We start from the raw sequence: 112,830 nt of genomic DNA on the forward strand, positions 1-112,830 counted from the left end.
ATTCGAATCTCGCCTTTTCTATATCACCGTGCTTGCGCTGTAGGTAAATCGTATAGGGCAAGAGGAATGTCTGTAGCTGAATGTACAGACCCTGTTGGCGGCTGGTTACGGCCGTGAGCGCCTGCGTTTTATGCGGCAGGCGTGTCTTCTGTTCCTGCTTCACGCAGAGGTGGAAGCAGGAAGTGCGCCTTTCATTTTGTGCTTTGTGAGCCTTGAAAGAGGACGTTCAATGAAAGTGAAACTTGCATAAGAAACCGCACCGATCCCCAATACAATCAGTGCAAACGTCATCCAGTCACTCAGGTTAAAGGCTAACTGAAATTGAATCAGCAGGCACATTACAAGCACATGGCACAGATAGGTGGAATAGGACCAGTCGCCTAGCTGCCGAAGGAAACCAATGCGCGAGAAGTGTCGCTCTTGAGATACGGCAGCGATTAAAATGACGGCGCAGGGCAGGCCAGATCGGAATGGGTCATGGTTGACTGGCCCGTAGTCGGTTATTTTCCATAGAGCGATAGCTGTCATTAGCGCTGCAAGTGTTGTCGGTATCTTCTGAATAATTCCTTTCTGATAGGCGTAGGCGATGAAGATGCCGAATAAGAACTCATAGACGATTTTGTTCGTAAAAAAAACAAAGTCGCCACCCAGTTCGGGTATGGCTTTTCCAAGCAGAAATACGCCAAGGACGATGGCGGGTATTCTGAACTTCGCAGGAGCGAAGAGTGTAAAAAAGAAGATTGCATAAAATGCCATTTCGTAATTTAAAGTCCAGCCGACCGTAATGATTGGGAATAGCCCAATCCCGGACGGATTCTGCGCTGGAATAAAGAACAAGCTTTTAATCAAGAATATAGGGTCGTACAAGGTCAGAGGCACAATGCCTGGTGCAAACATCAGCAAGGCAGCCGTGATAAGCGTGAATAGCCAATAGGCGGGTGCGATCCTTACGATTCTGTGAAGGGCAAACACCATGGGTGTCTGATTTTTTCCTGAAGCGGACAGATAAATGACAAAGCCGCTAATCACGAAAAATAAATCAACGCCGATAGCGCCGTACTTGAATAACGCAACTGAAACAGTATCGGTAAGTTTGAAGTTGTGCGCGATTTGCATGTAGTGATGAAGGACAACAAGCCATGCAGCCAAAGCTCTGAGTGTCTGTATTGAATTGAGCATTCGTTGGATCATCTGCGCAAAAAGAACGCAGTATACCCGAAAAATCTTTCAAGGCTCGCCGCGCTGGATACACAGTATGGACCTGTTTTATGTGAGATCACCGCGCACTAATGCCGGCTCTCTTTCATTAATGCTCGACAGATCGGTTGATGAGCGCGCTCGTATGCCTGTGACGCCTTCCTCGTTGTCCGCAGTGATCATCAAAACCGCTATACCGCCTGAGCCGTCTTCAGCCTTCAGCAACCGACGTCGATAGGCATCAATCGCCCAAAGCAACCCGATTACGCGAATGTAAAAATTTTTTTCACCCCTCTTGAAATTTTTTTCGGCGCACATAAATTTTCAGCACGCGACGCCGAATGCGGGTCGCGCACTTAATCACTTGGATTTAATCAGGAGATTTCGAGATGGCTACTACCCTTTCGCTGGCCCCTTTGTTCCGTCAATCCGTGGGCTTCGATCGCTTCAATGACCTGTTTGAGTCGGCGCTGCGCAGCGAGGCTCCGAACACCTATCCGCCTCACAACGTGGAAAAGCACGGTGACGACGAATATCGCATTGTCATTGCCGTAGCCGGACTCACTGAAGCGGATCTGGATATCCAGGTCGAGAAGGGCGTCTTGACAGTCGTGGGTGACAAGCGTGAAACCGACAAAGAAGTCACCTATCTGCACCAGGGCATCGCGCAACGGGCATTCCGGTTGTCGTTCCGCCTGGCAGATCACATTGAGGTGCGTGGCGCTTCGATGAACAACGGGCTGTTAAGCATCGACTTGCTGCGTGTGGTGCCTGAAGAGGCCAAGCCTAAACGCATCACGATCGGTGGCGGGAAAGAACCCGAACTACGTCAGGTAAGCTTGCAGTAAGTCAGTGGTAATAAAAAGGCGCTCTCAGGAGCGCCTTTTTTTGCTCCGGCGTAACGGTGAGCAACAGATTCTTGCGACCGAGTGCGTCAGACAGCGGGCCGATCAGCAATTGCGAGAGGGAGATGCCGATCGCAAATACGCTGACAGACAATGCAGCGTAATGAATTGCTTGCCTGATCAGCGAAACGTGCGCGGGCTCAGCTGTTGTTGTAGCCCATCCGGAGCACTTGATCAAAGCGTCCACCCCAGCCCCAACGCCTTGTGCAATGAAGCAAAGTCCTTCAACAACTGCGCATCCCCCGAGATCCGGCTCTCCTGGGCCTGATACCGCGTGCGCTCTGCATCCAGCCAGTCCAGCGTGCTCGCAGTTCCCGCCCGATAACGCTGACGAGTCAGATCGGCCGCACGCACTGCCGAAGACTCCACATTACGCAACAGCAGCACGTTCTGGCGTTGATGCCCATACCGCGCCAAGGCCACATCCGCATCGCGCAGCGCGCTCAATACCACGCTCTTGTACTGCGCGAGCGCTTCGTCACGTCCGGCTTCGGCACCTTTGACGCTGGCGCTGACGCGGCCGAAATCCAGAGCGTTCCAGGTGATGCGCGGCAGTATCAGCCAACTCCCGTTGTCTTTGCGCACCAAGTGCCCCGGATCACCGGCGGAGAAAGACAAGTCGCCCATCAGGCTCAGTTTGGGGAACCAGTCTGCGGTTTTCTCGCCGATTTGGGCGTAGCTCGACGCCAGTTTGCGTTCGGCCATGCGAATGTCGGGGCGGGCCTTCAACAGGGTGGCCGGGTCGGCGATGGGGACGGCGGCAGGGAGGGCGGGCAGGGCGCGGGTGGTGCTGAGTTGGCTGTCGAGTTCGCCAGGCTCCAGGCCGCAGAGCAGGTCGAGTTGGTCGAGGGATTCGGCGATGGACGCTTGCAGCGGCAGGCGCTGAGCTTGAGTGTTTTCGGCTTGGGTCAATACTTGCTCAAGCTGCAATTGAGAGGCCACGCCGCGGTCGCGGCGTTGCTGAGTGAGGTTCAAGGCCTGGTTTTCGATCTCGACACTCGCGTCTACCAGCGCCAGGCGTGCCTGCTGGTCGCGCAGGTCGGTATAGGCCTGGACGATCTCGGCCGCGAGTTGTACCTGGGCATCGGCCAACTGCGCCTGCGCCGAGTCAGCCTCTGCCTGTGTGGCTTCGACGGCGCGACGAGTGCCACCGAACAGGTCGGCCTCCCAACTGGCATCGAAGCCTGCAAGGTACAGGCTCAATGGGCCGCGACCGCCGCCACCAGTGCCGCCGAGCGCCGAGGTATCGGGAGAGCGCAACCTGAGCATTGCCGCGTCGCCGGTGACCTTGGGCATTGTGTCGGCGCGGGCGCCGCTGAGGCTGGCGCGGGCCTGTTTCACGCGGGCTTGGGCGGTGGCGATGTCGGGGCTGTTTTGCAGGGCTTGTTCGATCAACCCGTTGAGTTGCGAATCGCCCAGTGTCCGCCACCATTGGGCGACGGCAGGTGCGTTTGAAGCATGGTTGCCGGCATGCGGCAGACGCCCGGCCGCCAGGGTTTTTGGCGCAACGGTGGGGGCACCTGGATAGTCCGGGCCGACGGTGCAGGCAGACAGCAGGCCGACGGTGAGAAGCAGGGGAAAGCAGCGAGCAATCATCGGGGTACCGTGCGCTTTTTCAGGATGAATATCAGGGGCAGGCACGCCAGCATCGCGAGTCCCAGTACATAGAATGAATCGTTGTAGGCCATCACCGAAGCCTGCCGGGCAATATCATTGGCCAACTGGGCCAGTGCCTGCAGCGGTGCGCTGGATGGATCGCCGGTTTGCTCCAGGTAGCTGGCGGTATGACTTGCCATGTGGGCCTGGGCCAATTGACTGTTGGCTTGGATGCCCTCACGCAGCATGTCGTCATGAAAGTGACTGCGTCGGTCCATCAGCACGCCGAGCAAGGCCAACCCGAGGGTGCCGCCCAAGTTGCGCGACATGTTGTAGAGCCCGGCGGCATCGCCGGCGTCGCGTGTGTCGACTGAGCGCATCGACAGTTGGCTGAGGGGCATCATCACTAGAATCTGCCCAAAACCGCGTAACAGCTGTGACCAGACAAAATCGTGGCCGACGCTGTCAGCGGTGAGCGTGGTGTCCACAAAACAACTGGCCCAATACAGCAACAGACCGGCGCCGACCATCCAGCGCAAGTCGTAGCGACCGAGTATGCGCGGCAGTATGGGCATCAGCATAAATGCCGGAATCCCTGACAGCAGCATGATTGCGCCCGACTGCTGGGCGTTGTAGCCGGACAGAACGCCAAGGAACTGCGGCACCAGATACGCCGTGCCATAGAGCCCGGCCCCCACGGCGGTGGCGATCAACAGCACGCTGCCGAAGCTTTTGTTAAGCACTAGTTGCAGGCGCAGGATCGGTGTACGCGACCTGAACTGCCCGACGGCAATCAGGAAGAAACCCGCCGCCGTAGCGATGCTCAGCCAGGTGATCAACAACGAGTCGAACCAATGCTCGCGCTGGCCCTCCTCAAGCACCACGGTGAGTGAACTGAGGCCCATGGCCAGGCCCAGGATGCCCAGCCAGTCGGCGCTGATGAAGTGTTGCAGGTTCATGCGCTCGGTCGGCAGGCCGGTGATCAGCAGGGTGATCAACGCGATGCTGATGGGCAGGTTGAGAAAGAAGCACCAGCGCCAGTTGATGTTTTCCGTGAGCCAGCCGCCGATCACCGGGCCGAGCAAGGGGCCGAGGATCACGGTCATGCCGAACATCGTGGTGCCGATTGCCAATTGGTGCGGCGGCAGCCGCGTGCGCACGATGGTCTGCGCGGTGGGAATCATCGCACCACCGGCGAAGCCCTGGCCGATGCGCCCGGCGATCATCGCGCCGAGGCTCGCCGACAGGCCGCAGAACATTGAAAACGCGGTGAACATCAAAGCGGTGCCGATCAGGAACCGGCGCAGGCCGAATACTCGTGTCAGCCAGGCGGCGAGGGGGATCATGACGATTTCAGACATCAGGTAACCGGTAGCGATCCAGGTACCTTCGGTGCCGGTGGCCCCGATCTGTCCCTGAATCTGCGGTAATGCCGAGTTGGTGATCGATACGTCCAGCGTCGCCAGCAAGGCGCCCAACGCGCCAGCGGCGACGGCGATCCAGTCGGTCAGCGAGGCGTTGCGCGGTTTCTCGGCGGCTACCTCGGCGATCAGGGCTTCAGCCATGATTGGCGTCCGCGCCGTGGGTGCGGGTGTCGACTTCCACCGTTGCCGACAGGCCGGGCATCAGTGCGATGCGTACATCTTCCGGTATATCCAGGGCGATACGCACCGGCACACGCTGCACGATTTTGGTGAAGTTGCCGGTGGCATTCGACGGCGGTAACAACGCAAATTGTGCGCCGGTGCCAGGCGAGAGACTGTCGATATGCCCCTCCAGCTTACGGCCCGGCAGCGCATCCACGTGCACGCTGACGCTTTGGCCTGGGCGCATGTCGCCGATTTGGGTTTCCTTGTAGTTGGCGGTGAGGTAGATCGCACTGATGGGAACCACTGTCAGCAAACGGGTGCCGGGTTGTACGTACTGGCCGACGCGCACGCCACGATCGGCCACCCGGCCATCCAGCGGGCTGCGGATCACCGCGTCATCCACATCCAACTGGCTCTGCGCCTCGCTGGCCTTGGCCACGCCAAGTTGTGCCTGGGCCTGTTTGAGTTGGGCTTGCAGGGTGCCGTAACGCGTTTCGCTGGAGCGCAATGCGGCCTGTTTGGCGGCCACGGTGCTGCGCGCCTGCGCCAGTTGGTTATTGAGTTGGGCCAGACGCTCCTGCGGCTCGGCGCCGGAGCGGGCCAACGGGGCGTAGCGCGCTACTTCAGTCTGCGCGTGGCGGGCGTCGGCCTGGGCACCTTGCAACTGGGCGCGGGCTTCGGCGATGGTCGAGTCCTGCTGCACCAGGTCGGCCTGGGCCTTGGCGTAGTCGGCCTGACGCGCGGCAATGGTGGCCGTGGCTTCGTCGCTGACCGCCTGATACTTGCGTGCGTCCAGGCGGACCAGCACGTCGCCGCGCTTGATGTTCTGGTTGTCGCTCACCAGGACTTGCGCGACATAGCCGCTGATCTTGGGGGCTACGCTGATACTGTCGGCCTGCAAATAAGCATCGTCGGTGGTCTCGATAAATCGCCCGGAAAGCCACCACCACGCGGCCCAGCCCAGGCCGACCAGCAACGCGAGGGTCGCGATGCTCAGGAGGATGCGTCGGGCCTTGCCACGCTGGCCATTGACGGTGTCATCAGGAATGACCTGAGGAGAGGGAGGTGCGGCAGACATTGAGGTCACTCCAGATTTATATCAGCTGGAATAAATTCTATTCTTCGCGAATTTTTGTCAACTGGTATATTTTGCTCCGGTAGAGAAAAGGAACGGCACATGGCACGACATAAACCCGCCGCTGAGGGTGGCTATCAGCGTGGTGAAGAAACTCGCGCACGTATCATCGAGGCGGCGATCGTGGTGTTTGGCGAGCGTGGCTACGACCGCGCCTCCACCCGCGACATCGCCACGGCAGCCGGCGTCAACGCCCCGGCGATCCAGTACTATTTCGATGGCAAGGAGGGGGTGTACCTGGAGTGCGTCGAGCATTTGATTACGTTGCTCTGGGGCAAAATGGGCCCCTGCGTGGACGCCGCAGAGTGCGCGCTGGGCGATGCGAAGGCTCAAGACAGCACCTTGATCGAAGTGTCGCTGGGCATCCTGGCGACCGTGGTCTCGACGATCCAGGACAGCCCCCAGGCCACGGCCTGGCGCGCCTTTCTCGATCGGCATCAGGCGGGTCTATGCCCTGAAAGCGCGACCATGGCGTTTGAAGATCGCTTCAAGGCGCGTATTGGCCGGGTCATCCGCCAACTGATCGCGCGCCTGGCCGGTTTTCCCGTGGAAGATGAACGCACGGTGATTCACTCCATGGCGCTGTTCACCCAAGGGCTGGCATTTCGGGTACAGAAACCCAAGCTGCTCGAGGCGCTGAAGTGGACGCAAGTGAATCAGAAGGAGATGGAACTGGTGCGGGATGTGGTGTTGATGCAGGCGCGGTTTACGTTGGAGGGGTTGGTCAGGCAGCGTGATTTCTCATCCAGTTCCGTTCCATAGCGTTGAGGCCGGTGATCTTTTGCGGTGTGGCCGTACGGTACCGAAAAACCTGATTCTCTCGAGAGAACCTAAGTGTATTCCTCGCTCCGTTCTTAGCTGTACGGGGCGTTCCGTTCGAGAACCCTTTACTGTCGCAGACATAACAACCGCCAGGATGCCGCGCCATGTTCATGTCTACCAGCCTGCTGTCTGCCTTCGTGCTGTTCGCTTTCGTGTCCTCAATCACCCCGGGCCCCAACAACACCATGTTGCTGGCGTCGGGGGTGAACTTCGGGTTTCGCCGTTCGATGCCCCATGCCTTGGGGATCAGCATCGGCTTCATGGTGCTGGTGATTTCGGTCGGGCTGGGCCTGGGCGAGGTGTTCAAGCTGTTTCCGTGGGCCTACACGGTGTTGCGCTATATGGGCGCGACCTACTTGCTGTATCTGGCGTGGAAGATTGCGACTTCCGCGGGGATGTCCGACAGCAGTGATGAGCAGGGCAAGCCCATGACGTTCCTGGCGGCAGCGGCGTTTCAATGGGTCAACCCCAAGGCATGGATCATGGCGTTGGGCGCGATCACCACCTATACGCCGGCCGAGGGTTATATCACCAACGTGCTGGTGATCGCCCTGGTGTTTGCCGTGGTCAACTTGCCCAGCGTGTGTGTCTGGGTGGGCTGTGGCAGCGGCTTGCGCAATGTGTTGCGCGAGCCGCGATGGTTGCGGTTGTTCAACGGGTTGATGGCTGCGCTGCTGGTGGTGTCGTTGTATCCGATGCTCGCGGGCAGTTGATCGGCTTTAAACCGGGGATATGGTCGCCAGCATGCCGATACCGATGGTCAGCACCAGAAAGCCGAACAGGAAAAGTGCCATCTTGGTCATAACGCCTCCGAAGGGAAGGGGATGGCAGGAACCTGCCTGCCATGCTCGACAAGGGTGTCGGGAGTGAGGCTATTGTCCGCTCGGGGCCGATTTCGATACAGCGGCAGATGCGAAAGAAAAATCCGTATCAGATCACTCTGGGTGTGCAGCGGCGCGGGCTTGCAAAGGGGCCGTGTTTATAAAGATCAGCCCTGCATTCCACGTTTTCGCCGCTTTGACGCACCAATCCTCTAAGATGTCGCCCACAGCACTCAACAATAACAGTGGGCCGACCCTCGATGGAAAGACGCCAGTTCAGCGGTGGTATGAAAGGCAAGAACCTGCGCTACCTCAATGACTCTCCCCAACAGCCGTCGTCGCTCAAGCGCGTCGGCTTTTTGTTGCTTGAACATTTCTCCCTGCCCGCATTCACCCAGGCCCTCGATACGCTGATCACCGCCAACCTGTTGCGGCCCGAGCTGTTTACGACGCGTACTTTCGGCTTCAGCGATGCCGAGGTCATCAGCGACCTGGGCCTGGTGATCCGCCCCGATGCGCCCCTGCACGCGGCGGTATTGCAGGAGTTGGATCTATTGGTGGTGTGTGGTGGTTTTCGCACCGAACTCAAGGCGGGCGATGAGTTGATACAACTGCTGCGTACCGCCGACGAACTCGGTATCGGCCTCGCCGGCCTGTGGAATGGCGCCTGGTTCCTCGGGCGGGCCGGCCTGCTGGACGGGTACCGCTGCGCCATTCACCCGGAACATCGCCCGGCACTGGCGGAGGTGTCCAAGGCCGCCCAGGTCACCAGCGAGCCCTACGTGATCGACCGCGACCGCCTGACGGCTTCCAGCCCATCGGGAGCCTTCCATATGGCGCTCGACTGGATCAAGGAGCTGCATGGCAAGGCGCTGGTCGAAGGGATCGAAGACATCCTGGCCTTTGAAGAGTCGCGTTATCGCCGGATCAAACCCACCGAGAACGTCTGCGTCAGCGCGCCGTTGCGCGAGGTGGTGAAACTGATGGACGCCAACCTGGAAGAACCCCTCGAGCTCGACCAGTTGGCCGTGTACGCCGGCCGTTCGCGGCGTCAGCTGGAGCGTTTGTTCAAGGAGCAGTTGGGCACCACGCCGCAACGCTATTACATGGAATTGCGCGTGACCGAGGCGCGGCGGTTGCTGCAGCACACCGAGTTGTCCCAAGTCGATGTGCTGGTTGCGTGCGGGTTTGTGTCGCCGAGCCATTTCAGCAAGTGCTACAGCGCCTACTTCGGCTATCGGCCGTCGAAAGAGAAGCGACTGGTCAAGTAGCCCGCGCCAACGCCGCCCAGTGTGGGAGATGTCGAGCTTTAGCGAGGCTTCGATAGGGGCGGCACAATCGATAGAGACGTCACCTGACACACCGCCTTCGCAGCCTCGCTCAAGCTCGACTTTTAGAAACGCTCCAACCGATAGGCTCCCTGAGCCGGTAACCCAGGGTTCAGTGGTTCAGGTTTGAGCAGTTGCACGACCATTTCCGCCGTAACGGCCGCATGCGTCAGCCCCAGATGCTGATGGCCGAACGCAAGCAGCACCTTGCCATCAGCGACGCGATCAATGATCGGCAAAGAGTCGGGCAAAGACGGCCGAAAGCCCATCCAGGGCGTGGCGCCTTGCGTACTCAGGTCCTGGCGAAACAAGCCCTGGCTCAAGCGATGCAATTGCCAGGCGCGCTGCATATTCGGCGGGCGCAGCAGCCCGGCGAATTCCACCGTGCCTGCCAGGCGCAAGCCGCCGAGCATGGGCGTCATGATGAACTTGCGCTCAAAGGAGGTGACTGCGAACGGCAGGCGGTCTTGTTCATGAGGCAGCATCAGGTGATAGCCGCGCTCGGTGTCCAGCGGGACTTTTTTACCGGTCAGCGCAACGGTAAGCCGGGCCGAATGCGCACCGCAGGCAATCAGCACCTGGCGCGCCGTCAGCACGCCCTGGTCCGTCATCAACGAGACGCCATCGGCCTCGACACGCCCATCCACGACGCGCTGCTTGAGAAATTGCACACCCTGGGCCTTGGCGGCCTTGACCAGCTCGCCGACCACGTGAAAAGGGTCGAGAAAGTGGCCGGTGCCTGGAAAAAACAGCGCACCCTGGATGCTATCGCTCAATTGCGGCGCCGCCTGGCGCACCGCATCGCCTGACCAGACCGCCACCGCCACGTTTTGCTGCTGCATGCGCTCGCGCAACGCCTCAATGGCCGCATGCGACTCGGCGCGTTCATACACCAGCAACGAGCCGTCTGCACGCAGCAGTTGCGCTTGTTCAATCGACTGCAGCAAGCGCTGCCAGGCCCCGAGGCTGGCCTCATTGAGCGCACGGATGCCCGCCACCGTTTGCCGGTAGCGGGCCGGGCGCAGGTTCAGCAGCAGGCGCGCAAACCAGGGCAGGGCGCGCGGCAGGTATTTCCAGTCCAGGCGCAAGGGGCCCATGGGGTCCATCAGCATGGCCGGCAGGCGTTTGAGGATAGAACTATCGGCAATCGGGAACACCTGCTCGGTCGCCAGGTGCCCGGCATTGCCATAGGAGGCGCCCATGCCCGGGGCCTGCGGGTCGACGACTACCACGCGTTGGCCCTGACGCGCCAATTGCAGGGCACAGGCGACGCCGATAATGCCGGCGCCGACGACCGCGATATCGGCCGTGTTGGAAGCGCCCATGGCTACACCTCTCTCCGGCCGTTGAGCAAGCGCCGCAGCTGCAGCGGATTGGCCTGCTCAAGTGCGTAGGGCAGCAGGCTGTCCGGGAAGTCCTGATAACACACCGGGCGCAGGAAACGCAGGATCGCCGCCGTCCCCACCGAGGTACTGCGGGCGTCGGAGGTCGCCGGGAACGGGCCACCGTGGACCATGGCGTCGCAGACTTCCACGCCGGTCGGCCAGCCGTTGACCAGCAGGCGCCCGGCTTTGCGTTCAAGCACCGGCAGCAAGGCGCTGGCGCTGGCCAGGTCGGCTGCCTCCAGATGCAGGGTGGCGGTGAGCTGGCCTTCCAGATGCTCGCACACCTGGCGCACTTGCACATCGTCGGCACACACCACCAGCAGGGCACTGGCCCCGAAGATCTCCGCTTGCAGGTGCTGGTTGGCGAGAAACGCGTCGGCCTGGGTGATGAACAGATGCGCCTGGCCCTGGTTCGGACCGGTGGCCGGCAACCCCTGGGCGACGACCTGTGCATGTTCCGCCAGTGCACTCACACCGGTGGCATAGGCATTGAAAATGCCGGGCGTGAGCATGGTCTGCGCCGTGCAGCCTTGCAGTCGCTCGCTCGCGGCACCGATGAAGCGATCCAGCGCCTCGCCTGCGCGGGCAATCAACAAACCGGGGTTGGTACAAAACTGCCCGGCCCCCTGGGTCAACGACGCCACAAAGCCCTCAGCCAACGCGGATGCGCGGGCTTGCAGCGCTGCGGGGAACAACAACACCGGGTTGATCGAGCTCATCTCGGCATACACCGGGATGGGTTCGGGCCGCGCCTGCGCCGCCTGGGTCAAGGCCAGACCGCCGCTGCGCGAGCCGGTAAACCCGACGGCCTTGATCCGTGCGTCGGTCACCAGCGCGATTCCCACTTCACGGCCCGAACCGTACAGCAGGGAGAACACGCCCGGCGGCAGACCGCAGGCACTCACCGCCCGGGCCACTGCGCGCCCGACCAGCTCGCTGGTGCCTGGGTGCGCGCCGTGGGCCTTGACGATCACCGGGCATCCCGCCGCCAGCGCCGACGCGGTGTCACCGCCGGCCACGGAAAAGGCCAGCGGGAAATTACTCGCACCGAAAACCGCCACCGGTCCGAGCGGCACCTGGCGTTGGCGCAGGTCCGCACGCGGCAGCGGTTGTCGCGCAGGCTCAGCGGTATCCACGCGTACGTCCAGCCATTCACCCGCACGCACGGTGCGCGCGAAGGTGCGCAATTGCCCGCAGGTACGGCCGCACTCACCCTGGATGCGCTGGGGCGGCAGGCCGGTTTCGGCCACGGCGCGTTCGATCAGTTCATCGCCGAGCGCCTCGATGTGCTCGGCAATGCTTTCGAGAAAACTCGCACGAACCTCCAGTGAGGTTTCACGAAAGGTGTCGAACGCCGCCCAGGCCAGGGCACAGGCGCGTTCGACGTGCTCGCCACTGCCGCCGTGATAGGCGGGCTCCAGCGGCCTGTCGGTGGCGGGGTTGATGGCCCGGATCGCTTCGCGATTGCCGTAAACGGTGTGCTGTCCGATCAGCATACTGCCCGTCAGAGTCATGGAGTCGTCCTGCAAAAAAAGGAAGGGGCCGCCGTGACCGTCACGGCGGCGCGAAAGGCTCAGGCGACGTTCTGTTCAGCCGACCAGTTGGCGTACCACTGGCGGAACAGGGCGTACTGGTTTTCGGCGTAACGGCGTTGAGCGTCGCTGAGTACGTCGGTTTCATTGAAGTGCAGGGCGTATTGCCGCTCGCCGTTGAGGACCATCAGGTGCTTGTAATACAGCACCAGGTCGCAGCCTTCATCGAACGACGACAACACGCCCAGCGCCGCTTCCAGCTCACGGGCCAGGCGTCGAGCCTTGGCGTCGCCCTTGGCGGCTTGTTTGCTCAGTGCGACCAGTTGCAGCACTTCCCGAGGCAGCGCGTTGCCGATGCCGGTGATGGCGCCGGTGGCGTTGCAGTTGACGAAACCGTGGACCACTTGGGTGTCGACACCCACCATCAGGGTCACGTCATCGTCTTTGGAGGTGATATTTTCCGCCGCATAACGCAGGTCCGCGCCACCGCCGAATTCCTTGAAGCCGATCAGGTTCGGGTGTTCGCGGCGCAATTCGAAGAACAGGTCGGCGCGGGTGGCGAAACCGTAGTAAGGGCTGTTGTAGATCACCGCCGGCAGGTTCGGCGCCGCCTTGAGGATCGCCGCAAAGTGGGCCTTTTGCGCAGTGGCACTGGCACCACGCGACAGCACCCGGGGAATCACCATCAAACCGTGGGCGCCGACCTTGGCCGCATGGGCTGCGTGGGCCACCGCTTCACGGCTGTTCACTGCGCCGGTACCGACAATCGTCGGTACCCCGGCCGCTACCAGGCGTGCCACACCTTCCTGGCGTTCGGCTTCGGTGAGCAACGGCCAGTCGCCCATCGAGCCGCAATACACCACGGCGCTCATGCCGATATCGATCAGTTCGCGGCCTTTGGCAACCAGCGCATCGAAATCCGGTTTGCGTTCTGGAGTGCACGGGGTCATCAGGGCGGGGATGCAACCGGTGAAGATGTTGTCGCTCATTGTTTTAGCTCCGTTCAGTTGAAGAGGCGGGGGGCTCAGATGCCCCAGGCGAAAGGGTCCTGTGCGTCGATCAGCAAGGTGCTGTCGGCGGTCATATAGGCGCGGCCGGTAATGAAGGGGCGTACGTGTTCGCCGTCCCGTTCATAACGGCCTTCGAATTGGCTGCCGGTGATACTCGCTTGCACCCAGGTTTCACCCTCGGCGAGTTTTCCATCAGCGGCCAGGCACGCGAGCTTGGCGCTGGTGCCGGTGCCGCAAGGCGAGCGGTCGTAAGCCCCGCCGGGGCACATGACGAAGTTGCGGCTGTCGGCCTGGGCGTCATCGGCGAACAGTTCGATATGGTCGATCACGGCACCGTCTGCGCCAGAAATACCCTGGGTGCGCAGCGCCTTGAGCATCGTCCGGGTGTAGTCACTGAGGGCGTCGACGTTATCCATCTGCAGCGTCTGGCCGTGGTCCGACACCAGGAAAAACCAGTTGCCGCCCCAGGCGATATCGCCCTGCACCACGCCATGCCCAGGCACCTGCACCGACACGGCCTGGCGATAACGATAGGCCGGCACGTTGCGCAGGGTCACGGCGCCGTCGGCGTGCAGCGTGGCGGCGACCGGGCCGACCGGCGTGTCGATGTGGTGGACGCCGGGTGCGATATGCCCCAGGTGGTGCAGCGAGGCCACCAGGCCGATGGTGCCGTGGCCGCACATGCCGAGGTAGCCGGCGTTATTGAAGAAGATCACCCCGCAGGTCGCGCCGGGTGTGATCGGCGCGCAGTACAGCGCGCCGACCAGCACATCATTGCCACGCGGTTCGAGCAGGCAGGCGCGGCGCCATTGGTCGTGATGGGTGCGCAGATAGTCGAGTTTTTCGGCGAGGGTATCGCCGACCAGTTCAGGAAAGCCGTCCATGACCAGGCGTGTGGGTTCGCCGCCGGTGTGGGAGTCGATAACGTGCAACCGTTTCATAAAACGCTCCATCAAGGGGTAGCCGGGGACAGGGGGGCGCTGTAGTGCGTGGCGCTGACGGCTTCGCTTTCGTCGTCTTCGTTTTCCAGGCGCACGAGGTGCGCAGGCACGCCGGTGGCGGCGCCCCAGTAATAAATCCCCAGGGCGCACGCCGCGACGACCAGCGTGTCGAATGGATGACTGAGCACGCCGATGCCACCGAAACTGCCGAGCTTGGAGAGCAGGATGGTCACCGCGTAGAAACCGATCAGCCAGGCCGACGAGCGCACTTGCTGCTGCAGGTTCAGGTGCGCAGTCGGCACCCACCGGGCACACAGCAGGTACACCGCAAACATCAGGATTTGCAGGCCGAGCAGCCAGGACACGGTGCTCCAGCCGGACCAGTACACGATCAGTGCGGCAATGATGAACGACAGCGGGCCGAGCACCGCCATGCCCTTGACGCGGAACGGGCGCAGCATGTGCGGCGCATTGCGGCGCAGCGCGGCGACGGTCACCGGGGCTACCGCGTAACTGAGGATCAGGGCGGCGGAGACTACATTGATCAGCGCTTCCCAGGAGGGGAACGGCAGGGTCCAGAACACCGACAACCCAAAGGTCAGCCACAGCGCCGGGCGTGGGATGCCGGACTTTTCATCAATGCGGGTGAAGACCTTGAAGAAGGTGCCGGTCTGCGCCCAGCCGTACACCACACGCGGCGTGGCATTCATGTAGATATTGCCGCAGCCGCTGGGGGAGATCACCGCGTCGGCCACCACCAGGTACGCCAGCCAACCCACACCCAGCGCCAGGGCGATGTCGCGATACGGCAGGGCGAGTTCCTTGCTGATTCCGGCCCAGCCGTCGGCGAGCATTTGCGTCGGCACACCCCCGAGGAAGGCGGTTTGCAGCAACACGTAGATTGCGGTGGACAGCAACACCGAAAGGATCAGTGCAATCGGAATCGTGCGTTGCGGGTTCTTCACTTCACTGGCCACCGAGATGATCGGCGTCAGGCCCAGGTACGCGAAAATCACACCGCCGGCCGACACGGCCATTTCAATCCCCGAAAGACCAAAGGGCGCGAAGCCATGCACCTGGAAATTCTCCGGCTTGAAGAAGGTGAACAGTACGCCGATCACCAGCAGCGGCACGATGAACTTGAACACGCTCACCAGGTTATTGGCGATGGCGAAGGTTTTCACGCTGCGGTAGTTGAGGATGAAAAACAGGCACAGCAGGGCAAACTGCACCAGCCAACCGAGGGTGGTCGGGTCGCTGGAACCGGCTTGGGTCAGCTCGGGAAACCAGGCCGCCGCATATTGGCGCGAGGCAACCACTTCAATCGCCACCAGGCTGGAAAACGCGATCAGCGTGATAAAACCCATCAAGTAGCCGAGCAGTGGGCCGTGGGAATACACCGGGTAGCGCACCACCCCCCCGGCTCGGGGCAGGGCGGCGCCGAGTTCGCAGTACACAATGCCCAACAGCAGCACCGCGAAGCCACCCAGCAACCAGGAGAAAATCCCTGCGGGGCCGGCGATTGCAGACACGTGGCTGGCCGCAAACAACCAGCCCGAACCGAAGATGGCGCCCAGCCCGATAAAGGTGAGGTCCATCAGTGAAAGTTGTTTCTTGAACTTGCCTTGAGCAGACATGGCGGCGCCTTCTTGTGAGTTATTGGATAGGCATGCAGTGGCGCTATCCTGAACGCATCAAGGGGGGCGGCGATTGATGTTTTACGCGGATGTGAATGACGAATTCGGCACAATTTGCCGCGCTCGACAGGCGTGCGAACATGGCGCAATCTGCTCGGCGTCAAAGCCCAAACGAGCGGTTGAAATCATGATGCAGAGCGCGTTTACGGCCCTTCTCCAGGGGGCACGCCCACACAGCATCGAGCAGCTACTGGCGGGTATGGCGCAGCTGTTGCCGATGCTGGACGTGATCCCCAATGCCGCGATTTTCATCAAGGATGTCGACGCCCGTTACCTACTCGCCAACCACACGCTGGTGCAACGTTGCGGCCTCAAACAGCTGCAGCCGCTGTTGGGCAAGACCAGCGCCGAAGTGTTTCCGGCGCAGTTGGGGCCGGGTTACACCGATCAGGATCGGCGCGTGCTGGAGCAAGGGTATGTGCTGGAGGATCAGCTTGAACTGCACCTGTATGGCACTCGCGAGCCGGGCTGGTGCCTGACCCATAAATGGCCCTTGTATAACCACGAAAACCAGATCATCGGCTTGGCGGGCATTTCGGTAGACCTGCAGTCGGCCAGCGAAAAACATCCGGCCTATCAGCGGCTCGCGGCTGTGGACGAGTATATCCGGCACAACTTCAATCGACGTGTCACCCTCGGTGAGTTGACGCGCATTGCCGGCATTTCTGTGGCGCAGCTCGAGCGTTATTGCAAGCGTGTCTTCCACCTCACGCCGCGCCAGATGATCCAGAAGGTGCGCTTGGAGAACGCCCATCGGCTGCTGCATACCGAACTGCCGATCACCGATGTGGCATTGCAGTGCGGCTATACCGACCACAGTGCGTTTACCCGGCAGTTCAAGGCGTCGACCGGGTTCACCCCGCGCCAATATCGGCAGTTGGAATAGTTAGCGCCAACGCAATGCAACGAATGACCGCCGTTGACCCTCCTATGCTTACCAATACCCTTTCACCACACAGGTATCAGGCTTATGACGGCGGTAGACAACGATCATGTGAACTGGCTAGTTGAGCAATCGATGCTGCACGCGGCACGCCAGCGGGCCAAGCTGTATTCCGGGCAGGGGCGCTTGTGGCAGCAGCCCTACGCGCAGACCCGGCCCCGTGATGCGTCAGCGTTGTCGTCTGTGTGGTTTACCGCGTACCCGGCGTCTATCGTGACCCGTGAAGGCGGCACGGTGCTGGAGGCGTTGGGGGATGAAAGCCTGTGGCACGCGCTGTCCAAGATCGGTATTCAGGGGATTCACAACGGCCCGCTGAAAAAATCCGGCGGGCTTTCCGGTACCCGGCATACGCCGACCATCGACGGCAATTTCGACCGCATCAGCTTTGAAATCGACCCGGAGCTGGGCACCGACGCGCAGTTGCAAGCGTTGACGCGCATGGCCGCAGCGCACAACGCGGTGGTCATCGATGACGTCATCCCCTCGCACACCGGCAAAGGCGCGGATTTTCGCCTGGCCGAGATGGCCTACGAAGACTATCCCGGCCTTTACCACATGGTGGAAATCCGCGAGGAAGACTGGCCGTTGCTGCCGGACGTCGCCCCGGGCCGCGATGCGCAGAACCTCAGCCCGACCCAGGTCGACGCCTTGCGCGACAAGCATTACATCGTCGGCCAGCTGCAACGGGTGATCTTCTTCGAACCGGGAGTCAAGGAAACCGACTGGAGCGCAACGCCCGTGGTGCAAGGCGTGGACGGCAAGCCGCGGCGCTGGGTGTACTTGCATTACTTCAAGGAGGGGCAGCCTTCGCTCAACTGGCTGGACCCTTCGTTCGCCGCGCAGCAAATGATCATCGGTGACGCCTTGCATGCCATCGATGTGATGGGCTCCAAGATCCTGCGCCTGGACGCCAATGGCTTCCTGGGTGTGGAGCGCAAGCTTGATGGCACGGCCTGGTCGGAAAGCCATCCGCTGGCCGTCACCGGCAACCAGTTGTTGGGCGGGGCGATCCGCAAGGCGGGCGGCTTCAGCTTCCAGGAGTTGAACCTGACCGTGGACGATATCGCCGCCATGTCCCACGGCGGTGCGGACCTTTCCTATGACTTCATCACCCGGCCGGCCTACCAGCATGCCTTGCTGGTGGGAGACACGGAGTTTTTGCGCTTGATGCTGCGCGAGATGCACAGCCAGGGCATCGACCCCGGTTCGTTGATCCACGCGCTACAGAACCACGATGAACTGACCCTGGAGCTGGTGCATTTCTGGACCCTGCACGCCCATGACACTTATCTCTTTCAAGGCCAGACCTTCCCCGGCAATATCCTGCGCGAACACATCCGCGAGCAGATGTACGAACGCCTGGCCGGCGAACAGGCGCCGTATAACCTCAAGTTCGTGACCAACGGGGTGTCCTGCACCACGGCGAGCATCATCACGGCCGCCCTGGGTATTCGTGATCTGGAGGCGATCACCGCTGCCGATATCCGGCAGATCCGCCAGATACATCTGCTGCTGGCGATGTACAACGCGATGCAACCTGGGGTGTTCGCCTTGTCCGGCTGGGACCTGGTGGGCGCGTTGCCGTTGGCGGCGCAGCACGTGGCGCACCTGATGGCCGATGGCGACACACGCTGGATTCATCGCGGGGCCTACGACCTGGTGGACCTGAACCCGCAGGCCGAGCTGTCGGCGGGGCAAATGCCGCGCGCGCGAACCTTGTACGGCAATCTCAATGAACAGTTGCAGGACCCCGAATCGTTTGCCTCGCAACTGCAAAAGATCCTCGCGGTGCGCCGCGCCTATGACATTGCGGCCAGCCGTCAGATCCTGGTGCCGGACGTGGAGCATCCGGGCTTGCTGGTCATGGTTCACGAGTTGCCGGCGGGCAAGGGCACCCAGATCACAGCGCTCAACTTCGGCGCCACGCCGATTACCGAAACCTTGCACCTGCCGGATATCGCGCCAGGGCCGGTGGTCGACATCATCAACGAACGGGTTGAGGGCGACCTGACCGCCGAGGGGGAATTCACCCTCACGCTGGATGCCTATGAAGGCCTGGCGCTGCGGGTGGTCAGCCATTCTCCGATGCTTTGAGTGCCGTCAGAAACGCGCTGTGTTTGAGGGTTTGGGAAAACATCGGTAGCGTGAAGTGCTCGGCCGCGTGCTGTTGTTCATCGCTGAATGTGGCCGTGCAGTCGGTGAGGGTGATCACGTCGTAGCCTTTTTCGTAACCCGATCGAACCGTGCCTTCGACGCAGCAATTGGTCAGGAACCCCGCGACCACCAGGTTCTGGATGCCGTTGTTACGCAGCACCAGGTCCAGGCCGGTGCTGGCGAACGCGTCCAGCCCACGCTTGCCTTCGACCAGGATGTCGGCAGGGTCCCGGCTCAGGGCGTCGCTGATCTCGGCGCCCCAACTCCCGGCCCGGAAGGCGCCGGCGTCGACGACACCTTTGAGAATCCCGTAGGCGCGCAAGGTCAGCTCAGGGTAGCCGACGGCAAACTGGATCGGCATATGGATGATGGTCACGCCGAGCTTGCGCGCCTGCTCAATGGTGGTGGCAGTGTTGGCCAGCATGTTGGAGGTTTGCATCACGTCTTTCACGGCGTCGTGGAACACGCCACCGGACGTGGTGAAGTCGTTCTGGAATTCGATCAAGACGATTGCTGTTTTGTGGGCCTGCATGGTGTTTCTCCTGGTGCTGGAATAGGTGGGTGCGCTTAATCGTAGGCGATAGGCGTCGTCACTGCTGCGTCACGAGATGGCAACAGGGGACTGTCAAAGTGCCGCATCGGCACTCGGATGTGCTTTTTCCAGGATTGAATCATGCGCGGTTCCCTTAGCCTGTTATTGGGCCTGTTTGTGTTGTTGCCCACGCTCGTCCTCGCTGATGCCGTCAGCTTCACTACCCACGCAGTCCAATTTTCCAACGCCGGTATTACGCTCTCCGGCACGGCTTTACTGCCCGAGCATCCGGCTGTCGGTGTGGTGCTGGTGCACGGTTCCGGTCAGGAAAAGCGCATGATGAATTTCGCGACACTACTGGCGGGTCATGGCATTGCGGTACTGACCTATGACAAGCGCGGCGTCGGGCAATCGGAAGGTGTGTATGTCGGGCCGGAGGTTGGCACCAATAATCTCGATGCGGCCAACCTGCAAACCTTGGCTGGTGATGCGAACGCAGCGGTCGTGGCCTTATCAACCGAGGTTGCGGCCACTGCGCTGTCGATTGGGCTGGTGGGGTTCAGCCAGGCCGGCTGGGTCATTCCCATTGCGGCCGAGCACAACCGCGCCGTGAGCTTCATGGTGCTGTTCAGCGGGCCGCTGCTGACGACGCGTGAGCAGTTGCGCTTTCAGTTTCTGACCCAGGGCAAGGCGGATTTCTGGACCCAGTACAGTGAAGCGCAGGTGCGCAAACATATTGCGCAAGACCCTGACCGCTATCAGTTTGCCGACACTGATCCTCGTAATTCGCTGGCCAAGGTTGCGATTCCGGGCCTCTGGTTGCTGGGCGGCAAGGATCTGCAAACCCCGGCTTTTTTAGCGATGGAACGGTTGGACGCAATGAAGGCCAAGGGCAAACCGTTCGAATATCGACTGTATCCCGAGTTGGGTCACAACGTATCGCCGGGTGGCGCAGGCCCATCGGTCGACGATGCGCTGCAATGGCTCAAGGGCATGAAGGCTTCACATTGAGCGCATCATTTGGCATCGTGGAAAATAATCCCGAGGGTTCTGCGCTCGCCGCCATGCAGACGGCTGACCCCGTGGCGGACATTCACGCGGCAAAACCCTCGGGTTGAGCGCGCCGGTCGGCTGTTCACTGCGAAAATCAACGCCTGGCCCTGTTCAAGCGCGATGACCTCGGCCTGGCCGGGCTGGTTGGCGCGGGTCTGGGTGAGGACGAACTCGCCCCCGTCGAAATCCAGCCCTGGTTGATCCAGCAGAAACACGACCTGAAAAGGAAACACCTGCTCGCCATACAGGTCCTGGTGCAGGCAGGTGTAGTCATTTGCCCGATAGCGCAGCATCAGCGGCGTAGGCCTGCATTGGCCCGCCTGATGACAAACGGCTTTGAAGGCGTTGTGGGTTTCGGGAAACCGTTGGCCGACGTTCAATGCCGAGTGCCAGCGGTTGGCGATGGGCGCCAGGTGGCTGTACAGCCGAGTTCGCAGGCCTTCGACGATGGGGGGCAGGGGATAACGAAAGTACTGGTATTCACCTCGGCCGAAGGCATGACGCTCCATGACGACGCGGCTGCGAAAGTGCTCGCTGTTCGAGTAGAGCGCCGCCAGCTCCAGACAGGTCTGGCGAGTGAGCAAGGGTGGCAGTCGCGCAAACCCGTGGGTCATCAGTGCGGCTTCGATTATCTGCCAATCCAGCTCTTCCAGGCTGGCCCCAGGGGCACCCGGGACATCGAGCATCAGCTCATTTTGACGATTCATTGTGTTTCCATCGCTGATATTCGGCAGGCATGCAGATGGCGCAAGGGCGATAGCCGGCGGCGATTGCGCCGGACTCGTCGAGGAAAAATACGCGGTTTTTCACATAGCCCCCGCGCGCGATCGCTTGCAGCGCCGCTCGGCAATCGAGCGTGCCGTAACGTTTGCCCGTTCGGTGGCCGCCCAGCGTGCCCGGTCGAGTGCTGGGGCAGGGTTGGCCTGCTCGGTTCAATAGCATCCAGACACGCTCGTTATCCATGGACTCGCTCCGATGTGCAGTGAAAGTTCAGGAAAAACCCAACCCGCTCGCCGCTTCGAACCCGGCTGATAGCGCGTTTCATCGTGACGCGGTAGTAGCCCCTGCGGCCTTTGAAGGGCCGGTGCGCCGTGGTGATGATTGCGAGATCACCCAGCCGCAGGGGCACCACCATCGGGCGTGACTGCATCCTCGGCCGCTGTTCGATCAGCACCAACTCGCCGCCGGTGAAGTCCTGGCCTGGAGAGGACAGCAGGGCGGTCAACTGAAACGCAAACCCCCTTTCGTCATCGATGGCCTGCCCAAGCGGCAGAGACTCGCCTTCACGCAAGCACATCAGCGGCGAGGAGGGTTGCCGCTGATCGGTTGAGCGTTGGAGCGGGAAGCCGTAGGGCCTCCCGGCGATCAGGTTCCATTGGTTTGCGATCTGTGCCAGCGGCGCATAAAACTCCTGCCTGAGGCTGTTCAGCAGTGCCGGGAGCTGTTCCCGCGCCCTGTTGGGTGGGCCCAGGAAACCCGGCAGCACGGCGAAGCCTTGCTGGTCGAGCTCCACGCGGATACTTTGCCAATCCAGGGTGTCGATTCGGTTCATGCGGGCTTCCTTCGTTCGACGGCCATTACCGGTGTCGCGGCCGTAAACACAGCGTAGGGAACCCGTTGAGAGGCTGAAACTCCGGTTCTTGCGGTGGAACTTCAAGCGCTGTTTAATCAAGCGCACCTGTGCCCCACGTGGGCACGTTCAGATTCCGGGAGAGCATGGATGCAATCGCTGCCTGTCGCTGCGTTAATCGTTGGGGATTCACTTGAGCTGCGTCCACTGGCGCCCGGGGATTTTGACGCGCTGTATAACGTCGCATCCGACCCTTTGATCTGGGCACAGCACCCCAGCCCTACGCGTTATCAGGAAACGGTCTTTCGCGAATGGTTCAAGGAAGCCCTGACGTCGAACAGCGTGTTGGTGGTGATCGACCGTTCAAGCGGCAAGGTCGTGGGCAGTTCGCGCTATTACGAATTCAGCGAGAAGACCCGTGAGGTTGCTATCGGCTACACCTTTCTGGCCCGAGAAAAGTGGGGCGGTGGGGCGAACGCAGAACTCAAGCGCCTGATGCTCGAGCATGCCTTCCAGTGGGTCGATACGGTCTGGTTTCATATCGCGGCGCAAAATATCCGTTCGCAACGGGCCATGGAGAAAATCGGCGGGACGTTCTCCCACTCGTCGATCAAACAGCTGGCCGTCGGCACGCAGGAAAACTTCTTTTACAAGGTCGAACGCGCCACGTATGCGCGTCGGCACTCGGTAAGCGATAGCTGAACTCAGGCCGGGTTTGTCTGCTCAGCCAGCGCTAGTACCTGGCCGCGGAAAACGCTCACGATCGGGCGTAGGTCCACCTTGTGCCAGGCGGCCCAGAGCCTGACGCAGGGCCTGAACCAGTCCAGCTCGCGCAGCACCACCGTCGGGCCTGCGCTGGTGGCCAGGCTGCTTTGCACCATGGCCAGGCCAAGTCCGGCGGACACCAGCCCGAGCACGCTCAAGGGGTCGGTCGCCTCCAGCGACAGCCGTGGGACGAAGCCGGCATCGGCACACCGGGCGATGAAGTCGTCGCGTTTATTGATCGAGTCGGGTTGGCTGCCGGTGATGATCCATTCCTGCTCATGCAGGTCGGCGGGGGTGAGTTCGAGCTTGGCCGCCAGCGGGTGTTCGGTCGGGATCGCCAGCAGCATGGGGTCATTCAGCACAGGGCGGGCGAGCAGGTCGGGGTCGTTGTCCGGCGGGGGCTCGCAGACCAGCGCGATGTCCAGGCTGCGTTGGCGCAGACCTTCAAATTGCTCGCGTGGGGTCATGTTGTAGAGGGCAATATGGATCTGCGGGCGCTCGGCGCGGATCGCCCGCACCGCGCCTGGCAACACGCCGGCATGGATGGCGTGGTTGACGTAGCCGATGCACAGGCCGCCTTCCTCGCCACGCCCCAGGCGCTTGCCCAGGGACTCCAGGCGCTCGGCGTGCTTGAGCAGGCCGCGCGCCTCGGACAGGAAGGTGCGCCCGTCAGCGGTGAGGAACAGCCGCTGGTTACGCCGTTCGAACAAGGCCAGGCCCAGGTGATCTTCAAGCTGGGCGATCTGCCGGCTCAGGGGCGATTGGGAAATGTGCAGTTGTTCCGCTGCGCGGCCGACGTTTTCGCATTCCGCGACGGCGACGAAGTAGCGCAGCTGACGTAGATCTTGCATGGTAGCTCCTGGTAATTGCCTTACATTGTTACCTGGGGTTATGAACCTCGAACGCCGCCATCGTATGCTGCTGTTATAAAGACCGTCCAGGTCATAATTCGACAGACTTGAGACCTTTCGTGCATCTCTATCTTCGCTCAACCGGCTCAAGCTTGATCTCGATCAGGTGACCGCCCCGGTTCTCCCTTTAACCTGGCGTCTCCATCAAAGGCTAGGGAAGGCTGAATGAATGCCACTGGCCGCGCATTCTCAAGGAAGAGTCCGTCATGCGATCAATGAAGATCATCTTGTTGTCATCGGCGTTCAACGGTTTGACCCAGCGCGCCTGGCTGGACCTGCGCCAATCAGGTTACGACCCCAGCGTGGTGTTGTTTACGGATGAGGCCACGGTGTGCCGGCAAATCGAGGCATCGGCGGCCGATCTGGTGATCTGTCCGTTTCTCAAGGACCGCGTACCGGAGCAACTGTGGAGCAACCCGGATCGCCCGATTGTGATCATTCATCCGGGCATCGTCGGTGACCGTGGCGCCAGCGCGCTGGACTGGGCCATCACCCAGCAGGTCGGCCGTTGGGGCGTCACGGCGCTGCAGGCGGTCGAAGAAATGGATGCGGGGCCGGTCTGGTCGACGTTTGAATTCGACATGCCCGCCGATGTGCGCAAATCCGAGTTGTACAACGGTGCGGTGAGTGACGCGGCAATCTATTGCATTCGCGACGTGGTGGAAAAATTCGCCGGCGGTTTCGTCCCCACGCCGCTCGATTACACGCAACCCAGCGTCGTCGGGCGTTTGCAGCCGAATATGAAGCAGATCGACCGTGCCTTCAGCTGGCATGACTGCGCACGGTTCATCAAGCGCAGCATCGACGCCGCCGACGGGCAGCCGGGTGTGTTGGCGAGTCTCGCGGGTGGGCAGTATTACCTGTACGACGCGCACCTGGATGCGCGTTGCGGCCTGCCGGGAGAGATCCTGGCGGTTCAGGACGACGCGGTGCTGGTGGCCTCCGGCGATCGGAGCGTGTGGATCGGTTCGCTCAAACGCAAGGCCCAGCCAGGGGAGGAGACCTTCAAGCTGCCGGCACGCCAGGTGTTGGCCGGCCTGTTGAGGGATGTTCCGGTGCTGGACAGTTCAATCGCCAACCAAGGGGCTGATGAGTCGGCCTATCAACCGATTCGTTATCGCGAGTTCGGCCACGTTGGCGAACTGACGTTCGAGTTCTACAACGGCGCCATGAGCACTGAACAATGCGTGCGGCTGGTGGCTGCGCTGCGTTGGGCCAAGGCGCGGGACACCCAGGTGCTGTTGATCAAGGGCGGGCGCGGGAGCTTTTCCAACGGTGTGCATCTCAACGTCATCCAGGCTGCGCCCGTACCTGGGCTGGAGGCCTGGGCCAATATCCAGGCGATTGACGATGTGTGCCAGGAGTTGCTGACGGCCCGGCAGCTGGTGGTCAGTGGCCTGACCGGCAGCGCAGGGGCGGGCGGCGTGATGCTGGCGCTGGCGGCCGACATCGTGTTCGCCCGTGCAGGTGTCGTGTTGAACCCGCATTACAAGACCATGGGCCTCTACGGCTCCGAGTACTGGACCTACAGCCTGCCTCGCGCCGTCGGCAGTGAGCTTGCCTACAAACTTACCGAAGAGTGCCTGCCGATCAGCGCCGTGCAGGCACGGCAGTGGGGGATGGTCCAGGACATCGGCCCACGTTGCCCGCAGGAGTTCGGCCGCTGGTTGGCGCAAGAAGCGCAACGTACGGTGACTGATGGAAAGTACGCAGCGCATCGCGCACGCAAAGCCAGTATGGATCTCGCACAGATTGAGCTCTGCCGTGACCACGAACTTGCCCAGATGCAGTTGGACATGGTGCACAACCGCCAGCAGTTTGCCGAGAAGTGCCGCAACTTTGTGTTCAAGCGCAAGAGCTGCCAGACACCGCAGCGTTTGATTGCAGCATGGGCGGTATCGCGTGAGAGCGTGTTGGTCGCCTGACGGCGCCGTTGTGCTCGGCATCGTGTCGCGAGGTCGTAGGCTCAAGCACTCTGAAAAAGGGAATTTGGGCGGGACGGTACGGTCCTACGATTTCAAATGTTGCTTGGAGGCGCGCGATGCCACACAAGAACCTTCGGGTAGACGATAACGTTTCTGCAGATATTTCTGATCATCCAAAAGACATCTTTTTTGCTGCAGTCGAAACGACTCGTATGCCGATGATCGTCACCGACCCCAATGCGCCGGACAACCCGATCATCTTCGCCAACCAGGCGTTTCTGGAAATGACCGGTTACGCGCATGATGAGATCGTCGGGAAAAATTGCCGCTTTCTCCAAGGCGTCGAGACCGATAGAGAAGTGGTGAATTCCATCAGGGACGCGGTAAAAAACAAGCAGGAGTTTTCGACCGAAGTTCTTAACTATAAGAAAGATGGAAGCAGTTTCTGGAATGCGCTTTTCATCTCGCCTATTCAAAATGAAAAAGGCGATGTGATTTATTTTTTTGCATCGCAGTTAGATGTAAGCCGTCGCCGTGATGCTGAGGAAGGTTTGAGGCAGGCTCAGAAGATGGAGGCGCTGGGTCAGTTGACGGGCGGCATTGCGCATGACTTCAACAATCTGCTGCAGGTGATCGGTGGCTACGTCGACTTGATCGGCAGCGCCGTCGACAAACCTGAGCCGAGCCTGGAAAGAATCAAGAGAAGCGCCTTCCATGCCAAGTCTGCGGTGGAAAAAGCCAGCACGCTGACAAAGCAACTGTTGGCGTTTTCCCGAAAGCAGAAACTACAGGGCCGCGTCCTGAATTTAAATACGCTCGTTCACTTGGTTGAGCCTTTAATAGAGAGGACATTCGGCAACGCAGTGAAAGTGGAATCTGACCTTGATGGCTCGTTGAAAAACTGCCGGATTGATCCCACTCAGGCCGAGATGGCACTGCTCAACATTTTCATCAATGCCCGGGATGCGTTGATCGGGCGACATGAACCGAAAGTGTTCATTGAGACGCGCAATGTCCTGATCAAGGACTTGGCGACGTCCTATGACGGCTTGCTGCCGGGCGCCTACGTGAGCATCTCCGTTACCGACAACGGCGTAGGCATGTCCGCGGATATCCGTGATCGTGTGATGGACCCTTTCTTTACCACCAAGGATGAGGGCAAGGGCTCGGGCCTGGGCTTGTCGATGGTATATGGATTTGCCAAACAGTCCGGCGGGGCCGCCCGGATCTACTCGGAGGAGGGCATTGGTACGACGCTGCGTCTGTACTTTCCAGTGGACAGTGCGTCGGTATCTCCCGATGAGCTCAGGCTTAAATCCGATAACCAGGATGGCACCGAAAGGGTCCTGATTGTCGAGGACCGCCCGGATGTCGCAGAACTCGCCAAGATGGTGCTTGAGGACTACGGCTACATCACTGAAATATCGCTCAATGCGCGCGAAGCGCTGAAACGATACGAAGCGGGTGAACAGTATGACCTGCTCTTCACCGATCTGATCATGCCCGGAAGCATGAATGGGGTCATGTTGGCGAGAGAGGTCAGAAGACGCATCCCAAGCACCAAGGTGCTGCTGACCACCGGCTATGCAGAGAACTCCATCGAGCGTACGGACGTTGGCGGATCAGAGTTCGAGGTGATCTCCAAGCCGTATCTGCCACATGACCTTGCGCGTAAGGTCAGGCAGATCCTTGATTCTCCGGGGGGGCTTTAGTTTTTCGCTTCAGGTAGGCGTACGTGGCAACGACTGATCATTCTCACTCGCCTGCTGCGCCGGTAGAGAATTGGGCCTTTTCTGAAATTTGTGGTGGCAGGTCTGCCTGAACATGAGTGCCTTTCATGGCGCGTGTGTTTTTCCGGTCGGCCACCATGGGGGTGGTAGGCAGTTTCTGACGGTGCTATCACAGGCTGTAAACCTTGGTCGTCATCCAGCTCCTCAGCGTGCAAGCCGGCGGCGAAACTGGGCTCAATTGTCGAGCTTGCGCTCCGAGAGAAGATACGTCTCCAGCAAGACATTCAACGCTCCCTGTTTTCTATTGCCAAGTCACTATAGATTCTTAATTTTTAATCGTGGCACATTCTGTGACGAGCTCGCTCTCGATAGCCTCAGGGAGATTGTGCTCAACCAATCTCTTGAATCTCTGCTTTATTGCTATCACATCACTGCTGCAGCCCTTGAGGTTCGAAAGCTGAACTGCCGCGCTGTACGCCTGGTAGCAAGCATCCGTATCCCCAACGGTCTGCTTACACTGGCTGACGACCTGAAATGTTAGGTCGGGATTCGCCTTATAGCTCTGTATTTGAGGGTTTGACCTCAGTCCAATCAGAACGGAAGGTAGTAGAAAGTAATCGGCCACCGCCACGAGAAGAGCGGCGCCAAAGGCCAGCAATTTGAAGCGCATTTCCATTTTCTCTTCGATAGGCGCACGCATCATAACCGATCATCAAGTGCGTCATTATGCAGGCATACCGTCCAAGATTCCCCCACAGCCGTAGCAAGCATGGGCAGGCTCGGAGTCTAATCGGGTTAACGGTTGTTGGTTTGGGACTTAGTCGGCAGAACGCCGGGGAGGGGTGTAAATATCCAATTGCGGAACAGCTTGTAAAATTGCGGAATAAAAAAGATAAGGGCCTGCATGAAGTTCATCATGCAAGCCCTTGATATCTATGGTGCCCGAACCCGGAATCGAACCGGGACGCCCTTACGAGCGGGGGATTTTAAGTCCCATGCGTCTACCAGTTTCGCCATTCGGGCGGTAGCGCGGTGTAACAGGGTTGGGAATATATAGAGCCTGGCTCGTTGGTGCAAGGTTCTTGCCTAAAAGCCGGGTTAAAAAAGCTTGTGAGATCAGTAGTCTACAACGCCCGAGCAGACCCTTTTCGAGTTTTCTCTGGGACGGGAACAAGATTCTGAAAGCGCAGTCATAGCGATATGCCATCCCGGCATTCTGGAAAGGAATCAGTTGATGTTCAGTGCGCGTAAGCCTTCTTGGATGATTGCGGTCAGTGTAATCGGGTTGTTGGCGGTGGGTAGCGTAGGCACAGCGCAGGCGGGGGATGAGTTTGAATGGAGCGGATTCAGTTCCTCGCCGGGTGACAGGCTTGCGACCAGTTCCGCGGGGGCCGGTCAGCAGCAAGTATTGGCGGCGAGCAATTTTACGGTGAACGATATTGAGCGCTTGCAGAGCAATCAGAAAAGTCACGAGGAAGAGCTTCAGCGTTTGAAAAGCCAACTGGACGAACAGGCGCGCTATTTCGAAGAGTTCAAGCGTAAGGATGGCTCAAGCTCCAGCGCCAGTGACAGCCAGTTGGCTGATTTGAAGCACACGGTCGCGGATCAGAAGAACACCATCGACAAGCTTAAAAGCGAAGTGGAGGACCTGAAGCGCAATTCCAGCTCCAGTTCGAGTTCCAGCTCCAGTGAGCTGTCGCGGCTCAAGGACGATGCCCAGGATCAGAAACGCAGCCTTGAAGACCAGAAGCGCAGCCTTGATGATCTGAAACACACGGTCGACACCCTGGCCAGCAAGGTGAAGTGACGCCTGCCGGCGCTTGCTTCAGTCGCTGGCAATGTGCGAAGCGGCATTGCTGGCGATATGGCGTGCGGTGTTCTCAGCATTCGGTTCACGCTACCCTGTGGCGTTCACAATCATGAAAAGGAATGAATGATGAGCGTCGTACACCAGCCGCTGGAGGGCAGTTGCCGCTGTAACCGGGTGCGCTTCAGTGTCAGTTTGCCCGAGGTGATCACCATGGCCTGCCATTGCCGTGGTTGCCAGAAAATGACCTCCAGCGCGTTTTCCCTCAGCGCCTTGATTCCCGCCGCTGGGTTTACCATCACCCAAGGCTGCCCGGTCATCGGCGGGCTGCAGGGTGTGGACCGCCACTATTGCTGCCCGCATTGCATGAGTTGGCTGTTTACCCGGCCCCACGGCATCGACGAGTTCGTCAATGTGCGCGCCACGTTGCTCGATAACGCCCGCGACTATGTACCTTTCATGGAAACCTGGACCCGCGAAAAACTGCCCTGGGCCTCCACCCCCGCCGTCGAAAGCTTTGCACAATTGCCTGAACCCGAGGACTTCCCGCGCCTGTTGCAGGCTTACGCCGAGTTTGTCTCAGTCAATCAACGCCAATAGATCCGTAACACCTACGTCCACGCCTGCCTGGCTCAGCAGCGTGGTGGCCTGGCCCCGGTGATGGGTCTGGTGATTGAAAAAGTGCACCAGCAAGCCAAAGAACGGCTTGCTGGCCCCCACGCCGCGCATGTTGGAGTACTGCAGGCGATGATCCAGGTCAGGCTCGCGCAAGGTGTTGACCCAATCGAGTATCAACTGATCCAGCCAGGCGCGTCGGGCAGAAAGCTCACGAATATCGGCGAACGCCAGTTGCTTGAGGTCGGTGGGTGTTGCGATCGAACTCAAGGGTGCCAGCGCCGCAAAGCCTGCCGGGTGTTGGGCGAAGCGTTTGAGCCAGACCGTATCGCCCAGTGCAAGGTGGTTCAGGGTGCCGAGGATCGAGCCGAAGAACGCCTGCCGGTCTGCGCTCAACGCGGCGTCCGGCAATTGGCCGGCAGCAGCATAGACCTTCTGGTTCATCCACTGGTTGTAGCTCGCCATCAACGCAACGTGCTCGATACGGTTCACCTGTGTGCTCCTTCAACGGTGTAATGGCGCCATCATAAGGCGTGCCTGCTCGGCGGTCTTGGTATTCCGACAGGGGCAGGCTATGGTTGTTGAACGCCCATATTGCGCCCTGGGAGGGCGACACCATGAACACCAGCGATCTATTGGAACAACTGCTGCGCGCGGGCCAGCAAAACAGCGGTGCTTCAGGCGGTGGCCTGGGCGGCTTGGGCGGGTTGCTCGGAGGGTTACTCAACAGTACGGGCAATAGTGCTTCGGCCGGGGGCGGTTTGGGCGGATTGCTGGGTGGTCTCGGCGGTTTATTGGGCGGTGCGCCTGCGGGCGGTGCCACGCAGCAGCGCTCCGGTGGGATGAATTACGCGGCGCTGGCGTCGTTGGGGATAGCGGCTTTCCAGGCGTACCAGGCGTGGCAGCGCCAGCAGGCCAGTGCGCCGCAGCAGGCAATCCAGACGGTCGACCAACTCGACGGGGCGGATGCCGAAGCCCATAGCCATGCCGTGCTGCGCGCATTGATCGCGGCAGCCAAGGCCGATGGCAAGATCGATGAGCAAGAGCGGCAGATGATCTCAGCCGAGATTGGCCGGCATACCGATGACCCCCAGTTGCAACAATGGCTCGACGCCGAAGTCGCCAAGCCACTGAATGCCGGGGATTTTGCCGAGTATGCCGATGACCCGGCAGTGGCGTCGGAGATCTACCTGGCCAGCGTGATGCTGGTCAACGATCAACAGGAGGCGGAACGCGCTTACCTGGATGAGCTGGCCGGGCAGTTGCAAATCGACCCGCAGTTGCAACTGCACCTGGAGCAGCAGGCGAAAGCTTAAAAACGCAGGGTGGCACCCGTGGTCAACCACTGGTTGTGATCCTCGTTGAGGCTTTGCCCAACCAGCAGGTCGATGTCGATCAGCTGACCCACGTGAAAGCGCGGCCCGGCCTGCCAGGCCTGGTCGCCGCCTTCCTGGCCATAGCGCTCACCGATCAGCGTGAGTGCATCGGCTAGCTGGTACTCGAAACCTGTGCCCCACGTCAGCCGGTGCTGCTGTTCACCACCGTTATAGGCGTGGGTCCAACCGCCATTGAAGTTCAAGCGCAGTGCTTCAACGGGTTGCCAGGTCAGAGGCACGTTGAAGTCGGCGCCGTCAAAGGCATGCGCGCGGTCCAAGGCGAAGTGGCTGGTGGCGGACACCGCCAGTTGCAATCCCAGATCTTGCCGTGACCACACCTGGGCTTTGACTTGCGGGCTGACCTGCGTCTCGGCATCCCCCGCATTGCTGGCACGCGACAGCGCCGCACTCCATTGTACCGCCGGCAGCGCGCTGAACGTGCAGGCCGGGTTCAGGGTTTCGTTATGGATGTTGCCTTGGTGCCGGTTGACGCTGTACCAGGCGTCGACGTTGCAGGTGCCCGGATCATTGACCGCGCCGTCGTCGACCACGTAGGCGCCACCGGCTGCCTGGGCCTTGGAACACATCGCGATGAGCAGAACAAGGCCCAGGCTCGCGCCAATGAAGATCAGGTTGCGTTGCAGCGCGCGGCGCTTGGCCGGCGGTAACAGCAACAGCGTATGGCGAGCCCCCCGATAGTGACGTGCGCGATATTTGGCAAACCCATCCGGGCGATGAGGGGTGTGTTTTTTGTGCATGATGCACCTCGCTTGAATTCAGCTTTCTACGGTCAGCACCGAAATGCCGCTGGCTTTGGCCTGGCTGACCAGCTCCGAGGTGTCGTCACCGCCTGGCAGGGCGATGATCACGTCGGGTCGGCTGTCGGTCAGCATGAAATGATTGCGTTGGCGTTCCGCCTGTTTGCCATGGCGTTGCCAATTGCACGGGTAACGCACCACATCGATGCCCATTTCCCGCGCCCACTCCTCAATGTTGCTGCCGAGGAATTGGTTGCCGCCGTGAATCAATACCTGCATCGGGCGCAGGCGGTGGTAAGCGTCCAGCACTTGGCGGGACTTCTGGGTGTCGGCGTAATGACGACCTGCACAGATCAAGACGCGCATGTTCGAATCCTTGTGATGCGCGGTGGCGACCCTGCGGCCGCCACCGTTTAAACGGCGGGAGCGATCAGTACCACTGCTTGAAGCGGCGGATGTAGATCGTTTTCATCAATTGGGCCACGCAGCAGTAGGCGAGCAGGGTGCCGACCAGCCATGGGAAGTACGCCAGCGGCAGCGGTTGCAAGCCCACCAGGGTGCCCAGCGGCGAGAACGGCACGTAGATCCCCAGAGCGATCACCAGGCAGGTCATCATCAGCACCGGCCAGGCCGCCGTGCTCTGAAAGAACGGGATCTTGCGGGTGCGCAGCATATGCACCACCAGGGTTTGCGAGAGCAGCCCTTCGATGAACCAGCCGGACTGGAACAGGGTCTGCATTTCCACACTGTTGGCGCTGAACACGTACCACATCAGGGCAAAGGTGGTGATGTCGAAGATCGACGAGGTCGGCCCGATCCAGATCATGAAGCGGCCGATGTTTTGCGCATCCCACTTACGCGGTTTGGCCAGGTATTCCTTGTCCATCTTGTCCCACGGCAAGGCCAGCTGGGAGATGTCGTACATCAGGTTTTGCAGCAGCAGGTGGATCGCCAGCATCGGCATGAACGGAATGAACGCACTGGCTACCAGTACCGAGAACACGTTGCCGAAGTTGGAGCTGGCGGTCATGTTCAGGTACTTCATGATATTGCCGAAGGTTTCGCGGCCCTTGAGCACGCCTTCTTCCAGCACCATCAGGCTCTTTTCCAGCAGGATGATGTCCGCCGATTCCTTGGCGATATCCGTGGCGGTGTCGACCGAAATACCCACGTCGGCATCGCGCAGCGCCGGCGCATCGTTGATACCGTCGCCCAGGAAACCCACGGTATGGCCGTTGGCTTGCAGGGCCTTGAGCACCCGGGATTTCTGCAGCGGTGTCAGCTTGGCAAACACCGTGCGTTCTTCCACGCGGCGCAGCAGGGTAGCGTCGTCCATGGCTTCGATATCCACGCCCAGCAGCGGCTGGCCGGGTTCGAGGCCAACCTGGCGGCAGATCTTGGCGGTGACTACCGCGTTGTCGCCGGTGAGCACTTTGACGGCAACACCAATTTCCTGCAGTGCGGCAATGGCCGGGCCCGCGGTTTCCTTTGGCGGATCGAGGAAGGTCAGGAAGCCCTGGATCACCAGGTTGCGCTCATCGGCAGGGGTGTACTGTTGGCGCGCCAGGGATTGGGGAATGTTGCGCGTTGCGACCACCAGTACGCGGAAACCATCCTCGTTGTAGTCGTTGGCCAGCGCCAGCAACTCTTCACGGCGGCGCTCATCCAGCGGCACGGCATCGCTGCCTTCCATCACGTGGGTGGAAATGCTCAGCATCTCTTCCACGGCGCCCTTGCACACCAGCAGCTGATCGCCGGCAGCATCCTTGACGACGATCGACAGGCGGCGGCGTACAAAGTCGAACGGCAATTCATCCACTTTGCTGTAGGCAAATGGCACCTGGAACTTGGGGTTCTGCTCCGAGAACTGCACCACGGCCTGGTCCATCAGGTTCTTCATGCCGCTCTGGTGGAAGCTGTTGAGCCAGGCCAGCGACAGCACCGCATCGTCACGTTGGCCAAAGGCATTGACGTGGTGTTCGAGGATGATTTTGTCCTGGGTCAGGGTGCCGGTCTTGTCGGTGCACAGCACATCCATCGAACCGAAGTTCTGGATCGCATTCAGGCGCTTGACCACTACTTTGCGCTTGGCCATGGCGGTGGCGCCCTTGGCCAGGTTGGCGCTGACGATCATCGGCAGCATTTCCGGGGTGAGGCCCACAGCAACCGCCAGGGCGAACAGGAACGCATCGCCCCAATCACCTTTGGAGAAACCGTTGAGCAGGAACACGATCGGCACCATCACCAGCATGAAGCGGATCAGCAGCCAGCTGACGCTGTTCACCCCACGGTCGAAGGCGGTTTGCACACGGGAGCCGACGATCGCTTTGGCCAGGGAACCGAAGTAGGTGCGCGGCCCGGTGGCGACCACCACGGCCTTGGCCCGGCCGCTGACCACGTTGGTGCCCATGAAGCAGATGTTCGGCAGGTCCAGCAGGTTGCCCTGGTCGGCCGCCAACGAGGACGCCGACTTTTGCGTCACATCACCCAGGGTGTCGTACTTCTCGACCGGCAAGGCTTCGCCGGTCAGCACCGCCTGGCTGATAAACAGGTCACGGGATTCGATCAGGCGGATATCCGCCGGGATCATGTCGCCGGCCGACAACTGCACGATATCGCCGGCCACCAGTTCACGCATCGGCACTTCGCGCAGGCTGGGCTGGGCGCCCACTTGCTCGCGGCGCAGCACGGTGGCGGTGGTGCGGACCATCGCCTTGAGCGCTTCGGCGGACTTGGCCGAGCGGTGTTCCTGCCAGAAGCGCAACAGGCTGCTGAGCAACACCATGGTCATGATGATGATGACCTTGGTCGGGTCGGCCTCTTCGCCGTCCCGCATCGGCAGCCAGCAGTCGGTGACAAAGCTGATGCCGCCCAGGGTCAGCAGGACATAGATAAAAGGGTTGTTCAGTGCCTGCAGGAACTGGACGATGGCGTGAGGCGGCTTGTCATGGGCCACCTCGTTATAGCCTTCGCGCTGTAGACGTGCCGAGGCATCCAGTTCGGTCAGGCCGTCCTGGGTCGCCCGTACATTGGCGAGGGTGGCCGACAGGCCGTTCTGGGCTTCGCGGGCGGCACGCATCGACAGTTTGGTGTCGCTTGCAGTGCCATTTTTCTTGTGCAGAGGCGTGTTTTTTACGGCGCTCATTGTCTGTACTCCTGTCGCCAATTCTCGACAAAACATACCCGGTACTTACCTGATTGCAGGCGAGCGAAAGCATGCCGAGCCGCGGACTTCGCGATCGGTTTAAATAAAGTGCTTAATAACTTCTACAAGGCCCGCTTAGTGCGCGTTAATTAATTAGCGCGCAGCGGGCTACTACTGGACTTGTTCATAAAGAACTCCAGAAGGTTAATCGGGAAAGTTGTGGTTTCCAGCAGGCTCAGGCTGTGCGAGCGCTCACATAGAGGCTAAGCATCAGGCTCGCTTGAACGAGGCTGGAAACGTTCCGTCTCTGCGGGTCTTGAGGGTCGGCGTGATCCCAGTGCTGAACCAGTTGGCCAGTGGTGGGGCAGACACGCCAGTGCGCCAGCATTGGAGCCGGGCGTACTTGGGGAGAGGTTGCGGCAAAGGGCGAGCGGGTAGGCGAAAAGCCCACGGGCATGCGGCATAGCTTGGCTCGCAGGGCCGAGGCCAGCGAGCGGATATCAGGCAAAACAAAGGGTTGAAGGGTCATAACACACCTCGGGACCGGACAAGCGACCGGCGAGGCAGTTACGGTGGAGCATCAAGCTCTAGCGCAGCTTACCGGACCGGGGAGGCGAGTCCTGTCATATTCTGGGTTTGGCGCCCGATGCCCGCAGAGGCGGTGCTCGGACAGCGACTAGATACTGTGTCCATTGGCTTCTTTTGTGAGGTTTAAAAAAGGCCCCCAATTGCGGGCAGGGGCAATCTACTCAGCCAGTTACAAAATGTCAACGCATGATTAATTAAATGATCCGGCGTTCAGAGTTCATTCAGACAAGAGGCAGGGGGAAGTTACGATATATATAACTTCCAAAAAACATGACAACACCGAGGCCAGCATGAAACCTGCAAAAAACGGCAGGGTCAGTCCATGCTCGCCAGGGCGCTGAAAAGTGTACGTGGCACCGCCTTCAGACACTCAGGCGCAGCGCGAGCGCGGCCAGGGTGATCAACAGCACCGGCAGGGTCAGTACGATCCCGACCCTGAAGTAGTAGCCCCAGGTAATGGTGATGCCTTTGCGCGCCAGGATATGCAGCCATAACAAGGTGGCCAGGCTGCCGATAGGCGTGATTTTCGGGCCCAGGTCGCTGCCGATCACGTTGGCGTAGATCATCGCGTCCTTGATCACGCCCACCGCATGGCTGGACTCGATGGACAGGGCACCGATCAGCACCGTCGGCAGGTTGTTCATGACCGATGACAGCAACGCGGTGAGCACGCCGGTGCCCATCGCCGCGCCCCACACCCCGTAGGTGGCGAAGGTGTCCAGCCAGGTGGCCAGGTAGGTCGTCAGGCCGGCGTTGCGCAGCCCGTAGACCACCAGGTACATGCCCAGGGAAAAGATCACGATCTGCCAGGGGGCTTCCTTGAGCACCTTGCGCGTGGAGATCTTGTGGCCTTTGGCCGCGATGACCAACAGCAGCACCGCGCACACCGCAGAAATCGCACTGATGGGAATACCCAGCGGCTCCAGGGCAAAGCAACCGATCAGCAAAATACCGAGTACCCACCAACCGGCGCGAAAGGTCGCACGGTCGTGAACGGCCCTGGCCGGGTCTTCCAGGTCGTCTGGGTTGTAGGCCTGTGGAATGTCGCGGCGGAAGAACCACAGCAGCACCGCCAGGGTGGCCGCGACGCTGACCAGGTTCACCGGCACCATGACGGCGGCGTATTGGTTGAAACCGATCTTGAAGTAATCCGCCGAGACGATGTTCACCAGGTTCGACACCACCAGCGGCAGGCTGGCCGTGTCCGCGATAAACCCGGCGCCCATGACGAAGGCGAGGGTCGCTGCCGGAGAGAAACGCAACGCCAGCAGCATCGACATCACAATGGGCGTGAGGATCAGTGCCGCGCCGTCATTGGCGAACAGTGCCGACACCAGCGCGCCGAGCAATACCATATAGGCAAACAACCGCCGCCCACGCCCTTGGCCCCAGCGCGCCACGTGCAGCGCGGTCCAGGCAAAGAAGCCGGCCTCGTCGAGCAACAGGCTGATGATGATCAGCGCCACAAACGTACCGGTGGCGTTCCAGATGATGTGCCACACCGCCGGGATGTCCGACAGGCTGATCACTCCGCAGGCCAGGGCCAGGATTGCCCCCAAGGTGGCGCTCCAGCCGACGCCCAGCCCTTTGGGCTGCCAGATGACCAGGATGATGGTGAAGAGAAAAATCGCAACGGCGACAAGCATGAATGAACGCTCCGATGGCTCGGCAACAGGTGCCGGCCGGTTATGGTGTTGGGCCTATTGTATCCAGACGCTACGCGTCGCTGCGCCAACCATGGCACTTTGTCATCCAAGGCATGGATCAGTTCGCGTGGGCAAAGTTCGTCTTTGTGTGGGAACAATTGCGCCGAAGGGTAGGCGCGTTGCGAGGTCAAACCCTGAAACCATTGACGTGGATCAAATCTACCGCAATCGACACACAAGTGATTGAAATTAAAATGAAACATGAATGTCCTAAAGTGCCTGCCCATTGCTGATGAAGGAAGATCCCGCGTGACCCGTGCCACTCGCAACCTGCGCAAGACCCTCGATTCCGTCGCGGACAATAACGAAACCGCGGCGTTTGACTTGATGCGTGCCGTCGAAAAAGTCGGCGATGAAGTGCTGCGCCAACGCCTGCTCAATACCATTCACCGGCTCAACCAGGACGCCTACGAGCTGCGCGAAGCGCGAGACTCGGTCGAACAGGTATCGGTAAAACTCGCCTGAGCAAGATCGTTCAAGACAGCCCCTGTATGACACTGGCATGCTTGTCGACCCTCTGTCGATGAGCCGTTTCCATGCCTGCCGCCTTACCTCATTACGCCTTCGCTCGCGGTGCAATCGCGGTTATTCCGTTATCCCTGGCCTGTGCGCCCTGGGGGCTGCTCGCCGGCTCCATGGCAATCGACGCGCAGTTCACGCCGCTGCAAGCCCAGGGTTTGTCCGCCATTGTCTTTGCCGGTGCCGCGCAACTGGTGGCGATCGGCATGGTCAAGAGTGGCGCGAGCCTGATATCCATCGTCCTGACCACGCTGCTGCTGACGTCCCAACATTTGCTGTACGGCATGCACATGCGCCCGACACTCTCGGCACTCAATACACGCTGGCGCGTCAGCCTGGGGTTTCTGTTGACCGACGAGTTCTTCGCCTTGGTCAACCACTATGACCGTGAAACATTCAACCGCTGGTATGCCCTGGGCGTCGGCCTGACGTTTTACATCGCCTGGAACCTGTTTACCCTGGCCGGCATCGTGCTCGGCAAAAGCATCCCCGGGCTTGATCAACTGGGGTTGGAATTTTCCATCGCGGCGACTTTCATTGCCTTGATCACCCCAGTGGTGCGCGACGTACCGACGGTGGTCTGCGTGGCGATCTCGCTGTTGTGCTCGGTAGGGTTGAGCTTTTTGCGCTGGGAGTCGGCGGTGGTGGTCTCGGGCTTGCTGGGCATGAGTGCAGGCTATGCGTGCAAGCGGCTGGGGGTAGGGCAGGCATGATCTACTTGATGATAGTCGCCATGGGCCTGGTGGTATTTTTCAACCGTTACCTGTTTATCGAGCCGCGTCTGCCGGTGCGCCTTAATCGCGGCGCCCGAGAGTTCCTCGGGTTTGCGGTGCCGGGCATGCTCACGGCGATTTGCGGGCCGATCATTTTTCTCGCCGATCACCGGCTCAACCTGAGCCCGACCAACCCTTATCTGCTCGCGGGTATCTGCGCGGTGGCGCTGATGTTCTGGACGCGCAGCGTGCTGATCACGGTGTTGCTGAGCATGGCGCTGTTCTATCTGTTTCGTTGGTACTTCTGAAGCGCAGGCGAAAAAATGCCCGCGGGAGGGCGGGCAGAAGGAAGACTTCTTAAAAATGAGCCAGGCAACTATAGATGGCGCATTGTGCTTTTACCGTGAAACAAAGTTCATGTGCGCGTCAGTTAAGCCTGCGGCGGTGGTACAGTCGCGGTTTTTCCATGGAGGCGATGGCATGCGTAAGGTAGTAATGGGCGTCATGATGGCGGCGGCGCTGTCCGGTTGCGCCGGCACGAAGATGAAAGAGGCGCGTGCAGGCCAGCCCTATAAAACCCTGGCTTCGGACAAGGCCCCGTTGGTAGTTGCCCAATGCGTGCAGTTCGGCTGGCAGGACGAGGCGGTGTTCGGCGTGGACGCCGGAGGCTTCAAGGAACCGTTGGAGTCAGATGGTTTCACGGTGTACACCACTGACGGTGCCTACTTTGTAGACGTGCGCGCCGCGGGTGCCGGCTCTACCGTCAAGTATTACGCAGCCGAAGACACGATGCCTGCCAAGCGTCGCCAGGCCGCCCTCGCGACCTGCCTGTAGTCCGTTGCTTTAGAATTATTCAGAAATGCCTGGCGCGACAGGCGCCGAGCATTGGCTTATTATTCATCCGCTCGCTCGACGTGATGGCTCTTTACCGGTACACGGATGTCGAGGCCTAAACGTCGGGCGGGCCTCTTTGCTCGTTATCGCGGCATGTAGCCCAGGTGCCAGCGCCGGGGAATCTTCAGCGATATCAAGCCCAGCAATGCGGCCAGGGCGGCACTGACCAACAGCGCCTTCAGCCCCCATTGATGCTCCAGCACCGCGCCGATCACCGCCCCCACGAACATGCCTGCCCACGGGATCAACTGTACCCGCCACCCGTTGCGTCGTTCGCCCAGCATCCAGCGTCCCAGCCCACGACCAAAGCGTGACAGTGCCCCCGTCACATAGGTCAGCCCGACGGGCAGGCCATTGACCTCTTCCACGGCTGCATTGAGCATGCCCATGGCGGTGATCGCTGCCAGCAAGGCAGGCAAGGTATCGGCGAAAGGCCATAAGCCGGCGGCGCTCAACAGCACGGCGATACACAACAGCAAGGGCAGGGCATGCCGACGGCCCAGGCGGCTGACCACTACACCCAAGGCGTTGCCGATGACGAACGTGGCGATCAACAACAGCAGGCGCCCGATCAGGCCCAGATCACCGGCGCCCATCGCCACGGCCAGGCGGGTGGTGTTGCCGCTCATGAATGACACGAAGTCCCCGCTGGCCATGAAGCCGATGGCATCGGTCATGCCGGCCAGCACCGAAAGGCTGGCCACCAGCAACAAGCCGACCCGGCCACGCCAGCGTTGGCGGTGGGCCAGCGCGGCATTGGCGTAGGGCGTGCGGGACGAAGGCAGCATGGAGCGGCTCCTCGATGAGATTATTCGGCCACTACCGTAAGAGGCTTTGCGGGTTGGCGCAATGACCTCAGACAGATTCCAGTCGCCAGCCCGCCGGATGCCAGTCCAACCGATGGGTCGGCCTGAGCGCCTGTACAAACGCCTCGTCATGCGACACCACCAACATGGCCCCGGTAAAGCCGCGCAGCGCCTGCTCAAAAGCGAGCACCGATTCCAGGTCCAGATGGTTGGTGGGCTCGTCCAGCAACAACAGTTGCGCCGGGATTTCGCGCCACAAGGCAATCGCCATTGCAGCTTTCAACCGCTCGCCGCCACTTAACTGGCCGGTAGGCTGGGTGACGCGCTGCGCATCCAGTTGCAGCAAGGCCAGGCGTGTGCGCAGTTCGGCTTCGGCCAGCGGCGTGTCGAGCAGGTTCAGCTGTTCGACGATGGAGCGTCGGTCGTCCAGTAGCGCCAGATGCTGGTCGATATACGCGTGGGTGACGTGCACGGCACATTCGCCGCCGACCGCCCGCCAGTGCCCCGCAAGCAGTTTGAGCAGGGTGGATTTGCCGCAACCGTTCGGCCCGCGTACCGCCACGCGCACAGGCCCCATCAGGTTCAATGTGACGTAGGTAGAAGACTGCTGCGCATCGAGCCACGGCAATTGGGCCTGTTCGAGCGTCACCACGTGTCGACCATTGGGCAGCCTTGAACCGGGCAGGGCGAGCAGAGTGGGCGTCTCGTCCACGACGCGTTCGTAGGCTTGGCGCACCTGCTGGTCGAGTTGGTGTTTATGCGCGTGGTGGGCGCTGCGTACGGTACTGACGATTTCCGTGGCGGCGCCTTTCCAGCGGGCCTTGGTGAACCGGTCAACGTTGGCGGTTTCTGCGTGTTTGCGCGCGCGGGCGGCATTGCGCTGCAGGCTGTCGTTATCCTTTTGCAGGCGCTTGCGTTCGCGGCTACGTTCAAGCCTGGCGTGCTCCAGGGCTGCAACCGCTGCGTGTTGTTCAGTGTCGCGTTGCTGGCGGTAAGCATCGTAGTTGCCGCCATAGACGCGCATGCCCAGCGGGGAAAGCTCGACGATGCGCCCCAAGGTGTTGAGCAACTGTCGATCATGGCTGACGACGACCAGGCCACCACGCCACTGGCCCAGGATGCGCAGCAGCCAGTCGCGGCCCAGGCTGTCGAGGTGGTTGGTGGGCTCATCCAATACCAGCAAATCCGGAGCGGCCAACAGCGCGCCGATCACTGCGACGCGGGCCAGTTGGCCGCCACTCAGTTGAGCGGCCGGCGTATCGAAGCCCAGCGCTTGCAAGCCCGCCCCATCCAGCGCCGCGCGCAGGCGTTCGGCCAGGTCCCAGCGCTCATCAATCCGCTCGAAGTCATCGGCGCGGGCCTCACCCGATGCCATACGCTCAAGCGCGGCCAAGCCTTCGGCGGTGCGGGTGACCTGGGCGATGCTTTCACCGGGTTGGACGCTCAGGCTCTGCGCGACATAGGCCACACGGGCATTGCCGTCGAGTGTGCCGGAGGAGGGCTGGAGCACACCGGCGATCAGCTTGGCGAGGACACTTTTGCCACGGCCATTACGCCCGACAATCCCGGTCGGCGTGTGATCGATGGACAGGTTGATAGCTTCCAGCAAGGTATCGCCATTGGCGAACTGGAAAGACAGGTGTTGCAGGGAAACGAGTACGGGCAGCCGGTTGACGTCAGTCATCAGCACCTCCAAAAAAATGTCGAACAGGCCAACAAGCGCGCCAGGCGGCTCGTTGCAGATACATTTTGGAAGGCTTAGTGGTTCACGTCGGCGGTCATCCCGTAAATCAGAAGGGGGGCAAAGGCTAACCTGCCTTGGCGTTCTTAGGCAAGTCGGCGGCCAATTGCTCAAGAAACATCGCCAGGGCGACCTCTTCCGCTTTCAGGCCCTGGCGCACCCGTGGCTTGGGCAGTTTGGACAGTTCGCCCAGGCTGAAATGCTCCAGTACCGCCGGGTGGATGTAGCACTTGCGGCACACCGCCGGCGTGTTGCCCAACTGCTTGGCCACACTCTTGACCATGGCCACCACATGCCGCTTGGCGTCGGATTCCGGCTGCCATTCCAGGTCACGCAGCACCGCCAACGCAAGGGCGGTGCCGGCCCAGGTGCGATAGTCCTTGGCGGTAAAGTCGGCGCCGGTGAGGCTGTGCAGGTAGGCGTTGACGTCGTGGGAACTGACGGTATGGCGCTCACCGTCTGCATCCAGATACTGAAACAGGTTTTGCCCCGGCAGCTCCATGCACCGCTTGACCACTGTGGCCAGGCGCTTGTCCCTGACACTGACTTGATGCTCGACACCGCTTTTGCCCCGGAACTGGAATTGGATTTCGCTGCCCTTGATGTCCACATGACGGTTACGCAGGGTAGTCAGCCCGTAGGACTTGTTGTCCCGCGCATACTGCGTATTGCCCACGCGGATCAGCGTGGCGTCCAGCAGCATGACCACGGTGGCCAGGACTTTTTCGCGGGTGAAGCCGGGCTCGGCGATCTGTGCCTCCAACTGTTTGCGCAGCTTGGGCAGAGCCTTGCCGAACTCTTGCAGCCGAGCGTATTTGTCACTGTCGCGCACTTCGCGCCAGCGGGGGTGATACCGGTATTGCTTGCGGCCACGGGCATCCCGCCCGGTTGCCTGCAAGTGACCACGCGGATCGGCGCAGATCCACACATCGGTATAGGCGGGCGGTACGGCGAGGGCGTTCAGGCGCTTGATTTCATCGGCATCGGTGATGCGCTTGCCCTGCACATCGAAATACTGGAACTTGCCCCGCAGCGTTTTACGGCGGATGCCGGGCTGGCTGTCGTCAACGTAATGCAGGTCGCGGGGTAGATCGGCGGGCAGCGCAGAGTCGGGCATGGTGCAGGTTCCTTGGCAACGGATCAGGCCGGTATGTCTGATTGACCGCGGCCCTGTGCGGTGGTGCCAAAAACTTGTGCGGAGGCCGCTCAGGCCAATACCGCCACCGCCTTGATCTGTGCCCACAGTGTCTGGCCAGGGTGCAGTTGCAGCTGGTCGCGGGAGAATCGCGTGATGCGCGCCAGCAAGGGCGTACCCCCGGCGTCCAGGCGCACCAGCACATGGGCGCTGTTATCCGCCCCAATCGTCTGGGTGACCGTCACGGGCAAGCGGTTGAGGATACTGCTGTGTTCTTCGGCTTGCAGGCTGAGGCTCACGTCCCGCGCCTGCACCTTGATACGCAGCTGTTTGCCCGGTGCCAGCGGTGCATGGGCGACGCGCATCGACAGCGCGCTGTCGGGAAGTTGCAGCGTGAGCAACTGGTAGTGCGCGTCATACGCGCTGACGGCGCCATTGATGACCACACCGGCGTCATCGCCCAGGGCCATGGGCAAATCGAGTCGTGCCAGGGTTTCACCGATAGGGCCGCTGGCCAGCGCCTTGCCGTCGCTGAGCAGCACGAGGTGGTCAGCCAACCGCGCGACCTCATCCTGGGCGTGGCTGACGTAGAGCAGCGGAATCTCCAACTCATCGTGCAGGCGTTCGAGGTACGGCAGGATTTCATTTTTGCGCTGGCTGTCCAGGGCTGCCAGCGGCTCATCCATCAATAACAATTGCGGGCTGGTCAGCAACGCACGGGCGATGCCGATGCGCTGGCGCTCGCCGCCGGACAAGTGCTGCGGGTGGCGGTCGAGCAGATGGCCGATACCCAGCAGTTCGGTGGCGTGGGCCATATCCACCCGGCGCAGCGCACGTGGGATGCGCTTGAGGCCGAACTCCAGGTTGGCGCGCACCGACAAATGCGGGAACAGGCTGGACTCCTGGAACACATAGCCGATGGCGCGTTTATGCGGTGGCACAAACACGCCCTTGCGGCTGTCCTGCCAGACCTCATCGTTGATCCGGATAAACCCGTCTGCGGCCCGTTCCAGCCCGGCGATGCAGCGCAAACAGGTGGTCTTGCCGGAACCGGAGTGCCCGTACAACGCCGTGACGCCACGGCCAGGCAGATGCAGGTCCACATCCAGGGCAAAAGCCGAATAAGCCAGTTGCAGGCGTACCTCCATCATCGCGATCAGCTCCAGCCCATCTTGGTTTTACGGCTGGAGTAGAGCGCCAGCAATACCAGGAATGCGAAGACCACCATGGCGCCGGCCAGCCAATGGGCCTGGGCGTATTCCATCGCTTCGACGTGGTCGTAGATCTGGACCGAAACCACGCGGGTTTTATCGGGGATATTGCCGCCGATCATCAACACCACGCCAAACTCACCGACGGTGTGGGCAAAACCGAGGATCGAGGCGGTGATAAACCCTGGGCGCGCCAGCGGCAGGATCACCGTGAAGAAGGTGTCCCAGGGGTTGGCCCGCAAGGTCGCGGCGACCTCGAGTGGGCGAGTGCCAATGGCGGAGAACGCGTTTTGCAACGGCTGCACCACGAATGGCATGGAGTAGATCACTGAGCCGAGCACCAGCCCGGCGAAGCTGAAGGTCAGGGTGCCCAGGCCCAGCCATTCGGTGAACTGGCCCACATAGCCGTTCGGGCCCAGGGCCAGCAGCAGGTAAAAACCGATCACCGTCGGCGGCAGCACCAACGGCAGCGCCACAACCGCACCAATGGGGCCGCGCCACCAGGATTGGGTGCGCGACAGCCATAGAGCGATCGGAGTGCCGATGATCAGCAGGATCACCGTGGTTAGCGACGCCAGTTTTAGGGTCAACCCGATAGCGGAAAAATCGGCACTCGACAGAGGCATGCAGTTAGAGCTCGTAACCGTAGGACTTGATCACCGCAGCCGCTTTCGCGCCTTTGAGGTATTCGACGAGGGCTTTGGCAGCGGCGCTGTCCTTGCCTTTGTTGAGAATCACCGCATCTTGTTTGATCGGGTCATGCAGGGAGGCCGGAACGATCCACGCCGAACCGCTGGTGACTTTGCCGTCTTTGTAGATCTGCGACAGCGCGACAAAACCCAGTTCGGCATTGCCGGTCGACACGAACTGGTAGGCCTGGGTGATGTTCTGGCCTTCGACGAGTTTGTCCTTGACCTTGTCGGTCAAGCCTTCCTTGGCCAGCACTTGGGTGGCGGCCAGGCCGTAGGGAGCGGTTTTCGGGTTGGCGATGGACAGGTGCTTGAACGCGTTCTGCTTCAGCACATCGCCGTTGGCGTCCACGTAGCCAGCTTTGGCCGACCACAGGGCCAGGGTGCCGACGGCGTAGGTGAAGCGTGAACCCTTGACGGTGTCGCCTTCGGTTTCGAGTTTTTGCGGGGTGGTATCGTCGGCGCTCAGGAACACCTCGAACGGCGCGCCGTTCTTGATCTGCGTGTAGAACTGGCCGGTGGCGCCATAGGCGGCGACCAGTTTGTGGCCGGTGTCTTTCTCGAAGTCGGCGGCGATCGCCTGGATCGGTGCAGTGAAGTTGGCGGCCACCGCCACTTGCACTTCGTCAGCGTGAGCGGTGCTGAACGCCATGGCGGCGACAAGGGGGGCCAGGCGAGAGGCGCGGATCATCATGAAGCAGCTCCTTGGGTAATACGGCGAGCCTCAGGTAGAAGGCGTTACCGCTATGTAGGGGAATATATAGCGGTTAGCCATCGCCGGTACAGTGCAAAGTCGCCTCGGGGTCAGCTCCTCTGGAGTCTGGCCAGCGCCTGCTCGGCCAATTCGCGTGTCAGCGCATAACTGGACATCTCTTTGCCCAGGCGCAATGCCTGGCCGGACCACAGGTTGCTGAAACCCGCTTCATCCTTGGCCTTGAGCGGCATCAAGGCGCCGCCGGCCCTGGGGAATGCCGGAGCCGCCGGGTTGATCGCCCCCAGCTCGCGCATCACCCGGTTGACGATGCCGCGCGCCGGGCGGCCGGTGAACAGGTTGGTCAGCGCCGTTTCACTGGCTTGGGCATTGCGCAGTGCATGGTGATGGGAGGCGCTGACGTTGGCTTCGGGGGTGAACAGGTATGCGGTGCCAATCTGCACCGCCGCAGCGCCAAGCGCGAACGCCGCCACGATACCGCGCGCATCACCAATGCCACCGGCGGCAATCACGGGCACCTTCACGGCGTCGACGATTTGCGGGACCAGGGCCATCAGGCCGATCTGGGTATTGAGGTCGTCACTGAGAAACAAACCGCGGTGCCCACCGGCTTCCACGCCCATGGCAATGATCGCATCGCAGCCATGTTGTTCCAGCCATACGGCTTCCTCTACCGTGGTGGCCGAAGAAAGCACCTTGGCACCGGTAGCTTTTACGCGGTCAAGCAAGGGCTTTTCCGGCAGGCCGAAGTGGAAGCTGACCACTTCCGGGCGGAACTCTTCGACCACTTCGCAGGCAGCCTCATTGAACGGGGAGCGATTGGACTCCGGGGTGGGGGCATCGAAGTCGGCGCCCAGCTCACGGTAATAAGGCTCCAGCAACGCCTTCCAGCGGCGGTCACGCGCCTCATCGGCCGCGGGTGGTTGATGGCAGAAGAAATTGACATTGATGGGCCGTACGCCGGCTTGGCGAAGCGTGGTCAAGGCTTCGCGCAATTGTTCCAGACTCAGCGCTGCAGCAGGCATCGAGCCCAGCGCGCCGGCCTGGCTGGCGGCGATCACCATTGCGGTGGTGGTACCCACGGCCATCGGGGCTTGAATGATGGGCACGTCGATGCCCAGCAGGTCGAGAATGCGCGTGTCTGGCCAGGTGCTCATTGGACGTGTCTCCAGCGTGAGTAAGACGTTGCGCTGTTTTAGCAGGGCCCTTGGCACTCGGCCAGTCTGTTTTATTCACTGGACGTCAGGGGTGTTTCATGAAGCGGACGCGCAGCGGTTTCCCGCTCCAGCAACTGCCGTTTGCGCTCCACGCCCCAACGGTATCCCGACAGCTCGCCGTTGCTGCGGACCACGCGATGGCAAGGGATTGCCACCGCGAGGCTGTTGGCGCCGCAGGCCTGGGCCACCGCACGAAAAGACTTGGGCGCGCCGATGCGTTCGGCAATCTGCGCGTAGCTGGCGGTAGCGCCCACCGGAATTTCGCGCAGCGCCTGCCATACCCGCTCCTGGAACGCAGTGCCGCGCAGGTCCAGCGGCAGATCCAGGCCCACGGCCGGCGCTTCGATGAAGCCCACGACTTGGGCGATCAATTGTTCGAACTCACGATCCGCGCCGACGAGTTCGGCCTTGGGGAACTGGTCCTGCAGATCACGCACCAGCTTGTCCGGATCGTCATCCAATAAAATGGCGCACACCCCTCGCTGGCTCTGCGCTACCAGCACGGCTCCGAGTGCACATTGGCCAACGGCAAAATGGATGGTGCTGTTGGTGCCTCCGGCTTTGAAGTCGCGCGGGGTCATGCCAAGCAGTTGGTCGGCCGCCTCATAGAAGCGGCTGCTGGAGTTGAAGCCGGCGTCGTACAAGGCATCGGTCACCGAGTGCTGGCCTTTCAAACCGTCGCGAACCTTGCGCGAGCGCAACGCGCTGACGTAGCCCTTGGGCGTCAGGCCGGTGGCCGCCTTGAACACGCGATGAAAATGGAATGAACTCAACCCGGCCTGGCTGGCGAGCGCTTCCAGGCTGGGGGGTGTTTCGGCCTGTTCGATTTGCCGGCATGCGGCGGCGACGAGTTGCCCATGGTGGGCGGCCAATTGGGTCTGGTCAGCGCAGGCGCGTTTGCTGGGGCGGTAGCCGGCGGCTTCGGCGAGGGCAGGGCTGTCGAAGAATTCGATATTCTCCGGGCGCGGCAGGCGCGAAGCACTGCTGGGGCGGCAGTACACCCCGGTGGTTTTCACGCCGTAGACAAACAGCGTGTCGGCCTTGGCGTCGCGGGCAACAATGGCCGCCCAGCGGGGGTCTTGTTCGTTGTTCATGACCTGCACTCTTGACGATTCACGGGCAGCTTAGCGGCGTAGATCGAGCTCGACACTCTCAAACTTGCGGTCAAATCAGCCGGCGGTGCGAAAGGTCAGGTTGATCCGCTGCGGGCCCATCACCGAGTGCACGCCCTCTTTGATCGGCATCACCCCATGAAAGCGCAAGCGATCGACGCCGCCCCAGACCACCACATCACCGTGGAACAGCGAGACTTTTTGGGGCTTGTCGCCGCGTTCATGGCCGCCGAACAGAAAAATCGCCGGCAGCCCCAGGGACACTGAAACGACGGGGGCGTTGTAACGACGCTCGTTCTTGTCCTGGTGCAAGGACATCTTGGCTCCGGGCACATATCGGTTGATCAGGCACGCGTCGGGTGCGAAGTCGGGGAAGCCGGCCTCCGTTGCTGCCAGGGTGGCCAGTTCGCGCAAGGCATCCGGCATCGCCGGCCACGGGGTTTGGCTGCGCGGGTCGACGGGGCTGTAGCGGTAGCCGCTGCTGTCGGTGGTCCAGCCCAGCTCACCACAACTGCTCAAGGCCGCCGACATGGTAAAGCCGCCGGGCGTTACCATTTTACGAAACGGCGACTGCGCCAATATCCGACGCAGCTCAGGCAGCAGACGCTCAACCCAGGGTAGGGCGTAGCCCCTGAGCACATAGGATTCTGCGCCAATTTGTTCGCGTCCCCTGGGTTGTTGCAGGGCGTCATCGGCGAACAAGTCGGCAGTCATGGCTTACAGCGCCTTGCTCACCGTGATGTCGGTGATGACATCGCCGGCATCATGGATTTTCGCCAGGGCTTGCTTGGCTTCTTCCACGTTGTTGCTGTGCAGTTGCGCGAACTCGAAGCGACGTTCGCCGTTGAGCTTGTACTTGATGACGTATTTGGTCGTGGTGGTCACAGCTTTTTCCTGTCGGTTATCCGGATCAGCTCAGTTTGGAGCTGGTACGACGAACGATGCGAATCTTGTGGGACAGCGCGGGTTTACGGGTCACGCTGATGGCGCGGCGCGTGACCACATCCAGGGTGATGTTCCAGAAGCCGGTGCTGGGCGCGGTGATTTTCGCCGGGAATTTGTCAAACGCACCGCCGTGGTAGGTGTGGCGGCCGCCATTCTTGAAGCTGCGAAAATTGGCGTCGCTCATCAGGCGGATATTGCAAGTCTGCGAGCATTCGATGACGACAATGTCTCCCTCGTTGAGGTGCTCGCGCTGATGAATGAATTTCATGGGGGTCTCCAGAAGGGCTTTTTCTGAAAAATCAGAATGATACGTAGGTTAAGATAGAGTTTATCAGCCCCAGCGCGTTTATTATCGGGCCGTCGTCGACGACTTCGACAATTTAAAACAGTTATTTACCGAGTTTTTAGGGATAAATCCTACTTTGGTGGGAGAAAATTCCTATATCCGCTGTCAGTAGGGTCTTTATCGGAGGTTTAAGTATGAAATGGAGTGTGTTGGTTTTGGCCCTGGCACTGGGTGGGTGTGCTTCGGTTGCGGATATCAAGCAGACCCCGCCCACCTTGGTCGTCATCTCAGGGAAAAAACCACCGGAATATGCTGCCTGTGTCGTGCGTAAACTCGCAGCCACCCGCCGGCCGCCGCAGATTGAACCGCACAAGGATGGCGTGCAGGTCATTGTGCCGCAGAAATTCTCCTCGGATCCTTCGGCGATCTTCGAGATTGAAGAGCGTTCCAGCGGCAGCAGCATCAAGCTTTATGAAAGCATGTCCAATGTGCCGATCCGCCCAGGCGATATCAAGAAAGCCGGGGAGGATTGCATTTCCGGCTGAGCCGCCGCTTGCTCAAACACTTGAACCCGATAAGAAAAGCCTGGTGCTGCTGTTGCTGCACCAGGCTTTTTTTTGCAGATGAATAAATTTTCATACTACTGCGCACATACGTCCTATCGACGATTGCGGTCGCTTCTTACGCTTGCTGGCGCTGAACCTCCTAAATCGTCAAGGGCATCTTTATGACTCCTTCATTCAAGCAACTTCTTCTGCCGGTCGTCCTCGGGATGGCGGTATCCCTTTCCGCTCAGGCTTCCACCGGCCCTGCGGTCGGAGCCCAGTACGACACCAGCCATGTCTATGTAGCGCCGGGCGATGTGGATCGTTTTGTGAAAAGCTTTGTGGCCACCTTCGGCGGCCAAAGCACCCCGCAGGTCGTGGTAAACGTGCTGCCCGTCCCAAGCAGTACGACTTCACAACTGGTGCAGACACCCGTCGGCACCGTGTCGCTGTTTGGTTTCACCACGCCGGTTCCTTACCCCTTTGGCGCCGAGCGTAACGGCTATCTCGTCAAGGATATGGATGTCGCTCTCGCCGAAGCAAAGAAACACGGCGCGGACGTGATCGTGCACGACTTTCCCGATCCGATCGGTCGCGACGCCGTGGTGCAATGGCCCGGTGGCGTGACGATGCAGCTTTACTGGCATAGCAAGGCACCCAATTACGCTGCGTTTCAGAGCATTCCTGAAAACCGGGTATATCTCTCCGAGCAACGCGCCGATGCCTTTATCAAAAGTTTCACGGGTTTCTCTCATGGCAAAGTCGTGGCGGATGAAAAACATCTCGACGGTGCGGTGGTCGGGGAGCCCGGCAAGACGATCCGCCGCGTAAAGCTTGAATCCGATTTCGGCAAGATGGTGATGTTCGTCACCGACGGGCACCTGCCTTACCCGTACGGCCGTGAAACGACCGGTTATGAGGTGAAGGATCTGGCGGCCACGCTCGCGAAGGCCAAGGACTCCGGTGCCCAACTGTTGATAGAACCCAAGGCGGAGCCTGATCGCCAATCCGCCGTGGTGGAGTTCCCCGGTGGTTACGTTGCTGAAATACACCAGTCGCTCGCGAAGAAGTAACGTATGAACAGCCGTCCTTCGCATAGCGTGTATGCCTGGGTTCTGGCCGTGCTGTGGCCGCTGGGGGTTTCCAGCGGCTACGGCGCCGAGCCGCCTGAACGTCCTGTGCTTAAAACCAACCGTTGGCAGGAGGACTGGTCGGTCCTTCAAAACCCTGCGTTGAGAACTGAGCCGTTAGACGGCCTCAAATACCTGTCGCTGTCGGATACGGACCCGCAGCGTTATTTATCGTTCGGCTTGACGCTGCGGGAGCGGTTTGAACTCAATGACGCCAATGGCTTTGGTATCGGTAACCGCAAGCGTGACTCGTGGTTGATTCAGCGACTGCAGGTGCATGCCGATTTGCATTTGAACGAACATTGGCGTGTGTTTACCGAGTTGGAAGATGCCCGCGCCTTCGATAAGACAACCATCGGCGGGGCAGACCAGAACCGTCTGGATATGCGCTTGGCCTTTGTCGAGTACGTTGACAAGACGCCTGATCACACCTTCAAGGCGCGGGTGGGGCGGCAGGATTTTGCCTTTGACTTGCAGCGCTTTATTTCTTCGCGTGACGGTCCGAACGTCCGGCAGTCGTTTGATGCCGTATGGGCCGACTGGGAGACAAGCGACTGGCGCTTCATTGGCCTGGCCAGCCACCCCGTCCAGTACCTGGATGGCCGCCACTTCGATGACAAGTCCAACGCCGATGTGGCGTTTCATATGCTCCGGGTTGAGCGCCAGCTCGACAACAAGAATGAGCTTTCGGCCTACTACGGGTTGTACGAACAACGCCAGGCAAGTTATCTCGACGCGCAAGGTGACGAGACCCGGCACCTGTTCGATGCCCGCACCGCCGGTACCGAAGGGGCGTACGACTGGGACGTGGAAGCGATGGTTCAAACGGGTACGGTCGGTTCCAAGGACATCCGTGCCTGGGGCGGCGGTAGCCGTTTCGGGTATACCTTGCAGTCTGTGCCCTGGACGCCACGGCTCGGGCTGCAGTTCGATGCCGCTTCCGGTGACCGTCACGCCGGCGATGGCACCCTCGGCACGTTCAATCCTCTGTTCCCGAATGGCTACTACTTCTCGCTGGCCGGTTACACCGGCTATAGCAACCTTATCCACGTCAAGCCGTCTGTAACGATACGGCCGATTTCCGACCTGTCTATCCAGACGGCTGTGGGCATGCTCTGGCGCCAAACGACTGAGGATGCGGTGTACACCCAACCGAATCTGCCGGTAGCTGGAACGGCGGGGCGCGGTGGGCGCTGGACGGGTTACTACGACCAAGTGCGTATGGACTATGCATTCAATCGCAACCTGTCGGGTGCAGTTGAGGCGGTTCATTATGTAGTGGGCGATACGTTGCGCAATGCGGGAGGTGACGACAGCAACTACTTGGGCGTGGAGCTCAAATTCATGTGGTAGCCACACACTTTCCGGCAGTGTCGAACGCGGCAGGCGTGCTGATCGGGCAGGGCATCCGTTAAACTGGCGGGCAATCAACGCAAGAATGCCGCTCAAGCCCTTGGGCCTGCGCGGCATTTGTCTTTTTTGGAAAGCCTGTCATGAAGCGTGAACACGTCAAGGCCCGCTACGCCGAGGGCCAGATTTCGGCTACCCACGTCATCCAGAACCCTGCCGACCTGGGTGAGTGGATTGTGTTCTTCAAGAAAAGCGGGGGGCGCAGTTACTTCCTGGTCGACGAACAGGATGAAGTCGAGTCATTCCCGCGACTGGATGACCTGATCGAGATATTGCGCGGTTTGGGCATCAAGTTCGCCGAAGTTCACCTGTAGTCGCGCCGCTTATTTGCACACGACCACGACGCTGCGGCTTTTGAAGTTGCCCACGTCTTTGCCCAGGGTCTTGTCGCTTTCGTTCAAGGAAGGCGTGCCTTCGGTGCCGACGATGCGGTAACCGGTGCCTGCGCAGGAGGCGTCCGCTTTCTCGTAGCAACTGGCCCAGGAGTTGGCCTCGCCCGAACAATCGATGGTCAAGCCTTGTTCGCCGTTTTTCAGGTAGGTATCGGAGGTGGTCGTACAGCCGGCCAGCGCCAGTACCGCAATCAGTGCCAGGAATTTGTTCATAGTGGGGTCGTCGTCGAGGGTGTTGGAGGAGCGCTGACACTGTCGTGGGGCGTTGGCAGCAGATTATAGCTAACTGCCACCTAGGTACAGACAAACACAAAAAAAGCCCCGTTCAACGGGGCTTTGTGTGCAAGTAGGCGAGGCTTACTTGCCCTTCGGCTTTTTGCTCGACGCGTGACCGGCCTCATCCACAAACACTTCGGCAACCTGGATCGCTTCGCGCTCGGTCGCAAATGTACCGGCGACGCTGTCGCCATGGAAGTTGATCAGGTGCCAGCCGTCTGCTCGCTGGGTGATCAGATAGCCGTTAACGCCTTTTGGTTCTGACATCTATGTCTCTCGTATTCGGGTTCAAGGGCGCCATCATAGCGCCAAATGCTGCCGTCCAGCGCAAGTTGTTGCAGGTCAGTGCCCAGTGCCGAAAAGCGTGCTAAAAAGGTTGCAGCGCCTCGAAAAGTGGGCGCGTTGGCTGTTTTAGTGTGCTGTTGGTGAGGCTCTTCGTAGGATTAGCGGAACTTACGTCGACATTTTTTCTCTTAGATGACATCGCAACGCCAGCAGGACCCATTGTAAGGTGGCTGCGGCCTGATTAGACTGCGCCGAATTCCGTACGCATAGCCCTTTGTAAGGACTCATATGATCAAGAAATGCTTGTTCCCAGCAGCCGGTTACGGCACTCGCTTCCTGCCAGCGACCAAAGCCATGCCCAAAGAGATGCTGCCGGTGGTGAACAAGCCACTGATTCAGTACGGCGTGGAAGAAGCACTGGATGCCGGCCTGAACGAAATCTCCATCGTGACCGGTCGTGGCAAGCGCGCGCTGGAAGACCACTTCGACATCAGCTACGAGCTGGAAAACCAGATCAAGGGCACCGACAAGGAAAAATACCTGGTTGGTATCCGTAAACTGCTCGACGAGTGCTCGTTCTCCTACACCCGTCAGACCCAGATGAAAGGCTTGGGTCACGCCATCCTGACCGGTCGCCCACTGATTGGTGACGAACCTTTCGCCGTGGTACTGGCGGATGACCTGTGTGTGAACCTGGAAGGCGACGGCGTACTGACCCAGATGGTCAAGCTGTACCAGAAGTACCGTTGCACCATCGTTGCGGTCATGGAAGTGGATCCGGATCAAACCAACAAGTACGGCGTCATCGCCGGCGACGACATCGGTGATGGCCTGATCCGCGTACGTGACATGGTTGAAAAACCAGCACCGGAAGATGCTCCGTCGAACCTGGCGATTATCGGTCGTTATATCCTGACTCCGGATATCTTCAAGCTGATCGAAGAAACCGAGCCGGGCAAGGGTGGTGAGATCCAGATCACCGACGCCCTGTTGAAGCAAGCCAAAGACGGTTGCGTCATTGCCTACAAATTCAAAGGCCAGCGTTTTGACTGCGGTGGTGCCGAGGGTTATATCGAAGCAACCAACTTCTGCTACGAGCACTTCTACAAAACCGGCAAGGCTTACTGATTCACGCAAGCCCGCCCGTTTAAAGAGAAAGCCACCTTCGGGTGGCTTTTTCGTTTTTCAGCCCCATGTAAGTCGGTATGCTGATGTCCTGCCGAGGAGAGTGAAATGGCCTACGATTTTGACCTGTATGTAATTGGCGCCGGTTCCGGTGGCGTCCGCGCAGCACGTTTTGCTGCGGGTTTTGGCGCCAAGGTGGCCGTCGCGGAAAGTCGCTACCTGGGCGGTACCTGCGTGAATGTCGGCTGTGTGCCGAAAAAGCTGCTGGTATACGGCGCGCATTTCGCCGAAGACTTTGAGCAGGCCAGTGGTTTCGGCTGGTCGCTGGGTGAAGCGAATTTTGACTGGGCGACCTTGATCGCCAACAAGGATCGTGAGATCAACCGCCTCAATGGTATCTACCGCAACCTGCTGGTCAACAGCGGCGTGACCTTGCATGAAGGGCATGCGCGCCTGGTGGACCCGCATCAGGTGGAGATCAATGGTGAGCGTTTCACCGCCAAGCATATTCTGATTGCCACGGGCGGCTGGCCGCAGATTCCGGACATTCCCGGGCGCGAACACGCCATCGGCTCCAATGAAGCCTTTTTCCTCAAAGAGCTGCCCAAGCGCGTGCTGGTTGTGGGCGGGGGGTATATCGCGGTTGAGTTCGCCGGCATTTTCCATGGCCTGGGCGCGCAGACCACGCTGCTGTACCGCGGCGACCTGTTCTTGCGTGGGTTTGATGGCGCGGTGCGCAAGCACCTGCAGGAAGAACTGACCAAGCGCGGCCTGGACCTGCAATTCAATGCCGATATCGAGCGTATCGACAAGCAAGCCGATGGCAGCCTCAAGGCCACGCTGAAAGATGGTCGCGTGTTGGAAGCCGATTGCGTGTTCTACGCCACCGGCCGCCGGCCGATGCTGGACAACCTGGGGCTGGAAAATACCGGCGTCCGCTTGGATGAGCGGGGTTTCGTCGAGGTGGATGAGCTGTACCAGACCGCCGAGCCTTCGATCCTGGCTATCGGCGATGTGATTGGTCGCGTGCAATTAACTCCGGTTGCCCTGGCCGAAGGCATGGCGGTGGCACGTCGACTGTTCAAGCCGGAGCAGTACCGTGCGGTGGATTACGCGATGATCCCGACCGCGGTGTTCAGCCTGCCGAATATCGGCACCGTCGGCCTGACCGAAGAAGAGGCGAAGAAGAACGGCCACAAGGTGCACATCTTCGAAAGCCGCTTCCGGCCAATGAAATTGACGCTGACCGATTGCCAGGAGAAAACCCTGATGAAGCTGGTCGTCGACGCCGACACCGACAAAGTCCTGGGCTGCCATATGGTGGGGCCGGACGCCGGCGAGATCGTCCAGGGCCTGGCGATTGCGCTCAAGGCGGGCGCGACCAAACGGCATTTCGACGAGACCATCGGCGTGCACCCCACGGCGGCGGAAGAGTTCGTCACCATGCGCACGCCTGTGGCGGATTGATCAGGCGTCGGGCGTTGCTTCGGGTGCCGCCGCAAGGGTGGCCGCCAACTGCAACGCCTCGATGCTGGCCTGGGCCTTGAGCAGGTCCAGTTCCAGGGTTTTTTGCGCGTGCTGACATTCACTGAGCGCCTGCTGGCGTGACTGGCTTTCCAGCAACGCAACCCGCAAGCGCTCTTGCAGCAGGGTGCGTTCGCTTTCGATCAGGCTGAGCTGTTCGCTCAGCTTGAGTTGCTGGGCCTGCTCCTGGCGGTTTTGCTCCTGCTGGGCGGCCAGCTCCTTCATCGTGACCCTGTGCTCGATCAGTAGCCGTTCATTGTCGCGATGCAGTTGAGTGATTTCATCCTGGCGCACCAGGGCGCTTTGCTGGGCCTGACGCAGTTCTGCCTGGAGTTGTTGCAGTTGGCCTTCATGGCGCCGCTGTTCCTGCTCACGCTGTTCCTTGACTGCGTTGCGGTAGTGCTCAAGGGCATCCCGGGCATGCAGGTGCTTGTCTTCCAATGAGCGAATCTGCTCGTCTTTGTCGTTGAGCCTCAATTCGTAGTCGTTGCACGCCTGGCTGAGGCCCGCATTGCGGGTTTGTTCGGTCTGCAGGCTGGTGCTGGCGGTTTGCAGGGCGGCGCTTTCTTCGGCCAGGGCGGCACCCTGGATATCGAATTGTTGTTGGAGCTGGCTGTGCGCTTGCTCAAGGGTTTCCAGCTGGGTGAGCAGGGCAGCTTTGTGCTGTTCGAATTGCGCCTGTGCCAGGTCGATGGGCTCCTGGGCTTTCTCTTTAAGGCGTTGCGCCAGGCGTGCGACCAGTTCGCTCAGTTCATCATCCAGAGGGGCTTGGGTAATGGCCAGGCGGTTTTCGCTTTCATCCAGCTCTTTCAGATAGCGATGAATCGTGGTTTTCGAGCCGGTATTGCCCATCTCGATGCGTACCGCATCAATGCTGGGGTTTTCGCCGCGGGCCAGGATGGCCAAGCGTGCCGTCTGCACAACTGCTTTGTTTATGCCGCCGCGAGCCATGGAGTCTCCGTCGATTTGATAATGTGGTACATGGTATGTATTTACGTACTATATCACGAACAAAGGGTTGTTTAAATTCACGATTCAACAGATGGGATATTGGCGTATTATCCCGTGTGAACGCCGTTTTTATCCCTGAAACGCGCCGCAGCAGTACAAGCAGCCGTCAAATAGGCACCTCATGAGCGATCTGGACCGTTATCTCAACGCCGCCACCCGCGATAACACGCGGCGCAGTTATCGTGCAGCCATCGAGCACTTCGAAGTCAGCTGGGGCGGGTTCCTGCCGGCGACCAGCGACAGCGTCGCCCGTTACCTGGTGGCCCATGCCGGAGTGCTGGCGGTCAACACCTTGAAGCTACGTCTCTCGGCGTTGGCGCAGTGGCATACCAGCCAGGGTTTTGCCGACCCCACCAAGGCGCCGGTCGTGCGCAAGGTGCTCAAAGGTATTCGCGCCGTGCATCCCGCGCGGGAAAAACAGGCCGAACCGTTGCAGCTCAAGCAGCTTGAGCAGGTGATTGCCGCCCTTGAGGCCGAGGCGAAGCGGGCGAGCGAGGCTCAGGACCTGCCACGTTTACTGCGCGCCAAGCGCGACACGGCGCTGATCCTGCTCGGGTTCTGGCGCGGGTTTCGCAGCGATGAATTGTGTCGCCTGCAAATCCAGCACGTGCACGCGGTGCCGGGAGCGGGCATCAGCCTGTATCTGCCGCGCAGCAAGAGCGACCGGGAAAACCTTGGCAAGACCTACCAGACGCCGGCGTTGCTACGCCTGTGCCCGGTTCAGGCCTACAGTGAATGGCTGAGCGCCTCGGCCTTGGTGGCCGGCCCGGTGTTTCGGGGCATAGACCGCTGGGGCAACCTGGGCGAGGAGGGGCTGCACCCTAACAGTGTCATCCCGCTGCTGCGCCAGGCCCTGGAACGTGCGGGCATTGCCGCTGACGCCTATACCAGTCACTCCCTGCGCCGGGGCTTCGCGACCTGGGCGCATCGCAGCGGCTGGGACTTGAAGTCATTGATGAGTTACGTCGGCTGGAGCGACATGAAATCGGCCATGCGCTATGTTGAGTCGACGCCCTTTCTCGGCATGACCTTGGCGACGTCAGCGTTGCTTTGAGATTTCTTCTATTGATATGGCCGCCTGATAGGCAAAAGCAATCGTCAGCATGAGGTTTGCCAATGAGCCATCGAACGAGAGAGTGGGTAGGATTCACTTCATCAACTTCTTAACCCCTGACGGAGAGTCAACGATGCCTATCATCAACAGCCAAGTAAAACCGTTCAAAGCCACCGCATTCAAAAACGGCAGCTTCGTAGATGTGACCGACGCTGACCTGAAAGGCAAATGGTCGGTAGTGTTCTTCTACCCAGCCGACTTCACCTTCGTTTGCCCAACCGAACTGGAAGACCTGGCCGACAACTACGCCGAATTCCAGAAGCTGGGCGTTGAAATCTACAGCGTTTCCACCGACACCCACTTTGCCCACGCTGCCTGGCACAACACTTCGCCAGCCATCGGCAAAATCCAGTACACCATGATCGGCGACCCGACCCTGACCATCTCGCGCAACTTCGACGTACTGATCGAAGAAGCCGGCCTGGCGGACCGCGGTACTTTCGTGATCAACCCGGAAGGCCAGATCAAGATCGTTGAACTGAACGACGGCGGTGTTGGCCGTGACGCTTCCGAACTGCTGCGCAAAATCAAGGCGGCCCAGTACGTTGCTGCCCACCCAGGCGAAGTGTGCCCAGCCAAGTGGAAAGAAGGCGAGGCCACCCTGGCTCCGTCCCTGGACCTGGTCGGCAAGATCTAAGTCTGTGAAGTATCAAGGGCGGGTTTCCGCACCGACTCAGTAAGCTGCAACCGCCCCTCAAAACGCCCGGGCGAGATTCGCTCGGGCGTTTTTTTGTCTGCAATAAACCGAATTAATAGGAAATCGCCCGTATGTTGGACGCCAATCTTAAAGCTCAGTTGAAGTCATACCTGGAACGGGTCACCCAGCCGATCGAGATCGTCGCCTCCCTCGACGACGGCGCGAAATCCCAGGAAATGCTTGCTCTTTTGCAGGACGTAACCAGCCTCACGACGCTGATTACCCTGAAAACCGATGGCAACGATGCGCGCAAACCGTCGTTCTCCATCAACCGCCCAGGTGCCGACATCAGCCTGCGTTTCGCCGGTATCCCGATGGGCCATGAATTCACTTCGTTGGTGCTGGCCCTGCTGCAAGTCGGTGGCCACCCGTCGAAGGCCAGTGTCGAAGTGATTGAACAGATCCGCGCCCTCAAAGGCGAGTTCAGCTTCGAGACTTACTTCTCGCTGTCCTGCCAGAACTGCCCGGACGTGGTCCAGGCGCTGAACCTGATGGCCGTGCTCAACCCGAACATCCGTCACGTCGCTATTGACGGTGCGCTGTTCCAGGCTGAGGTCGATGAACGCCAGATCATGGCGGTGCCCAGTGTCTACCTCAATGGGGTGAATTTTGGCCAAGGGCGCATGGGCCTGGAAGAAATCCTGGCCAAGCTCGACACCAGCGGCGCCGAAAAAGCCGCCGAGAAAATCAGCGCCAAAGACGCGTTTGATGTGCTGGTCGTCGGTGGTGGCCCAGCCGGTTCGTCCGCCGCCATCTACGCGGCCCGTAAAGGCATCCGTACGGGTGTGGCCGCTGAACGTTTCGGCGGGCAGGTACTGGATACCATGTCCATCGAGAACTTCATCTCGGTGCAGGAAACCGAAGGGCCGAAACTGGCAAGCGCCCTGGAAGCCCACGTGCGTCAGTACGACGTGGACATCATGAACCTGCAGCGCGCCAGCAGCTTGATCCCGGCGAAAACTGCCGGCGACCTGCACGAAATCCGTTTTGAAAGCGGTGCGGTCCTCAAGTCCAAGACCGTGATTCTGGCCACCGGCGCCCGCTGGCGTGAAATGGGCGTGCCAGGCGAGCAGGAATACAAGGCTAAAGGCGTGTGTTTCTGCCCTCACTGCGATGGCCCGTTGTTCAAAGGCAAGCGCGTGGCGGTGATCGGCGGCGGTAACTCCGGCGTTGAAGCGGCCATCGACCTGGCCGGCATCGTCAGCCATGTCACCTTGCTTGAGTTCGACAACAAGCTGCGCGCCGACGCCGTATTGCAACGCAAGCTTTACAGCCTGCCGAACGTTGACGTGATCACCAGCGCGCTGACCAGCGAAGTCAAAGGTGATGGCCAGAAAGTGACCGGCCTTGCGTACAAGGATCGCGACAGCGGTGAGTTCAAGACCATCGACCTGGAAGGTATCTTTGTGCAGATCGGCTTGCTGCCGAACACCGACTGGCTCAAAGGCACCGTGGAACTGACACCGCGTGGCGAGATCATCGTCGATGCCCGTGGCGAAACCTCACTGCCGGGCGTGTTCGCCGCCGGTGACGTGACCACTGTGCCGTACAAGCAGATCGTGATTGCGGTCGGCGAGGGCGCCAAGGCTTCACTGAGCGCGTTCGATCACCTGATCCGTACCTCCGCTCCGGCCTGAACCCTGGCGCATTAACGAAAAACCCCATGATTGCTCATGGGGTTTTTTATGCGTGAAAGCTTTACAACGGCGCGGGTTGGATGATCTCGACCCAGTAGGCATCCGGGTCCTTGATGAAGGCCAGGCTCTTCATGCGGCCGTCGCTCAGGCGCTTCTGGAAATCACAGCCCAAGGCTTCGAAGCGTTCGCAGGCCGCGACGATATCCGGCACCGAGATGCAGATATGGCCAAAGCCACGTGGGTCGGTGTTGCCGTTGTGGTACGCAAAATCGGCGTCGTTTTCGGTGCCGTGGTTATGGGTCAGTTCCAGGATGCCGGGAATCGACTTCATCCACTGCGTGCGCTCAGCGGCGTCTGCCGGGATCTGGGCCTTGTCCACCAGGGCCAGGAAGTACAGGCTGAATTCGGCTTCCGGGAAGTCGCGTTTTTCAACCAGGGAGAAGCCCAGGACGCGGGTGTAGAAATCCAGCGATTTGGTGATGTCTTTGACCCGCAGCATCGTGTGGTTGAACACGAAGTTGGACGTGGCGGTGTCAGGTTGGGCGGTGACGCCTGGGAAAGTGTTCAGATCGTGCAGGCTCATGGGCCCTCCAGAAAAAAATGGGGCAAACTCGACTCCCGTTTGAGGTCAGCGGGGCCGAGCGGTTCCTTGGCTTGCGGCAAGCATCCCTGCAGCTGCGTCATGATACGCAAGCCATGCCCGGTGCGCCAAATGAAAAAGCCCGCGCGGGCCTTGCGACCTGCGGGCCTCAGGCTCAAACTTCAACGCTTGAATTCTGGATATTCCTTGCAATGATCGCATTTCGTAAACCGCTATTAGGTGCTGTGGGTTTTCTGTTGGGCAGCCCGTGGGTGCTGGCGGCTGATCCACAGGTTCATTGGCCCAGCGGCTGGCAGATCGAGGAGGTCGCACCCGATAGCGACGCGCCTGTCACTCCCCAGGCCGTAACCCGGCAGCGGGCGATCAAGAACGATGAAAATGGCTCGACCTTGATGGTGATGGAGTTGACCGCTACGCCGATAGAGGCGGGCCATAAAGTTAATCTTCAAGGTGTGCTGCTGGAGATGCGTAAATCCATCCAGAAAGATTTTGCCCAGGGCGGCTATCAAAGCGTGTGCAGCAAAATGCACCCTACAACACTGAGTCGCCTGGACGCACTGGAGACTACTTGCGTGATTACCGAGAATGGACGGCACGTACTGTCGCAAACTTTAGTCGGCGCTGTTGATACCGACAAGGCGTATGTTTTTTCATTTGCCGGCCAGGCTCAGGTGTACGAGGCAAGCAAGGAGGAGGTCAATTCGGTACGCGGTAGCCTGAAACTTTAAGCGCGCTGCACGCGCGACTTTGAACACAATGAAACCTTTGTTAAGTTCGCGTTCGAACGGTTAAGCAAAAAAAGCCCCGCATAAGCGGGGCTCTTTGTTAGTGCGCTTTGATCAGCCGCGCAGCCAGGAATCTACAGTGGCGGCGCCGTACTGTTCTTTCCAGGCTTTAAGGCCGCGGTGGTTGCCGCCTTTGGTTTCGATCAGCTCGCCGGTGTGCGGGTTGTGGTAGACCTTGACCACGCGTGCGCGGCGCTGTTTTGGTGCGGCCGCAATAGTTGCAGTGCCTTTGCCAAAGTTCGGATCAAGGATGGCAATGATATCGCGCAGGCCTTTGCCGTAAGTCTTCATCAGCCCCTGGAGCTTTTCTTCGAATTCGATTTCTTTCTTCAGGCCAGCATCGTTCTTCAGGGATTCCAGCTGGGCGAGCTGCTCTTGAAGGGCTTTTTCTGCTGCGCGAAATTCGGCGAGTCTGGACAAAATCTATACTCCAATAGTGTATTTGGCTGATATCGACTGAAGATAACGCTATAAGCCAAGAGTGTTGGCGACTCAAGAAACAAGCCTTCCTGCGAGTTCAACACAGGCAGGAAAAATTGTAGTAGTTAATGCATCACGAGTAAATCATGTCTTTTGCCTAAATAACATTCTTTCATTCTGGGCTAGATGGCTAATCAATGGCTGCGCATCGATTTAATAAACTCTTCACCCGGTAGTGGTCTGCCGAACAGATAGCCCTGCAGAAAATCCACACCTTGTGCCGCCAGGTACTCACATTGCTCGGTCGTCTCCACCCCTTCGGCCACAATGCCCAGGTCGAGCTTGCCGGACAGTTCGATGATGCTGTCCAGAATGTGCCGTGAAAGTGCATCCTGGCCAATCATCGCGACGAAACTCTGGTCTATCTTCAAGTAGTCGACATTGAAGTTGCGCAAATAACCCAGGCTGGAATGGCCAGTGCCGAAGTCATCAATGGCAATCATCACCCCAAGTTCATGCAACGCCTCGAACAAGCGGCGCGTGATATCGGTGGGCTGGATCAACTCACGCTCGGTCAATTCCAGCACGAGTATGACCTGGCCTGGCGGGAACGCGGCGAGGAACGTGCGGCAGTCCTCCACCAATGCCAGGTCCTCACAATGACGGGCCGTGATATTCACCCCAATATGAAAGCCTGGCGCGAAGCGAGCGGCATGCGGCGCCAGTTGCGCAGCGACCTGGCGCATCAGCGCGCGGGTCATCGGCACAATCAGGCCAGAATGCTCGGCCAACGGAATAAACAAGTCGGGCCGCACCAGCCCCTCTTTAGGATGCTGCCAACGCATCAGCACTTCGCAGCCGGCCCACTCCCGGGTATCGCCACGCACGACGGGCTGGTAATAGGCAATGAACTCATGGGCGCCCAGCGCGCGTTGCAGCTCTTGGGTGGGAGCCGATGAGCGCTTTTGCAACCAGTGCGCAAGGACGCCGGCCAGCACACCGAAAAACACCACCAGGCTGAACACCGCCGGGTAACGTTCCTGCATGTAGCGCAGGATTTCGCCGTCAGGCATGCCGGCTTCCACGCTGTAGAGATAACGCTGGGAAACAAGATGTTGATGAGCCACGGCAAAGGTCGGAGGTGGCGTGGTGTGAACGCTGCCATCGGCTGCCAGCCAGTGGGGGCCGACCTGCAGAATCAGCCCCGCGTAACGACTGATCAGGCGCAAGGCATTGGTCAGGTGGTAGCCGTCGATGGAGGCAAAGGCACCTTTGTCGCCGTCTGTAAGGCGGTACACCAGCAGGGCGGTGTCCGGTGTGACCGGGTTGCCATTCATCAACCAAAGCCGTCCTGCAACGTAATCCTCGGGGTTGACCGGTGACTCGTAATGGCTCCCAAACAACGAGCTGCAATAAATATTGCGCTGGAAAGACAAGGTGGTCGCCCGTACAAACGGCCGACGGGTGACTTGTTCACGCAGTGCCAATTGCACCGCGTTATCACAGGGCTGGCCGGCCAAGGGCAGCAAGGCCCGCGCGGCCAGGTCGGTGTTATCGAGCATCAGGTCGAATTGGCGCACGGCCTCCTGGGCGGTCTGTTCGGTGCTTTTCTGCAGGGTGCGTTCGGCCTGCCAATGCAGAATCGGCACCCCCAGCAAAATGGGGAGCAATGCGCTGAGGCCGCTGATCAGGTAGCGAGTGGTTGGGCTTCGTGGACCTTTGGCGGTCAGGGGCATAGAGGATGGCCGGTAACAGAGTGATAAGGCATGCATTGCCGAGGATAGATGGCAACTCAGAGGGATGCTTGCAGGGCCTGAATAAAATCTGCAGCGCTATAACGCCTTGCGCGCCCATTCGATAAACGCCAGCGTCGCCGGGGATGACTCGCGCCGGTCCAGTACGGCCAGGCCGATTTCGCGCGGGACGCGGGGCAGGAGAGGGCGCGTCACGTAGCAGCTGTCGGTTGCCGGGGGCAAAGATGCCTCGGCGACAACGGTCACGCCGTCTCCACGGCCCACGGTATCCAGCGTGCTGATCAACTGCGAGCAGTGAAAGCGCACATTCGGGCTCAGTCTTGCGCTGCTGAACAGGTGTGAAACCAGTTCGGACGAGCCGGCTTCGGTGAGGATAAAGGGCTCGCTGCACAGTTGTTCCAGGCTGACGGCCTGAGCCTGGGCCAGGGGATGTCCGGCAGGCAGCAATGCCACCATCTGATCCTGCATCAGTGGGACAGTATCAAAGCGCTCCAGGGGCAGCACCACGAACCCGACATCGATACGCCGATCGTCCAGCCACTGGATCACTTGCCGATCCGGGCCTTCGTGGATATGCACCTCGATCCCCGGATGAGCGGCGCGATAACCCTGCAGGATCTTCGGCAGCAATTGCATCGATGAGGTAGGCCCGAATGAGCCGATCCGCAGGGTGCCGGTGCGCATGCCCCGGGCGTCGGCGGCTTCCTGGCGCAGGGTGTTGGCCAGCCCCAGCATCGCACGCGCCCGCCCCAGCAGTTGCCGGCCGATGTCGCTGAGCTCCACTTGGGCCTGATGACGATGCAACAGCTCGACGCCCAGCTCCTGCTCCAGGGACCGAATCGCATGGGACACGGCCGACTGGCTGATCCCGAGACGATGGGCTGCGCTGGTGAAGCCCTGTAGTTCGGCGACCAGAGAGAATATCTCAAGCTGGGTAAGGGTCATGAACGTTTACTCATTTTACAATGACAGATCATTAGCCGAAGAATACGCGCATCCCAGCCTTTGAGGAGCTTAAACGCGTATGAATGATCATCTGACCTACCTGAAACTGGTCGCCGTGACTGTCATTTGGGGCGGCACTTTTGTCGCAGGACGCTACCTGGCGCCTGACGTCGACCCTTTACTGGCCGCAAGTGTGCGCTTTCTGCTGGCGAGCCTGGCGTTGCTGGCGTTTTTGGCCGTGGCGCGGGTTCCACTGGCACGCCCCAGCCGCAGGCAATTGCTACAGCTGGCGGTGTTGGGCTTTTTCGGCATTTATTTCTATAACCTCTGCTTTTTCTATGGCTTGCATTACACCAATGCTTCGCGGGCCTCATTGATCGTCGCCTTGAATCCGGCCGTGATTGGCCTGGCGGCCTGGCTGTTGTTCAAGGAGCGCGCGAGTGCTGCGGGCATTCTGCTGTGCCTGGGCGGTGCGGGGCTGGTGATCGTCAGTCGCAACCCGAACTTGCTGCAGGGCGTGGCCCATGCCTGGCTGGGGGATGGGTTGATCTTTGGCTGCGTGGTGGGGTGGGGCGTCTATTCGTTGTTCTCGCGCAGCCTCAACCAGAGCCTGGGGCCCTTGCAGACCGTCACTTGGTCAATCCTGCTGGGCACCTTGATGCTGACGGTGACGAGTGCGCTGATGGGGGCTTTCACGCTACAGCGGCTGGCGGCGATCCAGCCTGTTCAATGGCTCAGCCTGGTTTACCTCGGTGTGTTGGGCTCGGCCTTGGCCTACATCGGCTATTACGACGGTATTCGTCGAATTGGCGCGACGCGGTCCGGCGCCTTTATCGCGCTTAATCCGCTGACCGCCGTGATCAGCAGTGCGCTGCTGCTCGACGAGCGGCTGACGCCTGTGATGTATGCCGGCGCCGTGTTGATTCTGCTGGGCATCTACCGGTGCAATAAACCCCTTGCAACCGCCAAGGCATAGGGATTTGATAAGGAATAGGACAAATCAGGTTACGCTGTGTAGAATCGATTTACGCATACAAGAATATGGACTTGCGCTCACGCAGGCCTCGGCTGTCAGAGACTGATGTAACCATGAAGCTACTCGGCTCCCCCCTCATTTTCGGTGACTTCCTCGCCCGCAGCGTGCGAGGACTCTCCTGCGCGCCACCGTTGCACCTCATCCTTGCCGGCAATTGAAATCCGCTTAACCACAAGAATGATGAGGCGCCAAATCATGGCAGATCTATACGAAAACCCGATGGGCCTGATGGGCTTTGAATTTATCGAATTCGCGTCGCCGACCCCCGGCACCCTGGAGCCGATCTTCGAGATCATGGGCTTCAGCAAAGTCGCGACACACCGTTCCAAGAACGTCCATCTGTACCGTCAGGGCGAAATCAACCTGATCCTCAACAACGAACCTGAAAGCCTTGCATCGTATTTCGCGGCCGAACACGGCCCGTCGGTCTGCGGCATGGCGTTTCGCGTCAAGGACTCGCAAAAAGCCTACAACCGCGCACTGGAGCTGGGCGCCCAGCCGATCCACATCGAAACCGGCCCGATGGAGCTGAACCTGCCTGCCATCAAGGGCATCGGCGGTGCACCGCTGTACCTGATCGACCGTTTCGGCGAAGGCAACTCGATCTATGACATCGACTTCGTGTACCTCGAAGGTGTGGACCGCAACCCCCAGGGCGCGGGCTTGAAAGTCATCGACCACCTGACCCACAACGTCTATCGCGGGCGCATGGTCTACTGGGCCAACTTCTACGAGAAACTGTTCAATTTCCGTGAAGCGCGCTATTTCGATATCAAGGGCGAATACACCGGCCTGACGTCCAAGGCCATGAGCGCTCCGGACGGCAAGATCCGCATCCCGCTGAACGAGGAGTCATCCAAGGGCGCGGGCCAGATCGAAGAGTTCCTGATGCAGTTCAACGGCGAAGGCATCCAGCACGTAGCGTTCCTGACCGACGACCTGGTCAAGACCTGGGACGCACTGAAGAAGATCGGCATGCGCTTCATGACCGCGCCACCGGACACCTACTACGAAATGCTCGAAGGCCGCCTGCCGAACCACGGCGAGCCGGTGGATCAGTTGCAGGCGCGCGGCATCCTGCTCGATGGTTCGTCGATCGAGGGCGACAAACGCCTGCTGCTGCAGATTTTCTCGGAAACCCTGATGGGCCCGGTGTTCTTCGAATTCATCCAGCGCAAAGGCGATGACGGCTTTGGTGAGGGCAACTTCAAGGCGCTGTTCGAATCGATCGAGCGTGACCAGGTGCGCCGGGGCGTGTTGACGGCGGACTGATCGACTCGTTCGCAATACTTGAAAGCCCGGCCGGGAGTCTTCCCTGCCGGGCTTTTTTGTATGCGCTGTATAGGTTGACCATGGCCGGCAGGACAACGGAACCGGTTGGGCAAGACCCTCCACAAAGAGGACAGTGACGCAGGTAGCCGGTCGCGTCCGATGTAGGGAAATCTTCATCTGATTAAAGAGGTTTTCTGATGAATATTGCATCTTTGCCTGGGCACCCACCGGCGCCCACCGTCACATCCAAATCGCCTGATCCAGCTCCCGCAGCGCAGACTTTGCAGCGCAGTGACCAGGCCCGCCGTCGGTTCATTGATGAAGCCGATGAGGCATTTCGCGATGATGTCCTGAGTGTCGAAGGCAAGAAGCTGGTGGATGCGGTCGTGTATCCAGGCACGCGTGGGGCACCCGGGGCGCAGGTGTCTACGTTCGCGGTCGATGGGGTTCAAGCCAATGACATTCTGATGATCAAGCGCGTGCCTGCCACGGCTGAGGGCCCCAATTTCCTGCTGTATGTACCGGAGGAGGGCCAGTATGCATTCTATGAGTTCAAAGACCGCGAGGAACTGACCGACTGGGTTAAAACGATGGCCCTCGACCCAAAGGAGCTGGATAGTTTTGCGCGGCACTTTTCCAACGATAGGGCGCCCCAGCAGGTCGAACGGGTCAGGCAGAGGCTGGTGGACTTTGCCGATAACGATATCAATGCAGTGGTGGGCAGTTTCGCTCGGGTCAAAGGCGATGTCTTCACGTATCTGAGCGGAACAGGCAGCGTGCCACCGGCTCCCGTCAAGGGTTTGACCGGTACTCGGCTTTACAATCTTGCGCCCGATGGCAGCGCGACTTACATAGGGAAGCGCACCGACGGCAAGGAGGTCATCTATAAGTACGACGCCTATGGAAACCTGCATGGCGCAGCCCGTGACGGTTTCTACTTCGTGAAAAACGCTTTGAACGATGATCAGCCGCTGCAACTGCTTTCATTCGATCAATACCGCCAGACGGTGACGAGCGTTGCGCTCGACAACGTTGGCGCCAACGACTTGAACGGACTCTACGAAGAACTCCTCAAGCAATTCAGAAACCCAGGCCATGGCCTTGGCAAGGCGCTGACAGCATTGGGGGTTCCCGAGGATGTGGCACATTCCCTTGAGACCCGATTGACCAATCCCGGGAGCGGCACATTGGTTGAGTTGAACAGGGATAACCGGATCGGCAAGTTGTTCGGCGTGGACCAGAAAACGATGGACGCGCAACTGGAAAACCTCGGTGAGCAAGCCCAAGGCGAGATCCCGTATTACGGTACTACCCGAACAGTACTGACAGGGTTGGCTGATGGTCTTGAGCAGATCGCGCCGGTGCGCCCTGCAAGCACCACGGTGAGAACCGGCTGAGCCGGCAGCCAGACCGCCTGCGCCCGCTTTCAGGCTCTACGCTGACGCACCAGGTGCTTGAACCCTTCGTACACCAGGACCATCACCGCCAACCAGATCGGAATATAGGTCAACCATTGCCCGTCCTTGATCCCTTCGCCCAGCAGTAACGCTACACCCAGCAGCAATACCGGTTCCACGTAACTGAGCAGCCCGAACAGGCTGAATGCCAACAAACGGCTGGCGATGATGTAGCTCACCAGTGCCGAGGCACTGATCAAGCCCAGGATGGGAATCAACGCATACAGTTTCGGCTGGGCGTCGAGCACCGCGAAACCCTGGTCGCCACTTTGCACGAACCACCAAGCCACCGGCAGCATCAGCGCCATATCCAGCCACAGGCCGCCCAGGTGATCGGTGGTCAGGTACTTGCGCGCCACGAAATACACCGGGTAGCCGATGACCACCACCAGCGTCGCCCAGGAAAACCCGCCAGCCCGATACAACTCGTTCAGCACGCCGATGGCGGCGAACACCACGGCAATCTGTTGCAGGCGCGACAGATGTTCGCCATACACCAGGCGCCCGGTCAGCACCATGCTCAGCGGCAGCAGGAAATACCCCACCGACACGTCCAGGCTGCGCCCATTCAGCGGCGCCCACATGAACAGCCACAACTGCGCGCCCAGCAGTGCCGACGACAGCAGCACACCGACGATCAAGCGTGGTTTGGCCGCCAACATCCGCAGCACGTCCCACACGCGGCGCCATTCGCCGCTGACGATCATGAACACCGTCATACAGGGCGCGGTCAGCAACATGCGCCAGCCGAAAATCTCCAGGCCACTCAAGGGCGTCAGCAGGGATGTGAAGTAATACATCACGGCAAACAGCACCGAGGCCAAGACCGATAACGCAACACCTTTAGACACGCCGTCCTCGCGAAAACTGATGGATACAAAGAGCAGGCGATTATGGTGCTTTTGGCGGCAGGCTGTGCGCTGTTTTGGAGCGTTTGATGGATTTTTTTTGCGCACTGCCTGCGGCACGGGCGGGTGGCGGCAAACCCGCGCGCGCCGCCAGGGGTTGATCATCAGGAGCGGGCGATGCGCCCTGAGACGAAATGGCCCACATCATTGAAGCCCGGTGTGGACGAATGCCCAGGCGTCACCAGCGCGTCGATAAACGCCTCATCCTGCGCCGTGATCTTCACATCCAGCGCTCCCGTGTAGGCATCCCACTGCGCCTCGGTACGCGGTCCGACAATGGCCGAACTCACCGCCGAATGGTTCAGCACCCAGGCAATCGCAAACTCGACCATCCCCACGCCCCGGCCTTGGGTGTATTGCTGAATCTGCTGGGCAATGCGCAGCGACTCGACGCGCCATTCGGTTTCCAGAATGCGCTTGTCCTGGCGCGCCGCGCGGCTGCCGGCTTCGGGGGTTGCATCAGGGGCGTACTTGCCGCTGAGCACACCGCGGGCCAGCGGGCTGTAAGGCACCACGCCCAAGCCATAGGCGGCGGCCGCCGTGAGTTGCTCGACCTCGGCCTGACGGTTGACGATGTTATACAGCGGCTGGCTGATGATCGGCTTGTCCACGCCCAGATGCTCGGCGACCCGGATCACCTCGGCAATGCGCCAGCCACGATAATTGGACAGGCCCCAGTAGCGGATCTTGCCCTGGCGGATCAGATCGCCGATGGCTGACACCGTAGCCTCCAAGGGGGTGTCGTGGTCTTCACGGTGCAGGTAATAGATATCCAGGTAATCGGTGTCCAGGCGTGCCAGGCTGGCCTCCAGCGCATTGAAAATACGCTTGCGGCTCAACCCGCTGCGGTTGGGCAAACCTTCTGCCGGGCCGATGCCGACTTTCGACGCCACCACCCAATCCTGGCGGTTACGCGCAATGGCCTCACCCACGATCTCTTCGGAGCGCCCGCCGGTATACACGTCAGCCGTGTCGATAAAGTTGATGCCTTGGTCCCAGGCTTTGTCGATGATGCGCAGCGAGTCTTCAGTGCTGGTCTGTTCACCAAACATCATGGTGCCGAGTGTCAGTGCGCTGACCTTCAAGCCGGACTGGCCCAGTGTGCGGTAAATCATGGAAAGCTCCTCGTGGCGTTGAAACGTAGCGCCTGCAATACCAGATCGGGCCGCTCTGGAACAAGCCCTGCCCAGGTTTCTTCATGCACTCAGCAACGCCTGGCAGCGTAGCTGAAGAAAACGATGCAGCACTTTCACGCGTTCCGACACTTGCAGGCGATGGGGGCACATCAGGTTGAACGGCGTCGGCTCGCCTTGCCAATCGGTCAGCAGCGGCACCAGCCGCCCCGCTTGGATATCGCGGGCGATGTCCAGGGCGGCTTTATAGGCGATGCCATGGCCGGCCAGGGCCCAGCGCCGAACGATTTCACCATCGTCACTCAGATAGTCGCCCGTGACCTCGACTTCCTGCAGGTGCGTGCCCTGGCGAAAATACCAGGTGTTATTGGCCTGCCCACGGCGCATATAACGCAATGCACTGTGGTGCGCCAAATCCGCCGGCTGGCTCGGTGTGCCATGACGCGCGAGGTAGTCGGGGCTGGCGCAGGCAATGCGCCGATGGCCCGGTACCACCGGCAGCGCCACCAGGCTTGAGTCTCGGGGGACGCCAAAGCGCAGGGCAATGTCGACGGTGTCGCGGAACAGGTCGGCGTTGCTGTCATTGAGCAGCAGTTGCAAGCGGATGTTCGGGTGTTCGACCTTGAACTCATCCAGCCAGCCCAGCAGCACGTTGCGCCCAAAATCCGAAGGCGCCGCCAGTTGCAACAAGCCGCTCAGGCTCTGGCCCTGTTGCTTGATGGCCTGTTCGCCTTCCGCCAGGGCTTCCAGTGCCACCCGTACGCTGTCCAGATAACGCCGGCCTTCCTCGGTCAAGCGCATGCTGCGGGTGGAACGCGCGAGCAGGCGCACACCGAGCCGGGTTTCCAGGCGCTTGAGGGCGATGCTCGCGGCGGCCGGCGTCAGGCCCAGCCCACGTGCTGCGGCCGACAAGCTGCCGCTATCGGCGGTGCGCACAAAGACTTCAAGGTCCAGGGTCGAGCTCATCTGTAAAATTCCTTTAAAGATCTTGTCGTTTTACCGGGATTTTTCGCGGATTGCCAAGCGAGGAAGATGAACGCTCACTTTCTGACCTTGGATGTTTCTCTATGAACGCTTCCCTCAACGGTAAAACCGTCATCGTGATCGGTGGCAGCAGCGGGATCGGTGCGGCAGTTGCCAAGGCCGCCGCTGCGCGTGGCGCACAGGTGGTACTGGCCGGGCGTCGGCTGACATCCGGCGTAGACAACGGTCTGCGCAGCGAACCGGTCGACGTCACCGACGCCGCGTCCTTGCAGCGTCTGTTCGCGACGGTGGGGCGCTTTGATCACTTGGTGTATACGTCCGGCCCGTCGGTACGCGCCAAGACGCTGGTCGAGACCGATTTGCTCGAGGCCCAGGACAATTTCAACGTGAAACTCTGGGGCGCGTTGCGCGCCATCCAGCAGGCGCTGCCGTATTTGCATGAGCACGGCAGCATCAGCCTGACCTCGGGGCAACTGGGGCGCAAGTTGGCGCCCGGCCAGTTCATCAAGACCGGCATCAACGCGGCGACCGAGGCGCTGGGCAAGCAACTGGCCAAAGAGTTGGCGCCGCGTCGGGTCAATGTAGTCAGCCCGGGGGTGATTGACACACCGGCGTATGCCGGGTTGGCCGAGGAACAGCGCCTGGCGATGTTCGCCAAGGCCGGCGAAGGCCTGCCGGTGGGTCGTGTGGGGCAGGCTGAAGAAGTGGCGGCGGGGTATGTGCTGGCCATGGAAAATGGCTTTATGACCGGCGCCGTGATCGACATTGACGGTGGCGGCCTGTTGTAGGCACGGGCAAGGTCGATGGGAACGCAATCGCTGGTGAGACCACAGAGGTTGTAACTGCCGATGCCTGGCAGTGTTCATCCAATGATCCCAAGGAGAAACCCCATGTCCTCAGTAAACCAGCCGACGGCGTTCCCAGGCGCCAATCATCTGATCGAGTCGATTATCGCCACGCTGCAAAACAAGCCGCCGGTTGAAAACCGTCCGCTCAGCGAGGATCAGCAGCGAGTCTTGAACGGGCTGCCGGTTCAGCCGCAACCCGCTCAAGTGACTTACTGATCAGTGGCTCCCACGTATTCATAGGCGTGGGAGCCATGGACGGTTCAGGTCCTGAGGCTACGCGTCATGCGCAGTGCCAACAGGCTACCGGCAACAATCACGGCCGCCAGCAGGTACAGCGCCATGTCCGTGGAGCCGGTGGCATCTTTCACAAAGCCGACGATATACGGGCTCAGAAAGCCCGCCATCTGGCCCATGGAGTTGATCAGCGCCAGGCCGCCTGCCGCCGCACCGGCGCTGAGCATTGCCGTGGGCACCGGCCAGAACATCGGCAGGCCGGTCAGGGCGCCCATGGTGGCGATTGTCAGGCCCAGAATCGCCAAGGCCGGCGTGGTGGCGAAATTCACCGCAATCACCAGGCCGATTGCGCCCATCAACATCGGTACGACCAAATGCCAGCGCCGCTCTTTACGCAAATCGGCCGAGCGCCCCACCAGCAGCATGAACACCGCCGCCAGCAAATACGGGATGGCGCTGAGCCAGCCGATCACCAGGTTATCGCTGAAACCCAGGTTCTTGATGATCGACGGCAGCCAGAAGTTGATCGCGTAGACGCCGCTCTGGATGCAGAAGTAGATCAGGCCGAACGCCCAGATCGCCGGATTCCTGAAGACTTCGGCCAATGAGTCGCTGGTGGTTTTCGGTTTGTTCGCCAAATCGGTCGCCTGGTCGGCTTCCAATACCGCACGTTCGTGGGGTTTGAGCCACTTGGCGTTGGCGAAGTTATCGCTGAGCAGGAAGTAGGCGAGGGCGCCGAGGATCACGGTGGGGATGCCCTGCAACAGGAACATCCACTGCCAGCCCGCCAGGCCACCTTGGCCGGCGGCGAAGTGGTTGAGGATCCAGCCGGAGAACGGGCTGCCGAGCAGGCCGGAAACCGGGATCGCCGACATGAACAACGCCATGATGCGCCCACGGCGAAAGGTCGGGAACCACTGCGAAAGGTACAGCACCACACCCGGGAAGAAACCGGCCTCGGCGGCACCGGTCAACAGGCGCAGGGTGTAGAAATGCGTCGGTGTGGTGACGAACAGCAGGCAGGTAGACAGCGTGCCCCACACGATCATCATCAGCGCAATCCAGCGCCGTGGGCCGAACCGGGTCAGCGCTAGGTTGCTCGGTACGCCGCACAGCACGTAGCCGATAAAGAAGATACCGGCACCGAGGCCGTACACGGTTTCGCTGAATTTCAACGCATCGAGCATCTGCAGTTTGGCAAAGCCAACGTTTACCCGGTCGAGGTAATTGAACAGATAGCAGATAAAGATGAAGGGGATCAGGCGCAGGGTAATGCGGTGATAGATGGCGTTTTTATCGTCATCGGTGGCCAGTGTGGCAGCGGCGCTCTGTGACATGGGGTTCTCTCTTTATTATGATTTTTCGCGATGCGAGGGTAACGTTGATCGCCCAAACAGTCTCGGTGACGTGATGGGGTACTGTCTTTGTGCTCGCGCACAGTCGAGCGCCCTTTGCGCTGTGCCGCTGAACAACCGCTTTCCAGGAAAATAGCCCCATGTTCGAGTTGGATCATGACCTGGCGCAGGATATTGTCGATCGCACCATGGCAATCCTGCCTTACAACGTCAACGTCATGGACAGCCAGGGCCTGATCCTGGGCAGTGGCGAGCCGGAGCGCATCAATACCCGCCACGAAGGGGCGCAGCTGGTGCTGGCCAATGGTCGCGTGGTGGAAATCGACGGCCAGACCGCCAAGCACCTCAAGGGGGTGCAGCCGGGCATCAACCTGCCATTGCTGCATGACCAGCGCCTGATCGGTGTGCTGGGGATTACCGGCGAACCCGAAGGGCTGCGCACCTACGCCGAGCTGGTGCGCATGACCGCTGAAATGCTGGTGAGCCATCGCCACCAGCAAGCCGAACAGCAATGGCGCCGGCAGCGCTGTGATGATCTGCTCGCGTTGTTGCTGGCCGACAGTGGCGACTCACCACGGCTGGTGGACGAAGCCCAACAGTTGGGGCTCAAGCCGCAGATGCCCCGTACGCCGTACCTGTTCGAGCTGGGGCCGGGGCAATCGGCCGAAGCCTTGAGTGCCTGGCTGGGCAGTCGCTACCCGGACAGTTGGTGTGTCAGCTCGGCGCAGTTCTCGCTGTTGTGGTGTCGGCCGGCAACCGTGCCGGTAGACAACCCGCGCCTGTTGGAAAAACTCGATGGCCAGGGCTGGAACATCCTGCGTGTAGCCGTGGGCGGGCAGGCCGATGGCTTGGCCGGGTTGCGTCGTTGCTACCGACGTGTCAGCGATCTGCTGGCCTACGGCCGGGATGTACTGCCTCAGTCACGCCTGCTGACCCTCAACCGTTATCGCCTGCCGGTGATGCTCTGGCGTCATCGCAACGATGATGCCCTGGACGAATTGCTCAACCCGCTGCGCAAAGTCCTGGCCAAGGACGGCAACGGCCAGTTGCTCGCCACCTTGCGCAGTTGGTGCGAACACGATGGCCAAAGCCAGGCGTGCGCCGATGCCCTGGGCATCCATCGCAACAGTTTGCGTTATCGCATGGAGCGTATCGCCGAACTCAGCGGGGCCGACCCCCTGACACTGGACGGCATGCTCGCCCTCTACCTGGGCGTACAGCTGTTACCCCAGGCTTTGTCGGAATGAACAACAAAGCTCATCCACACTTGTGCATCGGACCGGCGTCATCCCCGCAGACAACTGGCAGCATGGGCGTTATAAAAACCGGAGAAAGCCCATGAAAATCATCATCGCCCCCGACTCGTTCAAGGACAGCCTGAGTGCTGAAGGCGTTGCCCAGGCCATTGCCGAAGGGCTGGCCGAGGTCTGGCCGGATGCGCAATGTGTCCAGTGTCCGATGGCGGATGGCGGTGAAGGGACGGTGGATGCGGTACTCGCCGCCTGCAACGGCGAACTGCGCCGCCAATGGGTGCGGGGCCCGCTGGGCGGCACGGTCGAGGCACGCTGGGGCTGGTTGGCAGCCAGCCACACCGCGATGATCGAAATGGCCGAAGCGAGCGGCCTGCAACGGGTACCGCCAGGGCAGCGCGACGCATGCTCCAGCACCACCTACGGCACCGGCGAGCTGATCCGTGCCGCCTTGGACCTGGGGGCCCGCCGTATCATCCTGGCGATTGGCGGTAGCGCCACCAATGACGCGGGCGCCGGCGCCATGCAGGCCCTTGGCGTGCAACTGCTCGATGACCAACAGCAACCACTGCCCGCCGGCGGCCTGGCGTTGGCGCGCCTGGCGCACCTCAACCTGGAGCGGTTGGACCCGCGCCTGGCGCAGGTGCAATTTGAAATCGCGGCGGATGTGAACAACCCACTGTGTGGCCCCCAGGGCGCCTCGGCTATTTTCGGCCCGCAAAAGGGCGCCGATCCCGCGCAGGTCCAACAGCTGGATGCAGCCCTCGGCCACTTCGCCGACCACTGCGCCAGGGTGCTGCCCAAGGATGTGCGCGACGAGCCCGGCAGCGGCGCCGCCGGTGGCCTGGGCTTTGCCGCCAAGGCGTTTCTAGGCGCACAGTTTCGGGCCGGCGTTGAAGTGGTGGCCGAACTGGTGGGCCTGGACGCTGCCGTACGCGGCGCCGACCTGGTGATCACCGGCGAAGGCCGCTTCGACGCCCAGACCCTGCGCGGTAAAACCCCCTTTGGCGTGGCCCGTATCGCCCAGCGGCACCAGGTGCCTGTGATCGTGATCGCCGGCACCCTGGGCGATGGCTATGAACAGATGTACGCCCATGGCGTGGCGGCTGCGTTCGCCTTGCCGAACGGGCCGATGAGCCTGGAGCAGGCCTGCGCCGAGGCGCCGCGTTTGTTGCGCGAGCGAGCGGCGGATGTTGCGCGGGTGTGGCGAACCGCTTCCGGCCGCTGACGCCATGCACTGAACATGGGACAATCCGCGCCTTTCAGACACGGAGAGTCCCCATGCTACGCCCCGCATTACTGGCCTTGTCGCTGGCCGGCGCCACCTTTCCAGCCTTCGCCCAACCGCCCGCCGAAACCGTGCCCTTGCTGCGGGAAATCAAGCAATGGGTGATCGGCTGCGACAACCTGCGCAATTGCCATGCCCTCAGTGCGCCCAGCGGCGTCGACGAAGAGGACTACAGCTCCCTGACCTTGCACATCTGGCATCAGGCCGGCCCGCAGGGGTATCTGCGTTTGCGTTTTGATCATCGTGGTGAGGCGGTAGATCTTTCTACATTGCTGTTGGATGGTCAGCCTCTGGGCCTGGAGTTGACGCAGGCATTGCACGTGGAGCTGGACGATGAGGGCGAAGACCCCCAGGTTCAGTCCTACGGCGTGATCGATGAAGCGCCGGCTCGCCTCTGGTTGCAGCGGTTGCGCAACGGTCAGCGTTTGCAGGTGCCGGGAGATGAAAGCGCGCATGTATCGCTCAGCGGGCTGAGCGCTTCGCTGCTGTTGATGGATGCAGTGCAAGGTCGCCTGGATACCGTCACCGCACTGGCGCGGCCGGGCAAAGGGGCGGCGAGTGAAGTACCGGCGCGTTTGCCGCTACCGCTATTGCGCAAGTTCCCGGCTGCGCCACCGCTGACTGCACAGGAGCAGGCCGGCTTGGCGGCCGCCGCCGTGAAAGCCATCACGCAGACCGATACCGAGATGGCGCCGCAGGCTGAAGTCGGCGCGCTGAGTGCGGCTCAAGCCATGAGCGTGGTGCGCTATGACTGCGCCGCCTACAACTGCGAGTTCGATGTCACCAGCCGCCAGCGCCAGGCGCCTTACGGCGAAACCCCACTGACCCTGCAACCCTTGCCGTTGGACGGCGCGGCGCTGCAAGGCTCGGTCGGGTATGACGAAGCCACTGGCACGTTGAGCTATTTCTACAAACAGCGTGGGATTGGGGATTGCGGTGCTGGCGGCGTCTGGGTGTATGACGGCAAGGGCTTCCAGCTCAGCGAATTCAAGATGATGCCGCGCTGTACCGGCGTGGGTTATGGCGATTGGCCGTCGCTCTGGTCGAGCGCTCCAGCGCGCTAGCCAGCCGGCGGGTTGGGCCTCTACACTGGCTGGCCACGTGTCTTTCAAAGGATGAAACACAATGCACGCACCTGAACCCCACATCGTGATCCAGCGCTTTACCGAAGCCCATCTGGAAGGCGTCACTGCGCTGTATAACGACCCGGCCGTGTGCCGTCAGGTGCTGCAAATGCCTTTCCAATCCGTGGAGGCCTGGCGCAAGCGTCTGGTGATGGACAACGAACGGCGGCTGCAACTGGTGGCGGTGCATGGCGGTGAGGTCATCGGCAACCTCGGCATGGAGCAGAATGCCCGCGTTCGCCAAAGCCACATCGCCGGCTTGGGCATGGGGGTCGCTACCGCCTGGCAGGGCAAAGGTGTGGGTTCGAAGCTATTGAGCGCTGCGTTGGAAGTGGCTGACAACTGGATGAACCTGCGCCGCGTCGAATTGACGGTGTATGCCGACAACGAAGCCGCTCACGCGCTCTATCGCAAGTTCGGCTTCGAGGTCGAGGGCTGCCTGCGCGATTACGGTGTGCGCGATGGGGTGTTTGTCGACGCGCTGAGCATGGCGCGCCTGCGCAAAGGAGCGGACAATGGGTAACCTGTGGCGAGGGAGCTTGCTCCCGCTGGACTGCGTAGCAGGCCCAGTCGTTTCAAACCAAAAGCTGGGGCCGCTTTGCGACCCAGCGGGAGCAAGCTCCCTCGCCACAGGGACAATGTTCATCCTTAATTGAGCTCGCCCCCTCCCGCAGTTGACTTCAGATGGCTTGGATTACTGTCGATGGCCTTGGCTTAGTCCTGTAAAGCAAACGCCACCGCCGCCCGCGCATGCAGCTCGGTGCTGTCCAGCAGTGGCAGGTTGCTGTGTTCGGGCTGGATCAGCAGGCAGATCTCGGTGCACCCCAGGATGATGGCCTGGGCACCTCGCGCGGCGAGGCTGTCGATCACCCGTTGGTAGACCTGGCGGGAAGCTTCGCTGATCACCCCCACGCACAACTCTTCGTAGATGATCCGGTGCACGGCCTGGCGTTCGTCTGCATCAGGCACCAGCACGCTCAAACCCTGGGCGGCCAGGCGTGATTTGAGAAAATCCTGCTCCATGGTGAACGCCGTACCCAGCAAGCCCACGGTCAGGGTGCCCGCCGCAAGGGCTGCGGCCGCGGTGGCATCGGCGATATGCAGGAACGGAATCGACACTGCGGCCTCGATGCGCGGCGCCACCAAATGCATGGTATTGGTACACAGCACCACGCAATCGGCGCCGCCGGCCTGCAGGCGGCGCGCCGCGTCTTGCAGAATCACTGCGGTGTCATCCCAACGCCCGGCATGCTGGGCTTGTTCCACCGGGCCGAAGTCCACGCTGTACATCAACAACTGCGCCGAGCGCAGTGGGCCGAGCTGGTCGCGCACGCTCTGGTTGATGATGCGGTAATACTCGGCGCTGGATTCCCAGCTCATGCCGCCGATAAGGCCAATGGTGCGCATGCGATGCTCCTGACGAGGAATGTCGCGTTACCTTACCCACCGCTCGTGGATTAGTCATACGCAGTTGCCTGCGAAATGACCGGTGCAGTTCACCTCTCAAGCGCAATAGCGCGTTTCTACCACTGCGGCAAAACTTGCCGGCAGAAACCCTGGTTTGCGCAAAGTTGGCTATACCTACAGCTCAATATTCCGGTGATGACCGACAGGGAGTTCAATGATGAAGTCAAGGCTAATGATCAGCACGCTGTGCATCGCCTCGCTCGCAATGGCAGGCTGCGCGAGCAAGGTCACCCAACCCGACGAGTACTCGGGGTTTCTATCGGACTACAGTCAGCTCAAGGAAGCCAAGTCGCCTTCGGGCGCTGAAGTGATGCGCTGGGTCGACCCTAATCTGAACCTGCGCAACTACACGGCGGTATTTGTCGAGCCGACCCAGTTTTACCCCAAGCCCCAGGCAACCACTAAAATCCCGCAAGGCACCCTGGACGGCATCAATGCCTACTACAACCAGGCGCTCAAGCGTGAGCTGGTCAAGTCGTTGCCGCTGGCGAGTGCGCCGGGGCCTGGGGTGATTGTGGTGCGTGCCGCCATCACCGCCGTAAGCAGCAAGACCGAAAGCCTCAAGCCTTACGAATACGTCCCCGTGGCCCTGTTGGCGGCGGCCGTGAGTACCGGCGCCGGCATCCGCGATCAGGAAACCACCCTGGGCACCGAAGCGCAGTTCCTCGATGGTGGCAATGGCAAGGTGCTCGCCCAAGTGGTGCGCAAAGGCACCGGCAAGCCCCTGTCCAATGATTCCCAGGTCATGAAGGCCGATGATGTGAAAAGTGTGATCGATGCCTGGGCTTCGGATCTGCATCAATCCTATGCCAAGTTCAAACACTGATTATTGCGTGCAAGCAGGAGCGAGCAGGCTCGCTCCTGTACAACCCGTTACTTGAGGGGCGTCAAGGGTGGGAGTTTCCATTGACCGTTACCCACCTCAGGTTTGGGCAGGTAAATGCGCAGCACCGCATAAAACGGACCGGGTGGCGCCGGCAGCCAATTGCTCTGTTCGGCCTTCGGCGGCTCGTGGTGTTGCAGCGCCAGGGTCAGGCCGCCATCGGCGTCGAGCTTGAGGTTGGGCAACATCTGCGAATTGATCAGGTAGCGCTTCTTGTGGTTGGGCACCAGCAGTTTGGTTTTGGCGTCGTACATGGTCAGCGACCAGAACGCATCGGCCGGCGGCAGTTGGTCCTTGGCAAAATGCACGGTGTAGCTGTGGCGCGCCCCGTTGGCGGGTTTGCCTTCGCTGTCGACGTAGTAGGTCAGGTAAGTGGCTTCGTCGCTTGAGTTGCCGAAAATCTCCAGGTTGGCCCCGGCATAGCGGTACAAATAGTTGTTTTTCAGACGATCACGGCTGCCGAACAGGTCGCTGCTGGAGACTTGTTGGGTGTCGAGCTTGTCTTTCTTGAACGCTGCAAACTCTGCCTTGGCATCGGCGATCCCTTCTTCCAGGGCCTTGCGCTGTTCAGCGCTGAGTTGGTTGACCTTGAACGGTGCGCCCGGCGCAATGCCGATCTTGGCAAAACGCGCCAACAGGTCTTTTTCGCTGTCCTGGGGCGCGGCGAAGCTGAGCATGAAGTTCAGGTAACGGAACAGCTGCGGGCTGTCGGTCATGGTTGCCATCGGCTTGGGCCATTCGATCTTGGCCACTTTGGCCGGAGCGGGCTGCTTCACATAGCTGCTCAGCGGCTGCACTTTATAACCGCTCTGGATCTGCTTGACCTTGGCCAGGTCTTTTTCATCGAACAACTGCGTGCGGTACAGGGCGTAGGCGATGTTGCTTTCGCTGTAGATCACGCGATCGATGTCGACCGGTTGCTGACCTTTCCAGTCAGGCCCGGCGATCATGAAGTGCCCGCCATTGTTGCCGGTGCTGCGGGTGCCCAGGTAGGCGATGTTCTGCGTGTAGAGGTCGATCAACTGTACCGAGTAGTAGCGGTTGTCTTCGATCTTGGGCAGTGTCAGCACCAGGGGTTCTTTGCGCAGGTCCATCCAGACGAAGGAGTAGGGCGTGTCCGAGTTCGGGGTCGTGAACGCAGTGTCCTTGGGCGTGAACAGCTGGGCGCTGTTACCGATGTGATTGAACGGGGCCTTGAAATTGGTGCCGCCTTTATCAACGGCCTGGGTGTAGAGCGTCTTGTACATCTCCACCACCGGGTAGCCGTACAAGTAGGCCTCCTTGGCGATGGCCCGGGCTTCGGTCGGGGTCGCCGTGAAGTCGGCCCAGGCACCGGTGCTCATGAATATCGAGAGGCTCGCCAACAGCAGGCGCGTCGGTTTTCCAATCATGTAGTTGCGTCCTTCCTGAGTGCTTTTTCAAGGGCGTGGGATTAAAACGCCGAGTTTCCAGTTTTATTCGCCGGACGTCACGTTAATCCCTGCAAACAAGTTGAACTGTCAGTGTGATAACGGCGTGGCGCAGATGTGCAGGTTAGCAGACGGCTCCAGGTTCAGAGGGGCCGTGCTGTTTGTCCTGGGGAAGGAGGGCTACGCGGCGGGCAACATCGATTTGACTTTGTCGCGCAGTTGATCGATCGAGAACGGTTTACCGATGACTTGCATCCCTTCGGGAACGTCGATGTTTTCGGCATAACCACTGGCAAACAGAATTGGCAGGGTGGGGCGGAGCTGACGCACTTGGGTCGCCAATTCCTTGCCGTCCATGTCGGGCAGGCCGACATCGGTCATCATCAGGTGGATGGCTTTGTCGGTGTTGACCACGGCCAGCGCTTCGCCGGCATCAGCGGCCTCCAGTACACAGAACTCCAACTCTTCAAGCACATCGACAATCAACATGCGCACGATGGCGTCGTCTTCGACTACAAGGATGGTGGAGGCAGGGGACGGCATAGTGAACATTCCTGAAAGTAAAGGTGCAGAGGCCAGGTAGGGCTGAGGCAACTCAACTAATGAGTAGTCACAATGCCAGCAAGTTCCGAAAAACTTAATGGCACTGTGACTTTAGGCAGGCAGGATGCCTCGGCGCTTGATGGTTTACAACGTAACGCTGGAAAGTTCTCTGACCGCATCCGGGTTGATGCCGGGTCGATTATTCACATGGCCGGGATCAAATGTACTAATGCTGTAGGCGCGTTTACCCGTCAGCGTGCGACGCGTGTTGTGTAATGCTGCGGATTGGCCGCTGTTGAGCAATTCCTCCATGCCTTTTTCCATCGACTGCAAGTTTTCGAATTTGACCAGGCCGGCGTTGGGGTCGAAAAAAAACCACTCAGGCTTACCGTTTTTGATCCGCACCCCAGCCAGCATCGCGTGATCCACAGTACCGATCCTGATAGTCATCGACTTTCCAGACGTGAGCATTTTTTCGATGATCTCGTCGTACCCGACTTCTACCTGCCCGCCGAAATGGAAGGCACTGGGTTTTTTCACCGCATCTTGCAGGTCGCGCAAATGCGTGGCGAATCGTGTGTGGGCGGTCGTTGAAGGGTTGCCGCTCACTTTGAGCAGGTTCTTCACAAACTGCTCTTCGCTGCCCAGATGGAGCGCCAGCGCCATGGCATAGGATATGCCGGCGCACTCACCGACAGAGGGCAAGTCAACGTGTGCGTTGTAATGGGCCTGTGAAAAGGGCAGTACCGACACCCCTGGCCCCGTCACATCATGGCGCAGTAACGCGCTGGTGTATTCACCGTCCCTGATATAGGCAAGTTTCAGTTCCCGGCTGAGGATGCCCAGCTCACGTGGCAGTCGCCCCTGTGCTTCCGCCAGTTTCCTGAGTTGTGAACTGCCCATTCCATCGCGATACCCAGGCAGCTCCTGCAGGCGTCCAGTCAAATATCCCTGATTGAAGGCCGGTCTGTTTTGCGCTGTCCGTGCGTTAAGGATGTTGTTGTGCAGTTTTAAATACGCAGGTTCGTTAGCCGTCCCAGTCAAGGCATGCAGCTCAGGTGCTCCGCGTGGGGAAAAACCGTCGATGGGCAGGCCATAGGGTTTATTGGCGACGGGATCATAGGGGTACCAGTGATCATTTTTCAGGACGGCAATACCTTCGGTCTCGATCCCACCCACCTTGTATGTGCCGATCAAGGTCGGCCCATGCTCCTTGCTGGCAGCCTTCAATAAGTCATAGCCACCGCTCGCGCCCCTCAGGTGATTGAGCCATTCGACGCTCTTGGAGAACCCGCTGCCGATCAAGCGGGTGGTACCCACCGCCGCATCGCCCAGGCCGCTCAAAGGATTGAGTGAACTGAAGGTGGCCATCCCGATGACCTTGACCGTACGCGCCACCTTGGTGGCGGTTGCGGCGGCAGTGCCGGCGATCTTGATAACCTTGCCGGCGGTGCCCACGCCGGCGGTCAAGACGCCGAACAGGTCCATGCCCAGGTCGAACAAACCTTCGCCGATATGCCCTTTGCGAAAGTGATTGAACGCCGCGCGAAAGGGGATCAGGTCCAGTATGGCCTCGCTGACCGCTTCGCCGCGCCTGCGATTGTTATCGGCGGTGGTGAGGCCGCGGGCCTGTTGTTTGATCGCCTCGTTATCCAGGTCGACATGCTGCACGAAGGCGTCAGCGATCAGGCCCGTGCGCTCGGAATTGAAGCTGTCGGGTGGCGATTGATTCGGGCGCTGTTGCGCCTCTCGACGGGCAGCGTCGTCACCCTTGGCGATAAAGGCTTGTGTTTCGTGCACGACACTGGCGTCCCGACGGCTCTGGGCGCTTGCCCGCGACGGCCGGATCGGTGTTATCGCACCTTTGTTAAAGCTGATCGCGTAGGCCCTGGTCACCCCGTCGCGCTCGACCTCGACGAGCAGTTCCTCATTTCTGGGGTGTGGCGTGGTCCCGGTAAACCCCTTGCCCAAGCTGTGTGAATGCTCCTGGAAGAAGCTGATCTTGCCGTATTCGAGATCTTCGCGTATCGCCAGGGGCGCCTGGCTGACCAAGTGCCTGACGTAAGTATTGATGGCGGCCTTTTTTTGCTGGACGGCGCCGGCGAACTGCGCCTCGAAGGCGTCGGCCACGCCAAACCGAGGGTTGGCATTCAAGGCCGCCAGCGGCATGCGCGTGTCGTCAGAGGTGAGGACGCAGTCAGCGTCCGGCCAGTCCATCATGGCGATGTCCAGCATCGAGTGGGGCCCGACCTCGATCGTCCGATAGCCGACGCCGCCATCGGCTGTGGTTTCCCTGCGGCTGATGTGGAGCTGTTTTTCCTCGAACAGGGCCTGTTGCTCGGGGAAGCGTTTTTTCAGCTCGGCCAGCGCCATCTCTCGACGCGACGGAATTTGCGCATCCAAGGCTTGCGTGGCGGCGCTGGTCAGCGCTCTGCGTGCATTGAATTCACCGAGCAGGGCGGTGAGCTCATCAGCGCTATAGTGTTGATCATCTTTCCTGGCCAGCACCCCGTTGGCCACGCCCCAATCCACCAGGATTTCCCGTTGCACGCGCAGGGTCACGGCCGGGTCGGCCGCACTCGCGCTCCGCGCCGCGAACATGACTTCGGTATACGTCATGTTCGCGACCCTGCCGGGCGTCTGCGCCTCGAGGGTGGCCGCCGCGATCATCAGGTCGACACAGGCAGGGCTGCCATAGGTGACGCTGGCCGGGATGCCCTTGATCAGCAAGGCCGGTACGCGATTGGCCAGCAACAGATGCGCGGCGACGCCGGCCATGGCCGCGCTGGTCTTTGCCTGCGTGACCAGATGCTGTTCAAGACCATCGACCAGCGTGGACAGCGGCTTGCCCCAGTGCTTGTCATGGGCCAGATCAAAGCCTGCGACAACGTTGCGATGCGGTGTGGTGATGGATTCCGGGGCCAGTTGCAAGATCACGGCGGCGAGCAGGTAGTCCATCGTGCTGCTGTCGGTGGCGACGCCCTGCAGGGTTTCGCGCAGTGTTTCGCCGAGTAATCGCCCTTCGGGTGAACTGATCAGGGCCTCCAGCGCTTTGGCCGGATCATTCAGCAGCCCTGCGGGGAGCGGCGTGCGAACTCGCAAGAACTCCAGCAACAGGCCCTTGGTCTGCATCACTTGCGGTTGTTGGCCATGGGGGGCGACATGGCTCATGGCGATGCGCCGGACGCGTTGCTGTTGATCGGCGCTCAGCGGCACAGGCCACGACAGCGCGCCGCCCAGGTTGCCCAACGGATGCACTTGGCCACGGCCGATAACGGCGTCCGAGAGGCCGTCGAGCGCGAAATGGCGGTCAGGTAAAGGCAAGCCGAGACTGTGGATGAAAGCCTCAAGGGTGATGTGCCGGCCGGCATCCTGAGGAGGATGTGAGTCAGGATCAAGCAGCATCGATGTGCTTTTCAGCGCTGCCAATATCACCGGTGCGGTGGCGTCCGCGCCCAGTTGCCTGGCCAGTTGACTGAGCGCTTCGCCCAAGGTGATGAGGTTTCGTTTATCGGCCAGGGCGGTTTTAAGGTTGGGCTTGGGGTTGGCGACCGCGTTGCCGGGTGTAGGCGCAGGCGTAGGGGCGGGTACTAGTGTGGGAAGCGTCGGGATTGCGCGTGGCAGGTGGTGAACAGAGCTTGTCATCTGGGAGCACCTTTATGGGAATGAAGTGGCGCCTTTGCGGTGGAGCCTCCCTGTTCACAGGCGCATCTCTAGGTGGAGTGCTTGAGCACCGACGTTCCCGTGCCCGGCGCAGTGAAGTGTGAAAAGAAGTAAGGCGATCGACTCCCGCTCTTGGTTGGCAGGTCGGACGTTTTAACCCGCTCTGTCATCCTTTTCGTCGTTATGCGGTAGAAAAATGGCGTTCCCGGGCAACTTTGGGGCAAACTCCGTTTTTTTCCGCATTTGGCAAAGGCATGCCCATGACTCCTGCATCGTCCGTCGATGAAAAGAGCTTTCGTCACCTATTGAGCCGAAACGTCGCGCTGCCCTTGGGCGTGGGCGTGCTCAGCGCCGTGTTCTTCGTGTGTCTGATCAGCTATTTGTTGTCCGTCATTCAATGGGTGGAGCACACCGACCGGGTCATCAACAACCTCAACGAGACGTCCAAGCTGACCGTTGACCTGGAAACCGGCATGCGCGGCTTTCTGATCACCGGCGACGAGCACTTCCTCGACCCCTATGAGGTGGCCAAGCCCCGGATCATTGCCGACCTGCGCAACCTCCAGGAACTGGTGTCGGACAACCCGCAACAGGTGGACCGCCTCAAGCGCCTGGAAGCCCTGCAGATTGAGTGGAACCAATACGCCCAGTCGATGATTGAAATGCAGCGCGCCAGCGGTGATTACCGAAGCGCAGTGAAGGCGGGCCGGGGTAAACGCCTGACCGATGAAATCCGTCAGGAATACGACAACGCGGTGGCGATGGAGCAGCAGTTCCGTATCGCGCGCAATGAAGATGTCACCCGTACGACCGTGACCAGTGTCACGCTGTACCTGATCTTCGTACTTGGCCTGAGCGGTTTTCTGGCGTACATCGGTCGCAAGAATCTTGTCGCTTTATCAAACAGTTACAACGCAAACCTCGCGTCGCAACAGAAGATTGCGCGGCGCCTGGAGCAACAAGCCTGGCTGCGCAGCGGCCAGACCGAGCTGGCTGAACAGGTACTCGGTCAACTGACCCTGAATATGCTGGGGCGCAATATTCTGCAGTTCTTTGCCCAATACATGGGCTCAGTGGTCGCCGCGCTGTACGTGCGCGAAGAACACGGTGGCCTCAAGCGTGTGGCCACCTATGGCTTTTCGCGTGAACAGGAACAGCAGGAACAATCGATCTACAGCGACGAAGGCATCGTGGGGCAGGCGGCCCAGCAGGATCGCCTGATTCGCCTGGATGATGTGCCGGTGGACTACTTCAAGGTCAGCTCGGGTCTGGGCGATGGCCCCACCCGTAGCGTGCTGGTAGCGCCGACCAGCAATGACGATCGCGTCAACGGGGTGATCGAACTGGGTTTCCTGCGCCCATTGGACGAGCGCGACATCGAGCTGCTGGAGCTGATCGCCGACAATATCGGCACCTCCATCGAAGCCGCCCGCTACCGCCAGCGCTTGCAGGAGGTGTTGGCCGAAACCCAGCAGCTCAATGAAGAACTGCAAGTGCAGCAGGAAGAACTCAAGACCGCCAACGAAGAGCTGGAAGAGCAGTCACGGATTCTCAAGGAGTCCCAGGCCCACCTGGAAACCCAGCAGGCCGAGCTGGAGCAGACCAACGAGCAGTTGGCCGCACAGACCCAGACCCTGGCCGACCAGCGCGACGCCATGGACCGCAAGAACATCGAGCTCAACCAGGCGCAGGCGGCACTGGAGGACCGCGCCGACGAGTTGCAGCGCTCCAGCCGATACAAGTCCGAATTCCTCGCCAACATGTCTCACGAACTGCGCACTCCGCTGAACAGTTCGCTGATCCTGGCCAAGCTGCTGGCCGAGAACCCCCAGGAAAACCTCAGCGCCGAACAGGTCAAGTTTGCCGAGTCGATCTATTCGGCCGGCAATGACCTGCTCAACCTGATCAATGACATCCTGGACATTTCCAAGGTGGAAGCCGGCAAGTTGGAAGTGCGTCCCGAAAGTTCCAGCGTCCCGCGCCTGGTCGATGGCCTGCGTGCCATGTTTGAACCCTTGGCGGCGGATCGAAAGCTGGGCTTTCAGGCGCAGATACTCGAAGGTGCGCCGGCGCTGCTGTTCACCGACCGCCAGCGCTTGGAGCAAATCCTCAAGAACCTGCTGTCCAACGCGATCAAGTTCACCGAGCAGGGTGAGGTGAGCCTGTCGGTTTCCCAGGCGCCGGGGGAGAGCATTGCCTTTACCGTGCGCGATTCGGGCATCGGTATTGCCCCGGACCAGCAGGAAAGCATCTTCGAAGCCTTCCGCCAGGCCGACGGCACCACCAACCGTCGTTACGGCGGTACGGGCCTGGGCCTTTCGATTTCCCGCGACCTGGCCACCTTGCTGGGCGGTTATATCACCGTGACCAGTGAGCCCGGCAAGGGCAGTGTGTTCACCCTGGTGTTGCCGCAGCAATACGTGGAACGTACGCAAGACAGCCCGCCGATCGAGGCGCCGCGCCAGGTCGTGGCAGCACCTGCGCCGGCCCCGGTCAGGATTTCCCCGCTGCCGGTGGCCGACACCGAGCAGATTCCGCGCTTCGCCGATGACCGCGACAAAGCCCCGTTTGCCACGCGTTGTATTCTGGTGGTGGAAGATGAGCCGAACTTCGCTCGTATCCTGTTCGACCTGGCCCACGAGCTGGGCTACCACTGCCTGGTGGCACACGGCGCGGACGAAGGCTACAGCCTGGCCGAGGAATACATTCCGGATGCGATCCTGCTGGACATGCGCCTGCCGGACCATTCCGGGCTGACGGTGCTGCAGCGCCTCAAGGAACACGCCAACACCCGCCACATCCCGGTGCATGTGATTTCCGTGGAAGACCGCGTCGAGGCCGCCATGCATATGGGCGCCATCGGTTATGCCGTCAAGCCTACGACTCGCGAGGAGCTCAAGGACGTGTTTGCGCGCCTGGAAGCCAAGCTGACCCAGAAGGTCAAGCGGGTGCTGCTGGTGGAAGACGATGATCTGCAGCGCGACAGCATTGCCCGCCTGATCGGCGACGATGACATCGAGATCACCGACGTCGGCTACGCCCAGGCGGCACTCGACCTGCTGCGCACCAATATCTACGACTGCATGATCATCGACCTGAAGCTGCCGGACATGCATGGCAACGAGTTGCTCAAGCGCATGGCCACCGAGGACATCTGCTCGTTCCCGCCGGTGATCGTCTACACCGGGCGTAACCTGACCCGCGATGAAGAAGCTGAACTGCGCAAATACTCGCGCTCGATCATCATCAAGGGCGCACGCTCGCCGGAACGCCTGCTGGATGAAGTCACACTCTTTCTGCACAAAGTCGAATCGCAGTTGTCCCATGACCGCCAGAAGATGCTCAAGACGGCGCGTAGCCGCGACAAGGTGTTCGAGGGGCGCAAAATCCTGCTGGTGGACGATGATGTGCGCAACATCTTCGCCCTGACCAGTGCCCTGGAACACAAGGGCGCGGTGGTGGTGATCGGGCGTAACGGCCATGAGGCCATCGACAAGCTCAATGAAGTCGAGGATATCGACCTGGTGCTGATGGACGTGATGATGCCGGAAATGGACGGCTATGAGGCCACTGCCCTGATCCGCCAGGACCCGCGCTGGAAGAAACTGCCGATCATTGCCGTCACGGCCAAGGCGATGAAGGACGACCAGGAACGCTGTCTCGCAGCCGGGTCCAACGATTACCTGGCCAAGCCGATTGACCTGGATCGCCTGTTTTCCTTGATTCGCGTGTGGCTACCGAAGATGGAACGCATTTAAGTGGAGCAATGTTTTTTGGACAAAAGCAGCGATAGCGATATTGAGCTGCGCCTGCTGATCGAGGCGATTTACCTCAAGTACAGCTACGACTTTCGCGATTACTCGGGGGCATCGATCAAACGGCGCGTAGCCCACGCTTTGCACCAGCTCGACTGCGCGACCATTTCGGCATTGCAGGAGCGGGTGCTGCACGACCCTGCGGCGTTCATGCAATTGCTGCAGTTCCTGACAATTCCGGTGAGCGAGATGTTTCGCGACCCATCGCACTTCCTGGCCATCCGCCAGGAAGTGGTGCCGCTGCTCAAGACCTACCCCTCGATCAAGATCTGGATCGCTGGGTGCAGCACGGGCGAAGAGGTGTACTCCATGGCGATCCTGCTGCGTGAGGAGGGGCTGCTGGAGCGCACGATCATTTATGCCACCGATATCAACCCCGCCTCGCTGGATAAAGCCAAGCAGGGCATTTTCTCCCTGGAGAACGTGCGCGCCTATACGGCGAACTACCAGAAGGCCGGAGGGCAGCGGTCATTTGCCGACTACTACACCGCGGCCTACGATTACGCGATCTTCGACAAAACCCTGCGCGAGAACGTGACCTTTGCCGATCACAGTCTGGCGACCGATAGTGTATTCTCAGAAACGCAATTAATTTCATGTCGCAACGTACTGATTTACTTCAATAAAAAATTGCAGGATCGGGCGTTCGGGTTGTTCCATGAGTCGCTGTGTCATCGCGGCTTCCTGGTGCTGGGCAGCAAGGAAACCCTGGATTTTTCCGCCTACAGCAAACAATTCGAGCCGTTGGTCAAGCAAGAGCGGATCTACCGAAAATCATGAACGACGCTGCCGCAAACCCGGCTCACGGGATTGAAGCCATCGTCGTCGGCGCCTCCGCCGGCGGTGTGGAGGCGTTGCTGCATATTTTTGAGCCGTTGCCCCAGGATTTTGGCCTGCCGATCATTGCGGTACTGCACCTGCCGGATGAGCGACGCAGCCAGTTGGCTGAAGTGTTTGCACGGCGCCTGCGCATCCCGGTGCGCGAAGGGCGGGACAAAGAGACGCTGCAGGCGGGCACTTTGTATTTCGCAGGTCCCGGCTATCACCTGTCGGTGGAGCAGGACCGCAGCCTGTCGCTGAGCCAGGAAGACCGCGTGTTCTACTCCCGACCTTCGATCGACTTTCTGTTTTCTTCGGCCGCCGATGCCTATGGCAAAGGGCTACTGGCGATTTTGTTGACCGGCGCCAACCAGGACGGCGCAAGCGGGCTGGCCTACGTCAAGCAATCGGGCGGCACCACCGTGGTCCAGGACCCCAGGGACGCGCGGATTGCCGTGATGCCCCTGGCGGCCCTGGCACTGCATACACCTGACCATATTCTGACCTTGAGCCAAATAAGCTCATTGCTGGCTACCCTGGAAAATTCCTCATGTTAAGTACTATCCAGGCCAAACTGCTGATCGTTGACGATCTGCCGGAGAACCTGCTGGCCCTTGAAGCATTGATCAAGCGCGAGGACCGTCAGGTCTTCAAGGCCTTGAGCGCCGACGAAGCCTTGTCCCTGTTGCTGGAGCACGAGTTCGCCATGGCGATTCTCGACGTACAGATGCCCGGTATGAACGGTTTCGAGCTGGCTGAATTGATGCGCGGCACCGAAAAGACCAAGAACATCCCGATTGTGTTCGTCAGTGCCGCCGGCCGTGAGCTCAACTACGCCTTCACGGGTTATGAAAGCGGCGCCGTCGACTTCCTGCACAAGCCGCTGGATATCCACGCGGTGAAGAGCAAGGTCAATGTGTTTGTCGACCTTTACCGCCAGAGCAAGGCGATGAAGCTGCAAGTCGAAGAGCTGGAGCGCAGCCGACGCGAACAGGAGCTGCTGCTGGCGCGCCTGCAAGCGACCCAGGCGGAGTTGGAGCAGGCGGTGCGCATGCGCGATGACTTCATGTCGATCGTCGCCCACGAAGTCCGTACGCCCCTCAATGGGCTGATCCTGGAAACCCAGCTGCGCAAGATGCACCTGGCTCGCGACAATGCCGAGGCGTTCACCCTGGACAAGATGCACTCCATGGTCGACCGCGACGAGCGGCAGATCCGCAGCCTGATCCGCCTGATCGAAGACATGCTCGACGTGTCGCGTATCCGCACCGGCAAGCTCTCGATCCGCCCGGCGCGTTTCGACCTGGCCCGACTGGTCGGCAACCTGGTGGAAAACTTCGCGCCGCAGGTGGCGGCCGCCGGTTCGACGCTGCAATGGGCGAGTGAAGGGCCTGTCGAGGGCCACTGGGATGAGTTCCGCATCGAGCAGGTGATCACTAATCTACTGACCAACGCCTTGCGCTACGGGGCCAAGAGCCCGGTCGAGGTGCGCGTGTACACCGAGCATGGCGAGGCGCGGGTAGAGGTGCGCGACCATGGCATTGGTATCAGCGAAGAAAACCAGAAACGTATTTTCCAGCAGTTCGAACGCGTCTCGGCCAGCCAGGTAGCCGCCGGCCTTGGCCTGGGGCTGTTTATTTCCGAGCAGATCGTTACGGCCCACGGCGGTACTATCGAAGTGGAAAGCCGGATAGGCGAGGGCGCCTTGTTTCGCGTCTGCCTGCCCCTGGCGGCGTCGGTATGAAATCAATCGTCGCTTCGACGCAACCTCTGCGTGACCCCATGGTCGTAACAGCAGCAATTGACCGGACAAAGGCTTCCCATGAGTGAAGATGCGCAAGATGTCGTTCTGATCGTCGAGGACGACGAATCCATTATGTTCGTGCTGGGTGAATACCTGGCGGGCCTGGGCTATCGGGTCTTGAAGGCGAGCGATGGCGAGCAGGCTTTCGAGATCCTCGCGACCAAGCCGCACCTGGATCTGATGGTGACCGATTACCGCCTGCCGGGCGGGATTTCCGGGGTACAGATCGCCGAGCCCGCCATCAAGCTGCGGCCTGAACTGAAAGTGATCTTCATCAGTGGTTACCCGCAGGAAATCCTCGACTGCAACAGCCCGATCACGCGGAATGCACCGATCCTGGCCAAGCCGTTTGACCTCGATACCTTGCAGGAGCATATCCAGCACTTGCTGGCCTGATAAAAGGGCACGTCCCGTTACATCCTTCTGATCCCCAAACAGGAACCGTCTGACAGCCAGTGCCCAATAAGCGATGCCCTTGATGAGCGTTCCTTCGTCACGGGCGATGCTTATTTCTGTCAGAGGGTTCCCCATGTTTGCGTCTCCTGTTTCGTCGAATCAGCGCTTTGCCATTCCGACGCCTGTGACTTCCATAGCGGCCACGGGAGAACCGACATCGTTGCCTGAACCGGCGCCCGTAGCGGCCGGTGAACGGCGTCTGTTGCAGCTGTACATCAGCGGTATCCGGCAGGCCGTTGAAAAAAAGTCCAGCGCCGGGATGCTTCACGATATTCCTCAGGAGACGGCGTTCGGCGGGTGGTGGCAAGCGTTGTACAACGCCTCCCACAGCCCGATGTTCCTCGCCTGGGCCAAGGCGCTCAACATTGATACCACTCAGCCGATCACCGTTGATGGCGAGACCCTGACCGTGGTCATCAACGGCGAAAGCACACGGCTCCAACTCAAGGATCAGGCACCGCAGTGGCAGGCTGCGCTGGCACCAGTGATGGCGGCGATGAAAGCGTTCTACCCCTCAGCGGTGGATCTTCCGACCAGCCCCACATCGGCGCCGCTGATTATCGTTGCGCGCTTTCATGGCGAGGTGCTGCTGCCTCACTACAGCGCCCAGACCCTCGAACGGGCCACGCAGCTCGAGCACAACCAGGCGTTCGATACCCTCAAGCCCGGCGAGACATATGTGAGGCTTGAATATCAATCCCCGCAGTTGCTGCAACAGCAGAAGAACGACCTGGGCGACAGCATTAATCAGTTCAATTTGCTCAAACACTTGCAGCGCTACCGGGGCGAGGACGTCAACTATCTGTTGAACGGCTTTATGCCGATTCATCCCGATTCAACGTATGGGCAGTCTTCCGACCAGCCGGAGGCGACCCTGGCGGACGTGCTGGCTGCCGGCGGCTGGCAGGTTCCACAAAATCCGCAGCAGATGTACAACCTGATCCGTGCCCTGGCCGCCCCGGCATTGCCCGCTCCCCCCTACGGTAACTATGGCGGGGCGTTGGCATGGCCACAGCCGCTGTCCATTGAAGACCAGGCTGAGCTCTTCCGGATCATTGCCGAGAACAAGCCGCCGCTGCCGGGGCTGGACCCGGATTCGGCATTGGGCACCACCGATGTGCTGGGCGCCCTGGTGAAAAACGTACCGCGCAGTGTGCTCAATACCGGCGACCCCCATGCCGTGATGCAGTGGATCCTGAACTCGAGTGTCGGCAGGCAATTAGGCGCGCAGCTTAAAGCGCGCCTGGGCGAAGTGGCCGCGCACATGAGCCCAGAAGAAGTTTTGCTGACGGCCCTGGGCGTAACGCTCGACGCCGCCAGCCTGTCAGATCCCAAGGAGCCCGCAGAGCAATATGTGGCGGGATTCGACCTGGCGGCCCCGCAGTTCTACCGCCAGCCGGTTTCAGTGATCAAGCAACAGCTGATCAAACATCTGGTGGATACCAATAAAACCACGCCCGAGGCGGCACCGATTGCCGCGATGCTGCTGCTCAGCCGCAAGGCCCCGGAACTGCAGGTCAAGGGTGTTCCACCGGAGGTGACCTTCAACTCGTTCGCCTCGCTCAGCCTCAAGTCTGCCGTGGCGCGTATTGAAGCCACCAGCCCGGGTGCCAGCGCGCAGATGACCTTCACCGAGGTGGTCGAGTTTGATGCGACCGACCCGGTGCGCGAAGAGGATCAACTGATACAGGACCAGACCCAGCTGCCGGCGATTATCCAATGGGGCAGGGGGCATGGCCTGCTTGGCCCCCAAGGGCCCTACACCGAGCAGCAGATCAGCGCGACCCGGCAGGCTATCAGCGACCAGCAGAATGAGCTGGTCGAGGCGATCGAGGTCCTGGCCACGCCGGCCCCGACCCAGCGTTCAGTCGCACTGGCACGGCTCAAGCAAGAGTTTGGCGAGGGCATCGACTTCGAAGAGAAGACTATCCGTAGCAGCAGTGTGGCTTCGGGGGCGCATACGCTGTCTCCGGTACCGAGCGTGGAGCCCAAAGGTACTTACTCGTTATTGGACCTTTACTTGGAGGGGAAAACGAGGCGTTACGGCTGGACCTCATCCAATCCGAGGATCGACGCGGACGTGTTCAAGCGCATGAGCGAGCTGCCCGACCCGGGCCAGGAACACAAAGCCGCGTTCGACGAATATCGGGCCAAGCTGAGTAAAGCCTGGAGTACCGTGACCCGCACGATGATTGCCAATCTTGCTCCGCAAGATCGGAAGAATATCGAAAGCGGGACGTTGACGATTTATCGACCCGGTGTCTCGAGGCGCATCGTGGAGCGAGAGAGAACAAAGGAATGGAGGCACTACCAGCCCGAGCCACTCGAAGAGCGGGGCAAGCTGATTATAAAAACCGAGCATGAGGGCAAGGCGACTTATTACGAGTTCGACCCGCGCCATAATCGGGTGCAACGCCACGACGACTGGCAAGAAACCTTCAAGGAAGGGCTGCAAGAGCCCTACACAGTGGTTGGCGAGGTATTTGACGAGAAGACGGAGGACGCGCGCGAAATCACGCGGGTTGTGCCCGAGTCTGACGAGGAGGCCCGTCAGCAACAAGCCCGGCCTAACAGCAAATCAACTTCCAACGCTTTTTCCAGCAGCCGCAGCCAGTACCTCGGCAAGAAATTTGCGGACGAGATCATTGAGGGCTATCACCTTGATGACGTCCGGGAGAGCACCCTGGCGGTGACGACTTTCGACGAAGAAAAGGCGCAGGCGCATGCCGACTTCCAACGCATCATCGGTTTTTTTCCTGGCGTTTCGATGATCAGGAACTTGGTGAACGGTGATTACGTCGCGGCGGCAGGGGATATCATCTTCGATGTCGTGATGACAGCCACCACTGCGGGCATTGGCCGCGCGGGAGGTGGGGCCCTCAAAGGCGTTGCCAAGGATACAGTCCAGGCAGCCGCCAAAAGCTCCATCACGCCTGTACGCAAGATGTTCGGGCAATCATTGTTGATGGGGTTCGCCGATGGTGCGAAAACGGGCGCCAAGGCGGGCTCAAAATTGCTCACTGACGCCGTTCGACGCGTACGCACAGGTTTTTCCGGCAAAACCACGCAGTCAGGCGTACGCCTGACCCCGCAGCAGGCCAATGTGGTGTCCCAGCGTAGCGATCTGTTCGAGGGCACGGCTAAAGCCGCCGGCGCTGGAGGGTATTACCCGACCATTGCCAAGTTCGATTCAGGCTCCGGCAGGTGGTTTGCCTACAACCCAGCCACCAACAAGTCCTTCGGCAGACCCTTGGCGGATTTCAAGCCCACGACAACCACCCACCTGGACACCCAATGGCAGAACGTCACCCGCAAGGCGGAAAACGGTGCCCATGCCGCCGCGTTTCGCGAAGGCTACTTGAATGGCAACCCGGCCGATGTGCCTGGTTATTCAGCGGGCATGAAGTCGGCCCAAATCAAGAAGCTGGCTGTGAGCCAAAAACACACGCCCAAAAATCTCGGCATATTGGCGCGGCAACAGGAACGGGTAGCGGTGCAGTTTAGTTTGAAGGGCGTCGATGTGTTCAACAATGCTGTGCGTAGTGCGGGTGGCAGGGTCACGCCGATCTCGCAATTGTTTTATTTGAGCCAGGTGCAGCCTTTATCCCAAGGCCAGTGTGCAGCACTGTCCCATGTGATGATCGAGGCGATAAAACGGGGCAAGGGGCAGCAGTTCATCGACAACCTCTTTAAAGCGGCGGCCAATCCGAACAGCGCCGCTTCCAAGCGCTTTATCCAGACGGTCACGGGCATGCAAAGCCGGTTCGCCCAGCCGACTGCATTCCATGGCATATCCAATGTGCCCTCTAAACCCTTCAACGTGATAGCTGATGAGCTGGTCACGGCTCCCCAGACCAAATACATCCTGGTCAGTGATAAAGGCCACGCCATGGTCGTGGGGGTCAAGGTTGAAGGGGGGCAGCGTACTTACTTCTTCTTCGAGCCCAATTACGGTTTGGCTGAGTTTCCGACGCTGGGCAGCTTGCGCAAAGCAATGAATGACGTATTCACCAACAAGAACTTTCCCCGCCCCTATGCCAACACCGACCCCAGGTCCAAAGTGCTGCACCTCAATGTCAGTGAATACCGCAGCGACGCGCTGAGCAAAGTAGGTGTCGACTCCGACACCGTAGCCAGTCTGTTTATGACCCCACTCTAGACCCGGCGCGGCTTACCCCTGGGAACGCGCGTTGATCATCTCGCGTACCTTCGCCGTCAGCATATCGAAGGTGAACGGCTTGGTGATCAACTGCATCCCGGGGTCAAGAAACCCACCGCGCACCGCCGCATGCTCGGCATACCCGGTAATGAACAGTACCTTGAGCTCGGGCCTTATCTGCCGCCCGATCTCGGCCAACTGCCGGCCGTTCATGCCTGGCAAGCCGACATCGCTGATCATCAAGTCGATGCGTTGCTCCGACTCAATGATCGGCAACGCCGAGGGGGCGTCCCCGGCTTCGACATAGGCGTAGCCCAGTTCCTTGAGCACCGTACTGACCAGCACGCGGACCGCCGGGTCATCTTCGACAATCAACACGGTCTCTTCGGCACCGGCGAACGGCAGCAGTGCGGGGTCGGAGGCCTCGACCTGAGTGATTTCACCGTGGAAGCGTGGCAGGAACAAGCTGACGGTCGTGCCTTTATCGACCTCACTGTGAATCGTCACATGGCCACGGGATTGACGGGCAAACCCGTAAATCATCGACAACCCAAGGCCGGTGCCCTGGCCGATGGGCTTGGTCGTGAAAAACGGGTCAAACACCCGGCTCATCAGACCTTCTGGAATACCACACCCCGTGTCGCTGACGCTCAACTCCACATAGTCGCCTGGCTCCAACGTGCCATAGGCGGCGGTGAACACGCTGTCGAGATGCCGATTGCTGGTTTCCACCACCAGCCTGCCGCCCCCCGGCATGGCATCCCGCGCATTGATCACCAGGTTGAGCAGGGCACTTTCCAATTGGTTGGGGTCGGCTTCGGCGGTCCACAAATCATCGGCCAGGTGCATGTCCAGGGAGATGCTTTCGTTAACGCTGCGCTTGAGTAACTCCCCCATGGAACTCACCAATTGGTTGATTTGCACCGGTTTGGCGTCCAGGGACTGGCGACGGGAAAACGCCAGCAAGCGGTGAGTGAGGCTGGCTGCGCGGTTGGCCGAGGTGACCCCCAGGTCGATCAGGCTGTCGAGGTCATCCAGCTTGCCCCGCGCAACCCGCCTGCGCAGCATCTCCAGGCTGCCGATGATGCCGGTGAGCATGTTGTTGAAGTCATGGGCGATACCGCCCGTCAATTGGCCGACCGCTTCCATTTTCTGCGATTGCCGCAAGGCATCTTCGTTATGGCGTAACTGCGCGGTGCGTTCTTCTACCTGCTGTTCGAGGGACTCCAGGGTCGTTTGCAGTCGCTGCTGGCTGGTACTCAGTTCTATGAGCCGGTCACGCGCCTCATATTGCCGTCGCCGGCCGCGCAGGGCGGCGCTGACCAGACTGATCAAGGTCACCGGATGAAAGGGGCGCTCCAGGAAGGTAACGTTGCCCAGCAACTCACCCAGGTGCGCTGAGCCGTTGCGTTGATGACCGCCATGGTGGGTCATCAGCACAATCGGCAAATCAGACCACGCCGGTTGCCGGGCGAGGTAGTCCAGCAAGGGTGCCAGTTCGACTCCGCGCAGCGCTTCGGCGGCGATGATCAACAGCCCGGCGCCTTGTTCCAGCGCCTCGCACAGGGCACCCAGACTGTGGGCAACAATCCCGTCGTAGTGCGCCTCGTTGAGCATCTGCAACGCCAATGTACTGTCGCGGCCCAGCGGCGCCAGAATGATCGCGCGTTCCGAGACCGTTGAAGGGCCTGTCACTGCTCCTCATCCTCCAGCAGCGGCGCGGCGCTGCCCACATACGTGGGAATCCCGCGCAGCACACCTTGGAAGTTGTTCAGCGGGGCACCAATGGTCATGCCCTGTTTGCTGATGCGGTACTCACGAATGGTCGTCTCATGGGTGCCGGTCCTCTTCTTGATGACCGAGATAGCCCGACGCACCTCGCCCAGCGCTTCGAAGTAACGCAACAAAATAACGGTGTCGGCCAGGTAGGTAATATCCACCGGCGCCTGCATGTCCCCAACCAGGCCATGTTGGGCGATGGTGATGAAGGTCGCCGCGCCTCGGCGATTGAGGTACAGCAACAATTCATGCATGTGCAGGATCAGCGCGTTTTCTTCCGGCATCGCCGCCTGATAGCCGTTCAGGCTGTCGATCACTACCGTCTTGATGCCATGCTCGTCCACGCAACGCCGTACGCGATGAGAGAACTCCCCGGGTGCCAGTTCAGCGGCGTCCACCTGTTCGATCAGCAGGTTGCCGGTCGCTTGCAGTGCTTCAAGGTCAATGTTCAGCTTGCGCATGCGCTCGAGCAGCAGCCCCAGTTCCTCATCGAAAATAAACAGCGCCGCCTTCTCGCCGCGGGCCACTGCTGCCGTGGCGAAAATAAACGAGATCAGCGACTTACCGGTACCGGCGGGGCCGAGAATCAGGCTGCTGGAGCCGGTTTCAATACCGCCGCCGAGCAACGCATCGAGTTCCTGGATGCCGCTGGTCAAGGTCTCGCGCAAGTAGCCGGCGCGGTGCTCGGCAGCCACCAACCGGGGAAATACATGCACACCGCCTTCCATGATGGTGAAATCATGAAAACCGCCGCGATACTTCTGGCCACGGTACTTCATCACGCGCACGCGCCGGCGTTCGGCGCCATAGCTGGGAGTCAGCTCTTCCAGGCGGATCACCCCGTGGGCCACGCTGTGCACGGTCTTGTCCAGCGCCTCGGTGGTCAGGTCGTCGAGCAGCAGGACCGTGGTGTCATAGCGTACGAAGTAATGCTTGATTGCCAGGATCTGCCGGCGATAACGCAACGAGCTTTGCGCCAGCAGGCGGATCTCCGACAGGCTGTCGATCACCACCCGGCTCGGTTTGACACGCTCGACCACCTCGAAGATCTGCCGGGTGGCCTCGCCCAGCTCCAGGTCGGAGGAATACAGCAGGCTCTGTTGGTGCTCGGCATTGAGCAGGCTTTCGGGTGGGGTCAGCTCGAAAATATGAATGTTGTCATCCAGGTGCCATCCATGGGATTCGGCGCCCTGGCGCAACTCGCGCTCGGTTTCGGAAAGGGTGATGTACAGCGAACGCTCGCCGTTTTTCGCACCGGCTTGCAGAAATTGCAGGGCAACGGTGGTCTTTCCGGTACCGGGTTCGCCTTCCAGCAGGAACAGGTGGCTACGCGAGAGCCCGCCGACAAGAATGTCATCAAGACCTTCGATGCCGGTGGCCGCCTTTTCACTGAACTGCGTATTGGATGTAGACAAGAAGTGCCCTCAGGTCACGTACAAGTAGGTGCGCGCTGCTTTGAGCGCGCCATATTTACTTGACCGTAGCGGCCCCGTGGCGGTTCAACGTTTTGCGTTTTTTGTGCTACCAGTCGCTGTTTTTACAAATTTGTATTGTCAGCTCAGAGACCTTGCTGTAGCGCAGGATCGTCCGGGTTTTGCTGTTCAAGCTGAGCCAGCAACACCTGGACGTTTTGTAATTGGCCACTTTCCTTCCAGTAGTTGACCAGCAACACCCGCGCCTTGCGGTTGGCGGGGTGGCGTTGAATGATCTCCTCCAGCTGGCGCTGGGCCGCCTCCAATTCTTCCTGGGCGTGCAGGGTGGTGGCCAGGTCGTAGCGGTAATCCTGATTGTCCGGCTCCAGCTCCACCGCCTTGGACAAGCCGAGCAGAGCATATTGGCGTTCACCGTGGTGCAACAGCCACAGGCCCAGGGCGTGTTGCAAGTAGGCCGACTCCGGGTGTTCGGCCAGTTGTCGCGCCAGCAATTGGCGGGACTCATCGGTTTTGCCCTGCTTGTCCAGCAGCTCGATTTGCGCCACCACGGTTTGCAGGTTATCCGGCTGCAGGCGCATCGCCTGTTCCAGGGCATGTTGCGCGTCCGGCAGCAGGGCGCTGTGAATGTACAGGCGCGCCAGCTGAATCCAGCCTTCGGCCGTCTCGGGCTGGGCCTTGAGATATTTCACAAATTCGTCGAGCACTTGCTGCAGCGGGCCGAAATAAAGGCCCAGGGTGTCGGGCGAGAGGCCGAGCAAGGCGTTGGCGGCGGCGAAGCGCACACTCTGCTCGGGATCTTCGAGTACCGGGCCCAGCAGCAAGGTGCGTTGGCCGGTGGGCACCAGGCCGACGATGCTGTGAATCGCCGCCTCGCGTACCAGCGGCGACTCATTGGCCAAGTCCTTGTCGGCGAGCTTCAGCGCTTGCGGGCTGGGGTAGTTGGGCAGTTCCGCATGCAGGGCGGCACGACGTTCCGGCGACAGGTCCGGCCGCCCCAGCTGTTGATACAACACGCGCGCGGCGCCTGGCTCACCGTTATGCGCCTGCTTCAGCGCTTTGCCATAGCCATGGGCAATCGCCGGCGGCACGGCGACCTGAGTGGTGCGGGAGAAATACCAGGTGATCGACACAATCAACAACAGGGCGCACAGGCCGATGATGGAGTAACGGCGTGACTTTGACATGCAGGCGTCCGGGCAGCTATCGCAAAGCCATCAGCTTCGGCCAGAGCACGGCAGGTGTCAAACCCGTATCAGTTCAGCACATAGTCGATCGGTTGCAGGGCCGGCGGTAAATCGGTTTCTCCCAGCGCGGCGAGGACTTCACGCTCCAGGGTGCGCAGCAGCGCATTGCACGGCAGGTCGTTTTCGTCAAAGCCAAAGGGGTCTTCGAGGTCATCACCGATTTCGTCGAGGCCGAAGAACGTATAGCTGACGATGGCCGTGAACACGGGCGTGAGCCATCCCAGCGGCTCGGCCATGGCGAACGGCAGCAGAATGCAGAACAGGTAGATGGTGCGGTGCAACAGCAACGTGTAGGGGAAGGGCAGCGGCGTGTGCTTGATCCGCTCGCAGGCTGCCTGGACCTGGCTCAAGCCGACCAGACGGGTTTCCAATTGGTGTAGCGCCAGTCGCTGATCACACCGCGCTGGGCCAACTCGGAAAAGCCTGCACCCAGGGTTTGCAGCAGGCTGTCGGGCGGGTTGGGGTGGTTGCCGTCCACGGCCATCCACGGCGCTATCGCCCGCGCTTCATCTTCATGGCGCAAACGCGCAATCAGCCCATGGGCAAAGCCACAGACACCCCGCAACAGGTCGCTGCGCTCGCGGCTGTCACCCAGCACCTGGGTTTCACGAATCAGCGAGCGCACCTCAATGATCATCTGCCCCAACTGTTTGCGGCCTTCCCACCAACGGTCATAGCAGGCGTTGTTGCGAAAACTCATGAAGATCGACAACGACAACCCCAGCAACGTGAACGGCGTCGCATTGACCCTGGAGAAGTACGCGGGGTGCAGGGTTTCCACCAGCACGATCACCGAGGCCAGCAGGGTGACCAACAGGCTGCGCAAGGCAATGCGCTTGGCAATCGAGCCTTTGAGGGAAAACAGGATGCCCAGCAGATTGGGTTTGGAACGCACGATCATTGCGGCAAGACTTCTTCGCAGGAGCAGGCCCCCAGAGTAGAAGTCGCGCACGCCGACGTCCAATCACTTGGGCCGACCGGTCGATCAGCGCGATCAATCATGGCCAAACCAGTCAGCCAGGTTGATGGCTTTGACCATTGCTGCCGAGCGGCTCTGGAGTGACTATTTCCAGGGTCGCTTGATCCACTTTGAAGGAAACAATAATGCAGATTGAAAACAAGATATTCCTGGTCAGTGGCGGCGCTTCGGGGCTCGGTGCGGCGACCGCTGACATGCTGGTCGCGGCCGGCGCCAAGGTGATGCTGGTCGACCTGAACGCCGAGGCCGTTGCGGCCAAGGCCGGTCAATTGGGTGATAACGCGCGTTGCGCGGTGGCCGACATCAGCCAGGAGGCCGCTGCCCAGGCCGCCGTGCAAGCTACGGTCGCAGCGTTTGGCGGGTTGCATGGGCTGGTGAACTGCGCCGGTGTAGTGCGTGGCGAGAAAATCCTCGGCAAGAACGGCCCCCATGGTTTGGCCAGCTTCGCTCAGGTGATCAACGTCAACCTGATCGGCAGCTTCAACCTGTTGCGCCTGGCCGCTGCGGCCATTGCTGAAACCGAGGCGAATGCCGACGGTGAGCGCGGTGTGATCATCAACACGGCCTCGGTGGCCGCCTTTGACGGGCAGATCGGCCAGGCCGCGTATTCCGCCTCCAAGGGGGCCATCGCCAGCCTGACCTTGCCCGCCGCCCGCGAGCTGGCGCGCTTCGGCATCCGGGTCATGACCATTGCCCCGGGCATTTTCGAAACCCCGATGATGGCCGGCATGACCCCGGAAGTTCGCGACTCCCTGGCCGCCGGCGTGCCATTCCCGCCGCGCCTGGGCAAACCGGCCGAATACGCGGCGCTGGTACGTCACATCATTGAAAACAGCATGCTCAATGGCGAGGTGATCCGTCTCGACGGCGCCTTGCGCATGGCGGCCAAGTAAGGAGTATTCCCATGACTGATCCGATTGTCATCGTCAGCGCCGTACGCACGCCCATGGGCGGTTTCCAGGGCGACCTCAAGGGCCTGACCGCGCCCCAACTGGGCAGCGCCGCCATTCGTGCCGCCGTCGAACGTGCCGGTATTGCCGGCGATGCAGTGGATGAAGTGCTGTTCGGCTGCGTGCTGCCGGCCGGCCTCGGCCAGGCACCTGCACGCCAGGCCGCGCTGGGCGCGGGGTTGGACAAGGCCACTCGCTGCACGACTCTCAACAAAATGTGCGGTTCGGGGATGGAGGCCGCCATTCTCGCCCACGATGCGCTGGTGGCCGGCAGCGTCGATGTGGTGATCGCCGGGGGCATGGAAAGCATGTCCAACGCGCCGTATCTGCTGGACCGTGCGCGCAGTGGCTACCGCATGGGGCATGGCAAGGTACTCGACCACATGTTCCTCGACGGCCTCGAAGACGCGTATGACAAAGGCCGCCTGATGGGCACCTTTGCCGAGGATTGCGCCGAGCATAACGGCTTTACCCGAGAAGCCCAGGACGCCTTCGCCATCGCCTCGCTAACGCGTGCCCAGGAAGCGATCACCCGGGGCAGTTTCAGCGCCGAGATCGTGCCGGTGCAGGTCACCGTAGGCAAAGAACAGAAAACCGTCCTGCACGATGAACAACCGCCCAAAGCCAAGCTGGACAAGATCACCAGCTTGAAACCGGCGTTTCGCGACGGCGGCACGGTGACGGCGGCCAACTCCAGCTCGATTTCCGACGGCGCGGCAGCCTTGCTGATGATGCGCCAATCCGAAGCGCGCAAGCGTGGTCTCAAGCCACTGGCGGTGATTCACGGGCATGCGGCGTTCGCCGATGAGCCGGGTCTGTTCCCGGTCGCGCCGGTGGGGGCAATCCGCAAGCTGATGAGCAAGACCGGTTGGAGCCTGAATGATGTCGACCTGTTCGAGATCAACGAAGCTTTTGCGGTGGTCAGCCTGGTCACCATGGCCAAACTGGAAATCCCCCACAGCAAGGTCAACATCCACGGCGGCGCCTGCGCCCTGGGCCATCCGATCGGTGCCTCCGGTGCGCGGATCCTGGTGACCCTGCTCTCGGCCTTGCGCCAGAACGGGCTCAAGCGCGGTGTTGCCGCCATCTGCATCGGCGGTGGTGAAGCCACGGCCATGGCCGTCGAATGCCTGGATTAAGGACGCTATATGCTGCCCAATGAAGAACACGTGCAAATCAGTGACGCGGCCCGGCAATTTGCCCAGGAGCGCTTGAAGCCGTTTGCCGCCGAGTGGGACCGCGACCACCGCTTTCCCAAGGAGGCCATCGGCGAAATGGCCGAGCTGGGCTTTTTCGGCATGCTGGTGCCGGAGCAGTGGGGCGGTTGCGACACCGGCTACCTGGCCTATGCCATGGCCTTGGAAGAAATCGCCGCCGGTGACGGTGCCTGCTCGACCATCATGAGCGTGCACAACTCGGTGGGGTGCGTGCCGATCCTCAAGTTCGGCAATGACCAGCAGAAAGAGCAGTTCCTCAAGCCCCTGGCCAGTGGTGCGATGCTGGGTGCCTTCGCATTGACCGAGCCCCAGGCCGGCTCCGACGCCAGCAGCCTGAAAACCCGTGCCCGCCTTGAAGGCGATCACTATGTGCTGAACGGTTGCAAGCAGTTCATCACCTCCGGGCAGAACGCCGGCATCGTGATCGTGTTTGCGGTCACCGACCCGGCCGCCGGCAAGCGCGGGATCAGCGCGTTCATCGTGCCGACCGACTCACCGGGCTACACGGTGGCGCGGGTCGAAGACAAACTCGGCCAGCATGCCTCCGACACCTGCCAGATCCTGTTCGAAGACGTGAAGGTGCCGGTGGGCAATCGCCTGGGTGAGGAGGGCGAGGGCTACAAGATCGCCCTGGCCAACCTCGAAGGTGGCCGCGTGGGTATCGCCTCGCAATCGGTGGGCATGGCCCGCGCCGCGTTTGAGGCGGCCCGCGACTATGCGCGTGAACGTGAAAGCTTTGGCAAAGCGCTGATCGAGCATCAGGCCGTGGCGTTCCGCCTGGCCGATATGGCCACGCAAATCGCCGTGGCCCGGCAGATGGTGCATTACGCCGCCGCCCTGCGCGACAGCGGCAAGCCGGCGCTGGTGGAAGCGTCCATGGCCAAGCTGTTCGCCTCGGAAATGGCCGAAAAAGTCTGCTCGGCCGCCTTGCAAACCTTGGGCGGTTACGGTTACCTGAACGACTTCCCCCTGGAGCGGATCTACCGCGATGTGCGGGTCTGCCAGATTTACGAAGGCACCAGCGATATTCAACGCATGGTCATCTCACGCAATCTTTAAGGAGCCGATACATGACTTACGAAACCGTCTTGCTCGAAATCCAGGGCCGCGTCGGGCTGATTACCCTCAATCGCCCACAAGCCCTGAATGCCTTGAATGCGCAACTGGTCAGCGAACTGAACCACGCGCTGGACCGCCTGGAAGCCGACCCGCAGATCGGTTGCATCGTGTTGACCGGCTCGAAAAAAGCCTTTGCCGCCGGCGCCGACATCAAGGAAATGGCCGAACTGACCTACCCGCAGATCTACCTGGACGATCTGTTCAGCGACAGCGACCGCGTGGCCAACCGCCGTAAGCCGATCATCGCTGCGGTCAACGGCTTCGCCCTCGGCGGAGGCTGTGAGCTGGCGTTGATGTGCGACTTTATCCTCGCCGGTGACGGCGCCAAGTTCGGCCAGCCGGAAATCAACCTCGGCGTACTGCCCGGCATGGGCGGCACCCAGCGCCTGACGCGGGCCGTGGGTAAGGCCAAGGCCATGGAAATGTGCCTGACCGGGCGCTTTATCGATGCGGTGGAAGCGGAGCGTTGCGGGATCGTGGCGCGTATCGTACCGGCCGATGAACTGCTGGATGAAGCACTGAAAGTCGCCACGCTGATTGCCGGCAAATCCGTGCCGATCAGCATGATGGTCAAGGAAAGTGTGAACCGTGCGTTTGAAGTGAGCCTGTCCGAAGGCGTGCGCTTCGAGCGCCGGGTGTTCCATGCGGCGTTCGCGACGCAGGATCAGAAGGAAGGCATGGCCGCGTTCGTCGGCAAACGCACTCCAGAGTTCAAAGACCAGTAACTAACGTGTGGGAGGGGGCTTGCTCCCGATTGCAGTGCATCAGTCACAGATATTTCGACTGAGACATTGCAATCGGGAGCAAGCCCCCTCCCACATTTCGTTACCCGGTTGTCATTCAGAACGGATAGTGCTTGAGTTCACGCGCAATGACCATGCGCTGAATCTCACTGGTGCCTTCATAAATCTGCGTGATCCGCGCATCCCGGTAGTAACGTTCCACCGGGTAATCCTCCAGGTAGCCATACCCGCCATGTATCTGCATGGCCGAGGAGCAGACCTTTTCGGCCATTTCCGAGGCGAACAGTTTGGCTTGTGAAGCTTCCGACAGGCACGGCTTGCCGGCACTGCGCAGACGCGCAGCGTGCAGGATCAGCAAGCGCGTGGCATTGAGTTGGGTCTGCATATCCGCCAACAGGTTGGCCACGCTCTGGTGCTCGATGATCGCCTGGTTGAATTGCACCCGATCGCGGGCGTAGGCCAGCGCTGCCTCAAACGCAGCACGGGCGATACCCAGGGCTTGAGCGGCAATGCCGATGCGCCCGCCTTCGAGGTTGGACAGGGCAATGGCCAGGCCCTTGCCGCGCTCACCCAGCAGGTTGGCCTCGGGCACGCTGCACTGGTTGAGCGTCACGGCGCAGGTGTCCGAGGCGCGAATGCCCATCTTGTGTTCGGTGCGGTCGACTACAAAGCCGGCGGTGTCGGTGGGCACCAGGAATGCAGAAATACCTTTCTTGCCCAGCTCCGGGTCGGTGACGGCAAACACAATGGCCAACTGGGCGCGCTTGCCGTTGCTGACGAACTGCTTGGCGCCACTGATCACCCATTGGCCGTCCCGCAGTTCGGCACGGGTGCGCAGGTTATGGGCTTCGGAACCGGCCTGGGGTTCGGTCAGGCAGAAGCAGCCAATCGCCTGGCCGCTGGCCAGGGCCGGCAGCCAGGTTTCTTTTTGCGCTGGTGTACCGAAGTTGAGGATTGGCCCGCAACCCACTGAATTATGGATACTCATCAGTGCGCCCGTGGCGCCATCGCCGGCGGAGATTTCCTCCACCGCCAAGGCATAGGCGACGTAGTCCACATAGGTGCCGCCCCATTCTTCCGGGACCACCATGCCCAGCAACCCCAGCTCGCCCATTTTCGTCACGAGCGCGTCGTCGATCCAGCCGGCTTTCTCCCATGCCTGGGCGTGAGGGGCGATTTCGCCCCGGGCAAAGTCACGCGCCATGTCTCGGATCATTACTTGTTCTTCTGTGTATTCAAGATCTTGCATGGCTTATCTCGCAACCTGCGTAAAGTGGCTGAAGAAGCTCTCGACCTGGCGGCTGTCCAGGTCGTCGAGCGTTGGCGGGTTCCAGCGAGGCGTCTTGTCTTTATCGATGATCAGGGCGCGCACGCCCTCGATCAGGTCACCTCGCTCGAACCACTGCCGGTCCAGGTGCAGCTCCAGCGCAAAGCACTGTTCCAGCGGCAGGTGACGGCCACGGCGCAGCATCTGCAGGGTGACGGCCATGGCCAGGGGCGAACGGGTCTGCATCAGGTTGGCCGTGGTCAGTGCCCACTCGCGGCTATTGGCGACGGTCACGGCCTGCAGTTGCTCGACCATGCTGGGCACGTCCGGCAACGCGAAGAAATGGTCAATGGCGGGGCGCAAGGTCGCCAAGGGCGGATCGGGCAATTGTTGCACTGCGAGCCTGGCGAGTACGCCTTGCAGGTCTTTGAGCGGGGAGTCATGCCATTGCAGGTGATCGAGCTTATGGTCGAGTTCGGCCAGATGGGCGCTGTCGAGGTGCCAGTTGGCCAAGCCACAATACAGGGCGTCGGCCGCCCGAATCTGGACCCCGGTGACGCCGAGGTAAATCCCCAGTTCACCGGGGATACGCGACAGGAAATAGCTACCGCCCACGTCCGGGAAGTAACCGATGGCCACTTCGGGCATCGCCAGACGGCTGCGCTCGGTGACCACGCGCAGATCCGCGCCTTGCACCAGGCCCATGCCGCCGCCCAGAACAAAGCCATCCATCAGCGCGAGCACGGGTTTGCGGTAATGGTGGACAGCCAGGTCGAGGGCGTATTCCTCGACGAAGAAGTCTTGGTGCAGGGTGTCGCCATTCTTGAAGCTGTCATACAGCGAGCGGATATCGCCCCCGGCGCAGAAGGCTTTCTCACCGGCCCCACGCAGTACGACGGCAAACACCTGCGGGTCATCGGCCCAGGCCTGCAACTGCGCCGTCAGGCGCCGTACCATGTTGAGGGTAATCGCGTTCAAGCCTGCGGGGCGATTGAGCGTAAGGTGACCGATATGGTTGCGAACTTCGGCCAATACCTCATCCTGGAGGTCCTCGGCGCTGCATGCTTGGGATGAAACCTGAGCAGTCATCTCTAACTCCCTGCTTTTATTGTTCTTTATCACGACATTCGCGGGCGAACTGTCTCGCGATCGTACCAGTGCAAATTTGCCCAGTACAACCCGGAATCGTGCAGGTCGTTTTTGCATTTATGCAGGGGCGTTCACACCGCGCGATGGGCAAGGACTTCACCGATACTGCGCCGGCGTGCATGGCTCTGCGCCGCGTGGATCAGTTGTTCAAGCTCGCTCGGTTCCACATCGTAAAACTGCTCCATTTCGGCCAAGGCCAGTTTCAAGTCAGCCGCAGTGATCATCGGATCGACAACGCGGGCAGGGCTGCTCACCGGCGCTATGGGGGACTCGACCAGCCCCTTGGGATAACGCGTACGGGTGGCGTTGTTGTAGACCAATGCCGCAGTCAACAGTGCGCCCGCGCCGAGCATGACCGGCGCCAACGCCTGCCAGCCCAGGGCGATGGAGGCCGGGTCGGCCAGAACCAGGGTCATTGCCAGGCCACCGGCGGGCGGGTGCAGGCAGCGCAGCCAGCAGATCAGGATAACGGTCATGCCTGCGGCAAGGCAGGCGCTGCCCAACGTACGCCCCAATACGCGGGCCACCAGCAGCGCAACGACTGCGGCGCACAAGTAACTGCCGATAATTGACCATGGCTGGGCCAGCGCACCTGAAGACACCGCAAACAACAGCACGGCGGAGGCCCCCAGCGGGCCTAGCAGATGCAGGGCGACTTCCATGCCGAATACCTGGGCGCACACCCAGACACTGAGCATGGTGCCCAAGGCCATGCCGATGGCGGCACGGCTCCATTCAGCGGGACGGGTATTGATTGCAGCAGGTAACCAACGAGCGAGCATTTAAAAAGGTCCGTAAACAGCGGGCGAAAAAAAAGGCCTGCCGGGTTTACCGGAAAAGCCTTTGTAACGTTCCAACATCTGGGGGAGGAACCTGTGCAGTCTGCCCAGCTTGATGCAATGGCGCCAATGCATATTAATGAGGGTTGAATGCAGAAAAAATGCAGTTAGAGTCCCTCATCGTATCGAATCAAACCCACTTTGTGCGCCGCAGAGGTACTCGCGTGACCCAGCACGCGGCAGTAGGTCTCTTCGTTGAACAAGCGCTTTTGCAGGCCCTCCCGTAGCGCCAGGTCATTGGCCAGCGGTCCTTTCAACGCCACCAACGCGTCGCGCAGCTCCATCAATCGGTCCAGCCTCGGCACCGGTATAGGCAGTAGATTCTCTCGCACGGCATTGTCCTCTCAATGAAGTAGCCAACCGTCTGTTGGGTGGCCTACAGCGTCCTTGTTGTTATGCAGGGTGCTCCAACCCACATGCATGAACGGCGGGGGGTGGTAGATAGTTAACGCACTTGGCAAGCGAGTCTACATAGGGGATCCAGCCGCCGGAAGGGACGGTGCCGCAGTCGTTACGCAAAGCACCGTAGGTGTTTTCTTGGTGGGCATGATGAAAAACGCCCGCTCGTTATGGAGTGGGCGTTGTTTCTTACGGGGCCTATGGAAACGTCATTAAGGCGACGACGTTTTCTCCAGGTGCAGCAGCACGTAGGGGTTCTTGTCGAACGACCCGGTGAGGGTCGGCGTGATGGAACGCAGGCGTGGCTCCGTCAAACTTTCGAAGTCTGCCTGGCTCATCACCAGCCAGGCTGGGGCCTGGATCAGGTTCAGTTCGGCAGGCGACTGGGTAAACAACGGCACCTTGTCGCAATCGAAGTTGACCATGAACTTGATGGCTTTGGCGTCTTTGCCCAGGCCATGCAGTACCACCGGGGCGGGTTGCTGCAAGATCCGGGTCTTGACCGCCACGCTGAAGGTCCGCGTGTCGTACAGCGAGCGTTCCAAGGGTTCGACCACCACAATGTAGGTCGCCCAAATAGCCAACACCGCCGCCAGCGCCGGGCCGAACGCTCGCAGACGAGCCTTGGCCAACGCTAGCAGCGCCAACACCTGGAGCACGCCTAGCAGCGCAAACATCGCACCCAGGCTCTCCAGCTCCGCCGGGTAACGCTTGCGCGCAGCCACCAGGCCAATGATCAACAGTGTCGGCAAAAGCGTCCAGATGCCCAGCATCAAACCGCGTAACCAGGCGAAAAGTCGCCCTTGAGTCACTTGGAACGGGTACGCAGCGATAATGGCGGCCATCGGCAACATTGGCAGGATGTAGCGCGCTTTTTTGGCCTGAGGCACCGACAGCCCCAGCATCACCAGCAAACCTGCCGCCGCGCAGTACAGCACCAGTTTCAGCGCCGGGTCCGGAGCGCGACGGCCACCGGCCGCGATGGCCACCAACACCAGGAGCGCCACCGGGTAGGCCAAGGCGTAGTTGCCCATGGAACTGGTGAAGTAATACAGCACACCGCTGGAGCCTTCGGTGCCATCCATACGGCCGAGGAACTGCATGCGAATGACATCTTGCATGAACACTTCGCCGCCACTGAGCTTGGCCAGCAGCAACAGCAGCCCGACACAGGCGCCCAGCAGCGCCAGTGCCAACAAGCCAAAGCTGAACAGTTGCCGCCATTGGCGGTTGATCAGGTAATAGCTGCACAGCACGCCGGTCGGGATCACCAGGCCGATCGGCCCGCGGATGGCAAAGCCGAGAATCAGCAGCATAAACAGCCAATGCAGGCGTTTCGCCGCGCCGAAATGATCATGCGCATAGCCCAGGTAGAACACCGCCAGTGCGACCGCGGCGAGCATCTGGTCCAGGGAAACCGCACGGGTTTCGCTGATAAACGTACTGCTGAGCAGCAACATCGCGATGCTCAGCACACCCCAGCGCGGGGAGTAGGGCGCTGTCAGGCGAAACACCAGGATGACGATAACGGCCGAGGCGACTGCCGTCGGCAACCACGCGGTGAAGCTGTTGACCTGGCCCAGCGGCACGGACAACAGCCAGGTCAGCAGGGTCGAGGTCGCCAGGTAGTCGGCATAGGGCTGGCCGTACGTCGTGGGGAAAAAGCTCGGCCCGTGGCGCAGCATCTCCTGGGCAAACAGCACAAAGCGCGAGTCAAACCCGATGATCGCCTGGTGCCAATTGCCGACGATGAACAGCACCAGGGCCAGGAGCCCAAGCCCCAGCGACTGATAACGGATCGTTGCATTCTGCAGGGGCGGCTGAGCTTTGTTCACGTATCAGCCTTCCTTGGCCTGTGGCGTCCAGTTTTGCTGGGGGATCGGCAATTCGCAGGAGTCACCCCGGCCCATCGGGAAGTATTTGAAGCCTTTGCGCGCCAAGCGCTCACCGTCGTACAGGTTGCGACCGTCGAAAATCACCGGGTTTTTCAGGCGCTGCTGGATCAGTTCGAAATCCGGCGCCTTGAATTGCTGCCACTCGGTGCAGACGATCAGCGCGTCGGCGCCGCTCAAGGCCGATTCCGGAGTGCCCAGCAGGGCCAGGCGTGGCTCGTCGCCATAAATACGCTGGGTTTCCTGCATGGCTTCCGGGTCGAACGCACGGACATTGGCGCCGGCGGCCCACAGTGCTTCCATCAGCACGCGGCTTGGCGCGTCGCGCATGTCGTCGGTGTTGGGCTTGAACGCCAGGCCCCACAACGCGAAGGTCTTGCCTTTCAGCTCGCCCTTGAAGAAAGCGTTGATGCGTTCGAACAGCTTGCTCTTCTGGCGCTGGTTGATGGCTTCCACGGCTTCGAGCAGGTCGCTGGAGCAGTTGGCTTCCTTGGCGCTGTGGATCAGGGCGCGCATATCTTTGGGGAAGCACGAGCCGCCGTAGCCGCAGCCCGGGTAGATGAAGTGGTAACCAATGCGCGAGTCGGCACCAATGCCCAGGCGCACCGCTTCGATGTCGGCACCCAGGTGTTCGGCCAGTTCGGCGATCTGGTTGATGAAGCTGATTTTGGTGGCCAACATGCAGTTGGCGGCGTACTTGGTCAGTTCGGCGCTGCGCAGGTCCATGAAGATGATGCGGTCGTGGT

General features: G+C 60.5%; 104 protein-coding genes, 1 tRNA gene and 1 pseudogene (1 of these 106 cut by a window edge). 47 read left to right on the top strand and 59 right to left on the bottom strand.

Features of this window, described 5'->3' with window-relative positions; translation table 11 throughout:
* Window positions 1-159: 159 nt before the first annotated feature.
* Complete coding sequence (locus ACQRBT_RS21870; protein WP_161547905.1) at window positions 160-1,179, bottom strand: acyltransferase family protein; 1,020 nt, start codon at window positions 1,177-1,179, stop codon at window positions 160-162.
* Window positions 1,180-1,586: 407 nt separating this feature from the next.
* On the opposite strand from ACQRBT_RS21870, the gene ACQRBT_RS21875 reads away from it, so the two are divergent.
* A complete protein-coding gene (locus ACQRBT_RS21875) occupies window positions 1,587-2,045 on the top strand; it encodes an Hsp20 family protein (protein ID WP_060752735.1) in 459 nt (152 codons plus the stop codon).
* 1 nt (window position 2,046) lies between these two features.
* Here the strand turns inward: ACQRBT_RS21875 and ACQRBT_RS21880 are convergent, their stop codons facing one another.
* Genes ACQRBT_RS21880 through ACQRBT_RS21895 form a run of 4 tightly spaced genes read right to left on the bottom strand, consistent with a single transcriptional unit; the run spans window position 2,047 to window position 6,365 of the window.
* On the bottom strand, window positions 2,047-2,289 hold the full coding sequence (locus ACQRBT_RS21880) for a hypothetical protein (RefSeq protein ID WP_244385673.1): 243 nt from the start codon (window positions 2,287-2,289) through the stop codon (window positions 2,047-2,049).
* Window positions 2,277-3,698: an efflux transporter outer membrane subunit gene (locus ACQRBT_RS21885; protein WP_412046116.1), complete on the bottom strand. Its 1,422-nt coding sequence runs from the start codon at window positions 3,696-3,698 to the stop codon at window positions 2,277-2,279. The genes ACQRBT_RS21880 and ACQRBT_RS21885 overlap by 13 nt, the downstream gene beginning before the upstream one ends.
* Window positions 3,695-5,263: a DHA2 family efflux MFS transporter permease subunit gene (locus ACQRBT_RS21890; RefSeq protein WP_412046115.1), complete on the bottom strand. Its 1,569-nt coding sequence runs from the start codon at window positions 5,261-5,263 to the stop codon at window positions 3,695-3,697. Before ACQRBT_RS21890 ends, ACQRBT_RS21885 begins: the two co-directional genes overlap by 4 nt.
* Window positions 5,256-6,365, bottom strand: coding sequence for an HlyD family secretion protein (locus ACQRBT_RS21895; protein ID WP_412046114.1), 1,110 nt, complete (start codon window positions 6,363-6,365; stop codon window positions 5,256-5,258). Before ACQRBT_RS21895 ends, ACQRBT_RS21890 begins: the two co-directional genes overlap by 8 nt.
* Before the next feature lie 99 nt (window positions 6,366-6,464).
* On the opposite strand from ACQRBT_RS21895, the gene ACQRBT_RS21900 reads away from it, so the two are divergent.
* The 3 genes from ACQRBT_RS21900 to ACQRBT_RS21910 all read left to right on the top strand — a co-directional run bounded on the left by ACQRBT_RS21900 (window position 6,465) and on the right by ACQRBT_RS21910 (window position 9,336).
* Window positions 6,465-7,184: a CerR family C-terminal domain-containing protein gene (locus ACQRBT_RS21900; RefSeq protein ID WP_060752739.1), complete on the top strand. Its 720-nt coding sequence runs from the start codon at window positions 6,465-6,467 to the stop codon at window positions 7,182-7,184.
* A gap of 164 nt (window positions 7,185-7,348) precedes the next feature.
* Window positions 7,349-7,957: a LysE family translocator gene (locus ACQRBT_RS21905; protein ID WP_060752740.1), complete on the top strand. Its 609-nt coding sequence runs from the start codon at window positions 7,349-7,351 to the stop codon at window positions 7,955-7,957.
* Between the two features lie 395 nt (window positions 7,958-8,352).
* A complete protein-coding gene (locus tag ACQRBT_RS21910) occupies window positions 8,353-9,336 on the top strand; it encodes a GlxA family transcriptional regulator (protein WP_060752741.1) in 984 nt (327 codons plus the stop codon).
* 122 nt (window positions 9,337-9,458) lie between these two features.
* Here ACQRBT_RS21910 and ACQRBT_RS21915 read toward each other — a convergent pair whose 3' ends face one another.
* The 5 genes from ACQRBT_RS21915 to ACQRBT_RS21935 are packed head-to-tail and all read right to left on the bottom strand — an operon-like array spanning window position 9,459 to window position 15,898.
* Window positions 9,459-10,718, bottom strand: coding sequence for an NAD(P)/FAD-dependent oxidoreductase (locus ACQRBT_RS21915; RefSeq protein ID WP_412046113.1), 1,260 nt, complete (start codon window positions 10,716-10,718; stop codon window positions 9,459-9,461).
* 2 nt (window positions 10,719-10,720) lie between these two features.
* Entirely contained in the window at window positions 10,721-12,292 is a 1,572-nt protein-coding gene (locus ACQRBT_RS21920) for an aldehyde dehydrogenase (NADP(+)) (RefSeq protein WP_412046112.1), read from the bottom strand.
* A 59-nt stretch (window positions 12,293-12,351) separates the two neighbouring features.
* Window positions 12,352-13,299: a dihydrodipicolinate synthase family protein gene (locus tag ACQRBT_RS21925; RefSeq protein ID WP_412046111.1), complete on the bottom strand. Its 948-nt coding sequence runs from the start codon at window positions 13,297-13,299 to the stop codon at window positions 12,352-12,354.
* 35 nt (window positions 13,300-13,334) lie between these two features.
* Window positions 13,335-14,261, bottom strand: coding sequence for a 4-hydroxyproline epimerase (locus ACQRBT_RS21930; protein WP_412046110.1), 927 nt, complete (start codon window positions 14,259-14,261; stop codon window positions 13,335-13,337).
* A gap of 11 nt (window positions 14,262-14,272) precedes the next feature.
* Window positions 14,273-15,898, bottom strand: a complete 1,626-nt coding sequence (locus tag ACQRBT_RS21935; protein WP_060752746.1) for an APC family permease — start codon at window positions 15,896-15,898, stop codon at window positions 14,273-14,275.
* Between the two features lie 187 nt (window positions 15,899-16,085).
* Between ACQRBT_RS21935 and ACQRBT_RS21940 the strand changes: the two genes are divergently transcribed.
* Together ACQRBT_RS21940 and treS are read left to right on the top strand one after the other, a co-directional pair.
* Window positions 16,086-16,844, top strand: a complete 759-nt coding sequence (locus ACQRBT_RS21940; protein ID WP_412046109.1) for a helix-turn-helix transcriptional regulator — start codon at window positions 16,086-16,088, stop codon at window positions 16,842-16,844.
* 84 nt (window positions 16,845-16,928) lie between these two features.
* Entirely contained in the window at window positions 16,929-18,995 is a 2,067-nt protein-coding gene (treS, locus tag ACQRBT_RS21945) for a maltose alpha-D-glucosyltransferase (protein WP_412046108.1), read from the top strand.
* On the opposite strand, the gene ACQRBT_RS21950 is transcribed toward treS, so the two are convergent.
* Window positions 18,973-19,587 (bottom strand): cysteine hydrolase, encoded by a 615-nt coding sequence (locus tag ACQRBT_RS21950; RefSeq protein WP_161547914.1) that lies wholly within the window; start codon window positions 19,585-19,587, stop codon window positions 18,973-18,975. The two genes, treS and ACQRBT_RS21950, sit on opposite strands and share 23 nt — an antisense overlap.
* A 141-nt stretch (window positions 19,588-19,728) precedes the next feature.
* On the opposite strand from ACQRBT_RS21950, the gene ACQRBT_RS21955 reads away from it, so the two are divergent.
* The gene (locus ACQRBT_RS21955; protein ID WP_412046107.1) at window positions 19,729-20,598 is read left to right on the top strand and encodes an alpha/beta hydrolase family protein; all 870 of its coding nucleotides are present in this window, start codon (window positions 19,729-19,731) and stop codon (window positions 20,596-20,598) included.
* A gap of 5 nt (window positions 20,599-20,603) precedes the next feature.
* Here ACQRBT_RS21955 and ACQRBT_RS21960 read toward each other — a convergent pair whose 3' ends face one another.
* Genes ACQRBT_RS21960 through ACQRBT_RS21970 form a run of 3 tightly spaced genes read right to left on the bottom strand, consistent with a single transcriptional unit; the run spans window position 20,604 to window position 22,192 of the window.
* Window positions 20,604-21,347 carry a 2OG-Fe(II) oxygenase gene (locus ACQRBT_RS21960; protein WP_412046106.1) on the bottom strand — a complete coding sequence of 248 codons (744 nt, stop codon included), beginning with the start codon at window positions 21,345-21,347 and terminating at the stop codon, window positions 20,604-20,606.
* Window positions 21,331-21,603, bottom strand: a complete 273-nt coding sequence (locus tag ACQRBT_RS21965) for an Ada metal-binding domain-containing protein (protein WP_412046105.1) — start codon at window positions 21,601-21,603, stop codon at window positions 21,331-21,333. Before ACQRBT_RS21965 ends, ACQRBT_RS21960 begins: the two co-directional genes overlap by 17 nt.
* On the bottom strand, window positions 21,596-22,192 hold the full coding sequence (locus ACQRBT_RS21970) for a 2OG-Fe(II) oxygenase (protein ID WP_412046104.1): 597 nt from the start codon (window positions 22,190-22,192) through the stop codon (window positions 21,596-21,598). The genes ACQRBT_RS21965 and ACQRBT_RS21970 overlap by 8 nt, the downstream gene beginning before the upstream one ends.
* Before the next feature lie 168 nt (window positions 22,193-22,360).
* Here ACQRBT_RS21970 and ACQRBT_RS21975 point away from each other — a divergent pair, with 168 nt between their 5' ends.
* Entirely contained in the window at window positions 22,361-22,912 is a 552-nt protein-coding gene (locus ACQRBT_RS21975; RefSeq protein WP_412046103.1) for a GNAT family N-acetyltransferase, read from the top strand.
* Window positions 22,913-22,914: 2 nt separating this feature from the next.
* Here ACQRBT_RS21975 and ACQRBT_RS21980 read toward each other — a convergent pair whose 3' ends face one another.
* A complete protein-coding gene (locus tag ACQRBT_RS21980; protein ID WP_411984194.1) occupies window positions 22,915-23,826 on the bottom strand; it encodes a LysR family transcriptional regulator in 912 nt (303 codons plus the stop codon).
* A 266-nt stretch (window positions 23,827-24,092) separates the two neighbouring features.
* Between ACQRBT_RS21980 and ACQRBT_RS21985 the strand changes: the two genes are divergently transcribed.
* Window positions 24,093-25,811 (top strand): hydrogenase maturation protein, encoded by a 1,719-nt coding sequence (locus tag ACQRBT_RS21985; RefSeq protein WP_412046102.1) that lies wholly within the window; start codon window positions 24,093-24,095, stop codon window positions 25,809-25,811.
* Window positions 25,812-25,927: 116 nt separating this feature from the next.
* The gene (locus ACQRBT_RS21990; protein ID WP_412046101.1) at window positions 25,928-27,523 is read left to right on the top strand and encodes a histidine kinase famiy protein; all 1,596 of its coding nucleotides are present in this window, start codon (window positions 25,928-25,930) and stop codon (window positions 27,521-27,523) included.
* A 343-nt stretch (window positions 27,524-27,866) separates the two neighbouring features.
* Here the strand turns inward: ACQRBT_RS21990 and ACQRBT_RS21995 are convergent, their stop codons facing one another.
* Entirely contained in the window at window positions 27,867-28,241 is a 375-nt protein-coding gene (locus tag ACQRBT_RS21995; protein WP_412046100.1) for a hypothetical protein, read from the bottom strand.
* A 236-nt stretch (window positions 28,242-28,477) separates the two neighbouring features.
* Window positions 28,478-28,564, bottom strand: a tRNA-Leu gene (locus ACQRBT_RS22000).
* 211 nt (window positions 28,565-28,775) lie between these two features.
* Here ACQRBT_RS22000 and ACQRBT_RS22005 point away from each other — a divergent pair.
* Both ACQRBT_RS22005 and ACQRBT_RS22010 read left to right on the top strand, forming a co-directional pair.
* Window positions 28,776-29,348 (top strand): hypothetical protein, encoded by a 573-nt coding sequence (locus tag ACQRBT_RS22005; protein WP_412046099.1) that lies wholly within the window; start codon window positions 28,776-28,778, stop codon window positions 29,346-29,348.
* A gap of 129 nt (window positions 29,349-29,477) precedes the next feature.
* Window positions 29,478-29,948 (top strand): GFA family protein, encoded by a 471-nt coding sequence (locus tag ACQRBT_RS22010; protein WP_090370920.1) that lies wholly within the window; start codon window positions 29,478-29,480, stop codon window positions 29,946-29,948.
* Here the strand turns inward: ACQRBT_RS22010 and ACQRBT_RS22015 are convergent.
* A complete protein-coding gene (locus ACQRBT_RS22015) occupies window positions 29,928-30,455 on the bottom strand; it encodes a DinB family protein (RefSeq protein ID WP_090370922.1) in 528 nt (175 codons plus the stop codon). The genes ACQRBT_RS22010 and ACQRBT_RS22015 overlap by 21 nt on opposite strands.
* Before the next feature lie 125 nt (window positions 30,456-30,580).
* Between ACQRBT_RS22015 and ACQRBT_RS22020 the strand changes: the two genes are divergently transcribed.
* Window positions 30,581-31,279 (top strand): tellurite resistance TerB family protein, encoded by a 699-nt coding sequence (locus ACQRBT_RS22020; RefSeq protein WP_412046098.1) that lies wholly within the window; start codon window positions 30,581-30,583, stop codon window positions 31,277-31,279.
* Here the strand turns inward: ACQRBT_RS22020 and ACQRBT_RS22025 are convergent.
* The 5 genes from ACQRBT_RS22025 to ACQRBT_RS22045 form a co-directional block, all read right to left on the bottom strand.
* The gene (locus ACQRBT_RS22025; protein WP_060752946.1) at window positions 31,276-32,097 is read right to left on the bottom strand and encodes a hypothetical protein; all 822 of its coding nucleotides are present in this window, start codon (window positions 32,095-32,097) and stop codon (window positions 31,276-31,278) included. The two genes, ACQRBT_RS22020 and ACQRBT_RS22025, sit on opposite strands and share 4 nt — an antisense overlap.
* Window positions 32,098-32,115: 18 nt before the next feature.
* Window positions 32,116-32,463, bottom strand: a complete 348-nt coding sequence (locus tag ACQRBT_RS22030; protein WP_060752947.1) for a DUF2493 domain-containing protein — start codon at window positions 32,461-32,463, stop codon at window positions 32,116-32,118.
* Window positions 32,464-32,527: 64 nt separating this feature from the next.
* Window positions 32,528-35,242, bottom strand: a complete 2,715-nt coding sequence (gene mgtA, locus ACQRBT_RS22035) for a magnesium-translocating P-type ATPase (protein WP_244383427.1) — start codon at window positions 35,240-35,242, stop codon at window positions 32,528-32,530.
* A gap of 235 nt (window positions 35,243-35,477) precedes the next feature.
* On the bottom strand, window positions 35,478-35,771 hold the full coding sequence (locus tag ACQRBT_RS22040; protein ID WP_081086954.1) for a hypothetical protein: 294 nt from the start codon (window positions 35,769-35,771) through the stop codon (window positions 35,478-35,480).
* Window positions 35,772-36,192: 421 nt separating this feature from the next.
* Window positions 36,193-37,476 carry an arsenic transporter gene (locus ACQRBT_RS22045; protein WP_161547999.1) on the bottom strand — a complete coding sequence of 428 codons (1,284 nt, stop codon included), beginning with the start codon at window positions 37,474-37,476 and terminating at the stop codon, window positions 36,193-36,195.
* 309 nt (window positions 37,477-37,785) lie between these two features.
* Here ACQRBT_RS22045 and ACQRBT_RS22050 point away from each other — a divergent pair, with 309 nt between their 5' ends.
* From ACQRBT_RS22050 to ACQRBT_RS22065, 4 genes are all read left to right on the top strand, one after another.
* On the top strand, window positions 37,786-38,001 hold the full coding sequence (locus tag ACQRBT_RS22050) for a hypothetical protein (RefSeq protein ID WP_060752951.1): 216 nt from the start codon (window positions 37,786-37,788) through the stop codon (window positions 37,999-38,001).
* Between the two features lie 71 nt (window positions 38,002-38,072).
* Window positions 38,073-38,768: an AzlC family ABC transporter permease gene (locus ACQRBT_RS22055; RefSeq protein WP_412046097.1), complete on the top strand. Its 696-nt coding sequence runs from the start codon at window positions 38,073-38,075 to the stop codon at window positions 38,766-38,768.
* Window positions 38,765-39,076 (top strand): AzlD domain-containing protein, encoded by a 312-nt coding sequence (locus tag ACQRBT_RS22060; RefSeq protein ID WP_060752953.1) that lies wholly within the window; start codon window positions 38,765-38,767, stop codon window positions 39,074-39,076. The genes ACQRBT_RS22055 and ACQRBT_RS22060 overlap by 4 nt, the downstream gene beginning before the upstream one ends.
* A 172-nt stretch (window positions 39,077-39,248) precedes the next feature.
* Window positions 39,249-39,602 (top strand): hypothetical protein, encoded by a 354-nt coding sequence (locus tag ACQRBT_RS22065; RefSeq protein WP_060752954.1) that lies wholly within the window; start codon window positions 39,249-39,251, stop codon window positions 39,600-39,602.
* A 143-nt stretch (window positions 39,603-39,745) separates the two neighbouring features.
* Here ACQRBT_RS22065 and ACQRBT_RS22070 read toward each other — a convergent pair whose 3' ends face one another.
* The 11 genes from ACQRBT_RS22070 to ACQRBT_RS22120 all read right to left on the bottom strand — a co-directional run bounded on the left by ACQRBT_RS22070 (window position 39,746) and on the right by ACQRBT_RS22120 (window position 49,498).
* Entirely contained in the window at window positions 39,746-40,450 is a 705-nt protein-coding gene (locus ACQRBT_RS22070) for a YoaK family protein (RefSeq protein ID WP_412046096.1), read from the bottom strand.
* A 67-nt stretch (window positions 40,451-40,517) separates the two neighbouring features.
* Window positions 40,518-42,152, bottom strand: a complete 1,635-nt coding sequence (locus tag ACQRBT_RS22075) for an ABC-F family ATP-binding cassette domain-containing protein (protein WP_060752956.1) — start codon at window positions 42,150-42,152, stop codon at window positions 40,518-40,520.
* Between the two features lie 124 nt (window positions 42,153-42,276).
* Entirely contained in the window at window positions 42,277-43,326 is a 1,050-nt protein-coding gene (locus ACQRBT_RS22080) for a DNA topoisomerase IB (protein WP_060752957.1), read from the bottom strand.
* An 89-nt stretch (window positions 43,327-43,415) separates the two neighbouring features.
* On the bottom strand, window positions 43,416-44,495 hold the full coding sequence (modC, locus tag ACQRBT_RS22085; protein ID WP_412046095.1) for a molybdenum ABC transporter ATP-binding protein: 1,080 nt from the start codon (window positions 44,493-44,495) through the stop codon (window positions 43,416-43,418).
* 5 nt (window positions 44,496-44,500) lie between these two features.
* A complete protein-coding gene (modB, locus tag ACQRBT_RS22090; protein ID WP_090370951.1) occupies window positions 44,501-45,181 on the bottom strand; it encodes a molybdate ABC transporter permease subunit in 681 nt (226 codons plus the stop codon).
* A 4-nt stretch (window positions 45,182-45,185) separates the two neighbouring features.
* Window positions 45,186-45,938, bottom strand: a complete 753-nt coding sequence (gene modA / locus ACQRBT_RS22095; RefSeq protein ID WP_060752960.1) for a molybdate ABC transporter substrate-binding protein — start codon at window positions 45,936-45,938, stop codon at window positions 45,186-45,188.
* 110 nt (window positions 45,939-46,048) lie between these two features.
* Window positions 46,049-47,113 (bottom strand): NAD(P)H-dependent flavin oxidoreductase, encoded by a 1,065-nt coding sequence (locus ACQRBT_RS22100; RefSeq protein WP_412046094.1) that lies wholly within the window; start codon window positions 47,111-47,113, stop codon window positions 46,049-46,051.
* Window positions 47,114-47,184: 71 nt separating this feature from the next.
* Window positions 47,185-48,267 (bottom strand): bifunctional DNA-binding transcriptional regulator/O6-methylguanine-DNA methyltransferase Ada, encoded by a 1,083-nt coding sequence (gene ada / locus ACQRBT_RS22105; protein ID WP_104993860.1) that lies wholly within the window; start codon window positions 48,265-48,267, stop codon window positions 47,185-47,187.
* 75 nt (window positions 48,268-48,342) lie between these two features.
* Complete coding sequence (gene alkB / locus ACQRBT_RS22110; protein WP_060752963.1) at window positions 48,343-48,999, bottom strand: DNA oxidative demethylase AlkB; 657 nt, start codon at window positions 48,997-48,999, stop codon at window positions 48,343-48,345.
* 3 nt (window positions 49,000-49,002) lie between these two features.
* Complete coding sequence (locus tag ACQRBT_RS22115) at window positions 49,003-49,170, bottom strand: hypothetical protein (protein WP_199777914.1); 168 nt, start codon at window positions 49,168-49,170, stop codon at window positions 49,003-49,005.
* Window positions 49,171-49,195: 25 nt separating this feature from the next.
* Window positions 49,196-49,498: a DUF1883 domain-containing protein gene (locus ACQRBT_RS22120; RefSeq protein WP_003191319.1), complete on the bottom strand. Its 303-nt coding sequence runs from the start codon at window positions 49,496-49,498 to the stop codon at window positions 49,196-49,198.
* A gap of 212 nt (window positions 49,499-49,710) precedes the next feature.
* On the opposite strand from ACQRBT_RS22120, the gene ACQRBT_RS22125 reads away from it, so the two are divergent.
* The 4 genes from ACQRBT_RS22125 to ACQRBT_RS22140 all read left to right on the top strand — a co-directional run bounded on the left by ACQRBT_RS22125 (window position 49,711) and on the right by ACQRBT_RS22140 (window position 52,915).
* A complete protein-coding gene (locus tag ACQRBT_RS22125) occupies window positions 49,711-50,061 on the top strand; it encodes a hypothetical protein (RefSeq protein WP_060752964.1) in 351 nt (116 codons plus the stop codon).
* Window positions 50,062-50,243: 182 nt separating this feature from the next.
* Window positions 50,244-51,134 carry a hypothetical protein gene (locus tag ACQRBT_RS22130; protein ID WP_060752965.1) on the top strand — a complete coding sequence of 297 codons (891 nt, stop codon included), beginning with the start codon at window positions 50,244-50,246 and terminating at the stop codon, window positions 51,132-51,134.
* Between the two features lie 3 nt (window positions 51,135-51,137).
* Window positions 51,138-52,544 carry an alginate export family protein gene (locus tag ACQRBT_RS22135; RefSeq protein WP_244383435.1) on the top strand — a complete coding sequence of 469 codons (1,407 nt, stop codon included), beginning with the start codon at window positions 51,138-51,140 and terminating at the stop codon, window positions 52,542-52,544.
* 140 nt (window positions 52,545-52,684) lie between these two features.
* Complete coding sequence (locus tag ACQRBT_RS22140) at window positions 52,685-52,915, top strand: hypothetical protein (RefSeq protein ID WP_060752967.1); 231 nt, start codon at window positions 52,685-52,687, stop codon at window positions 52,913-52,915.
* A 9-nt stretch (window positions 52,916-52,924) separates the two neighbouring features.
* On the opposite strand, the gene ACQRBT_RS22145 is transcribed toward ACQRBT_RS22140, so the two are convergent.
* Window positions 52,925-53,206 (bottom strand): hypothetical protein, encoded by a 282-nt coding sequence (locus ACQRBT_RS22145; RefSeq protein ID WP_060752968.1) that lies wholly within the window; start codon window positions 53,204-53,206, stop codon window positions 52,925-52,927.
* Window positions 53,207-53,350: 144 nt separating this feature from the next.
* The gene (locus ACQRBT_RS22150) at window positions 53,351-53,536 is read right to left on the bottom strand and encodes a hypothetical protein (protein ID WP_060752969.1); all 186 of its coding nucleotides are present in this window, start codon (window positions 53,534-53,536) and stop codon (window positions 53,351-53,353) included.
* A 306-nt stretch (window positions 53,537-53,842) separates the two neighbouring features.
* Here ACQRBT_RS22150 and galU point away from each other — a divergent pair, with 306 nt between their 5' ends.
* Both galU and gorA read left to right on the top strand, forming a co-directional pair.
* Window positions 53,843-54,682, top strand: coding sequence for a UTP--glucose-1-phosphate uridylyltransferase GalU (galU, locus tag ACQRBT_RS22155; RefSeq protein WP_060752970.1), 840 nt, complete (start codon window positions 53,843-53,845; stop codon window positions 54,680-54,682).
* Between the two features lie 105 nt (window positions 54,683-54,787).
* Window positions 54,788-56,146 (top strand): glutathione-disulfide reductase, encoded by a 1,359-nt coding sequence (gene gorA, locus ACQRBT_RS22160; protein WP_412046093.1) that lies wholly within the window; start codon window positions 54,788-54,790, stop codon window positions 56,144-56,146.
* Here the strand turns inward: gorA and ACQRBT_RS22165 are convergent, their stop codons facing one another.
* The gene (locus ACQRBT_RS22165; protein ID WP_412046092.1) at window positions 56,147-57,154 is read right to left on the bottom strand and encodes a DNA-binding protein; all 1,008 of its coding nucleotides are present in this window, start codon (window positions 57,152-57,154) and stop codon (window positions 56,147-56,149) included.
* 181 nt (window positions 57,155-57,335) lie between these two features.
* Here ACQRBT_RS22165 and ACQRBT_RS22170 point away from each other — a divergent pair, with 181 nt between their 5' ends.
* From ACQRBT_RS22170 to ahpF, 3 genes are all read left to right on the top strand, one after another.
* The gene (locus ACQRBT_RS22170; RefSeq protein WP_060752973.1) at window positions 57,336-58,268 is read left to right on the top strand and encodes a site-specific integrase; all 933 of its coding nucleotides are present in this window, start codon (window positions 57,336-57,338) and stop codon (window positions 58,266-58,268) included.
* Between the two features lie 133 nt (window positions 58,269-58,401).
* Window positions 58,402-58,965: an alkyl hydroperoxide reductase subunit C gene (gene ahpC / locus ACQRBT_RS22175; protein ID WP_003191303.1), complete on the top strand. Its 564-nt coding sequence runs from the start codon at window positions 58,402-58,404 to the stop codon at window positions 58,963-58,965.
* Between the two features lie 131 nt (window positions 58,966-59,096).
* Window positions 59,097-60,662: an alkyl hydroperoxide reductase subunit F gene (ahpF, locus tag ACQRBT_RS22180; RefSeq protein ID WP_412046091.1), complete on the top strand. Its 1,566-nt coding sequence runs from the start codon at window positions 59,097-59,099 to the stop codon at window positions 60,660-60,662.
* 61 nt (window positions 60,663-60,723) lie between these two features.
* Here ahpF and gloA read toward each other — a convergent pair whose 3' ends face one another.
* A complete protein-coding gene (gene gloA / locus ACQRBT_RS22185; protein WP_161548012.1) occupies window positions 60,724-61,245 on the bottom strand; it encodes a lactoylglutathione lyase in 522 nt (173 codons plus the stop codon).
* A gap of 209 nt (window positions 61,246-61,454) precedes the next feature.
* Here gloA and ACQRBT_RS22190 point away from each other — a divergent pair, with 209 nt between their 5' ends.
* On the top strand, window positions 61,455-61,991 hold the full coding sequence (locus ACQRBT_RS22190) for a DUF4946 domain-containing protein (protein ID WP_412046153.1): 537 nt from the start codon (window positions 61,455-61,457) through the stop codon (window positions 61,989-61,991).
* A 111-nt stretch (window positions 61,992-62,102) separates the two neighbouring features.
* Here ACQRBT_RS22190 and ACQRBT_RS22195 read toward each other — a convergent pair whose 3' ends face one another.
* From ACQRBT_RS22195 to ACQRBT_RS22205, 3 genes are all read right to left on the bottom strand, one after another.
* A complete protein-coding gene (locus tag ACQRBT_RS22195) occupies window positions 62,103-62,468 on the bottom strand; it encodes a histone-like nucleoid-structuring protein, MvaT/MvaU family (protein ID WP_412046090.1) in 366 nt (121 codons plus the stop codon).
* A gap of 194 nt (window positions 62,469-62,662) precedes the next feature.
* On the bottom strand, window positions 62,663-64,204 hold the full coding sequence (locus tag ACQRBT_RS22200; protein ID WP_412046089.1) for an EAL domain-containing protein: 1,542 nt from the start codon (window positions 64,202-64,204) through the stop codon (window positions 62,663-62,665).
* 96 nt (window positions 64,205-64,300) lie between these two features.
* Window positions 64,301-65,167, bottom strand: coding sequence for a LysR family transcriptional regulator (locus tag ACQRBT_RS22205; protein WP_412046088.1), 867 nt, complete (start codon window positions 65,165-65,167; stop codon window positions 64,301-64,303).
* 79 nt (window positions 65,168-65,246) lie between these two features.
* On the opposite strand from ACQRBT_RS22205, the gene ACQRBT_RS22210 reads away from it, so the two are divergent.
* The 3 genes from ACQRBT_RS22210 (at window position 65,247) to ACQRBT_RS22220 (ending at window position 68,872) form a co-directional block, all read left to right on the top strand.
* Window positions 65,247-66,143, top strand: a complete 897-nt coding sequence (locus ACQRBT_RS22210) for a DMT family transporter (protein ID WP_412046087.1) — start codon at window positions 65,247-65,249, stop codon at window positions 66,141-66,143.
* 255 nt (window positions 66,144-66,398) lie between these two features.
* Window positions 66,399-67,475: a 4-hydroxyphenylpyruvate dioxygenase gene (gene hppD, locus ACQRBT_RS22215; protein WP_412046086.1), complete on the top strand. Its 1,077-nt coding sequence runs from the start codon at window positions 66,399-66,401 to the stop codon at window positions 67,473-67,475.
* Between the two features lie 197 nt (window positions 67,476-67,672).
* Window positions 67,673-68,872 (top strand): dermonecrotic toxin domain-containing protein, encoded by a 1,200-nt coding sequence (locus tag ACQRBT_RS22220; protein WP_412046085.1) that lies wholly within the window; start codon window positions 67,673-67,675, stop codon window positions 68,870-68,872.
* Window positions 68,873-68,901: 29 nt separating this feature from the next.
* Here the strand turns inward: ACQRBT_RS22220 and rarD are convergent, their stop codons facing one another.
* The 3 genes from rarD to ACQRBT_RS22235 all read right to left on the bottom strand — a co-directional run bounded on the left by rarD (window position 68,902) and on the right by ACQRBT_RS22235 (window position 71,939).
* Window positions 68,902-69,783 (bottom strand): EamA family transporter RarD, encoded by an 882-nt coding sequence (rarD, locus tag ACQRBT_RS22225; RefSeq protein WP_412046084.1) that lies wholly within the window; start codon window positions 69,781-69,783, stop codon window positions 68,902-68,904.
* 161 nt (window positions 69,784-69,944) lie between these two features.
* Window positions 69,945-70,955 (bottom strand): aldo/keto reductase, encoded by a 1,011-nt coding sequence (locus ACQRBT_RS22230; protein WP_060752982.1) that lies wholly within the window; start codon window positions 70,953-70,955, stop codon window positions 69,945-69,947.
* A gap of 81 nt (window positions 70,956-71,036) precedes the next feature.
* On the bottom strand, window positions 71,037-71,939 hold the full coding sequence (locus tag ACQRBT_RS22235; RefSeq protein ID WP_244383444.1) for a LysR family transcriptional regulator: 903 nt from the start codon (window positions 71,937-71,939) through the stop codon (window positions 71,037-71,039).
* 101 nt (window positions 71,940-72,040) lie between these two features.
* Between ACQRBT_RS22235 and ACQRBT_RS22240 the strand changes: the two genes are divergently transcribed.
* Both ACQRBT_RS22240 and ACQRBT_RS22245 read left to right on the top strand, forming a co-directional pair.
* Window positions 72,041-72,745, top strand: a complete 705-nt coding sequence (locus tag ACQRBT_RS22240; RefSeq protein WP_161548019.1) for an SDR family oxidoreductase — start codon at window positions 72,041-72,043, stop codon at window positions 72,743-72,745.
* A 102-nt stretch (window positions 72,746-72,847) separates the two neighbouring features.
* Window positions 72,848-73,021, top strand: a complete 174-nt coding sequence (locus ACQRBT_RS22245) for a hypothetical protein (RefSeq protein ID WP_158510680.1) — start codon at window positions 72,848-72,850, stop codon at window positions 73,019-73,021.
* Window positions 73,022-73,065: 44 nt separating this feature from the next.
* Here ACQRBT_RS22245 and ACQRBT_RS22250 read toward each other — a convergent pair whose 3' ends face one another.
* Window positions 73,066-74,376, bottom strand: coding sequence for an MFS transporter (locus tag ACQRBT_RS22250; RefSeq protein ID WP_412046083.1), 1,311 nt, complete (start codon window positions 74,374-74,376; stop codon window positions 73,066-73,068).
* A gap of 158 nt (window positions 74,377-74,534) precedes the next feature.
* On the opposite strand from ACQRBT_RS22250, the gene ACQRBT_RS22255 reads away from it, so the two are divergent.
* From ACQRBT_RS22255 to ACQRBT_RS22270, 4 genes are all read left to right on the top strand, one after another.
* Window positions 74,535-75,641 (top strand): sugar diacid recognition domain-containing protein, encoded by a 1,107-nt coding sequence (locus tag ACQRBT_RS22255; protein ID WP_412046082.1) that lies wholly within the window; start codon window positions 74,535-74,537, stop codon window positions 75,639-75,641.
* Between the two features lie 91 nt (window positions 75,642-75,732).
* Window positions 75,733-76,872, top strand: a complete 1,140-nt coding sequence (locus ACQRBT_RS22260) for a glycerate kinase (RefSeq protein ID WP_412046081.1) — start codon at window positions 75,733-75,735, stop codon at window positions 76,870-76,872.
* 53 nt (window positions 76,873-76,925) lie between these two features.
* Window positions 76,926-77,996, top strand: coding sequence for a DUF1176 domain-containing protein (locus tag ACQRBT_RS22265; RefSeq protein ID WP_412046080.1), 1,071 nt, complete (start codon window positions 76,926-76,928; stop codon window positions 77,994-77,996).
* A 61-nt stretch (window positions 77,997-78,057) separates the two neighbouring features.
* Window positions 78,058-78,579 carry a GNAT family N-acetyltransferase gene (locus tag ACQRBT_RS22270; protein WP_060752989.1) on the top strand — a complete coding sequence of 174 codons (522 nt, stop codon included), beginning with the start codon at window positions 78,058-78,060 and terminating at the stop codon, window positions 78,577-78,579.
* A 191-nt stretch (window positions 78,580-78,770) separates the two neighbouring features.
* Here the strand turns inward: ACQRBT_RS22270 and ACQRBT_RS22275 are convergent, their stop codons facing one another.
* Window positions 78,771-79,463 (bottom strand): aspartate/glutamate racemase family protein, encoded by a 693-nt coding sequence (locus ACQRBT_RS22275; RefSeq protein ID WP_060752990.1) that lies wholly within the window; start codon window positions 79,461-79,463, stop codon window positions 78,771-78,773.
* Between the two features lie 217 nt (window positions 79,464-79,680).
* Here ACQRBT_RS22275 and ACQRBT_RS22280 point away from each other — a divergent pair, with 217 nt between their 5' ends.
* Window positions 79,681-80,349, top strand: a complete 669-nt coding sequence (locus ACQRBT_RS22280) for a DUF3313 domain-containing protein (protein ID WP_198761270.1) — start codon at window positions 79,681-79,683, stop codon at window positions 80,347-80,349.
* A gap of 47 nt (window positions 80,350-80,396) precedes the next feature.
* Here the strand turns inward: ACQRBT_RS22280 and ACQRBT_RS22285 are convergent, their stop codons facing one another.
* The 3 genes from ACQRBT_RS22285 to ACQRBT_RS22295 all read right to left on the bottom strand — a co-directional run bounded on the left by ACQRBT_RS22285 (window position 80,397) and on the right by ACQRBT_RS22295 (window position 86,003).
* Window positions 80,397-81,797 (bottom strand): DUF1254 domain-containing protein, encoded by a 1,401-nt coding sequence (locus ACQRBT_RS22285; RefSeq protein ID WP_060752992.1) that lies wholly within the window; start codon window positions 81,795-81,797, stop codon window positions 80,397-80,399.
* Between the two features lie 198 nt (window positions 81,798-81,995).
* Window positions 81,996-82,358: a response regulator gene (locus tag ACQRBT_RS22290; RefSeq protein ID WP_060752993.1), complete on the bottom strand. Its 363-nt coding sequence runs from the start codon at window positions 82,356-82,358 to the stop codon at window positions 81,996-81,998.
* 144 nt (window positions 82,359-82,502) lie between these two features.
* Window positions 82,503-86,003, bottom strand: coding sequence for a hypothetical protein (locus tag ACQRBT_RS22295; RefSeq protein WP_412046079.1), 3,501 nt, complete (start codon window positions 86,001-86,003; stop codon window positions 82,503-82,505).
* A gap of 278 nt (window positions 86,004-86,281) precedes the next feature.
* On the opposite strand from ACQRBT_RS22295, the gene ACQRBT_RS22300 reads away from it, so the two are divergent.
* From ACQRBT_RS22300 to ACQRBT_RS22325, 6 genes are all read left to right on the top strand, one after another.
* Window positions 86,282-89,779, top strand: a complete 3,498-nt coding sequence (locus tag ACQRBT_RS22300) for a response regulator (protein WP_412046078.1) — start codon at window positions 86,282-86,284, stop codon at window positions 89,777-89,779.
* Window positions 89,780-90,616: a CheR family methyltransferase gene (locus ACQRBT_RS22305; protein ID WP_060752996.1), complete on the top strand. Its 837-nt coding sequence runs from the start codon at window positions 89,780-89,782 to the stop codon at window positions 90,614-90,616. It abuts the gene before it with no gap.
* On the top strand, window positions 90,613-91,212 hold the full coding sequence (locus ACQRBT_RS22310; RefSeq protein ID WP_412046077.1) for a chemotaxis protein CheB: 600 nt from the start codon (window positions 90,613-90,615) through the stop codon (window positions 91,210-91,212). Before ACQRBT_RS22305 ends, ACQRBT_RS22310 begins: the two co-directional genes overlap by 4 nt.
* On the top strand, window positions 91,206-92,399 hold the full coding sequence (locus ACQRBT_RS22315; RefSeq protein WP_412046076.1) for a hybrid sensor histidine kinase/response regulator: 1,194 nt from the start codon (window positions 91,206-91,208) through the stop codon (window positions 92,397-92,399). Before ACQRBT_RS22310 ends, ACQRBT_RS22315 begins: the two co-directional genes overlap by 7 nt.
* Window positions 92,400-92,477: 78 nt before the next feature.
* On the top strand, window positions 92,478-92,855 hold the full coding sequence (locus ACQRBT_RS22320) for a response regulator (RefSeq protein ID WP_060752999.1): 378 nt from the start codon (window positions 92,478-92,480) through the stop codon (window positions 92,853-92,855).
* Between the two features lie 133 nt (window positions 92,856-92,988).
* Window positions 92,989-97,074: a hypothetical protein gene (locus tag ACQRBT_RS22325; RefSeq protein ID WP_412046075.1), complete on the top strand. Its 4,086-nt coding sequence runs from the start codon at window positions 92,989-92,991 to the stop codon at window positions 97,072-97,074.
* 12 nt (window positions 97,075-97,086) lie between these two features.
* Here ACQRBT_RS22325 and ACQRBT_RS22330 read toward each other — a convergent pair whose 3' ends face one another.
* The 4 genes and pseudogenes from ACQRBT_RS22330 to ACQRBT_RS22345 form a co-directional block, all read right to left on the bottom strand.
* Entirely contained in the window at window positions 97,087-98,769 is a 1,683-nt protein-coding gene (locus tag ACQRBT_RS22330) for an ATP-binding protein (protein WP_412046074.1), read from the bottom strand.
* Complete coding sequence (locus ACQRBT_RS22335; protein ID WP_412046073.1) at window positions 98,766-100,268, bottom strand: ATPase domain-containing protein; 1,503 nt, start codon at window positions 100,266-100,268, stop codon at window positions 98,766-98,768. The genes ACQRBT_RS22330 and ACQRBT_RS22335 overlap by 4 nt, the downstream gene beginning before the upstream one ends.
* A 143-nt stretch (window positions 100,269-100,411) precedes the next feature.
* The gene (locus tag ACQRBT_RS22340; protein WP_412046072.1) at window positions 100,412-101,470 is read right to left on the bottom strand and encodes a tetratricopeptide repeat protein; all 1,059 of its coding nucleotides are present in this window, start codon (window positions 101,468-101,470) and stop codon (window positions 100,412-100,414) included.
* Window positions 101,471-101,538: 68 nt separating this feature from the next.
* Window positions 101,539-102,431, bottom strand: a pseudogene (locus ACQRBT_RS22345) (bestrophin family protein).
* Between the two features lie 203 nt (window positions 102,432-102,634).
* Here ACQRBT_RS22345 and ACQRBT_RS22350 point away from each other — a divergent pair.
* From ACQRBT_RS22350 to ACQRBT_RS22365, 4 genes are read left to right on the top strand one after another with little or no spacing between them, the layout of a single operon-like run.
* Window positions 102,635-103,402: an SDR family NAD(P)-dependent oxidoreductase gene (locus tag ACQRBT_RS22350; RefSeq protein WP_412046071.1), complete on the top strand. Its 768-nt coding sequence runs from the start codon at window positions 102,635-102,637 to the stop codon at window positions 103,400-103,402.
* 11 nt (window positions 103,403-103,413) lie between these two features.
* The gene (locus tag ACQRBT_RS22355) at window positions 103,414-104,598 is read left to right on the top strand and encodes an acetyl-CoA C-acyltransferase (RefSeq protein ID WP_412046070.1); all 1,185 of its coding nucleotides are present in this window, start codon (window positions 103,414-103,416) and stop codon (window positions 104,596-104,598) included.
* Window positions 104,599-104,607: 9 nt separating this feature from the next.
* Window positions 104,608-105,735, top strand: coding sequence for an acyl-CoA dehydrogenase (locus tag ACQRBT_RS22360; RefSeq protein ID WP_060753007.1), 1,128 nt, complete (start codon window positions 104,608-104,610; stop codon window positions 105,733-105,735).
* Window positions 105,736-105,746: 11 nt separating this feature from the next.
* Window positions 105,747-106,520, top strand: a complete 774-nt coding sequence (locus ACQRBT_RS22365) for an enoyl-CoA hydratase (RefSeq protein WP_060753008.1) — start codon at window positions 105,747-105,749, stop codon at window positions 106,518-106,520.
* Window positions 106,521-106,635: 115 nt separating this feature from the next.
* On the opposite strand, the gene ACQRBT_RS22370 is transcribed toward ACQRBT_RS22365, so the two are convergent.
* The 6 genes from ACQRBT_RS22370 to ACQRBT_RS22395 all read right to left on the bottom strand — a co-directional run.
* Complete coding sequence (locus tag ACQRBT_RS22370) at window positions 106,636-107,787, bottom strand: acyl-CoA dehydrogenase family protein (RefSeq protein ID WP_412046069.1); 1,152 nt, start codon at window positions 107,785-107,787, stop codon at window positions 106,636-106,638.
* 3 nt (window positions 107,788-107,790) lie between these two features.
* Window positions 107,791-108,894 carry an enoyl-CoA hydratase/isomerase family protein gene (locus tag ACQRBT_RS22375; RefSeq protein WP_412046068.1) on the bottom strand — a complete coding sequence of 368 codons (1,104 nt, stop codon included), beginning with the start codon at window positions 108,892-108,894 and terminating at the stop codon, window positions 107,791-107,793.
* A gap of 131 nt (window positions 108,895-109,025) precedes the next feature.
* Window positions 109,026-109,736, bottom strand: a complete 711-nt coding sequence (locus ACQRBT_RS22380; RefSeq protein ID WP_060753011.1) for an HPP family protein — start codon at window positions 109,734-109,736, stop codon at window positions 109,026-109,028.
* Between the two features lie 164 nt (window positions 109,737-109,900).
* The gene (locus tag ACQRBT_RS22385) at window positions 109,901-110,089 is read right to left on the bottom strand and encodes a hypothetical protein (RefSeq protein ID WP_412046152.1); all 189 of its coding nucleotides are present in this window, start codon (window positions 110,087-110,089) and stop codon (window positions 109,901-109,903) included.
* A gap of 315 nt (window positions 110,090-110,404) precedes the next feature.
* Window positions 110,405-112,027: an ArnT family glycosyltransferase gene (locus ACQRBT_RS22390; RefSeq protein ID WP_412046067.1), complete on the bottom strand. Its 1,623-nt coding sequence runs from the start codon at window positions 112,025-112,027 to the stop codon at window positions 110,405-110,407.
* 3 nt (window positions 112,028-112,030) lie between these two features.
* On the bottom strand, window positions 112,031-112,830 hold the 3' portion of the coding sequence (locus ACQRBT_RS22395; RefSeq protein ID WP_060753013.1) for a UDP-glucose dehydrogenase family protein. 580 nt of this gene lie beyond the right edge of the window; only the last 800 of its 1,380 coding nucleotides appear in the window; its start codon lies beyond the right edge, outside the window — the gene reads right to left on this strand; its stop codon occupies window positions 112,031-112,033.

Origin of the sequence: Pseudomonas sp. R19M (genome assembly GCF_050312585.1) — a bacterium.
Taxonomy (GTDB): Bacteria; Pseudomonadota; Gammaproteobacteria; order Pseudomonadales; family Pseudomonadaceae; genus Aquipseudomonas; species Aquipseudomonas palleroniana.

Bases quoted from the DNA above. Each gene is read 5' to 3' on its own strand.
- ACQRBT_RS22315 (WP_412046076.1), top strand. From the start codon at position 91,206: ATGTTAAGTACTATCCAGGCCAAACTGCTGATCGTTGACGATCTGCCG.
- ACQRBT_RS22255 (WP_412046082.1), top strand. From the start codon at position 74,535: ATGTTCGAGTTGGATCATGACCTGGCGCAGGATATTGTCGATCGCACC.
- ACQRBT_RS22340 (WP_412046072.1), bottom strand. From the start codon at position 101,470: ATGTCAAAGTCACGCCGTTACTCCATCATCGGCCTGTGCGCCCTGTTG.
- ACQRBT_RS22150 (WP_060752969.1), bottom strand. From the start codon at position 53,536: ATGTCAGAACCAAAAGGCGTTAACGGCTATCTGATCACCCAGCGAGCA.
- ACQRBT_RS22065 (WP_060752954.1), top strand. From the start codon at position 39,249: ATGCGTAAGGTAGTAATGGGCGTCATGATGGCGGCGGCGCTGTCCGGT.
- mgtA (WP_244383427.1), bottom strand. From the start codon at position 35,242: ATGAGCGCCGTAAAAAACACGCCTCTGCACAAGAAAAATGGCACTGCA.
- ACQRBT_RS21925 (WP_412046111.1), bottom strand. From the start codon at position 13,299: ATGAGCGACAACATCTTCACCGGTTGCATCCCCGCCCTGATGACCCCG.
- hppD (WP_412046086.1), top strand. From the start codon at position 66,399: ATGGCAGATCTATACGAAAACCCGATGGGCCTGATGGGCTTTGAATTT.
- ACQRBT_RS22350 (WP_412046071.1), top strand. From the start codon at position 102,635: ATGCAGATTGAAAACAAGATATTCCTGGTCAGTGGCGGCGCTTCGGGG.
- ACQRBT_RS22230 (WP_060752982.1), bottom strand. From the start codon at position 70,955: ATGATTTACCGCACACTGGGCCAGTCCGGCTTGAAGGTCAGCGCACTG.
- gorA (WP_412046093.1), top strand. From the start codon at position 54,788: ATGGCCTACGATTTTGACCTGTATGTAATTGGCGCCGGTTCCGGTGGC.
- ACQRBT_RS22075 (WP_060752956.1), bottom strand. From the start codon at position 42,152: ATGACTGACGTCAACCGGCTGCCCGTACTCGTTTCCCTGCAACACCTG.
- ACQRBT_RS22130 (WP_060752965.1), top strand. From the start codon at position 50,244: ATGACTCCTTCATTCAAGCAACTTCTTCTGCCGGTCGTCCTCGGGATG.
- ACQRBT_RS21940 (WP_412046109.1), top strand. From the start codon at position 16,086: ATGATGCAGAGCGCGTTTACGGCCCTTCTCCAGGGGGCACGCCCACAC.
- ACQRBT_RS22375 (WP_412046068.1), bottom strand. From the start codon at position 108,894: ATGACTGCTCAGGTTTCATCCCAAGCATGCAGCGCCGAGGACCTCCAG.
- ACQRBT_RS22380 (WP_060753011.1), bottom strand. From the start codon at position 109,736: ATGCTCGCTCGTTGGTTACCTGCTGCAATCAATACCCGTCCCGCTGAA.
- ACQRBT_RS21895 (WP_412046114.1), bottom strand. From the start codon at position 6,365: ATGTCTGCCGCACCTCCCTCTCCTCAGGTCATTCCTGATGACACCGTC.
- ACQRBT_RS21955 (WP_412046107.1), top strand. From the start codon at position 19,729: ATGCGCGGTTCCCTTAGCCTGTTATTGGGCCTGTTTGTGTTGTTGCCC.
- ACQRBT_RS22125 (WP_060752964.1), top strand. From the start codon at position 49,711: ATGAAATGGAGTGTGTTGGTTTTGGCCCTGGCACTGGGTGGGTGTGCT.
- ACQRBT_RS22270 (WP_060752989.1), top strand. From the start codon at position 78,058: ATGCACGCACCTGAACCCCACATCGTGATCCAGCGCTTTACCGAAGCC.
- ACQRBT_RS22360 (WP_060753007.1), top strand. From the start codon at position 104,608: ATGCTGCCCAATGAAGAACACGTGCAAATCAGTGACGCGGCCCGGCAA.
- ACQRBT_RS22055 (WP_412046097.1), top strand. From the start codon at position 38,073: ATGCCTGCCGCCTTACCTCATTACGCCTTCGCTCGCGGTGCAATCGCG.
- ACQRBT_RS22145 (WP_060752968.1), bottom strand. From the start codon at position 53,206: ATGAACAAATTCCTGGCACTGATTGCGGTACTGGCGCTGGCCGGCTGT.
- ACQRBT_RS21970 (WP_412046104.1), bottom strand. From the start codon at position 22,192: ATGAACCGAATCGACACCCTGGATTGGCAAAGTATCCGCGTGGAGCTC.
- ACQRBT_RS22060 (WP_060752953.1), top strand. From the start codon at position 38,765: ATGATCTACTTGATGATAGTCGCCATGGGCCTGGTGGTATTTTTCAAC.
- modA (WP_060752960.1), bottom strand. From the start codon at position 45,938: ATGATGATCCGCGCCTCTCGCCTGGCCCCCCTTGTCGCCGCCATGGCG.
- ACQRBT_RS22280 (WP_198761270.1), top strand. From the start codon at position 79,681: ATGAAGTCAAGGCTAATGATCAGCACGCTGTGCATCGCCTCGCTCGCA.
- ahpF (WP_412046091.1), top strand. From the start codon at position 59,097: ATGTTGGACGCCAATCTTAAAGCTCAGTTGAAGTCATACCTGGAACGG.
- ACQRBT_RS22205 (WP_412046088.1), bottom strand. From the start codon at position 65,167: ATGACCCTTACCCAGCTTGAGATATTCTCTCTGGTCGCCGAACTACAG.
- ACQRBT_RS22285 (WP_060752992.1), bottom strand. From the start codon at position 81,797: ATGATTGGAAAACCGACGCGCCTGCTGTTGGCGAGCCTCTCGATATTC.
- ACQRBT_RS22190 (WP_412046153.1), top strand. From the start codon at position 61,455: ATGATCGCATTTCGTAAACCGCTATTAGGTGCTGTGGGTTTTCTGTTG.
- ACQRBT_RS22300 (WP_412046078.1), top strand. From the start codon at position 86,282: ATGACTCCTGCATCGTCCGTCGATGAAAAGAGCTTTCGTCACCTATTG.
- modB (WP_090370951.1), bottom strand. From the start codon at position 45,181: ATGCCTCTGTCGAGTGCCGATTTTTCCGCTATCGGGTTGACCCTAAAA.
- ACQRBT_RS21975 (WP_412046103.1), top strand. From the start codon at position 22,361: ATGCAATCGCTGCCTGTCGCTGCGTTAATCGTTGGGGATTCACTTGAG.
- ACQRBT_RS21995 (WP_412046100.1), bottom strand. From the start codon at position 28,241: ATGCGTGCGCCTATCGAAGAGAAAATGGAAATGCGCTTCAAATTGCTG.
- ACQRBT_RS22200 (WP_412046089.1), bottom strand. From the start codon at position 64,204: ATGCCCCTGACCGCCAAAGGTCCACGAAGCCCAACCACTCGCTACCTG.
- ACQRBT_RS21935 (WP_060752746.1), bottom strand. From the start codon at position 15,898: ATGTCTGCTCAAGGCAAGTTCAAGAAACAACTTTCACTGATGGACCTC.
- gloA (WP_161548012.1), bottom strand. From the start codon at position 61,245: ATGAGCCTGCACGATCTGAACACTTTCCCAGGCGTCACCGCCCAACCT.
- ACQRBT_RS22365 (WP_060753008.1), top strand. From the start codon at position 105,747: ATGACTTACGAAACCGTCTTGCTCGAAATCCAGGGCCGCGTCGGGCTG.
- ACQRBT_RS22165 (WP_412046092.1), bottom strand. From the start codon at position 57,154: ATGGCTCGCGGCGGCATAAACAAAGCAGTTGTGCAGACGGCACGCTTG.
- treS (WP_412046108.1), top strand. From the start codon at position 16,929: ATGACGGCGGTAGACAACGATCATGTGAACTGGCTAGTTGAGCAATCG.
- ACQRBT_RS21960 (WP_412046106.1), bottom strand. From the start codon at position 21,347: ATGAATCGTCAAAATGAGCTGATGCTCGATGTCCCGGGTGCCCCTGGG.
- alkB (WP_060752963.1), bottom strand. From the start codon at position 48,999: ATGACTGCCGACTTGTTCGCCGATGACGCCCTGCAACAACCCAGGGGA.
- ACQRBT_RS22210 (WP_412046087.1), top strand. From the start codon at position 65,247: ATGAATGATCATCTGACCTACCTGAAACTGGTCGCCGTGACTGTCATT.
- ACQRBT_RS22010 (WP_090370920.1), top strand. From the start codon at position 29,478: ATGAGCGTCGTACACCAGCCGCTGGAGGGCAGTTGCCGCTGTAACCGG.
- ACQRBT_RS21990 (WP_412046101.1), top strand. From the start codon at position 25,928: ATGCCACACAAGAACCTTCGGGTAGACGATAACGTTTCTGCAGATATT.
- ACQRBT_RS21930 (WP_412046110.1), bottom strand. From the start codon at position 14,261: ATGAAACGGTTGCACGTTATCGACTCCCACACCGGCGGCGAACCCACA.
- ACQRBT_RS22120 (WP_003191319.1), bottom strand. From the start codon at position 49,498: ATGAAATTCATTCATCAGCGCGAGCACCTCAACGAGGGAGACATTGTC.
- ACQRBT_RS22310 (WP_412046077.1), top strand. From the start codon at position 90,613: ATGAACGACGCTGCCGCAAACCCGGCTCACGGGATTGAAGCCATCGTC.
- ACQRBT_RS21905 (WP_060752740.1), top strand. From the start codon at position 7,349: ATGTTCATGTCTACCAGCCTGCTGTCTGCCTTCGTGCTGTTCGCTTTC.
- ACQRBT_RS21950 (WP_161547914.1), bottom strand. From the start codon at position 19,587: ATGCAGGCCCACAAAACAGCAATCGTCTTGATCGAATTCCAGAACGAC.
- ACQRBT_RS22250 (WP_412046083.1), bottom strand. From the start codon at position 74,376: ATGTCACAGAGCGCCGCTGCCACACTGGCCACCGATGACGATAAAAAC.
- ACQRBT_RS21915 (WP_412046113.1), bottom strand. From the start codon at position 10,718: ATGGGCGCTTCCAACACGGCCGATATCGCGGTCGTCGGCGCCGGCATT.
- ACQRBT_RS22355 (WP_412046070.1), top strand. From the start codon at position 103,414: ATGACTGATCCGATTGTCATCGTCAGCGCCGTACGCACGCCCATGGGC.
- ACQRBT_RS22080 (WP_060752957.1), bottom strand. From the start codon at position 43,326: ATGCCCGACTCTGCGCTGCCCGCCGATCTACCCCGCGACCTGCATTAC.
- ACQRBT_RS22290 (WP_060752993.1), bottom strand. From the start codon at position 82,358: ATGCCGTCCCCTGCCTCCACCATCCTTGTAGTCGAAGACGACGCCATC.
- ACQRBT_RS22320 (WP_060752999.1), top strand. From the start codon at position 92,478: ATGAGTGAAGATGCGCAAGATGTCGTTCTGATCGTCGAGGACGACGAA.
- ACQRBT_RS22275 (WP_060752990.1), bottom strand. From the start codon at position 79,463: ATGCGCACCATTGGCCTTATCGGCGGCATGAGCTGGGAATCCAGCGCC.
- ACQRBT_RS22030 (WP_060752947.1), bottom strand. From the start codon at position 32,463: ATGCGCGTCTTGATCTGTGCAGGTCGTCATTACGCCGACACCCAGAAG.
- ACQRBT_RS21965 (WP_412046105.1), bottom strand. From the start codon at position 21,603: ATGGATAACGAGCGTGTCTGGATGCTATTGAACCGAGCAGGCCAACCC.
- modC (WP_412046095.1), bottom strand. From the start codon at position 44,495: ATGATGGAGGTACGCCTGCAACTGGCTTATTCGGCTTTTGCCCTGGAT.
- ACQRBT_RS22370 (WP_412046069.1), bottom strand. From the start codon at position 107,787: ATGCAAGATCTTGAATACACAGAAGAACAAGTAATGATCCGAGACATG.
- ACQRBT_RS21910 (WP_060752741.1), top strand. From the start codon at position 8,353: ATGAAAGGCAAGAACCTGCGCTACCTCAATGACTCTCCCCAACAGCCG.
- ACQRBT_RS22070 (WP_412046096.1), bottom strand. From the start codon at position 40,450: ATGCTGCCTTCGTCCCGCACGCCCTACGCCAATGCCGCGCTGGCCCAC.
- ACQRBT_RS22235 (WP_244383444.1), bottom strand. From the start codon at position 71,939: ATGAGCTCGACCCTGGACCTTGAAGTCTTTGTGCGCACCGCCGATAGC.
- ACQRBT_RS22240 (WP_161548019.1), top strand. From the start codon at position 72,041: ATGAACGCTTCCCTCAACGGTAAAACCGTCATCGTGATCGGTGGCAGC.
- ACQRBT_RS21985 (WP_412046102.1), top strand. From the start codon at position 24,093: ATGCGATCAATGAAGATCATCTTGTTGTCATCGGCGTTCAACGGTTTG.
- ACQRBT_RS22220 (WP_412046085.1), top strand. From the start codon at position 67,673: ATGAATATTGCATCTTTGCCTGGGCACCCACCGGCGCCCACCGTCACA.
- ACQRBT_RS21980 (WP_411984194.1), bottom strand. From the start codon at position 23,826: ATGCAAGATCTACGTCAGCTGCGCTACTTCGTCGCCGTCGCGGAATGC.
- ACQRBT_RS22265 (WP_412046080.1), top strand. From the start codon at position 76,926: ATGCTACGCCCCGCATTACTGGCCTTGTCGCTGGCCGGCGCCACCTTT.
- ada (WP_104993860.1), bottom strand. From the start codon at position 48,267: ATGAACAACGAACAAGACCCCCGCTGGGCGGCCATTGTTGCCCGCGAC.
- ACQRBT_RS22005 (WP_412046099.1), top strand. From the start codon at position 28,776: ATGTTCAGTGCGCGTAAGCCTTCTTGGATGATTGCGGTCAGTGTAATC.
- ACQRBT_RS22040 (WP_081086954.1), bottom strand. From the start codon at position 35,771: ATGACCCTTCAACCCTTTGTTTTGCCTGATATCCGCTCGCTGGCCTCG.
- ACQRBT_RS22045 (WP_161547999.1), bottom strand. From the start codon at position 37,476: ATGCTTGTCGCCGTTGCGATTTTTCTCTTCACCATCATCCTGGTCATC.
- ACQRBT_RS22100 (WP_412046094.1), bottom strand. From the start codon at position 47,113: ATGAGCACCTGGCCAGACACGCGCATTCTCGACCTGCTGGGCATCGAC.
- ACQRBT_RS22260 (WP_412046081.1), top strand. From the start codon at position 75,733: ATGAAAATCATCATCGCCCCCGACTCGTTCAAGGACAGCCTGAGTGCT.
- ACQRBT_RS22020 (WP_412046098.1), top strand. From the start codon at position 30,581: ATGAACACCAGCGATCTATTGGAACAACTGCTGCGCGCGGGCCAGCAA.
- ACQRBT_RS21885 (WP_412046116.1), bottom strand. From the start codon at position 3,698: ATGATTGCTCGCTGCTTTCCCCTGCTTCTCACCGTCGGCCTGCTGTCT.
- ACQRBT_RS22170 (WP_060752973.1), top strand. From the start codon at position 57,336: ATGAGCGATCTGGACCGTTATCTCAACGCCGCCACCCGCGATAACACG.
- ACQRBT_RS21870 (WP_161547905.1), bottom strand. From the start codon at position 1,179: ATGCTCAATTCAATACAGACACTCAGAGCTTTGGCTGCATGGCTTGTT.
- ACQRBT_RS21920 (WP_412046112.1), bottom strand. From the start codon at position 12,292: ATGACTCTGACGGGCAGTATGCTGATCGGACAGCACACCGTTTACGGC.
- ahpC (WP_003191303.1), top strand. From the start codon at position 58,402: ATGCCTATCATCAACAGCCAAGTAAAACCGTTCAAAGCCACCGCATTC.
- ACQRBT_RS21890 (WP_412046115.1), bottom strand. From the start codon at position 5,263: ATGGCTGAAGCCCTGATCGCCGAGGTAGCCGCCGAGAAACCGCGCAAC.
- ACQRBT_RS21875 (WP_060752735.1), top strand. From the start codon at position 1,587: ATGGCTACTACCCTTTCGCTGGCCCCTTTGTTCCGTCAATCCGTGGGC.
- galU (WP_060752970.1), top strand. From the start codon at position 53,843: ATGATCAAGAAATGCTTGTTCCCAGCAGCCGGTTACGGCACTCGCTTC.
- ACQRBT_RS22140 (WP_060752967.1), top strand. From the start codon at position 52,685: ATGAAGCGTGAACACGTCAAGGCCCGCTACGCCGAGGGCCAGATTTCG.
- ACQRBT_RS22325 (WP_412046075.1), top strand. From the start codon at position 92,989: ATGTTTGCGTCTCCTGTTTCGTCGAATCAGCGCTTTGCCATTCCGACG.
- ACQRBT_RS22295 (WP_412046079.1), bottom strand. From the start codon at position 86,003: ATGACAAGCTCTGTTCACCACCTGCCACGCGCAATCCCGACGCTTCCC.
- ACQRBT_RS22245 (WP_158510680.1), top strand. From the start codon at position 72,848: ATGTCCTCAGTAAACCAGCCGACGGCGTTCCCAGGCGCCAATCATCTG.
- ACQRBT_RS22135 (WP_244383435.1), top strand. From the start codon at position 51,138: ATGAACAGCCGTCCTTCGCATAGCGTGTATGCCTGGGTTCTGGCCGTG.
- ACQRBT_RS22025 (WP_060752946.1), bottom strand. From the start codon at position 32,097: ATGCACAAAAAACACACCCCTCATCGCCCGGATGGGTTTGCCAAATAT.
- ACQRBT_RS21900 (WP_060752739.1), top strand. From the start codon at position 6,465: ATGGCACGACATAAACCCGCCGCTGAGGGTGGCTATCAGCGTGGTGAA.